The 113,141-nt window shown below is 65.9% G+C and carries 105 protein-coding genes, 1 tRNA gene, 4 pseudogenes and 1 riboswitch; of the genes and pseudogenes, 39 read left to right on the top strand and 71 right to left on the bottom strand.

Annotated elements, in window-relative coordinates:
• Window positions 1-158 precede the first annotated feature (158 nt).
• The 5 genes and pseudogenes from ACFYOW_RS31100 to ACFYOW_RS31080 all read right to left on the bottom strand — a co-directional run.
• A pseudogene (locus ACFYOW_RS31100) lies at window positions 159-392 on the bottom strand (alpha/beta fold hydrolase); the annotation flags it as partial.
• A 723-nt stretch (window positions 393-1,115) separates the two neighbouring features.
• Window positions 1,116-2,027 (bottom strand): NAD(P)H-binding protein, encoded by a 912-nt coding sequence (locus tag ACFYOW_RS31095; protein WP_387293633.1) that lies wholly within the window; start codon window positions 2,025-2,027, stop codon window positions 1,116-1,118.
• Window positions 2,028-2,036: 9 nt separating this feature from the next.
• Window positions 2,037-2,201, bottom strand: a complete 165-nt coding sequence (locus ACFYOW_RS31090; protein ID WP_387293632.1) for a hypothetical protein — start codon at window positions 2,199-2,201, stop codon at window positions 2,037-2,039.
• Between the two features lie 267 nt (window positions 2,202-2,468).
• Window positions 2,469-2,675 (bottom strand): annotated as a pseudogene (locus ACFYOW_RS31085) (thiamine pyrophosphate-binding protein); the annotation flags it as partial.
• Between the two features lie 119 nt (window positions 2,676-2,794).
• Entirely contained in the window at window positions 2,795-3,097 is a 303-nt protein-coding gene (locus ACFYOW_RS31080; protein WP_387293631.1) for a hypothetical protein, read from the bottom strand.
• A 200-nt stretch (window positions 3,098-3,297) separates the two neighbouring features.
• Between ACFYOW_RS31080 and ACFYOW_RS31075 the strand changes: the two genes are divergently transcribed.
• A complete protein-coding gene (locus ACFYOW_RS31075) occupies window positions 3,298-3,756 on the top strand; it encodes a GNAT family N-acetyltransferase (RefSeq protein ID WP_387293630.1) in 459 nt (152 codons plus the stop codon).
• An 11-nt stretch (window positions 3,757-3,767) separates the two neighbouring features.
• Here the strand turns inward: ACFYOW_RS31075 and ACFYOW_RS31070 are convergent, their stop codons facing one another.
• The 3 genes from ACFYOW_RS31070 to ACFYOW_RS31060 all read right to left on the bottom strand — a co-directional run bounded on the left by ACFYOW_RS31070 (window position 3,768) and on the right by ACFYOW_RS31060 (window position 7,384).
• Window positions 3,768-4,247, bottom strand: coding sequence for an LOG family protein (locus ACFYOW_RS31070; RefSeq protein WP_387293629.1), 480 nt, complete (start codon window positions 4,245-4,247; stop codon window positions 3,768-3,770).
• Between the two features lie 516 nt (window positions 4,248-4,763).
• Window positions 4,764-5,993, bottom strand: a complete 1,230-nt coding sequence (locus ACFYOW_RS31065; protein WP_387293628.1) for an alpha/beta fold hydrolase — start codon at window positions 5,991-5,993, stop codon at window positions 4,764-4,766.
• A gap of 20 nt (window positions 5,994-6,013) precedes the next feature.
• A complete protein-coding gene (locus tag ACFYOW_RS31060; RefSeq protein ID WP_387293627.1) occupies window positions 6,014-7,384 on the bottom strand; it encodes a purine-cytosine permease family protein in 1,371 nt (456 codons plus the stop codon).
• Window positions 7,381-7,495: riboswitch (TPP riboswitch) on the bottom strand. Its footprint overlaps the gene before it by 4 nt.
• Window positions 7,496-7,677: 182 nt before the next feature.
• On the opposite strand from ACFYOW_RS31060, the gene ACFYOW_RS31055 reads away from it, so the two are divergent.
• A complete protein-coding gene (locus ACFYOW_RS31055; RefSeq protein WP_357477329.1) occupies window positions 7,678-7,959 on the top strand; it encodes a hypothetical protein in 282 nt (93 codons plus the stop codon).
• Here ACFYOW_RS31055 and ACFYOW_RS31050 read toward each other — a convergent pair.
• Window positions 7,934-8,719: a DUF72 domain-containing protein gene (locus ACFYOW_RS31050; RefSeq protein WP_387293626.1), complete on the bottom strand. Its 786-nt coding sequence runs from the start codon at window positions 8,717-8,719 to the stop codon at window positions 7,934-7,936. The two genes, ACFYOW_RS31055 and ACFYOW_RS31050, sit on opposite strands and share 26 nt — an antisense overlap.
• Before the next feature lie 74 nt (window positions 8,720-8,793).
• Between ACFYOW_RS31050 and ACFYOW_RS31045 the strand changes: the two genes are divergently transcribed.
• Window positions 8,794-9,258 carry a DUF4383 domain-containing protein gene (locus tag ACFYOW_RS31045; protein ID WP_387293625.1) on the top strand — a complete coding sequence of 155 codons (465 nt, stop codon included), beginning with the start codon at window positions 8,794-8,796 and terminating at the stop codon, window positions 9,256-9,258.
• On the opposite strand, the gene ACFYOW_RS31040 is transcribed toward ACFYOW_RS31045, so the two are convergent.
• The gene (locus ACFYOW_RS31040) at window positions 9,252-10,355 is read right to left on the bottom strand and encodes a glutamate--cysteine ligase (protein ID WP_387293624.1); all 1,104 of its coding nucleotides are present in this window, start codon (window positions 10,353-10,355) and stop codon (window positions 9,252-9,254) included. The genes ACFYOW_RS31045 and ACFYOW_RS31040 overlap by 7 nt on opposite strands.
• A 112-nt stretch (window positions 10,356-10,467) precedes the next feature.
• On the opposite strand from ACFYOW_RS31040, the gene ACFYOW_RS31035 reads away from it, so the two are divergent.
• The 4 genes from ACFYOW_RS31035 (at window position 10,468) to ACFYOW_RS31020 (ending at window position 13,718) form a co-directional block, all read left to right on the top strand.
• A complete protein-coding gene (locus ACFYOW_RS31035) occupies window positions 10,468-11,064 on the top strand; it encodes a DJ-1/PfpI/YhbO family deglycase/protease (RefSeq protein ID WP_387293623.1) in 597 nt (198 codons plus the stop codon).
• Window positions 11,065-11,102: 38 nt separating this feature from the next.
• Complete coding sequence (locus ACFYOW_RS31030; RefSeq protein ID WP_387293622.1) at window positions 11,103-11,633, top strand: pyridoxamine 5'-phosphate oxidase family protein; 531 nt, start codon at window positions 11,103-11,105, stop codon at window positions 11,631-11,633.
• Between the two features lie 57 nt (window positions 11,634-11,690).
• Window positions 11,691-12,476, top strand: coding sequence for a helix-turn-helix domain-containing protein (locus ACFYOW_RS31025; RefSeq protein ID WP_387293812.1), 786 nt, complete (start codon window positions 11,691-11,693; stop codon window positions 12,474-12,476).
• 387 nt (window positions 12,477-12,863) lie between these two features.
• A complete protein-coding gene (locus ACFYOW_RS31020) occupies window positions 12,864-13,718 on the top strand; it encodes a fructosamine kinase family protein (RefSeq protein ID WP_387293621.1) in 855 nt (284 codons plus the stop codon).
• A gap of 47 nt (window positions 13,719-13,765) precedes the next feature.
• On the opposite strand, the gene ACFYOW_RS31015 is transcribed toward ACFYOW_RS31020, so the two are convergent.
• The 4 genes and pseudogenes from ACFYOW_RS31015 to ACFYOW_RS31000 form a co-directional block, all read right to left on the bottom strand.
• A complete protein-coding gene (locus tag ACFYOW_RS31015; RefSeq protein WP_387293620.1) occupies window positions 13,766-14,650 on the bottom strand; it encodes an RNA polymerase sigma-70 factor in 885 nt (294 codons plus the stop codon).
• Between the two features lie 134 nt (window positions 14,651-14,784).
• The gene (locus ACFYOW_RS31010; protein WP_387293619.1) at window positions 14,785-15,657 is read right to left on the bottom strand and encodes a TIGR03619 family F420-dependent LLM class oxidoreductase; all 873 of its coding nucleotides are present in this window, start codon (window positions 15,655-15,657) and stop codon (window positions 14,785-14,787) included.
• Window position 15,658: 1 nt separating this feature from the next.
• Window positions 15,659-16,207: pseudogene (locus ACFYOW_RS31005) on the bottom strand (FAD-binding protein); the annotation flags it as partial.
• A 12-nt stretch (window positions 16,208-16,219) separates the two neighbouring features.
• Window positions 16,220-17,017 carry a HugZ family protein gene (locus tag ACFYOW_RS31000; protein ID WP_387293618.1) on the bottom strand — a complete coding sequence of 266 codons (798 nt, stop codon included), beginning with the start codon at window positions 17,015-17,017 and terminating at the stop codon, window positions 16,220-16,222.
• A gap of 119 nt (window positions 17,018-17,136) precedes the next feature.
• On the opposite strand from ACFYOW_RS31000, the gene ACFYOW_RS30995 reads away from it, so the two are divergent.
• Complete coding sequence (locus ACFYOW_RS30995; protein ID WP_387293617.1) at window positions 17,137-18,231, top strand: hypothetical protein; 1,095 nt, start codon at window positions 17,137-17,139, stop codon at window positions 18,229-18,231.
• A 15-nt stretch (window positions 18,232-18,246) separates the two neighbouring features.
• Here ACFYOW_RS30995 and ACFYOW_RS30990 read toward each other — a convergent pair whose 3' ends face one another.
• From ACFYOW_RS30990 to ACFYOW_RS30980, 3 genes are all read right to left on the bottom strand, one after another.
• Window positions 18,247-19,497 carry a lipase family alpha/beta hydrolase gene (locus ACFYOW_RS30990; protein WP_387293616.1) on the bottom strand — a complete coding sequence of 417 codons (1,251 nt, stop codon included), beginning with the start codon at window positions 19,495-19,497 and terminating at the stop codon, window positions 18,247-18,249.
• Window positions 19,498-19,546: 49 nt separating this feature from the next.
• Entirely contained in the window at window positions 19,547-20,554 is a 1,008-nt protein-coding gene (locus ACFYOW_RS30985) for an SMP-30/gluconolactonase/LRE family protein (RefSeq protein ID WP_387293615.1), read from the bottom strand.
• A 297-nt stretch (window positions 20,555-20,851) separates the two neighbouring features.
• Complete coding sequence (locus ACFYOW_RS30980) at window positions 20,852-21,784, bottom strand: RNA polymerase sigma-70 factor (RefSeq protein ID WP_387293811.1); 933 nt, start codon at window positions 21,782-21,784, stop codon at window positions 20,852-20,854.
• A gap of 169 nt (window positions 21,785-21,953) precedes the next feature.
• Between ACFYOW_RS30980 and ACFYOW_RS30975 the strand changes: the two genes are divergently transcribed.
• A complete protein-coding gene (locus ACFYOW_RS30975; protein ID WP_387293614.1) occupies window positions 21,954-22,439 on the top strand; it encodes a carboxymuconolactone decarboxylase family protein in 486 nt (161 codons plus the stop codon).
• A 309-nt stretch (window positions 22,440-22,748) separates the two neighbouring features.
• On the opposite strand, the gene ACFYOW_RS30970 is transcribed toward ACFYOW_RS30975, so the two are convergent.
• From ACFYOW_RS30970 to ACFYOW_RS30960, 3 genes are all read right to left on the bottom strand, one after another.
• Window positions 22,749-23,465, bottom strand: coding sequence for a metal-dependent hydrolase (locus ACFYOW_RS30970; protein WP_387293613.1), 717 nt, complete (start codon window positions 23,463-23,465; stop codon window positions 22,749-22,751).
• A 44-nt stretch (window positions 23,466-23,509) separates the two neighbouring features.
• Window positions 23,510-23,833 carry a DUF4913 domain-containing protein gene (locus tag ACFYOW_RS30965; protein WP_245721097.1) on the bottom strand — a complete coding sequence of 108 codons (324 nt, stop codon included), beginning with the start codon at window positions 23,831-23,833 and terminating at the stop codon, window positions 23,510-23,512.
• A 121-nt stretch (window positions 23,834-23,954) separates the two neighbouring features.
• Window positions 23,955-26,213 carry a serine/threonine-protein kinase gene (locus ACFYOW_RS30960; protein ID WP_387293612.1) on the bottom strand — a complete coding sequence of 753 codons (2,259 nt, stop codon included), beginning with the start codon at window positions 26,211-26,213 and terminating at the stop codon, window positions 23,955-23,957.
• Window positions 26,214-26,368: 155 nt separating this feature from the next.
• Between ACFYOW_RS30960 and ACFYOW_RS30955 the strand changes: the two genes are divergently transcribed.
• Window positions 26,369-26,920: an isochorismatase family protein gene (locus tag ACFYOW_RS30955; RefSeq protein ID WP_387293611.1), complete on the top strand. Its 552-nt coding sequence runs from the start codon at window positions 26,369-26,371 to the stop codon at window positions 26,918-26,920.
• Window positions 26,921-27,001: 81 nt separating this feature from the next.
• Here ACFYOW_RS30955 and katG read toward each other — a convergent pair whose 3' ends face one another.
• Both katG and ACFYOW_RS30945 read right to left on the bottom strand, forming a co-directional pair.
• Window positions 27,002-29,236 carry a catalase/peroxidase HPI gene (gene katG / locus ACFYOW_RS30950; RefSeq protein ID WP_387293610.1) on the bottom strand — a complete coding sequence of 745 codons (2,235 nt, stop codon included), beginning with the start codon at window positions 29,234-29,236 and terminating at the stop codon, window positions 27,002-27,004.
• A 39-nt stretch (window positions 29,237-29,275) separates the two neighbouring features.
• A complete protein-coding gene (locus ACFYOW_RS30945) occupies window positions 29,276-29,692 on the bottom strand; it encodes a Fur family transcriptional regulator (protein WP_387293809.1) in 417 nt (138 codons plus the stop codon).
• Between the two features lie 633 nt (window positions 29,693-30,325).
• Here ACFYOW_RS30945 and ACFYOW_RS30940 point away from each other — a divergent pair.
• The 3 genes from ACFYOW_RS30940 (at window position 30,326) to ACFYOW_RS30930 (ending at window position 34,358) form a co-directional block, all read left to right on the top strand.
• Window positions 30,326-30,958 (top strand): YitT family protein, encoded by a 633-nt coding sequence (locus ACFYOW_RS30940; protein ID WP_387293609.1) that lies wholly within the window; start codon window positions 30,326-30,328, stop codon window positions 30,956-30,958.
• A 225-nt stretch (window positions 30,959-31,183) separates the two neighbouring features.
• Window positions 31,184-32,659, top strand: a complete 1,476-nt coding sequence (locus ACFYOW_RS30935) for a flavin-containing monooxygenase (protein ID WP_387293608.1) — start codon at window positions 31,184-31,186, stop codon at window positions 32,657-32,659.
• Between the two features lie 4 nt (window positions 32,660-32,663).
• Window positions 32,664-34,358, top strand: coding sequence for a GMC oxidoreductase (locus tag ACFYOW_RS30930; RefSeq protein WP_387293607.1), 1,695 nt, complete (start codon window positions 32,664-32,666; stop codon window positions 34,356-34,358).
• 297 nt (window positions 34,359-34,655) lie between these two features.
• Here the strand turns inward: ACFYOW_RS30930 and ACFYOW_RS30925 are convergent, their stop codons facing one another.
• From ACFYOW_RS30925 to ACFYOW_RS30885, 9 genes are read right to left on the bottom strand one after another with little or no spacing between them, the layout of a single operon-like run.
• The gene (locus ACFYOW_RS30925; protein ID WP_387293606.1) at window positions 34,656-35,855 is read right to left on the bottom strand and encodes a VWA domain-containing protein; all 1,200 of its coding nucleotides are present in this window, start codon (window positions 35,853-35,855) and stop codon (window positions 34,656-34,658) included.
• Window positions 35,852-36,514, bottom strand: a complete 663-nt coding sequence (locus ACFYOW_RS30920; RefSeq protein WP_387293605.1) for an SRPBCC family protein — start codon at window positions 36,512-36,514, stop codon at window positions 35,852-35,854. The genes ACFYOW_RS30925 and ACFYOW_RS30920 overlap by 4 nt, the downstream gene beginning before the upstream one ends.
• A 13-nt stretch (window positions 36,515-36,527) precedes the next feature.
• Window positions 36,528-37,415 carry an AAA family ATPase gene (locus ACFYOW_RS30915; protein ID WP_387293604.1) on the bottom strand — a complete coding sequence of 296 codons (888 nt, stop codon included), beginning with the start codon at window positions 37,413-37,415 and terminating at the stop codon, window positions 36,528-36,530.
• The gene (locus ACFYOW_RS30910; protein WP_387293603.1) at window positions 37,412-38,005 is read right to left on the bottom strand and encodes an NTP transferase domain-containing protein; all 594 of its coding nucleotides are present in this window, start codon (window positions 38,003-38,005) and stop codon (window positions 37,412-37,414) included. The genes ACFYOW_RS30915 and ACFYOW_RS30910 overlap by 4 nt, the downstream gene beginning before the upstream one ends.
• Entirely contained in the window at window positions 38,002-38,889 is an 888-nt protein-coding gene (locus ACFYOW_RS30905; RefSeq protein WP_387293602.1) for an XdhC family protein, read from the bottom strand. Before ACFYOW_RS30905 ends, ACFYOW_RS30910 begins: the two co-directional genes overlap by 4 nt.
• 25 nt (window positions 38,890-38,914) lie before the next feature.
• Window positions 38,915-41,305: an aerobic carbon-monoxide dehydrogenase large subunit gene (locus ACFYOW_RS30900; RefSeq protein WP_387293601.1), complete on the bottom strand. Its 2,391-nt coding sequence runs from the start codon at window positions 41,303-41,305 to the stop codon at window positions 38,915-38,917.
• Entirely contained in the window at window positions 41,302-41,820 is a 519-nt protein-coding gene (locus ACFYOW_RS30895) for a (2Fe-2S)-binding protein (RefSeq protein ID WP_387293600.1), read from the bottom strand. The genes ACFYOW_RS30900 and ACFYOW_RS30895 overlap by 4 nt, the downstream gene beginning before the upstream one ends.
• A gap of 2 nt (window positions 41,821-41,822) precedes the next feature.
• On the bottom strand, window positions 41,823-42,713 hold the full coding sequence (locus ACFYOW_RS30890; RefSeq protein ID WP_387293599.1) for an FAD binding domain-containing protein: 891 nt from the start codon (window positions 42,711-42,713) through the stop codon (window positions 41,823-41,825).
• A 57-nt stretch (window positions 42,714-42,770) separates the two neighbouring features.
• The gene (locus tag ACFYOW_RS30885) at window positions 42,771-43,931 is read right to left on the bottom strand and encodes an XdhC family protein (protein WP_387293598.1); all 1,161 of its coding nucleotides are present in this window, start codon (window positions 43,929-43,931) and stop codon (window positions 42,771-42,773) included.
• A 61-nt stretch (window positions 43,932-43,992) separates the two neighbouring features.
• Between ACFYOW_RS30885 and ACFYOW_RS30880 the strand changes: the two genes are divergently transcribed.
• Window positions 43,993-44,949 carry a LysR family transcriptional regulator gene (locus ACFYOW_RS30880; protein ID WP_387293597.1) on the top strand — a complete coding sequence of 319 codons (957 nt, stop codon included), beginning with the start codon at window positions 43,993-43,995 and terminating at the stop codon, window positions 44,947-44,949.
• Window positions 44,950-44,958: 9 nt separating this feature from the next.
• On the opposite strand, the gene ACFYOW_RS30875 is transcribed toward ACFYOW_RS30880, so the two are convergent.
• On the bottom strand, window positions 44,959-45,690 hold the full coding sequence (locus tag ACFYOW_RS30875) for a cache domain-containing protein (RefSeq protein ID WP_387293596.1): 732 nt from the start codon (window positions 45,688-45,690) through the stop codon (window positions 44,959-44,961).
• On the bottom strand, window positions 45,674-46,432 hold the full coding sequence (locus tag ACFYOW_RS30870) for a FadR/GntR family transcriptional regulator (RefSeq protein WP_387293595.1): 759 nt from the start codon (window positions 46,430-46,432) through the stop codon (window positions 45,674-45,676). Before ACFYOW_RS30870 ends, ACFYOW_RS30875 begins: the two co-directional genes overlap by 17 nt.
• Window positions 46,433-46,608: 176 nt before the next feature.
• On the opposite strand from ACFYOW_RS30870, the gene ACFYOW_RS30865 reads away from it, so the two are divergent.
• The 3 genes from ACFYOW_RS30865 (at window position 46,609) to ACFYOW_RS30855 (ending at window position 51,456) form a co-directional block, all read left to right on the top strand.
• Window positions 46,609-46,878 (top strand): hypothetical protein, encoded by a 270-nt coding sequence (locus ACFYOW_RS30865; RefSeq protein ID WP_387293594.1) that lies wholly within the window; start codon window positions 46,609-46,611, stop codon window positions 46,876-46,878.
• A 94-nt stretch (window positions 46,879-46,972) separates the two neighbouring features.
• Window positions 46,973-48,931, top strand: coding sequence for a glycoside hydrolase family 15 protein (locus ACFYOW_RS30860; RefSeq protein ID WP_387293593.1), 1,959 nt, complete (start codon window positions 46,973-46,975; stop codon window positions 48,929-48,931).
• Between the two features lie 320 nt (window positions 48,932-49,251).
• Window positions 49,252-51,456 (top strand): molybdopterin oxidoreductase family protein, encoded by a 2,205-nt coding sequence (locus tag ACFYOW_RS30855; RefSeq protein WP_387293592.1) that lies wholly within the window; start codon window positions 49,252-49,254, stop codon window positions 51,454-51,456.
• A gap of 154 nt (window positions 51,457-51,610) precedes the next feature.
• Here the strand turns inward: ACFYOW_RS30855 and ACFYOW_RS30850 are convergent, their stop codons facing one another.
• The 5 genes from ACFYOW_RS30850 to ACFYOW_RS30830 form a co-directional block, all read right to left on the bottom strand.
• Complete coding sequence (locus ACFYOW_RS30850) at window positions 51,611-51,991, bottom strand: hypothetical protein (protein ID WP_387293591.1); 381 nt, start codon at window positions 51,989-51,991, stop codon at window positions 51,611-51,613.
• A 252-nt stretch (window positions 51,992-52,243) separates the two neighbouring features.
• Window positions 52,244-54,532: a molybdopterin-dependent oxidoreductase gene (locus ACFYOW_RS30845; protein WP_387293590.1), complete on the bottom strand. Its 2,289-nt coding sequence runs from the start codon at window positions 54,530-54,532 to the stop codon at window positions 52,244-52,246.
• Window positions 54,533-54,600: 68 nt separating this feature from the next.
• Entirely contained in the window at window positions 54,601-55,572 is a 972-nt protein-coding gene (locus tag ACFYOW_RS30840) for an enoyl-CoA hydratase/isomerase family protein (RefSeq protein WP_387293589.1), read from the bottom strand.
• Window positions 55,573-55,777: 205 nt separating this feature from the next.
• Window positions 55,778-56,401, bottom strand: a complete 624-nt coding sequence (locus ACFYOW_RS30835; protein ID WP_387293588.1) for a TetR/AcrR family transcriptional regulator — start codon at window positions 56,399-56,401, stop codon at window positions 55,778-55,780.
• A 42-nt stretch (window positions 56,402-56,443) separates the two neighbouring features.
• Window positions 56,444-57,334, bottom strand: coding sequence for an alpha/beta fold hydrolase (locus ACFYOW_RS30830; RefSeq protein WP_387293587.1), 891 nt, complete (start codon window positions 57,332-57,334; stop codon window positions 56,444-56,446).
• Between the two features lie 137 nt (window positions 57,335-57,471).
• Here ACFYOW_RS30830 and ACFYOW_RS30825 point away from each other — a divergent pair, with 137 nt between their 5' ends.
• Window positions 57,472-59,331, top strand: a complete 1,860-nt coding sequence (locus ACFYOW_RS30825) for a Na+/H+ antiporter (protein WP_387293586.1) — start codon at window positions 57,472-57,474, stop codon at window positions 59,329-59,331.
• On the opposite strand, the gene ACFYOW_RS30820 is transcribed toward ACFYOW_RS30825, so the two are convergent.
• The gene (locus tag ACFYOW_RS30820; RefSeq protein ID WP_387293585.1) at window positions 59,320-59,877 is read right to left on the bottom strand and encodes a TetR/AcrR family transcriptional regulator; all 558 of its coding nucleotides are present in this window, start codon (window positions 59,875-59,877) and stop codon (window positions 59,320-59,322) included. The genes ACFYOW_RS30825 and ACFYOW_RS30820 overlap by 12 nt on opposite strands.
• A 218-nt stretch (window positions 59,878-60,095) precedes the next feature.
• Here ACFYOW_RS30820 and ACFYOW_RS30815 point away from each other — a divergent pair, with 218 nt between their 5' ends.
• The 3 genes from ACFYOW_RS30815 to ACFYOW_RS30805 are packed head-to-tail and all read left to right on the top strand — an operon-like array spanning window position 60,096 to window position 62,210.
• Window positions 60,096-60,710: a TetR/AcrR family transcriptional regulator gene (locus ACFYOW_RS30815; protein WP_387293584.1), complete on the top strand. Its 615-nt coding sequence runs from the start codon at window positions 60,096-60,098 to the stop codon at window positions 60,708-60,710.
• 20 nt (window positions 60,711-60,730) lie between these two features.
• Window positions 60,731-61,390, top strand: coding sequence for an enoyl-CoA hydratase-related protein (locus ACFYOW_RS30810; RefSeq protein WP_387293583.1), 660 nt, complete (start codon window positions 60,731-60,733; stop codon window positions 61,388-61,390).
• Window positions 61,391-61,427: 37 nt separating this feature from the next.
• Window positions 61,428-62,210 (top strand): crotonase/enoyl-CoA hydratase family protein, encoded by a 783-nt coding sequence (locus ACFYOW_RS30805; RefSeq protein WP_387293582.1) that lies wholly within the window; start codon window positions 61,428-61,430, stop codon window positions 62,208-62,210.
• A 91-nt stretch (window positions 62,211-62,301) separates the two neighbouring features.
• Here the strand turns inward: ACFYOW_RS30805 and ACFYOW_RS30800 are convergent, their stop codons facing one another.
• Window positions 62,302-63,018, bottom strand: a complete 717-nt coding sequence (locus ACFYOW_RS30800) for a dienelactone hydrolase family protein (protein ID WP_387293581.1) — start codon at window positions 63,016-63,018, stop codon at window positions 62,302-62,304.
• Between the two features lie 179 nt (window positions 63,019-63,197).
• Between ACFYOW_RS30800 and ACFYOW_RS30795 the strand changes: the two genes are divergently transcribed.
• The 3 genes from ACFYOW_RS30795 to fadD11 all read left to right on the top strand — a co-directional run bounded on the left by ACFYOW_RS30795 (window position 63,198) and on the right by fadD11 (window position 68,365).
• Window positions 63,198-64,367 carry a lipase family protein gene (locus ACFYOW_RS30795; protein ID WP_387293580.1) on the top strand — a complete coding sequence of 390 codons (1,170 nt, stop codon included), beginning with the start codon at window positions 63,198-63,200 and terminating at the stop codon, window positions 64,365-64,367.
• A gap of 654 nt (window positions 64,368-65,021) precedes the next feature.
• The gene (locus tag ACFYOW_RS30790; RefSeq protein WP_387293579.1) at window positions 65,022-66,176 is read left to right on the top strand and encodes a methyltransferase; all 1,155 of its coding nucleotides are present in this window, start codon (window positions 65,022-65,024) and stop codon (window positions 66,174-66,176) included.
• A 374-nt stretch (window positions 66,177-66,550) separates the two neighbouring features.
• Window positions 66,551-68,365, top strand: coding sequence for a fatty acid--CoA ligase FadD11 (gene fadD11 / locus ACFYOW_RS30785; protein ID WP_387293578.1), 1,815 nt, complete (start codon window positions 66,551-66,553; stop codon window positions 68,363-68,365).
• A 10-nt stretch (window positions 68,366-68,375) separates the two neighbouring features.
• Here fadD11 and ACFYOW_RS30780 read toward each other — a convergent pair whose 3' ends face one another.
• Together ACFYOW_RS30780 and ACFYOW_RS30775 are read right to left on the bottom strand one after the other, a co-directional pair.
• Window positions 68,376-68,567 carry a ferredoxin gene (locus tag ACFYOW_RS30780; RefSeq protein WP_387293577.1) on the bottom strand — a complete coding sequence of 64 codons (192 nt, stop codon included), beginning with the start codon at window positions 68,565-68,567 and terminating at the stop codon, window positions 68,376-68,378.
• A complete protein-coding gene (locus ACFYOW_RS30775) occupies window positions 68,564-69,985 on the bottom strand; it encodes a cytochrome P450 (protein ID WP_387293576.1) in 1,422 nt (473 codons plus the stop codon). Before ACFYOW_RS30775 ends, ACFYOW_RS30780 begins: the two co-directional genes overlap by 4 nt.
• Before the next feature lie 118 nt (window positions 69,986-70,103).
• Between ACFYOW_RS30775 and ACFYOW_RS30770 the strand changes: the two genes are divergently transcribed.
• Entirely contained in the window at window positions 70,104-70,766 is a 663-nt protein-coding gene (locus tag ACFYOW_RS30770; protein ID WP_387293575.1) for a TetR/AcrR family transcriptional regulator, read from the top strand.
• A gap of 316 nt (window positions 70,767-71,082) precedes the next feature.
• Here the strand turns inward: ACFYOW_RS30770 and ACFYOW_RS30765 are convergent, their stop codons facing one another.
• Together ACFYOW_RS30765 and mshC are read right to left on the bottom strand one after the other, a co-directional pair.
• Window positions 71,083-72,156 (bottom strand): MBL fold metallo-hydrolase, encoded by a 1,074-nt coding sequence (locus tag ACFYOW_RS30765; RefSeq protein WP_387293807.1) that lies wholly within the window; start codon window positions 72,154-72,156, stop codon window positions 71,083-71,085.
• A 639-nt stretch (window positions 72,157-72,795) separates the two neighbouring features.
• A complete protein-coding gene (gene mshC, locus ACFYOW_RS30760) occupies window positions 72,796-74,034 on the bottom strand; it encodes a cysteine--1-D-myo-inosityl 2-amino-2-deoxy-alpha-D-glucopyranoside ligase (protein WP_387293574.1) in 1,239 nt (412 codons plus the stop codon).
• Between the two features lie 240 nt (window positions 74,035-74,274).
• Here mshC and ACFYOW_RS30755 point away from each other — a divergent pair, with 240 nt between their 5' ends.
• On the top strand, window positions 74,275-75,147 hold the full coding sequence (locus tag ACFYOW_RS30755) for an LLM class flavin-dependent oxidoreductase (RefSeq protein ID WP_387293573.1): 873 nt from the start codon (window positions 74,275-74,277) through the stop codon (window positions 75,145-75,147).
• 189 nt (window positions 75,148-75,336) lie between these two features.
• Here the strand turns inward: ACFYOW_RS30755 and ACFYOW_RS30750 are convergent, their stop codons facing one another.
• The 4 genes from ACFYOW_RS30750 to ACFYOW_RS30735 all read right to left on the bottom strand — a co-directional run bounded on the left by ACFYOW_RS30750 (window position 75,337) and on the right by ACFYOW_RS30735 (window position 78,480).
• Window positions 75,337-76,119 (bottom strand): SCO1664 family protein, encoded by a 783-nt coding sequence (locus ACFYOW_RS30750; protein WP_387293572.1) that lies wholly within the window; start codon window positions 76,117-76,119, stop codon window positions 75,337-75,339.
• 3 nt (window positions 76,120-76,122) lie between these two features.
• The gene (locus tag ACFYOW_RS30745) at window positions 76,123-76,707 is read right to left on the bottom strand and encodes a DUF3090 domain-containing protein (RefSeq protein WP_040691105.1); all 585 of its coding nucleotides are present in this window, start codon (window positions 76,705-76,707) and stop codon (window positions 76,123-76,125) included.
• A 71-nt stretch (window positions 76,708-76,778) separates the two neighbouring features.
• Entirely contained in the window at window positions 76,779-77,534 is a 756-nt protein-coding gene (locus ACFYOW_RS30740) for a histidine phosphatase family protein (protein ID WP_387293571.1), read from the bottom strand.
• A 16-nt stretch (window positions 77,535-77,550) separates the two neighbouring features.
• The gene (locus ACFYOW_RS30735) at window positions 77,551-78,480 is read right to left on the bottom strand and encodes an undecaprenyl-diphosphate phosphatase (protein WP_387293806.1); all 930 of its coding nucleotides are present in this window, start codon (window positions 78,478-78,480) and stop codon (window positions 77,551-77,553) included.
• Between the two features lie 237 nt (window positions 78,481-78,717).
• On the opposite strand from ACFYOW_RS30735, the gene ACFYOW_RS30730 reads away from it, so the two are divergent.
• The 4 genes from ACFYOW_RS30730 (at window position 78,718) to ACFYOW_RS30715 (ending at window position 83,417) form a co-directional block, all read left to right on the top strand.
• Window positions 78,718-79,695 (top strand): aldo/keto reductase, encoded by a 978-nt coding sequence (locus ACFYOW_RS30730; RefSeq protein ID WP_387293570.1) that lies wholly within the window; start codon window positions 78,718-78,720, stop codon window positions 79,693-79,695.
• 28 nt (window positions 79,696-79,723) lie between these two features.
• On the top strand, window positions 79,724-80,761 hold the full coding sequence (locus ACFYOW_RS30725) for a hemin ABC transporter substrate-binding protein (protein ID WP_387293569.1): 1,038 nt from the start codon (window positions 79,724-79,726) through the stop codon (window positions 80,759-80,761).
• A gap of 297 nt (window positions 80,762-81,058) precedes the next feature.
• Window positions 81,059-82,132, top strand: coding sequence for a FecCD family ABC transporter permease (locus tag ACFYOW_RS30720; protein ID WP_387293805.1), 1,074 nt, complete (start codon window positions 81,059-81,061; stop codon window positions 82,130-82,132).
• A 427-nt stretch (window positions 82,133-82,559) separates the two neighbouring features.
• Window positions 82,560-83,417 (top strand): heme ABC transporter ATP-binding protein, encoded by an 858-nt coding sequence (locus ACFYOW_RS30715; protein ID WP_387293568.1) that lies wholly within the window; start codon window positions 82,560-82,562, stop codon window positions 83,415-83,417.
• A 371-nt stretch (window positions 83,418-83,788) separates the two neighbouring features.
• On the opposite strand, the gene ACFYOW_RS30710 is transcribed toward ACFYOW_RS30715, so the two are convergent.
• The 4 genes from ACFYOW_RS30710 to ACFYOW_RS30695 are packed head-to-tail and all read right to left on the bottom strand — an operon-like array spanning window position 83,789 to window position 87,150.
• On the bottom strand, window positions 83,789-84,139 hold the full coding sequence (locus ACFYOW_RS30710; protein WP_387293567.1) for a YrdB family protein: 351 nt from the start codon (window positions 84,137-84,139) through the stop codon (window positions 83,789-83,791).
• A gap of 26 nt (window positions 84,140-84,165) precedes the next feature.
• On the bottom strand, window positions 84,166-86,259 hold the full coding sequence (locus tag ACFYOW_RS30705) for an MMPL family transporter (RefSeq protein WP_387293566.1): 2,094 nt from the start codon (window positions 86,257-86,259) through the stop codon (window positions 84,166-84,168).
• Window positions 86,260-86,793, bottom strand: a complete 534-nt coding sequence (locus ACFYOW_RS30700; protein ID WP_387293565.1) for a hypothetical protein — start codon at window positions 86,791-86,793, stop codon at window positions 86,260-86,262.
• A complete protein-coding gene (locus ACFYOW_RS30695; RefSeq protein ID WP_062993124.1) occupies window positions 86,794-87,150 on the bottom strand; it encodes a hypothetical protein in 357 nt (118 codons plus the stop codon).
• Between the two features lie 154 nt (window positions 87,151-87,304).
• On the opposite strand from ACFYOW_RS30695, the gene ACFYOW_RS30690 reads away from it, so the two are divergent.
• From ACFYOW_RS30690 to ACFYOW_RS30675, 4 genes are all read left to right on the top strand, one after another.
• Window positions 87,305-88,363: a YncE family protein gene (locus ACFYOW_RS30690; RefSeq protein WP_387293564.1), complete on the top strand. Its 1,059-nt coding sequence runs from the start codon at window positions 87,305-87,307 to the stop codon at window positions 88,361-88,363.
• Window positions 88,363-88,608 carry a DUF5703 family protein gene (locus ACFYOW_RS30685; protein WP_040691094.1) on the top strand — a complete coding sequence of 82 codons (246 nt, stop codon included), beginning with the start codon at window positions 88,363-88,365 and terminating at the stop codon, window positions 88,606-88,608. The genes ACFYOW_RS30690 and ACFYOW_RS30685 overlap by 1 nt, the downstream gene beginning before the upstream one ends.
• Before the next feature lie 4 nt (window positions 88,609-88,612).
• Complete coding sequence (locus ACFYOW_RS30680; protein WP_387293563.1) at window positions 88,613-89,689, top strand: quinone-dependent dihydroorotate dehydrogenase; 1,077 nt, start codon at window positions 88,613-88,615, stop codon at window positions 89,687-89,689.
• A 111-nt stretch (window positions 89,690-89,800) separates the two neighbouring features.
• The gene (locus ACFYOW_RS30675; protein WP_387293562.1) at window positions 89,801-90,766 is read left to right on the top strand and encodes a PfkB family carbohydrate kinase; all 966 of its coding nucleotides are present in this window, start codon (window positions 89,801-89,803) and stop codon (window positions 90,764-90,766) included.
• Window positions 90,767-90,836: 70 nt separating this feature from the next.
• Here the strand turns inward: ACFYOW_RS30675 and ACFYOW_RS30670 are convergent, their stop codons facing one another.
• The 3 genes from ACFYOW_RS30670 to ACFYOW_RS30660 are packed head-to-tail and all read right to left on the bottom strand — an operon-like array spanning window position 90,837 to window position 91,794.
• On the bottom strand, window positions 90,837-91,229 hold the full coding sequence (locus ACFYOW_RS30670; RefSeq protein ID WP_387293561.1) for a hypothetical protein: 393 nt from the start codon (window positions 91,227-91,229) through the stop codon (window positions 90,837-90,839).
• Window positions 91,226-91,510, bottom strand: coding sequence for a hypothetical protein (locus ACFYOW_RS30665; protein WP_387293560.1), 285 nt, complete (start codon window positions 91,508-91,510; stop codon window positions 91,226-91,228). The genes ACFYOW_RS30670 and ACFYOW_RS30665 overlap by 4 nt, the downstream gene beginning before the upstream one ends.
• Window positions 91,507-91,794: a hypothetical protein gene (locus ACFYOW_RS30660; RefSeq protein ID WP_387293559.1), complete on the bottom strand. Its 288-nt coding sequence runs from the start codon at window positions 91,792-91,794 to the stop codon at window positions 91,507-91,509. The genes ACFYOW_RS30665 and ACFYOW_RS30660 overlap by 4 nt, the downstream gene beginning before the upstream one ends.
• 462 nt (window positions 91,795-92,256) lie before the next feature.
• Here ACFYOW_RS30660 and ACFYOW_RS30655 point away from each other — a divergent pair, with 462 nt between their 5' ends.
• From ACFYOW_RS30655 to ACFYOW_RS30645, 3 genes are all read left to right on the top strand, one after another.
• Window positions 92,257-93,759, top strand: coding sequence for a PfkB family carbohydrate kinase (locus ACFYOW_RS30655; RefSeq protein ID WP_387293558.1), 1,503 nt, complete (start codon window positions 92,257-92,259; stop codon window positions 93,757-93,759).
• A gap of 143 nt (window positions 93,760-93,902) precedes the next feature.
• Complete coding sequence (locus ACFYOW_RS30650) at window positions 93,903-94,619, top strand: GTP cyclohydrolase II (protein WP_387293557.1); 717 nt, start codon at window positions 93,903-93,905, stop codon at window positions 94,617-94,619.
• Window positions 94,620-94,801: 182 nt separating this feature from the next.
• Window positions 94,802-96,634, top strand: coding sequence for an AMP-dependent synthetase/ligase (locus tag ACFYOW_RS30645; protein WP_387293556.1), 1,833 nt, complete (start codon window positions 94,802-94,804; stop codon window positions 96,632-96,634).
• 54 nt (window positions 96,635-96,688) lie between these two features.
• Here ACFYOW_RS30645 and ACFYOW_RS30640 read toward each other — a convergent pair whose 3' ends face one another.
• The gene (locus ACFYOW_RS30640) at window positions 96,689-97,225 is read right to left on the bottom strand and encodes a YbhB/YbcL family Raf kinase inhibitor-like protein (RefSeq protein ID WP_387293555.1); all 537 of its coding nucleotides are present in this window, start codon (window positions 97,223-97,225) and stop codon (window positions 96,689-96,691) included.
• 18 nt (window positions 97,226-97,243) lie between these two features.
• The gene (locus tag ACFYOW_RS30635) at window positions 97,244-98,605 is read right to left on the bottom strand and encodes a M20/M25/M40 family metallo-hydrolase (RefSeq protein ID WP_083897936.1); all 1,362 of its coding nucleotides are present in this window, start codon (window positions 98,603-98,605) and stop codon (window positions 97,244-97,246) included.
• Window positions 98,606-98,776: 171 nt separating this feature from the next.
• Here ACFYOW_RS30635 and ACFYOW_RS30630 point away from each other — a divergent pair, with 171 nt between their 5' ends.
• On the top strand, window positions 98,777-99,652 hold the full coding sequence (locus tag ACFYOW_RS30630) for a lysophospholipid acyltransferase family protein (RefSeq protein WP_387293554.1): 876 nt from the start codon (window positions 98,777-98,779) through the stop codon (window positions 99,650-99,652).
• 4 nt (window positions 99,653-99,656) lie between these two features.
• On the opposite strand, the gene ACFYOW_RS30625 is transcribed toward ACFYOW_RS30630, so the two are convergent.
• Complete coding sequence (locus tag ACFYOW_RS30625) at window positions 99,657-100,013, bottom strand: winged helix-turn-helix transcriptional regulator (RefSeq protein ID WP_387293553.1); 357 nt, start codon at window positions 100,011-100,013, stop codon at window positions 99,657-99,659.
• Between the two features lie 156 nt (window positions 100,014-100,169).
• Between ACFYOW_RS30625 and ACFYOW_RS30620 the strand changes: the two genes are divergently transcribed.
• Window positions 100,170-100,257: transfer RNA gene (locus ACFYOW_RS30620), tRNA-Leu, on the top strand.
• 55 nt (window positions 100,258-100,312) lie between these two features.
• Here ACFYOW_RS30620 and ACFYOW_RS30615 read toward each other — a convergent pair.
• The 13 genes and pseudogenes from ACFYOW_RS30615 to ACFYOW_RS30555 form a co-directional block, all read right to left on the bottom strand.
• Window positions 100,313-101,419 carry a recombinase family protein gene (locus tag ACFYOW_RS30615; protein ID WP_387293552.1) on the bottom strand — a complete coding sequence of 369 codons (1,107 nt, stop codon included), beginning with the start codon at window positions 101,417-101,419 and terminating at the stop codon, window positions 100,313-100,315.
• Complete coding sequence (locus ACFYOW_RS30610) at window positions 101,420-101,923, bottom strand: ankyrin repeat domain-containing protein (RefSeq protein ID WP_387293551.1); 504 nt, start codon at window positions 101,921-101,923, stop codon at window positions 101,420-101,422.
• Window positions 101,924-101,926: 3 nt separating this feature from the next.
• On the bottom strand, window positions 101,927-102,013 hold the full coding sequence (locus tag ACFYOW_RS30605; protein WP_387293804.1) for a hypothetical protein: 87 nt from the start codon (window positions 102,011-102,013) through the stop codon (window positions 101,927-101,929).
• 11 nt (window positions 102,014-102,024) lie between these two features.
• Window positions 102,025-102,270: a hypothetical protein gene (locus ACFYOW_RS30600; RefSeq protein WP_387293550.1), complete on the bottom strand. Its 246-nt coding sequence runs from the start codon at window positions 102,268-102,270 to the stop codon at window positions 102,025-102,027.
• Window positions 102,248-103,144, bottom strand: coding sequence for an MCE family protein (locus tag ACFYOW_RS30595; RefSeq protein WP_387293549.1), 897 nt, complete (start codon window positions 103,142-103,144; stop codon window positions 102,248-102,250). The genes ACFYOW_RS30600 and ACFYOW_RS30595 overlap by 23 nt, the downstream gene beginning before the upstream one ends.
• Window positions 103,141-103,674, bottom strand: a pseudogene (locus ACFYOW_RS30590) (ABC transporter permease); the annotation flags it as partial. The pseudogene ACFYOW_RS30590 and the gene ACFYOW_RS30595, both read right to left, overlap by 4 nt.
• 51 nt (window positions 103,675-103,725) lie before the next feature.
• Window positions 103,726-104,514 carry an MlaE family ABC transporter permease gene (locus ACFYOW_RS30585; RefSeq protein ID WP_387293548.1) on the bottom strand — a complete coding sequence of 263 codons (789 nt, stop codon included), beginning with the start codon at window positions 104,512-104,514 and terminating at the stop codon, window positions 103,726-103,728.
• A 362-nt stretch (window positions 104,515-104,876) separates the two neighbouring features.
• Window positions 104,877-106,742: a GMC oxidoreductase gene (locus ACFYOW_RS30580; RefSeq protein ID WP_387293547.1), complete on the bottom strand. Its 1,866-nt coding sequence runs from the start codon at window positions 106,740-106,742 to the stop codon at window positions 104,877-104,879.
• Window positions 106,743-107,020: 278 nt separating this feature from the next.
• Window positions 107,021-108,367: an aldehyde dehydrogenase family protein gene (locus ACFYOW_RS30575; RefSeq protein ID WP_387293803.1), complete on the bottom strand. Its 1,347-nt coding sequence runs from the start codon at window positions 108,365-108,367 to the stop codon at window positions 107,021-107,023.
• An 80-nt stretch (window positions 108,368-108,447) separates the two neighbouring features.
• Window positions 108,448-108,627 (bottom strand): hypothetical protein, encoded by a 180-nt coding sequence (locus tag ACFYOW_RS30570; RefSeq protein WP_387293546.1) that lies wholly within the window; start codon window positions 108,625-108,627, stop codon window positions 108,448-108,450.
• A gap of 141 nt (window positions 108,628-108,768) precedes the next feature.
• Entirely contained in the window at window positions 108,769-110,778 is a 2,010-nt protein-coding gene (locus ACFYOW_RS30565) for a fatty acid desaturase (protein ID WP_387293545.1), read from the bottom strand.
• Window positions 110,779-110,912: 134 nt separating this feature from the next.
• Complete coding sequence (locus ACFYOW_RS30560) at window positions 110,913-111,860, bottom strand: PucR family transcriptional regulator (protein WP_387293544.1); 948 nt, start codon at window positions 111,858-111,860, stop codon at window positions 110,913-110,915.
• 412 nt (window positions 111,861-112,272) lie between these two features.
• Complete coding sequence (locus ACFYOW_RS30555; RefSeq protein ID WP_387293543.1) at window positions 112,273-112,650, bottom strand: hypothetical protein; 378 nt, start codon at window positions 112,648-112,650, stop codon at window positions 112,273-112,275.
• Between the last annotated feature and the right edge of the window lie 491 nt (window positions 112,651-113,141).

Genomic DNA, 113,141 nt, shown 5'->3' with positions numbered 1-113,141 from the left:
CGCAGCGCACCCGGTGACGATCAGAATGACGCCCATGACCAGTGCGGGTGCTCCGAGCGCGGCGATATCGTCGTTGCCACCTGGGTATTCGGCGCGGGGCGTTTTCGGTGTCATACGTTGCCGGACGCAGGCTGGTGGGGGCAGGTTCTATCCGATGGGTGGGGAAGTGATTCCGTCGCTGACCCGCCGCTACCGGGAACGTCGAACCGCACCACGGTCGTGCTCTGGTCGAGGTGGGCGATCAGCGGGTCGAGCACCTCCAGACCAGCACCGATGCCATTGCACAGCGCCAGCGGCACACCGGTGCCCCAGCGCACGTCGACGCGGATCCGTTGTCCGAGTATGGCGATGAGGCGCTGCTCGGTCGGCTCGACAGTCTGCGGCGCGGTCACGACTGTCTCTTTTCGAAATCCAGGGCCAGCACCCGCGCTTGACGTCGGCAGGCGCTTTCCGCGCACCACCCGTCGGAGTCGCCGAGGTGCTCGGCGTCACCTGCCGCACCGCCACCAGCATGGTGGCAGACGGACGCCTACCGGCATATCGGCTGGGGCCACGCTGCGCCCACTCGGCTGCGCCCGGATGAAGTAGCGGCAGCCCGTCGGCGAACCCGCATAGCTGTGTGGTCGCTACGCGAAATGCTTGACCTACAACAAAATACAGGAGGAAACACTGCAACTGGGAAACGCTCGACGAGTACCTCGACGGTGGTGGTGGCGGCCCGCCGCTGACCGGCCCAGCGCAACCAGCTCTCCGAGCTGCTGCGGCCCGCACGTGAAGGCGGCAAGGTGGCCGCCGCATGATCGCCGCGGCGAAAGCGATCACCTATCCCGATGTCATCGCTGCGCTGCGACGGCACGGCGTTCACGTGCCCGACACGCCCCGCGTCCAGTACGTCCACGTGCAGACACTACTCGGCTCACAACCGCGAGACATGTCGCTGCGCGTCCAGTCCCGCCTGCTCAACGCTGAACTGCAGTGCCACAACGAATGTCGGTCAACCCGCATGCGTATTCACCATCGGCCGCGCGCATGGGAAAGTCCTGGAACAACGCAAGCGCCGCTGAATGGTTCGAACTCACCGACACACAGAGCATCTTCACGACGCCGCACCTGCATTATGAGAACAGTACCGAGTGTTCGGCTATGTACTGCCCAACCGTGGATGGTGGCTGTCCGGTGATCTTCTCGACGTCGTCGGTGGCTCGGTCGTAGCGTCCGGCGCGGTGCAGCAGTGCCATTGTGGTCAGGTGCTGCTCGACGTGCGTGGGCAGGTCTTGGGGCTCGAGGACCTGCTGGACCCAGGTTTCATGGGGAATGTCGGTGCCGCGGATCTGGCGGTGAAGTCCCAGGGTGTACTCGGCGGCCAGGCCGTCGATGTCCAAACGCGCTGGGCCGGTCAATTCGTAGACCTCGCCGATGCGGTGGGTGGGATCTCGGAGCACTGCCGTAACCGTGCGGGCCACGTCGCTGGTAGCTATCGGTGACGTTCGGCCCGTTCCGAAGGGCAGGGCCAACACGTTTCGCTCTCGCAGCGATGGTGCCGCAAGTCCGGTGAATATCGGATTGTCCAGAAACACCGTCGGCCTGATGTGCACGACCGGCACACCCGACCAGTTCAAGACGTGCTCGGCGAGGTAGTGCAGCCGATGTTGACGAGACTCTCCCACACTGGTCAACGTCATTTGGGAAACGGTCATCTGGGACATGTTCACAACCACCTCGAGGTGGCCGTACTCCAACGCGGCGTCGCAGACGACAACCGTTGCCTGCAGGTAGTCCGGCGAGACGCCCATCGAAAAGAACATGCGATCGGTACCGGTCATCGCATCGACCACATCGCGCGGGTCGGTCAAGTCTCCGACGACGACTTCAGCGCCGAGTGCGCGTAACGGCTCGGCTCGGGCGTCGTCGCGGTGCACCAACGCGCGAACGCGATCCCCGCGTTCCCGCAATTGCTCGATCACCTGCCGACTCACGCCACCGGTGCCTCCACCGGCCCCGGTGATCAGGTACAAGGGCGCACTCATGCTCGCTCCTCACGGTGTGTTTTCCCAAAGCTCGGCAAGGGGTGTGCCGGCGAACCTCTCGAACATCAAGCGGGACAACAGCAGCACGGAGCTGCGTGGACGGTGGTTCACCACGAGGCGCTGGGCCTTTCCGGCGGCGTTGAAGGTGACCAGGACGATGACATGAATCGGCACGCCGCGTACAGCCTAGGTGTAGTCCTCGAGAAAACTGTTCTCGCCGCAGGGGCCGGCGTACTGGAAGTCTTGGAACTCATATATTTCGCGGGCGGCGACCACGACTTCATGGACGGCCTCCGCACCTTGTATGGCGCCGTCCCACGCGGCGCCTTCTCCGGTTACGTCGTCGGCCAGGTTATCCAGCCACGCTGGATAATACGCTTCCCCAGATATGTCGATGTCATGCCGCGCTTCCCATCGTCCGTAGCCGCGTCAACCTCGTGTCAGCCGCGCGTAGCCGTCCGCCGCATAGGAGGCGTTCAACTCGCCACAGTTGCCCACCCATTTCATAGCGCCGTGGTCTTCGAGTTATTGGAGCAACTCCAGGTTGTAGTCGCCTGGGACACCGACGAGGTGGCTGATCCCAGCCTCGGCCAGACGGCCGAGTAGAAAGTCGCCGATGGTCATTCGTCGGGTCTCGCCCTTGGACATCGTGTGAATCGTCGGGTCTGGCCGACCATCGAACACGAACTCCATCGGTGGTTGTGATGGAACGCGGCCTGCATTTCGCGTGCAGCAACTCGCGCCGGATTTCTCCGCGCTACCGCCCCCTATGCCTCCTGAAGGCTATCGAAGGCCTTCACGACCCATTCAGCAGCGCTACGCGCACTTGCCGGATTGGCTCCGGTAATTACCCGGCCGGCGGTCATGGAGTAGTCGTCGAATGGGTGCATGGGAGAGCTGTAGTCTGCTTCGACGTTGCTCACTGCTTCGACGACAGGGGCTACCTTGTCGTCTGTGAGTTTCTCGAGGACATTCAAGGCAACCTCACCCTCGATCGTAAATCCGGTCACGGTTTTCCCTTCGATAACCGAATCGCCGGTCTTGGAGTCGATTATCTTGGGCAGGATCACCGGTCCATGGCATATTGCGGCGACGATGCCTCCCCGAGTCCAGACGTCTTCGCCGACAGCCTGAAGCCCTCGTGCGCTCGGATAATCATTTCAATTCAGCCCCGAAATATCCGGCTCGATAAGCTGGCGACCATGGAAAGCCCAGACCCGAACTCTAAGTGATCGTCGGACCCGCTCGTCGACAGGATATCCCGGCCTTTGTGTCACTGGCGGCCCAGGTCGAGCACTGGTTCGGCCCGATGGTCGACGCACCCGGCTTCCACGAGGCCTTGGAAAACAACATCCGGCGCGGCACGGCCCTGATTGCATCCTCAGGACCGAATGTCCTCGGCGGCTTGCTGTTCGGGATCCGCGGAGCCCCGATCTACCACATCCGCTGGCTCGTCGTCTCCGAACACGCACGCGGCCGCGGTGTCGGCCGTGCTTTGATAGCGGAGGCACAGCACAGATTCGTCCGAGCCCCCGCCACCATCGAAGTAGTCACCTTCGGCCTCGGTCATCCCGCCGCCACCCCCGCCCGCGCATTCTATGAAAGCCTCGGCTTCATCCCGGCCGAAATCGCCGCCTCGGGCCCGGAAGGCGGCCCACGCCAGACCTTCCGGCGAACGGTCCCCATGTCGCCGGGGCCGCCGAGTGGCGCGGGTGCGCCGAAGCGCTGAAGGTTTCGGGCCTAGGTGAGAGCGCGGTGGACGGCGTCGGAGGGGCCGGTGGCGAGTTGGGCTGCGGGCATGGGATTTCCGGTGGCGTCCTGGACTTGCCAACCGCCGAGCGAGATGACGGGAATGGTGCCGCGGTGGCGGGCGAAAGCGAGCTCGGAGAGGGTGCCCCAGGAACCGCCGATCACGATGACGGCGTCAGCGGAGTGAATGAGGATCGCGTTTCGGGCCTCGCCCATACCGGTGTACAAGACGGCGGACAGACCGCGACAGGCAGCAGACCGGTCGGTATCGGGGCGAACGCCGATGACGAGACCGCCCGCGCCGGAGGCCCCCTCGGCGACCGCCGCCATAACGCCGCTACCGCCGCCGCACAGAACAGTGGCACCGGCCGTCGCGAGCAGTCGCCCCACCTCCGCGGCCCATTCGGCCTCGATGGTTGTGCAATCACGCGGTCCGCACACCGCGACCTGTAGGGGGATGTCGCGAGCCATGGAGTCGACGATAGTTGGCGGAATCTCGCTCAGCCGAATGCTCTCGGCGGGTCGTCCCGGCCCACCCCACCGCACGGTCCAACCCTGCACGTCCCGGCAGCCCGGCTCAACCCAGTGCGCTTTCCTTCTGCGCCCCACTGGTCGGGCGAGTCGTCTACACACCCCAGCGCCGTCCCGCCTCGGACGCCGCGGCAGGTCGGCTCAGTCCTGGACGCCCTGCAGGTCAGTCCGATTCGGCATGCCCTGTGGCTCGGCCCATCGCGTACGCTGCGCAGCGTGGTCCCGGCCCCGTGCGTCCACACGCGGACCGAGGACGGCCAGGTATCACCGTCCGCGAGCACGCCGACGAGAAGGCCCAGCGCCATCTGCGTCCCTGCAGTTCGGGCCTGCTCTCGTTCGCCCTGCAGGTCAGGTACGTGGTCCGCGAACAGCGGTCGGCCGCGCGGCCAGTATTTTCCGCCTTGCGGAAGGCCTTCAATTCGGATATCCGGCCCTCAGCGCGCCCAATCGCGCTGCCTACGTGCGCTTGGAGAGCAACGTGTCGAGCTGTGTCGCGAATTCCTCGGTGGCGCTTCGGTATCCGACGTGGTCGCCCGCGAATTCCACGATGTCGAGTCCGAGCCGCTGGCCGAGCACCGCATTGGGCAGCGCCGGGAAGGTTTCCTTCGAATCGTGTCCGACGACGAGGACGAGCTTCTCGGCGGCAGCCCGCAGGGCGTCGAAATCCGGTGTGTAGCGCACGTACTGGCGCATCTCGTGCTCCATCCAGAACAGCATGTTCTGCTGGATGCGCGCACTGATCGCGGCGGCTTCGGGTGTGGGTTCTTGGGTATCGGGCCGTTGCTGGCGCAGCCCGACACCCTCGGCGAATTGGGATATGGCGGCAACGAAGCCGTCGGACTTGCTGGTCCGGTAGACGTCGTCCAAAAAGGTGAGCCATTTGTCGGCATCGGGCAGTACGGTCGCCAGCGGCGGTTCGTGCGCGATGAGCGTGTGCACGAGTTCCGGTCGCGTCGTGAGCAATTCGAGCGCGACGATGGCGCCGGAGCTGCTGCCGAGCACGGCGGCGGGTCGGTCGCCGAGGTGGGTGAGCAGCGCGGCGGCGTCAGCGCCGTCGAGTTGGACGTTGTGATCCTGGCCTGGGCTGCGGGAGAAGCCGCGCCGATCGTAGGAAACCACCGTATAGCGATCCGCCAGTCGCTCCGCGATCTGGTCGAAGCTGCCCGCGTCGCCGTTGCCGCCAGGGATGAGCAGCAGCAGAGGACCGGTGCCGCGGATTTCGTAGTACAGCGTCGCTCCGGGCACGGCGAGGGTGTGGTTGGTGGGGACGTCCATGGGAAAGGCTCCTGGTAGATAGGACAGTTGCCGCAACGCTTCCCGGATGACGGGCAGTGCCGCGATGGGCGGGTCCGCATCGACCCAGCGGTCGATGGCGACCTGCAGTGCCGTCGCGATCGCGCCCGCCATGATCCGGGGGAACATATCGGTGTGCAGGTCGCGGCCGGTGCGTGCGGCGATGGCCGTCGCGATGGCCTCCTGGATGACGGCCTGCGCCTTGAGATATTCACCCCGCAGTGCGGGTTCGGTGGTGATCAGCCGGATGCCGCGGGTCCATGCCGGATCGGGCAGTTCGTCATCGCGGAATTCGGCGAGTACCGCGTGGATTACCGCAGTTCGGCGTGAATGCGCCGCGGCCGTCGGCCGGTCCGTCGACTCGGGAGGGTGCGAGTCGGCGACCGGTGGCACTCGCCGCGTTGGTTCGAGGTCTAACCGGACTTGCGCAGCAACGAAATCCGCCCCACGCCCCACGCGACTACCACGGCGGCCAGGAACGACAGCAGTGACGCGCTCATCCACGCCTGCTTGGTGAAGTGCAGCTTCTCCTGCACGTCCACCCAGAAGTCGGTCCACACTCCGGCGTCGCCCGGGTTGATCAGCTGGTAGACCGAAAGTCCCACCAGCCAAGCGAAAACCATGCCCCACCGTGACGGCGCATTCGCCGAGGTATCCCACTGGTCGCGCGCCCGCAGGAAGAAGTCCGCGACGAGCACGCCGAGCAGCGGCACGAAGACCGACCCGATCAGGCCGAGGAATCCGAAGTAGTTCGCCATGTTCAGCCGCAGCGCCAGCAGCGTGATGAGGATGCCGAGACCGATCGAGAGCACCCGGCGGTCGACTCGCGGCGCGAGATTCTGGATCGAGACGGCCGTGGAGTACACATTCGCGAACGACTGGTCGGCCTCCCGGAATACGAAGATGAAGAAGAACACCGCTCCGAGGGTGACCGTCAGGAACGGCGAGTACACCCCGCCGTCGCCGGATGCGAGCGCCAGCGCGAACAGTCCGAGCACATACGCGATGATCTGGGTGAACGCATACGCCCCGCTGGCCGCGCCGAATGCCGCGCCGGTGCTGCGGGAGTGCCGGGTGTAGTCGGCCGCCACCGGCACCCACGAGATCGAAACCGCAAGCGCCGCATCGGTGGCGACCCAGAACAGATTCCAATCCACGCCGAACGGTCCGCCGCCTTCGGTGCCCGGGTTGGTGGTGAGATCCGGCAGACCTGCGCGGACGAACTGGATGTAGAACCAGACCAACGCGATCACCACGCCGACGGTCACGAACCGCCGCAGCATTCGCACCGAACCGAGCGGCCAGATCGTCAGCACCGTCGTCAGCACACCCGCGGCGACCACGTAAACCCAGTGCGGGCCACCGTCGAACAACTCTTCGGCCGCATCGCCGATGACGATCAATTCGAAGGTGCCCCAGCCGATCAGCTGGGCGATATTGAGCAGCGTCGGCAGGTAGCTGAGTTTCGCGCCGAACAGTCCGCGCAGCAACATCATCGCGGGCTTACCGGTCTTGGCTCCGGGTACTGCGGCCAGGCCGAGCATGAGCCCGCCGACCACCGTGCCGATGATCATCGCGAGAATGCCCGCGGCGATGGAGATCTGGGCGCCGCCTTCGGAATTCGGCGCGAGCACCGTGTACGCGCCGGAGAATGCGAACAGGCTGACGCCGAGGTTCGCCCAGAACGCGCTCTGGTCCCAGAACGAAAGGACCTTCGGTGCAGGCTGGTCCAGGGTCAACGGTGCTTCGCGCCGCTCGGATCGATCGATGGTGGGTGCAGACATCGCGGTACCGCTCTCCCTACGCCGGCATTACCCGGACAGGTTCATGCGGTCGGCGAAACGTGGGGTCCGCCCTCTCAGCCCGGCCGTGCCCGAGCTCCCGCGCTGGGGTTATTCGGGCGAAATGCTACACCCGTGCACCGACGCGCCGGGCCTGCCTTCGGACATTCCAGACAGGTTCCGCCGAGACGGCCCGAAAATCTCAGCCACCGCCCATACTGTCGGGGTATCGATGTGGTTATCGCTCGGTTATCTGCCGCTCATCGTCCGCCTCTACCTGGAATGAGTACGCGCCCATGATGCTGATCGCCTTGCACGAGACCGTCCTTGCTCAACTCGGGAATCCGACGCCCGAGGCTCCGCCCAATTCGGAGAAGATCCTGCAGATGGTTCGCTACCTGACCTGGTTTGTTCTGCTGTCGGGTGTCTCCGGAATCACCTACGCGGGCGGCAGGTTCGCCTGGGAGAAGTGGAGCGGTGGGACCCTGGAATCCCCGAAGATGCTCGCCGGCGCAATGGTCGGCGGTGTCATCGCGACCAGTGCGGGCACAATCATGAATGCTGTCGTGGGGAGCTGAAATCCGTTGCGGGTGTTCGACTGACGGTGGCTCCGGCCGTGGCCGCGGCGCGCGCGAAGACGACCGCATCGCGAACCGCTGCACCGCCGGGATCATTGTTGAAGTAGACGTACACCTGCTCGCGATCCGACCACGTGTCGGCAAGCCGTCGCGCCCAACTGGTGAGTGCCGTGCGTCCGTAGCGCGGTGCGGGTGTCGCACGTCCGGAGTGCAGTCGCAGATAACCCCAGTCCGTCGTGCGCCACAGCGGCGCGACGGGACGGGACTGGACGTCGGCCCAACACAGCGCCGCGCCGCATTCCGTCAGCACTGCACGAACTTCGGGAATCCACCAGGACTCGTGCCTGGGTTCGACCGCGATCCGGACGTCGGGCGGAAAGCAGCGTAGGCAGGCGTCGAGCAGGGCCGGATCGACCCGCAGCGTCGGCGGAAGCTGCAACAGCACCGGTCCCAGCTTGTCGTCGAGCGCGCGGGCGTGCGCCATCAAGCGTCCCACCGGCTCCTCGGGTTCGCGCAGCCGCTTGATGTGGGTGAGGAAGCGGCTTGCCTTGACCGCGAAACAGAAGTCCGACGGTGTCCGGTCCCGCCATGCCGCGAAGGTCTCGCCGCTGGGTAGTCGATAGAAAGCATTGTTGCTCTCGACCGTCGCGAAGCCCGCGGCGTAGGTTTCGAGCCACACACGCTGCGGAACATTCGCCGGGTACAGCACGTCGCGCCAGTCCTGGTACTGCCAACCCGATGTGCCGACGAGCAGGGGCATACCTCCATCGAAGCACTTTCCGATGACCACCATCTCAACTACGCTGTGTAGTGGATATGGTCGGGGAGGGCGCAATGAGCGAACAATCGGTGGTCGAGCGGCGAATCGACTGGACGCGGTGGAGTTTTCTGCAGTGGGCCGTCTTCGTGATCGGTGCGGTCCATATCGGGTGGGCGGTCGCGGGCTGGATCGCCGAGCCCAGTTTCGAACTCGGCGCACACGCACCCGCGACACCGGTGCTCGGCATGGACTACAACGGCTGGCACGCGGTGGCCGGGCTACTGCTGTTCGGACCCGCGCTGATCGTCGCGACCCGCAAGTCGTGGTCGGCCTGGTACTGCGTGCTCGCCGGCATCGGCGGGGGGTTCGCGGTCGGGGTGTGGGCGCTGTTCTCGCACCACGTGCTGATCTTCAGCTTTCCGAGCCATATCACCGACGCGATCGAGCACATGGTGACCGGTGCGACGCTACTGGCGATCGTCGCCGTACAGGTCGTCCGGGACGGCGGCCTGCGTCCGGTATTCGGTCTGTCTCAGTAGCACCCTTCGAGGGTGGCGGCGGCGACCACATCGATGACGTCGCTGACATCGTCGTGCGCGCGCATAGCGGTGCGTTGTCGCCGGGCGCCGTTACCACGTGCAAGAACTGCTTTGACGGTATCGGCGACGAAGTGCTGGTCACCGGACTGCTCGAGCGCGGGGGTGAGGTAGTCGACGAGCCCGGCCACCAGGGTGTGGGCCGGGAGGGCGCGGCCGCTGATCGTGTCGAGCCCGTCTCCATCGAGGCCGGATCGGGCGGCCTTCCAATATGCGGCTCGCAAGACCTCCGCGGGCACCGGTGGCGGTGGCAGCCCATCGTGTATCGCAGTCTGGGCCATCACGACCGCGGCGCGAATCAGCGTGGCCAACAACGCTGTTTCTTCCACCGTCGCCGGTACATCACTGACGCGCACCTCGACGGTCGGGTAGGTGGCCGAGGGCCGCACATCCCAATACACCATCGCCGTATCGAGAATGCTGCCGCTGGCGAACATCATCCGCACCATATCGTCGTAGTCCGCGACCGATTCGAAGAACGGTGGGGGCCCGGCACTCGGCCACCGCCGCCACATAATGCTGCGCCAGCTGGCGTATCCGGTATCGGTGGCGCGGTAGACCGCCGAATTGGCCGTCAACGACAACAACACGGGTAACCAGGGCCGCAAATAATTCCCGACCCGCACCGCGATATCACGTGAAGGCACCCCGACGTGGACATGGCAGCCGCACAAACCCTGCTCATGGGCGAGCAACCCGAAATGGTGTTCGATGAGTCGATAGCGCGGGGTATCGGTGACCGGATACGCATCCGGCACCGTGGGCGGCACCGCCACCGCGAGCAGCCTGGCACCGTTCTTCTCCGCGCAACTCGCCACGCTGCGGCGGAGTCGGCGCAGTTCATCGAGTATTTCGAGGGTCCGGGTGTGCACCCCGGTATTGATCTCGACCTGACAGCGCGTCAACTCCAACTGCAGATCGATGCCGACGTCGGCGGCCGCCGACGCGACTTCGACATTCCGCGGACTCGGCGCACCCGTGATCGGATCCGCCAGAAGGAATTCCTCTTCCACGCCGACAGTGGGCAGGGCCGCGGCCATTACTGGAGTTTACTGCGCAAATCGCTGATCCGGACGGGTGCCGGAATCGTTTGAGTGCCCTCGGCCGGGGTAGGCCGACCGTAGTGAAGGATCGGCGAGAAAGGGGTCCGGTATGTCCGAGGAATTGCGCGGTGTGCGCGCATTGGTCATCACCGCGAATACCGGCGTCGAACACGACGAGCTGCTGATGCCGCTGGGCTGGTTGCGCGGACACGGTGCCGTCGCCGTGCACGCGACCCCAGAACGCGGCGAGGTCCAGACTTTTCGACACGATGTCGACAAGGATGAGGTCGTGCAGCCGGATGCGGCGCTCAACGATCTCGAGGTCGACGATTTCGACCTGCTCGTCGTGCCGGGCGGAACCGTGAACGTGGACAAATTGCGCGTCTGCGATCGCGCCGTGGAAGTGGCACAACAGTTCGTGCGGGCAGGCAAGCCCGTCGCGGCGATCTGCCACGGCCCATGGCTGCTTGTGGAGGCCGACGTCGTCGCGGGCAAGACCCTGACGTCCTATCACTCGCTGCGTACCGATGTCGTCAATGCCGAAGGGCGCTGGATCGATCGGGCGGTGGTGCGTTCGGACGAGAACGGCTGGCCGCTGATCACCTCCCGCAGCCCCGGCGACCTCACCGAATTCACCGAAGCGATCGGCGCCGAGCTCACCGCGGCCCAGTCGGCCCAGGCCTTCGTCGGCGATGAAATCTTCTGACACCGGTGAGTTTCCCGGACACGGATCGTCCTACTGATATGGACACAATCAACCTCGCCGACCGCTACGAGCTGCCGCCGATCGATTGGGACAGCATTCGCAAACGACTCGACGCGAACATCGAACAAGCCCCAGGCGCCGGCGGCCCCGATCGGCACACCTGCTGGCTGACTACGATCAATCCCGACGGCAGCCCGCACGTCACCGCCATCGGCGCGCTGTGGGTGGACGGCGCCTTCTGGTTCACTACCGGGGCCCGAAGTCGCAAGGGCCGCAACCTGGCTCGCGATCCGCGCTGCTCGATGAGCGTGGCCACCCACGAATTCGATCTGGTCGTGGACGGTACCGCGACCAGGATCGCCGATCCGGCCGCCGTCGCCGATATCGCCCGGCGCTGGGCCGACGGCGGCTGGCCCTGTCGCGTCGACGACACCGGCGAGGCACTCACCGCGGAATACAGCGCCCCCTCCGCGGGCCCGCCGCCTTGGCACGTCTACCGCCTGACCGCGCTCACCGCCACGGCACTGTCCACCGTGGAACCCGGCGGAGCGACCCGATGGCGGTTCTGAGTCGTCGCACGTCCATTACCCGTCAGGTAATCGTGTCGGGGCTGCCGGCTTCGTAGGATCGGCAGGGTGAGTACGCAGACAGCCGGTGACCTGTTGCGCCACTGGCGGCTCGAGCGCAGGCTCAGCCAGCTGGAATTGGCCGGGCGCGCCGAAACCTCCGCGCGGCACCTGAGCTTCATCGAAACGGGTCGCGCGAATCCGAGCCGCACCATGCTCGTGCACCTGTGCGAGCAGTTGGAGATCCCGTTGCGGGAACGCAATCGGCTGCTCCTCGCGGCCGGATTCGCACCCGCCTACGCCGAACCATCCCTCGATACACCCGCGATGGATGCGGTGCGCGGTGCGATGCGCCAAATCCTCGCGGGTCACGACCCCTATCCCGCGCTGGCCATCGACCAGAGCTGGAATATGATCGACGCCAATTCCGGTGTGGCACTGCTGTTGACGGGCATCGACCCGAAACTGCTCACCGCACCGGTCAATGCCCTGCGCCTGAGCCTGCACCCCGACGGTATGGCCGGCCGCATCGTCAATCTGGCCGAGTGGCGCGGCCATATCTTCGAACGCCTGTCGCGCCAGATCGAAGTCACCGGTTCGCCCGAACTGATCGAGCTCCGCGAGGAACTAGTCGAATATCCCGGCGGCACAGTCGATCTCACCCTCCCCGAACCGGACCAGGCCGTGGTGCCGCTCCGCCTCCGCCACGAAGACCACGAACTGTCCTTCATCAGCGTCACCACCGTCTTCGGCACACCGATGAACGTGACGGTCGCCGAACTCGCCATCGAATCGTTCTTCCCGGCCGATGACGAGACGAAGAAGCGCCTCAACGCTGCATCGTGATGAGCGGGCGTCGCAGAGAGCCTGCCTTGTGCGTGATCGGTGATCTATGCCGGTGTCAGGCTGATCGCTCCGGCATTCGGCATGGCCGAGCTGGGTGCGCTCGCGCTGGATCGCGCCCACGGTGGCGCTGTGCGCTGTTGTATCCGGAGACTTCCCGGCAGGAGCGAAAGCGGAACTGGCGAATCGACCCTCGTCGCGAGCAGGCCGGAGTATTCGCGGCGAACAACACACGGGCGCAGCGCATTCGGGTCGAACGAGCCTGTGGGAGCCCGGCGCGGTGATTTCGGACGCGGGAAAACCCGGTGTGGGCAGGGAGCGGCCGACGGACTTCTTCGCCGAAGTGGGGGCCGTGCGGGGTAGGTTCGGGAGCGTGGGCAGGGGACCGAGGTGACGGGCGCGGCGAAGCTCGCGGCACTGGTCGGCGTGACGGTGGAATCGATCACCGATCTGGGATCACAGCATTCGTGGACGTTGCATCGGGCAGTACTCGGCGACGGTCGCGAGGTCTTCGTGAAGGCCGCTCACGACCAGGTGCCGGTATTCGCGGCCGAGGCGGCGGGGCTGCGATGGCTCGCCGCGGGGGTGCCGGAGTTGGTGCCCGAGGTACTGGCCGTCGATGACCGGATGCTGGTGCTGCCCTGGGTTTCGGTGGCCGCGCCGACCAGATCGGCCGCAGAGCGTTTGGGGCGCGAACTTGCTGCCCTGCACGCGGATTCGCCGGGATCCTTCGGTGCGCCGTGGTCGGGTTGGATCGCCGATCTGCCGCTGGACAACACCCGGGTCGACGGTTCATGGGCGCGCTGGTACGCCGACTATCGCCTCGCACCCTACCTACCGCGTGCAGCCGCCGATCTCGGTCGCGACGGAATTCGCTTGCTGGAACGCGTGATCGAGAACATCGAGACCCTCGCGGGCCCACCGGAACCACCCAGCCGCATCCATGGCGATCTGTGGTCCGGCAATGTGCTGTGGACCGTCGACCGCGCGCTCGTCATCGACCCCGCCGCCCACGGTGGTCATCGCGAAACCGACCTCGCCATGCTCGCCCTCTTCGGCGCCCCGCACCTGGACCGAATCCGCGCCGCCTACCACGAAACCCACCCACTCGCCGACGGTTGGCGCAACCGCCTCCCCTTGCACCAGCTGCACCCACTCCTCGTGCACGTCGTCCTCTTCGGCAGCTCCTACCGATCCCAAACCCTGGCCGCCGCCTCGGCCGCTCTCGCCGCATCGCACCCGTAATGCCGAGATCGAGCGCGATCTCGAGGCCGAGTTCTGCGCGCTCGGACTCAGCGGCGCAAGGGGCTCTCCCGTTGCATATGCGACAGTTTTTCGGGGTTTCGAACCGAGTAGATGCCGGTGATGAGGCCGTCGTCGATGCGTACCGCCATGACGGTATCGAGCTCGTCGTCGAGCCGTATGACCAGCGCCGGGTAGCCGTTGACCTGGGCCGGTTGCAGCGCCAGGGCAGCGGTGATTCTGCTCGGGAAGGCGGCAAGGAGGCGGGCCACCTTGTCGGCTCCCGTGACGGGCCGAGGCAGGGCTTGTTTGATTCCGCCACCATCGCCCAGGAGCACGACATCGGGCGCGAGCATATCGAGCAGACCCTGTATGTCGCCGTTTTCGACCGCCCGCTGGAACGCCGCGAGCACGTCTCGGGTCTGGTTCGCCGAAACGGGCCCGCGAGGTCGGCGCGCGGCCACATGTGCACGGGCCCGGTGGGCGATCTGACGGACCGCGGCCGGGGTTTTGTCGACGGCTTCGGCGATCTCGTCGTAGGGCAGATCGAACACCTCGCGCAGTACGAATACCGCGCGCTCGGTCGGGGCAAGTGTCTCGAGTACCAGCAGCATCGCCATGGAGACGTGCTCGGCGAGTTCGACATCGTCGGCGACGTCGGGGGTGGTCAGCAGCGGTTCGGGCAGCCAGGGGCCGATGTAGGACTCCTTGCGGCGTCCGAGCGTGCGTAGCCGGTCGAGCGACTGGCGTGTCGTGATCCGGACCAGGTAGGCCCGGTGGTCCTGCACGGTGTCGAGGTCGACGCCTGCCCAGCGCAGCCAGGTTTCCTGCAGGACGTCTTCGGCGTCGGCGGCCGAGCCGAGCATTTCGTAGGCGACGGTGAAGAGCAGGTTGCGGTGGGTGACAAAGACTTCGGTGGCAGGGTCCACGCTCACGACTGTGCCCCCGGCATCCGGAAGTGTGTGGCCACGGGTGGCTCCTGTCTGTTGGATCTCGACTGCGTCGTTCACCAGACGCCGGACCACCACATTCTGTGACACCGGGTGTTCGTGACGGGCCTCACCCTGGTTCAGCTCGTCTTCGCGATGACCTTCTCCGCGAACCGGGACAGGTGCGCGATCTTGGTGTCCAGCGATTCGGTATCCGGTTCGGTGGTGTACGGGTAGCGGAAGCCGACGATCACGTCGGTGACCCCCTTGTCCTCCAACCGCTTCACACCGTCCACGGTGAATCCGTCCAGGGAGATGACGTGGATCTCGAAATCCTTGCGGGTGCCGTATTCGGCGCGCAGGACATCGAGCTTCGCGATCAGCCGGTCCAATTCGGCCGGATCGCCGCCTGCATGCATCCAGCCGTCGCCGCGCTGGGCTGCGCGACGCAATGCCGGGCCACTGTGTCCGCCGATGAGGATCGGAATCGGCTCGGTGGGCACCGGGCTGATCTTGATGGGCGGCAGATCGTAGAACTCCCCGTGGTATTCGAAATAGCCGCCCGCGGTGAGTCCGCGCACAATATCGATGCACTCGTCCATGCGCGCGCCGCGGTGTTCGAACGGGACACCCATGATTTCGAAATCATCCGGCCACGGGCTGATGCCGACACCGAACCCGAACCGGTTCCCGCTCAGTGCCGCGATCGAGGCGGCCTGCTTGGCCACAAGAACCGGTGGGCGGATGGGCAGTTTCACCACGAAGGGCGTCAGCCGCAGCGTCGTCGTGGCCGCCGCGATGGCCGCCGACAACACGAAGGCCTCGATGAACGGTTTGTCCTCCAGGAACTCCCGATTGCCGTCGGGGGTGTAGGGGTAGGTAGCGTCGGATTCCTTCGGGTAGGCCACGCTGTCGGCGATCGTCATCGACGTGTACCCGGCCGCCTCCGCGGCCTGCGCCAGCGGCACATAGAAGGTCGGGTCCGTCATCGTCTCGGCATAGGTGAATCGCATCTCAATCGCCTTCCATACTTTCGGCGCTGTGCGCCCTGTTCGATGCGGCGGACCGTCCCGCCGCATGTGCACCTGCGCGTCGCCCGAAGTAGGACGCCTCGCCCAGACACGTCCCGCTGGAATAGCCGGAGCTGTCCTGCGCCAGATTCGAGGCGCACGCGCCGGCCGCATACAGCCCGGAGATCACCGATCCGTCGGCGCGAAGCACCGCACCATCGACCGAGGTCCGCAGCCCGCCGAGGGTGAACCCGACATACGTGGCTCGCCCCGGTGTGAGATCGAAGGCACCCCAGGGTCCTTCGGTCAGCGGTGTCAGCCAGTCGGGATGCTTACCGAACTCCGGATCGCGTCCCTGCGCCGCCGCGGCGTTGTAGTCCTCCAACGTCTTTCGCAGCGCATCGCTCGGTATGCCCAGCGCCGATGCCATCTCCGCCACCGAATCCCACCCGTCGACGAACTTCACCATCGGTAGCTCCGGCCACACCATATGTTTGTTGTCCACGATCAGGTACGCGGTCGAATCCGGTTGCGCGACAACAGCACCCGCGGTGAGTTCGATTCGTCAGCCCTCGCGCGACCGCCGCGTCAATTCGACTGTCGCCGCACGCAATTCGCCTGCGGAGTCGATCGGGGTCGCATAGCCGACCCGTGTCCGCGCCACTCCGCGTGGCGTCACCACTCGCAGATCCAGCCCGTACCGGTCGGCGCGTTCGCAACTCGCCTCGGTCGCATCCGGGTATCCGCCCAGTACCTGCGCCATCGACAACAGCGCGTCCGCGTGATCGTCATTGAGATGTGTGATCGCCCGCGCCGCCACCGCAACTACCGGATCCGGCGCGGCCGCCAGATACTGTTCGGCGGTTGCGGAATCCATCCGCCCGTACCCACCGACCCATCGAACTCGCTGCACCCGCAACACCCACAACGAGAAATCGCTGTAATCCACGTAGTATTTCGCCGCCGGCACCGCCGCCAGATGCGCCTCACGCGCCGCCGCGGCCTCGGCACCGACCGGCCGCTCCACCACACCGGCCAGGGTGATCCGGGTACCGGCCAGCGGATCGGCAGGCACATCGGGCGACACCACCGACAGGCTGGCCCGCGGATCCGCCGCGAGATTGCGCCCATGCTCTGCCATCCGCGATACGCACAGCACCGGCTGACCATCCAGCAGCCCGTAGGTGACGAACGACGCCCACGGGCCGCCGTCCTCGCTCAAACTCGCCAAGGTCGCGATATTCGTCGCCGCCGCAACGGTTCTGGCCTCCTCGGCCGCCGAGGGGCGAGCGGAATTCACAACGGGCGTGGTCGGCTGTGGAATCGAAGGCGCATCGCCGGGATCACCGTGATCGAGAGTCATACCGTCCATCCTCGCAGGGGCCTCGGCAGCGCCGACATCGCACACTGAAACGGCGAAGACCGCATCTCGAACGGGGCGATCGCGCGCGCAACGGCCGCGGATCGGCAAGACTGGCGTGCGTGACCCGATACGCATTCGACGCCGACCGCAACGCCCTTGTCGCCATCTGGGCGACCGGACGCGGCGATCTCTCGACCACGGTGGCCCAGCTGCCACCGATAAACCATGACCAAGCAACGAGTTTGGCGTCGAATCTGACCACCCTGTCCCGGTTCCAGTGGCGCACCTATACGCATCCGGCAAGTGCCGCAGGCGATCCCGACGTTCCCAATAGCGAGGCCTGGCGGCGCGCGGAAGAACGCCGCAACTTCAAGGAGGTCGAGGCCGGAATCCGCACCCCGAACCTGCCGACCGACCACGGCCTCGTCGTTTCCTACAGCGGCGTGGTCGAATCCGCGCACCGCGTCGGGCGCACCCTGCACGCCATCGACGATTCCGCCCTGCGTGACACCATCGCCGGCGAGGTCCGCACCGAACAGGCCGCCATCGAATCCGCCGAACTCGGCGATCTGTCCGGACGCGCACGCCAAGCGGTAGAACTCTCACGCCCGGATGTCTCACCGGCCCAGGTCCAGGCCGCCGACGACCTGCTGCGCGCCGACCCCCTCGGCACCGTGGAACTGTTCACCGAACTCGACCCCGCCTCCGCATCCGTCGCGGCCGCGCACTGGCTCTACGCCGCCGCCGAAGTCGCGGGCGAACTCGCGGGCGTGCCGACCGGCGATGTGGTCGTCGAAGCCGACGATATCGAGGCACTGCAGGTCGAAACCCCGACCCTGGTACTGGAGCGCCTGACCAGCGGTGAGACACCGACCGAGATCGTCGTCGACCTCATCGCCGAGGCCATGGCCGTCTCCGAAGGACACGTGCCCGCACCATGGGCGGTGGTGGCCCGCGTCGCCGAAATCGAAGAGCAGGCACGCAAATTCGATCTCGACAGCGCCTCCCGCGCCGCCCTCCTCGATGAGTTCCGGATCAGCCGCCTCGACCCCACCCGCCCGGCACTCGACCTCCTCGAAGATCTCCTCGACGGCATCCGCGGCTGCCTACTGCTCTACTCGGCCCACACCGCAGGCGACGACGCGGAAGTCGAAGCCAAGTTCGCCGCCGACGTCCGAGGGGAAGCCGACACCCATTCCGACCAACTGTTCTGACCAGGGCACCGCTGATCAACCACAGCGCACAGACATCTGACGCGCATCGGCGCCCAGCCAGCGGAGCAGCGCGTCGTAAACGGCGTCGTGGTTGAGCAGGGTGAAGTGGTTGGCTCCGGGGAGATGCAGACCGTTGGCATCATCGAAACCGATGCGGCGGGCCCGATTTCGGCCGGAGCCGCTGGCCGGCAGGACCAAGCCGTCGCCGATGATCCGGCCGAGCGGATGGCGCGGGCTGCGGGTTACCGAGGCGGTGACGAAGTAGTGGTCGGCGCAATCGAGTAGCGGTATCTCGCGAATGACTCTGCGGCGCAAGGCGTCCACGTCCATGTCATGCCAATCCTCATCGACGAGCGAACCCTGGCGCAGGTCGCGAATGCCCGCGCTGCGGCGGCGCAACAGCCGACCGAAAGGGCGGGTCTCGGGTATTTTCACCAATGCGGCGGAGGCGGAGTGGACGAGCTGCTCCAACGGTGCACCCAAATGCGGTGATCCGAGACAGACGATCTGCCGCACCCGGCGCACCCACGGCAGGTCGGCCTGATCGGCGTCGTAGCAGGCGCCCCGCGCGATCAGGCCGCCCATCGAATGTCCGACGAGTGCGATCTGCTCGACCTGCACCGGCCAGTTCTCGACCAGCCGCTGCAGCATCCCGTTCAGCAGACGGGCGTTCTCCGAGATGTGCAGCCCGCTGTTGTATCGAACCATCAGCGCCGTGCAGTCGAGATCGGCTTCGAGCCGCTCGGCATAGCTGGGCCGCCCGCCGAGCCGCCAAGCGTGTTCGGTCTCCACCAGACCGTGCAGAAAAACCACGATGCGCGGGCGCGGATTCGACACCACATCGCCGACCCACCCCGGCGCGACCGGTTCCCCATTGATTCGAAATGTCATCGGCCCGGCCAGAATCGGCAGCTCATCCTCGAGGCTGTCGCCGATCAAACCCTGCAATGCCGCCAGGAACCCGGACCCGTAGACCGTGCGTGAGGGCACCGGTGCTCCGGGTACGTCCACAGTGCGCTCCGCCAGCGCTCCCGCAGCTACTGCGGTGCCGCCGACCAGCCGATACACCCCATCGGTAATCGCATCGTGCACCACCTTGACCGGTTGCGCCGCCGGTCCGACACCCAATCGCACCGCCGCGAACACCCGGTCCGAGATGGCTCGATGCACCGCGGCGATCCCCTCGATCGCACCACCCAGTTCATCGCCTGCCAACCGCGCCAGCGCCTGCATCTCCGCCTGTCGTTGCCGCTCGGGCTCACTCATTCATTGAGTGTACAACTGTTCACTGAGATTTTCGTGTCGAAGCGGCGGCCTAGGACGACGGTATTTGGCTGACTCCGACCGCCGTTTCGGTGAGACTGCCGAGGTAGAGAGTGCCGTCGTCTTCGACAACTCCGGTGACCATCGCGTAGTCAGTGCCCTCGGCCTGTAGGTCGTGCACGACCTTGCCGTCGAAGTCGACGGCCATCACCCAGACGGTGCGCGGCGGTTTGGGCTGTACCCATTCCGGTAGCGCCCAGACGATCCGGCGCAGAATGCCGGGCAGGGGAAGTAGGCGGTCCAGCAATGGATTTCGTGGTGACGGCAGGGTGATCCAAACCAGGCCGTCGCTGCCGAGAGCCATATTGTCCGGGAAGCCGGGCAGGTTCTCGATCAGCCGGTCGTAGGTGCCCGCCTTCGGCCCGGTGAGCCAGTAGCGAGTCACCCGGTAGGCGCCGGTCTCCGCAACGAGCACCGTGGAGCCGTCGGGGGAGAGCACCACGCCATTGGCGAATTGCAGCCCGTCGATGAGGGTTTCGAGCTTGCCGGACGGATCGAGTCGGAACAGGCGGCCGGTGCCGGAATGCTCCAGCAGGTCGCCCATCCATTCGTTCAGCGGATAACGACGCGACGACGAGGAAAAGTAGATGGTGCCGTCCGCAGCGCGAACCACATTGCTGGCGAAGGGGAGTGGTTCGCCGTCGACCTCGTCCACGAGTACCTCGATCTCGCCCGCGCTGTCCAGCCGCAGCAGGCCGCGATGGAAATCGCAGATCAGCAGCGACCCATCGGCATCGGCATGCATACCGAGCGGACGGCCGCCGGTATTCGCCAGCAGGCTTACCGTGCCGTCCGCGGGTTCGATGCTGTAGACCGAACCGTCATCGACTCCCGCAATGATTCGCCCCTCGGCGGTGCGCACCACATCCTCGGGTGCCGCACCGGGCAGTTCGAATCGCTTGATCCGGGGAAGTGGTGTGGCACTATGCGTTTCGCGAGCCCGGGGTGGGGCGGGCGGTGGTGTCCAGCGCTGCGGCTGCATTGTCGATCCGGCGACCATGGCTCACCTTATCCCGGTGCCGACGACCAGTCGCCGAGAACCGACCCCAGCTACATATATGGTCATACGTAGATATGCGCATCTAACCATGTATGCTCAACCTTCGAGTAGAGCGGCAACAACATCGTCCGGCTTCGCCGAACGCAGCACAGAAGGACGGGGGTCGGCTCTCTCTCGAATAGGCGAGTCGGAGTAGAGGCGAAGGGCATACCGATACCGAGTGGTGGCGCATGCACGGGGGAGTGGGAGGGGTGGGCTCGACACCGTGGTGTCGGGAGTAGATGCTTCCCCGGCGCGTCAGCGGTGCAGGGCGGTCTCGTGCTGCAAACGCGACAGTTTCTGGGGATTGCGCACCGAGTAGATCCCGGTAATGAGGCCGTCGTCGATGCGTGCCGCTATCACGGCGTCGATCTCGCCGTCGAGTCGCAGGATCAGTGCCGGGTGGCCGTTGACGAGGGCAGGTTGTGCCGACCTCGCGGTGAGGTTACCGAGCGCGGCGGAAAGCAAGCCGGCTACCGCATCGGCCCCGACGATGGGCATCAGCGCGGCCTGGGCGAGTCCGCCGCCGTCGCCGAGGAAGACGACATCCGGTGCGAGAATGTCGAGCAGGCTCTGGAGTTCGCCGGTTTCGACGGCTCGCTGGAATGCCGCGAGTGCGTCTCGGGTTTCGGCGGCGGAGACCACCTCGCGTGGGCGGCGCGCGGCGACGTGTGATCGGGCCCGGTACGCGAGCTGGCGGACCGCGGCCAGGCTCTTGTCGACCGCTTCGGCGATCTCGTCGTACTCCAGATCGAATACTTCGCGCAGCACGAATACTGCCCGCTCGACGGGCGTGAGGGTCTCCAATACCAACAGCATCGCCATAGAGACGCTGTCGGCCAGCTCGATGTCCTCGGCGACGTCGGGTGCGGTCAGCAGCGGCTCGGGCAGCCAGGGGCCGATGTAGGACTCTTTGCGGCGTCCGAGCGTGCGTAGCCGGTCGAGCGACTGACGGGTGGCGATTCGGACCAGGTACGCGCGTTGATCCTGCACCGTGTCGAGATCCACGCCTGCCCAGCGCAGCCAGGTTTCCTGCAGCACGTCTTCGGCGTCGGCGGCCGAGCCGAGCATTTCGTAGGCGACGGTGAACAGCAAGTTGCGGTGCGCGACGAATGCTTTCGTCGCGGGGTCCGGACGGTCGCCGTTGCTCTCGCCTTGGTCGGCGGGCGTGGTCTGCGATATGCCGGGCACGGGCGGCTCCTCTTCACTCTCGAGTGCGTCACCCATCAGACGTCCGATCCTGCCGTTTCATAACAGCGGGGCAGTGGTGGTGTGCGTCACATCGAAGCGCTGTTATGTGAATCGGGGCGCCGCCGTCTCATGGTCGTTCGAATCAACACCACGAGTGAGGACCTAAGTCATGGAACCCCGTTTCAACCTGAACGACAACGAGCTCGGCGCCAAGATCGGTAAGCGATTCGCCAACACGAGTCTGGCGATCATGCAGTCGTCGCTGCCGAAGTCCACGGTGGAGCTGGTGGAGTTGCGCGCCAGCCAGATCAACGGCTGCGGTTACTGCGTCGACGCCCACGCCAAAGAGCTGGCGGCCGCCGGCGAACCCGCGGTTCGGATCAACCTCGTTGCGGCATGGCGCGAGGCCACCGTGTTCAGCGAGGCCGAGCAGGCCGCGCTGGCGTTCGCGGAGGAGGGCACCCGACTCGCCGACGCGAATCACGGTGTGTCCGACGAGACCTGGGCTCAGGTGCGTAAGCACTACGACGACGACCAGCTCGCCGCGCTGGTCTACCTGGTCGCCATGATCAACGCCTCCAACCGGCTCCTGGTGATTACACAAACCAAGGGCGGCTCGTACGTGCCCGGCACATTCGAGAGCGTGGCGAACTGATCCGTACGCGGATCCCGGCCCAGGATCGTTCGGGCCGGGATCCGCGGATGGGGAAGCGCTTGGACGTGCAGCAGCGCCCCCAAGGATGACGCGGCGGGGACTGAGATCGGTTCACGAGCAACGTATCCGGTGGAACTGCGATCTTCAGTGCGCTTTATTACATCTGACTATATAGATATGCGTATTGAACTATATATCTCACCAACTCGCACTCACCAAATCCACACAAACTCAAAAGACCGCACAGACCAGGGGAACCTCTAGTCGCTGCGCCCGCCGAAGCATCATCGGCGGGCGCAGCGACTGGTCCTAGGGATTGACCGAGAAGACGTGCCAGAGGACAGCAAGTGTGGCCAGCGTGAAAAGCGGTGACAGAATCCAGGTTTCGACCTTGTTCCCGGTCCGTTCGATCACCGGCACGCAGGTACGCAGCGGGAACGGCCAGAACAGTCGGCATCCCTTATCGGTGAGGCAGTCACCGGCGAGGTGGGCCAGCGCCCCGAGTCCGACGGCGAAGGGTAACCACGCCGGTTTATCGGTGATCCAGTGATCCATCGTGAACGTCCCTGCCGCGGCGAGGATTATGACCGTGCCCCATGCCTCGATGCCTTCGCCGGAGGGGCACAGATGCAGTGCCCGCACCGCAAGTGCGAGCAGGAAGAACACCAAACCGAGTGTGAAATATCTTCCGAGCCAATGCTCACCCGCCCAGGTCCCGTAGGCGACGGCGATGACGAAGGCGAACGAGTGTGTGGCGTGCCGATGTCCACCGGAGATCCAGGAAATCAAGCGGCACAGGTGATAGGAGATGGGGCCGAGCACATGCGCGATGGTGCCGTTCGGATGGTCCGCATCGGGCAGCAGCGCGGCCCCCGCCGTCAGGAAGGTACCGAGCAACACCTCGACGGCACCGAGATGCGCGTCGCCAGTTGGCAATACCGGATAGACCAACGCCGAGATGGGCAGCGTGGCCGCTGCTACCGACCAGGCGAAAGCGCCGCTGGTCGCATGTGAATGTCCTAGCACTACATGAAGGTTAGTTGACCACAACCCATTTCAAACAAACGAGACTAACCAGCCGGTGAAAACGTATCGGGGGGAGGGGATTTCACCGAAAGCGGCCAGACGCGATCGGTGTGCCCATTGTGCATGGAACAGCCGGCGAACGGTCCGTTGGGGTCGAACAGTACGTTCATATGACTGTCGGCATGGTCCAGAAACCACAGCGACAGGCCCAATTCGGCGTTGAGCCGATAGAGCTCCCAGGATTGCCAGAGCGCCTCCAGCCGCGCCACAGCCTCGGTGTGCCGCCACCATTCTGGGCACCAGGCCAGACCGTTGTCGGCCACTTTGCGCCGATAGACCTGGGCCAGGTAGTTCTCGACGAACTCCACGACCGATCCATAGACCTGTGTCCGCTGCTCTTTCATGGCGCCCCCGAGGACAGTGGCATTCCAAACAGCTTCGAGAGTAGTCACGAAATCTGCTGAGGTCCTTTGGGAAACCTTGAAACAGCTATGCGGAGCGCCGCGAGCGCGGATTCACAATGCGATCGAGGGCGTGCAGATCCGATTCCAGTGCGTAGAACACACGCAGTGCGCCGACGAATGCGAAAAGGCTGACCACGCACAGGATCACGATGGGACCGATTACTGTCTGCTGCTGTGCCGCATCCAGGTAGACCAGACCACCTGCCACTCCGATGAGCGGTACGGAGGCAGCGATGCCGAGATAGATCCGGCTGCGTCGGGCGAGTCGCCGCAATCGGATGGCGTCATCGGGGGAGGTCTGTGCGGTGCCGAGCAACCCCGGATAGTACCAGCGCAGTACGAAGAAGGTGATCGGGAAGTAGGAGTACACCACCGCGACCGCGGCCGCGACCAGATGGGAGGCGATGAGGTTGATGGTGAATCCGGTGGACAGGTCCGCGGTGTAATGCAGCTGGGTCAGGAAGATCACCAGCGATAACGCCCATCCGGCAAAGCCGACCACCGCGATGCGGTCGCCGCATGCGAGCGTATCGGCGCGCGCTCGCGCGAGGGTCTGCTCGTCGAAATGCTTACCGCGCCGCAGTCCGTCGGGAACCAGGAAGACCAGACGGCACCAATACAGCAGCGCGAGAATACCGACCGGGTAGCCGATCGCGCTGAGTAGTGTTGCGAGGCGTTGGAGTTGGGCGCTGGCGTCGGCGGTGAGTTGCGCGTCGAGCAGGCGCGTGTTGTGCGCGGAAAGATAGAGCGCGCCGAGGAATTGCCCCAACATGCTGGCCAGCGTCACCACCGGCATCGGCCGCATCCGCAGTTTGGCGCGGATACTGCGCGCCGGCGGGTCGACGAGATCGCGGGCGGTGCGGTCCAGGGTGAGATCGAGCTGGCTGGCGAGTTCGGCGCCGGTGGCGAAGCGGTCTGCGGGATCGGGGGACAGGCAGGTGAGCAGGGCATGCTGCAGCACCGGTGGGCAGTCCGGCGGGATATCGGCGGCGAAGCGGTTGGGGACCGGCCGGCGACGCAGTTCGATCATCCGTTCCAGTGAGGTATCGGATTCGCCTGCACTGCGTTCGTCGTCGAAGGGGAGTCGGCCGGTGAGCAGTTCCCACAGCACGACCGCGAGTGCGTACAGGTCGCTGCGCGTGTCGAGGTCGGCGGCGGTGGTGGACATGGTCGGATGGCAGGCCTCGAGCTGCTCGGGGGACATGTAGGCCAGTGAGCCGCCGAAGTAGGCGGCAGGGCTGGCGCCGGGGATGTGGCGGCTGAAGCTGATATTGAAGTCGGCGAGTTTGGGTTGCCCGTCGACCGTGAGCAGTACGTTGGCGGGTTTGATATCGCGGTGCAGCACCCCGGCGTGGTTTGCGTAGTCCAATGCGGAGGCGAGTCGACTGCCCAGCCACGCAACGGTTTCCGGCCAGCTCAGCCGTGCGACCTCGGTGCGGGCGGGAGATGGTTGTGGTTCCAGCACCCCGCCGCTGGCGGCCGCCTGGTCGACGGCGTCGAGCAGTAGTCGACCGGTCTTGGCTTCGACGCCGGTGCGGCGCAGCAGCCGCAGTACGCCGAGCAGGGTGCCGCCCGGCACGTACTGCATGTACATCAATTTCAAGTGCTGATCGGCGATCTGGCGTTGATCGAAGACCCGCACGATGTTCTCGTGATCGAGCCGGGCCAGCGTCTGGCCCTCACTGCCACGGTCATGGGAGATCTTGACCGCGACGAGCCGCTGCATCGAACGCTGCCGCGCCAGGAAGACCCGGCCGAACGCGCCCTGCCCGAGCAGGATCAACATATCGAAATCGTCAACGGTCGCACCGGGTTTGATGGAGTCGAGCGTCGCGAGCGCGGCCGGATCGGTCAGGACGGTGGTGCGGAAGTGATCGCCGTCGAGGCGGTCGGCGATCCGCGCCATCTGCTGCGAATACCGCTGCTCGTATTCGGTGAGATCCAGATCGCGATCGAACTGGCGGCGCGCGGTGATCTCCTCGTAGATCAGATCCGGAGGCAGTGGGGCGGTGTGGAGCTCGGGAAATTCGGTCAGGTACTCGTCCAGGCGCTTTTCGGCTTTTTTGCGGATCGACCGGTGATGCAGATCCACCTTGATCAACTCGATCAGCGCCGAGCGCCGCAGTGCGGTTTCGGTGGGCAGATGCGGGGTCAGCTCGGGTGGTTCGCCCGCGGCCTCCCACTCACCCGCGAAATCGGCGATCGCCCTGGCCAATACGGCCTGAGCAGCCATCGCGCGATCCCCACCGTGCTCCGGTGGTACCGCGCCGAGCTGGAAGTTCATCGTCGGCTCACTCGATCAAAGTTGGTGTCCCGGACAGAACCGAGAATATTCGATTATCGTCGTCGGCTGCTGATGTTCGCCACCTGTGGGGCTGGCCGGGTCGCTGGGTTCGTAGTTGAGTTGGGGTACGCGTAGCTCGACTAGCAGGAGGAGATATGACCACGCTGTCGGATCGACCCAACACCGCCTTGATGGTGATCGACGTGCAGAACGGTGTTGTGGCCGAGGCATTTCAGCGAGCCGCTGTCGTGGCGAATATCGGCACGCTCGTCGAGAAGGCCCGCGAGGACGGTGTTCTGATCATCTGGGTGCAGCACTCGAGCGAGGAACTCGTGCCGGGGACCGTGGCGTGGGAATACGTTCCGGAGTTGGTGCGTGCGGAGTCGGAATCGTTGGTGCACAAGGAGTTCGGTGATTCATTCGAGGACACCGAGCTGGCGGAGATACTGGCGGAGGCCAGGGTGGGACATCTCGTTGTGACCGGTGCGGAGACCGATGCCTGCATCCGATCCACCATCCATGGTGCTTTCGTCCGCGGCTACGACGTGACGCTGGTCAGTGACGGGCATACGACATTCGACAAGAGCCGATGGGGTGCGCCATCGCCGGAGCAGGTCATCGCCCACACGAACCTGTACTGGCGGTATCAGACGGCGCCGTCGCGCACAGCGGCCGTCGTCGCGGCGAAGGAAGTGACCTTTGGATGAAGACACCCCCGCGAACTATGGGAGTTCACGGGGGTGTCGTACGAGGACTACCGCCCTTATCGGTCGGTCAGTCCTCCTTCATCACACCAGGTCGAACCGGTCCAGGTTCGACACCTTGACCCACGCGGCGATGAAGTCGTTGACGAACTTCTCCTTCGAGTCGTCGGTCGCGTAGACCTCGGCGAGAGCGCGCAGTTGCGAGTTCGACCCGAAGACCAGGTCGGCGCGGCTGCCGGTCCACTTGACCGCACCGGTGGCGCGGTCCTTGCCCTCGTAGGTTCCGTCATCGGCGGCCGACGGCTCCCACTTCGTGCCCATATCGAGCAGGTTCACGAAGAAGTCGTTGGTCAACGATCCCGGGTTCTCGGTGAATACGCCCAGCGGCGACTGCTTGTGGTTCGCGCCGAGGACGCGCAGACCACCGATGAGGACGGTCAGCTCGGGAGCGCTGAGGGTGAGCAGGTTCGCCCGGTCGATCAGCAGGTACTCGGCGGGGAGCCGGTTACCCTTGCCGAGGTAGTTGCGGAAACCGTCCGCGCTGGGCTCGAGCGCGGAGAAGGACTCCACATCGGTCTGCTCCTGGGTGGCGTCGGTGCGACCCGGGGTGAACGGCACCTCGACGTCGTAGCCGGCGGCCTTGGCTGCCTGCTCGACCGCCGCGGCGCCGCCGAGCACGACGAGGTCGGCGAAGGACACCCGGGTGTTGCCGGTCTGGGCGGAGTTGAAGGACTCCTGGATGCCCTCGAGCACGCGCACCACCTGGGCGAGTTCGTCGGGCTCGTTGACCTCCCAGCCGGCCTGCGGCTGCAGGCGGATGCGTCCGCCGTTGGCGCCACCGCGCTTGTCACTGCCGCGGAACGACGCTGCCGCCGCCCACGTGGTCGAAACAAGCTGTGCGACAGTCAGACCCGAAGCCAGGATCTGGCTCTTGAGTGCGGCGATATCGGCAGCCCCGATGAGGTCGTGCGATACCGCGGGGACCGGATCCTGCCAGATCAGTGTCTCCTTCGGGACCAGCGGTCCGAGGTAGCGGACGACCGGACCCATATCGCGGTGGGTGAGCTTGTACCAGGCCTTGGCGAACTCGTCGGTGAGCTCCTCGGGGTGCTCGAGCCAGCGACGGGTGATCTGCTCGTAGATCGGGTCGAGCCGCATCGAGAGGTCCGTCGTCAGCATGACCGGGGTGTGGGACTTCGACGGGTCGTGGGCATCGACCACGGTGCCGGCGCCCGCGCCGTCCTTGGGGATCCACTGGTTCGCACCGGCGGGGCTCTTGGTCAGCTCCCACTCGTACCCGTACAGGGTCTCGAGGAAGCTGTTGTCCCACTTGGTCGGGGTGGGTGTCCAGGTGCCCTCCAGGCCGGAGGTGATCGCGTCCTTGCCGACACCGGTGCCGAAGGCGCTCTTCCAACCCAGGCCCTGCTCCTCGAGCGGGGCGGCCTCAGGCTCGGGACCGACGAGCTCGGCATCGCCGGCGCCGTGGGTCTTGCCGAAGGTGTGGCCACCCACGATCAGGGCCGCCGTCTCGATATCGTTCATGGCCATGCGGCGGAACGTCTCACGGATGTCGACAGCCGCGGCGAGCGGATCCGGATTGCCGTTGGGGCCTTCCGGGTTCACGTAGATCAGGCCCATCTGGACTGCGGCCAAGGGGTTTTCGAGATCACGGGCGCCGGTGTAGCGATCGTCGCCGAGCCAGGTCTGCTCGGGACCCCAGTACACGTCCTCTTCGGGCTCCCACTGGTCGACGCGGCCGCCGCCGAACCCGAAGGTCGGGAAGCCCATGTCTTCCAGTGCCACATTGCCCGCGTAGACGATCAGGTCGGCCCAGGACAGTTTGCGGCCGTACTTCTGCTTGACCGGCCACAGCAGACGACGCGCCTTGTCGAGGCTGGCGTTGTCGGGCCAGCTGTTGAGCGGGGCGAAGCGCTGCATTCCGGCGCCGGCTCCACCGCGGCCGTCGTTGATCCGGTAGGTGCCCGCGGCATGCCAGGCCATCCGGATGAAGAACGGTCCGTAGTGACCGAAGTCGGCGGGCCACCACTCCTGCGAGGTGGTCATGATCTCGACGATGTCCTGCTTCACCGCAGCCAGATCGAGGGTTTTGAATTCCGCGGCGTAGTCGAAGTCCGCGCCCATGGGGTTGGCTACGGCCGGGTTCTTCTGCAGGATCTTGAGATTGAGCTGGTTCGGCCACCATTCACGGTTGCTGCTTCCGCCCTCGGCTGGGGACTTGAGGCGACCGGACGTAACGGGGCAACCACCGGCGGCGGGTTCCGTATTGGCCTCTCCGATGGGCGGATGTTCCTCAGGCACGGCAATTCCTTTCGGGGGAGTGAGTGAATCGGGCTGTGATCACTGGTGTGATCCGGACATTTGCGCTGCCGAGCAGTCGGGGCACAGGCCCCAATAGATGACCTCGGCCTCATCGAGTACGAATCCGTTGTCGTGTGATGCGGTCAGGCAGGGCGCGTCACCGACGGCGCAGTCGACATCGGCGATGACGCCGCACGAGCGGCACACCACATGGTGATGGTTATCGCCGACTCGCGTTTCGTAGCGCGCCACGGATCCCATTGGTTGGATGCGCCGTAGCAGACCGGCGGCCGTCAATGCGCGCAACACGTCGTACACCGCCTGATGGGATACCGCACCGAGCGTCGCGCGCACATGACCGAGGATCGAGTCCGTATCGGAGTGCGGATGCTCGTGCACAGCAGTCAGCACGGCAACCCGCGGCGCCGTCACGCGCAGCGACACCCCGCGCAACATACGCTCGAATTCCGAATTCGTGGACACATTCAAGAGTATGACTCATTCAAGTCTCCACGGGAGGGTTTTCCGAAATCTCGAGACGATCCCACAACTTCCGCTCGTCTCCGGACCTGTCGCACCTGATGAACCCACAATCCGCTGCCGGTCCGAGGTCGTGGTTATTGGGAGGGGAGCGGCGGATGAACTGTGAGCGGCGATCGTCACGGCGTTTACCTGACATAATGTTGATTATCGGCGTTACAACGGAGGGGCTGGAAGTGGGCGGTTCGTGTTGTATGACGTTGGCATGTATAGGATTTCGGGACTCTGCCTGCTGAGCGGCTGGCCGGCTACCGGCGATCCTGCGCGCGGAACGCGTGCTGCGGATGCGTGGTGTCCCCTTGTTGTCCATTCTGTTGATGTAAATATTCCGGTTGATCCTGGATTTCGACGGAAGAACGTCGGAGCCGCTCGAAAGCCTTGGATCTCGACCGGCTCCCCTCGTCTCTCGCGGCAACCCTAAATCGTCACAGTGACGATTTAGGGTGTTGTGGGGGCCGGGCCTGTCGGGCTGCATTGGCTTTTCGTTGTGAGGCCAGTGGTTGATGATTGGATCTGTTTTGCGAGTCCAGTTGGCGGCAGGCTGGGGTGATGTTGGTTCGGCGGCTGGTGGCGCTTTATGTCGGGTTGTGGTTGTACGGGTTTTCGATGGCGGTGATGATTCGGGCCGGGCTCGGGTTGGACCCGTGGGATGTGTTTCATCAAGGGGTGGCCGCGCATGTGCCGATCAGCTTCGGGGCGGTGACGGCGCTGACTGGAGTCGCGGTGTTGTTGGCGTGGATTCCGTTGCGGCAGTGGCCGGGTCTCGGCACGGTGAGCAATGTCGTGGTGATCGGTGTGTCGGTCGATGTCGGGTTGTGGATGTTGCCGGACTGGGGTGTTCTGCCGGTACAGGTCGGCGCGATGGGTGCCGCAGTGGTTTTGAATGCGGTGGCAACCGTGCTGTATATCGGGGCGGGTATGGGTCCCGGGCCGCGGGATGGACTGATGACTGGACTGGTGCGCCGGACCGGTTGGTCGGTGCGATTGGTGCGTACCGGGATCGAGGTGTCGGTATTGACGACCGGCTGGCTATTGGGTGGCAGCGTCGGCATCGGCACGGTGGTCTATGCGTTCGGAATCGGTCCGCTGATTCAGGTCTTGATTCCGTTCGCGAATCGGTATTTGCCGGGATTTCATGTGGATCGGAAGGCTGAGCCCGAGGTTGTCCCGGTGGTGCCTTGATCGCAGTCGGTCGAATCAGTGCGGCCGCCTCGACGTCAGCAGCGGTGTCCGAATTGCCCTGGGTGGCAAGAAGTTACCGCTGAACCTCTCCCCTTTGTCCCTTCCCGCTACCCCACCGTAAATCGTCACTGTGACGAATGAAGCACCACTCGATGGCCGAAAATGTTGATTTCCTGGCCGCAGCCCTCTCTCGGCAACTGTGTCACCGTTCATACAGTTGTCGACATGACTAGCACTCCGTCCGTGCTCATCGTCGGCGCCGGATTCGGCGGCCTCGCGGCCGCGCTGGAGCTAAAGCGCCGCGGCCACGACGCGTTCACCATTATCGATAAGGCCGACGGGCTCGGCGGTGTCTGGCGGGACAATACGTATCCCGGCGCCGCCTGTGACGCACCATCGGATCTGTACTCGTTCTCCTTCGCCCCGAATGCGCACTGGCCGAAGCGCTTCGCCGAACAGCCCGACATCCTCGCCTACATGCACGATGTCGCGCGCCGCTACGACCTCGACAAGCACATGCGTTTCGGTGTCGAGGTCGACTCGGCGGACTTCGATGCCGACCGTGGCATCTGGCAGGTGCGCACGACCGCGGGTGAGCTGCTCGAGGCCGATGTCTTCGTGCCCGCGGTGGGTCAGTTGTCGCGTCCGGTGTGGCCGAATATTGCGGGCATGGATTCGTTCACCGGGGATGCGTTCCATTCGGCGCGCTGGGACCACGATATCGAGCTGTCCGGTAAGCGGGTCGCGATTATCGGCACCGGTGCGAGTGCGATTCAGATCATTCCGGCGATTCAGCCGAAGGTCGGGCAGTTGACGGTGTTCCAGCGGTCGGCGCCGTGGATCATTCCGAAGATCGAAAGCTATTACGTGCCACCGAAACTCAATGCGCTGGACAAGCTGTCGATCGTGACGAAGTTCCCGCTGATCCAGCGCGCGGAGCGGTTCGGCTGGTATTCGTTCTACGAGTTGGTGACCTCGGGGCTGGAGGGCAACGGCCGCATCGCCGATGTGATCTCCGGGTGGGCGGACCGGCATCGGGCCTCGCAGATCTCCGATCCGGAACTGCTGGCGAAGATGACGCCGGATTACGAGGCGGGCTGTAAGCGCGGGCTGATGGCGAGCAACTATTACCCGGCGGTGGCGCAGCCGAATGTGCACGTGGAGACCTCGCATATCGCCGAGATCACGCCGACCGGTGTGCGCACCGAGGACGGCACGCTGTACGAGGTCGATGTGATCGTGTACTGCACCGGATTCAAGGCCACGGAGTTCTTGGCGCCCATGACGATTCGCGGGATCGGTGGCAAGGAGCTGCGCGAGGTGTGGTCGGGCGGTGCGCGGGCCTACAAGGGCCTCACCGTGCCGCATTTCCCGAATATGTTCATCATGTACGGGCCGAATACCAACCTCGGTGCCGGTTCGATCATCTACATGCACGAGCGGCAGGCGCGCTATCTGCGCCAAGCGGTGGAGCATCTGCGCGAGGTCGGTGGTTATCTGTCGGTGAAGCCGGAGGTTGAGGCGCGGTTCGACGAGGAGATCCAGGGGCGGCTCGAACATACGGTGTGGACCAAGTGCACCAGCTGGTACCGGGAGGCCAGCGGTCGGGTGACGGCGAACTGGCCGGGCCGGATGAGTGAATACGACAAGCGGACGCATTTCGATGTCCGCGACTACGAGCTGGTTCGGACCGGAAGGTAATCCCATGACGCACTATGACGTACTGGTGATCGGTTCCGGTTTCGGTGGCAGTGTCAGCGCGCTGCGGTTGACCGAGAAGGGCTATCGGGTCGGTGTCCTGGAGTCGGGGCGGCGCTTCGCCGATGACGAATTCGCTGAGAACTCCTGGCATCTGCGCGAATATCTGTGGGCGCCGAAATTGGGCTGCTTCGGTATTCAGCGGATGACGCTGCTGAACGACACCTTCATCATGAGCGGTTCGGGTGTCGGTGGCGGTTCGCTGGTTTACGCGAACACGCTGTACGAGGCGCCGGATACTTTCTACGGCGATAAGCAGTGGGCGCATATCACCGATTGGAAGTCCGAGCTGGCGCCGCATTACGACCAAGCCAAGCGCATGCTGGGGGTGACGACCAATCCGGCGACTACGCCGTCGGATCGGGTGCTGCGGGAGGTCGCCGAGGATATGGGTATCGGCGATACTTACCGTCGCACACCGGTCGGAGTGTTGTTCGCGGATAAGGAGACTCGGCCCGGGGCTGCGGTCGCGGATCCGTTCTTCGGTGGTATCGGACCCGAGCGGCACTCGTGTACGCACTGTGGTGAGTGCATGACCGGGTGTCGGCACGGCGCGAAGAACACCCTTGTGAAGAACTATCTGTATCTGGCGGAGCAGGCGGGCGCGACCGTGCATCCGTTGACGACCGCGGTGTCGGTGCGGCCACTGTCCGGTGGCGGGTATGCGGTCGATACCGTGCGCACCGGGCGCTGGGTTCGCAAGACGAAGCAGACCTTCACCGCCGATCAGGTGGTGTTCTCCGCGGCCGCGCTGGGTACCCAGCAGCTGCTGCACAATCTGCGGGATCGTGGTGTGCTGCCGAATATTTCGCTGCGCCTGGGTCATCTGGCGCGCACGAATTCCGAGGCGGTGCTGGCGGCGCGAACACGCGATAAGGATTCGGATTTCACCAAGGGTGTCGCTATCACCTCCTCGATCCATCCGAACGCCTACACCCATGTGGAGCCGGTGCGTTACGGCAAGGGCAGCAATTTCATGGGTCTGTTGACGACGGTGCTGGTCGACGGGCAGGAGGGTAAGCGTCGCTGGGTGCTCGGTCTGCGGGAGATGCTGCGGTATCGGCGGGATCTGCTGCGCATGCACAATCCGGCGCACTGGTCCGAACGGATGATCGGGCTGCTGGTCATGCAGAACGTGGACAATTCGATCATCACCTATAACAAGCGCGGTCTGTTCGGTAAGCGGATGACCACCAAACCCGGTGCGGGACAAGCGCCTCCGGCGTGGATTCCGGAGGGCAACGAGGTCACCCGGCGGGTCGCCGAGAAGATCAACGGCATTCCGCAGGGCTCCTGGACCGAGATGGCCAATATCCCGATCACCGGCCACTTCATCGGTGGATGTGCGATCGGCGACTCCCCCGATACCGGCGTGGTCGACCCGTATCAGCGGCTCTACGGCTACGAGGGTCTGCACATCGTGGACGGTTCGACGATCTCGGCGAATCTCGGGGTGAACCCGTCGCTGACCATCACCGCGCAGGCCGAGCGCGCGATGTCGTTGTGGCCGAACAAGGGTGAACAGGATCAGCGTCCGCGGCTGGGTGCGCCGTATCGGCGGATCGATGCGATCGCGCCGAAGAATCCGGTGGTGCCGGAGTCGGCGCCGGGCGCGCTTCGGTTGCCGATTACTCCGGTCTGACGCCTTTGGGTCACGTTGGCGCATGAATCCGAAGAGATGGCCTGCGATGTGGCGCGACGCCGGATCGAGGGCGGGCAGCAGCGTGTCCTCGAGGAGTTCGGCGAGTGCTGCCAGCAGCTCGGCGGCCGAGAGGTGGTATTGCATCGTTACGAATTCGGTTCGTGCATAACAACTTCCGACGCCTGATCGAGGCCGTTCGCCCATCGCGTACCGGGCTGAAGCCGGGCCCGGCGGCGCGGAGGAAGACTATCGCTGTTTCTTTCGCCGTGTCACCGGTGCGTGTGCGTCGACAGGGTGTCAGGTGATATTCGCCGATGCCAGGGCTTGCAGGAACTCGTGCATGCCCGCCAGCGTGTGTGCGGGCATCATGATGTCGCAGTACGGCAGCGCCGCCGCCATCGCACCGGTGGTCGGCTGGAATCGGGAGTCGCCCGCGCGGGGATTGAGCCAGATCACGCGCCAAGCCCGGCGTCGGATCCGGGCCATCGCTCGGGCGAGGACATCGGGGGTGTCGCTGTCCCAGCCGTCCGAGGCGATGACGACGACGGCGCCGCGCACCGCGTTGCCGGACGCAGTCGCGAGCAGCGTGCCGAGGCACCGTCCGATATGCGTGCCGCCGTAGCGGTCGACCACCTTGTCGTTGGCCCTGGCCACCGCGACGTCGGGGGAACGGTGCGCCAGCACCGAGGTCAGCCTGGTCAGCGAGGTGGAGAAGGCGAATACCTCGGGTCGATCGGGTGTGCGGCGCTGCATCGCGGCTCGCATCAGGTGTAGGTAGATCGTCGAATACGGTCGCATGGAGCGGCTGACGTCACAGATCATGATGATTCGGCGCGGGCGGCCGCGGGGACGGGTGCGGACCAGGACCGCCGACTCCCAGCCGGTGCGGCGGGAGTTGTGCATCGTGGCCCGGAAGTCGATCCGCTTGCCGTGTGGATGGTTTTCATACCGCCTGCTGCGGCGCTGCGGCCAGTGCGCCGATGCCTGCTCGAGCCAGGCACCGACCGTGCGCAGGTCGTCGGGATCGAAGTGGTCGAACGGTTCCTGTGCTCGTGCCGCGAGTCTGCTCGGCAGTACGTCCGGCAGCGTCACGCCCTTGTCGGTCGATCGGTCGGCGCCGGTCGCTGATTGCAGTGTCGCCCAAGGGACCGCACCCCCTTGCCGACTCTGCTCCCGGCCGCCCGTACCCGGCGCCGGCAGGTGTTCGGTCGGCAATCGGTGCGTTCGGCTGGGCGGGTCCACACCCAGCACCGCGTCGGCGAACACCGTCGCGAAGACCGCGTCGAAGGCGGCGAGATCCTGCATGCGATCGACGAGGGTGAGTCGCGCGGCCCAGTAGAGTTCGGTGCGCGACCGCGGTGGCATGCGGTGCAAGGCTTGTACGAATAGCGCGGGCCCGCTCGGTGCGACCGCGACGCCACCACGGCGCAGCCGTGCGACCACCGCGACGGCGAATGCGGCCAGATCGACCCCGCGCAGGATTACCGCGCGTGTCATCGCTTCCCGCGCATTCGTCTGCGTACCAGGATGATTGCGAGCACGGCCGCGAGCACGGCCGCGAGCGCGATCGCGAGCGCGATCGCGGGCGCATACTTCTTGATCATCGTGGGTCCGACGAGATCGACGAGATCCAGTGGTGCCGGTTCGGGTTGTGTGACCGGCTGCGGCCGCATCTCTCGGCTGTCCGGCCCAACCACCGCGGCGGCCGAATCGCTCGCCGCGAGTTTCGCTTCGAGGGACGTCACGAATTGGCCGAGGAGTTTCTCGGACACCTGCTGCAGCACCCCGCTGCCGAGTTGGGCGAGCTTGCCGACGATCTTGAGGTCGGTGTCCACGGTGACGCGGGTCTTGCCGTCGTCTTCGCGCAGTTGCGTGGTGATGGTCGCCGCCGCGTTTCCGGATCCGCGTGAATCGCGGCCGGTGCCGTTGATGACGGCGCGATGGTCGTGTTCGTTGCGCTCGACGAAATTCGCTTTCCCGGTGAATTCGCTGGTCACCGGGCCGACTTTGACCTTCAGTTTGCCGAGGAAGTCCTGTCCCTGCCAGCCGACCATCTGTGCGCCGGGCATGAGCGGGACCACCTGTTCGAGGTCGGTCAGCACCTGCCATGCCTGTTCGACGGGTGCGTTGACGGTGAATTCGTTGGCGATCTTCATCGGAGTATCCCTCTCATCCGGTGGCCAGGCTTCGGGTGTATTCGACGAATGCGGTGTGCACGGTGGCTCGGTCGTCGGGTGTCTTGGCCAGTGCGCTGAGCGCGGCGACCGCCTCCGGTGCGGTGAGATCGGCGACGTCGAGTGTTGCCAGCGCGGCGATCCAGTCGATGGTTTCGGCGACGCCGGGCGGCTTGTCGAGGTCGAGTTCGCGGGCGCGGCCGACGAATCCGGTGGCGTGTTCGATCAGTGCGTCGGTTGCCCCGGGCACGGTGCGTCGCACGATCGCTACCGCGCGGGTCGGCTCCGGATAGTCGATCCAGTGGTAGAGGCAGCGCCGCCGCAGCGCGTCGTGCAGGTCGCGACTGCGGTTGGAGGTCAGCACCGCCAGCGGCGGGTGTTCGGCGACGAAGGTCCCGAGTTCGGGTACGGTCACCGCGGCCTCACCGAGGAATTCGAGCAGCAGTGCTTCGAATTCGTCATCGGCACGGTCGATTTCGTCGATCAACAGCACCGGGGGTGTCGGGCCGCGATATCGGGCACAGCGCAGGATCGGGCGGTCGACCAGGAATGCCTCGGTGAACAGATCGGCTTCGGTGAGGTCGGCGCCGCGCGCCTCGGCGAGCCGGATGCTGAGCAGTTGACGCTGGTAGTTCCAGTCGTACAGTGCTTCGCTCACGGTGAGTCCCTCGTAGCACTGTAGGCGGATCAGTGGTGCACCGAGCACGGTGGCCAGGGTTTTGGCCGCCGTCGTCTTGCCCACTCCCGGTTCGCCTTCCAGCAGCAGCGGCCGACCCAACGTGGTGGCCAGATAGAAAGCGGCGGCGGTCCCGGTATCGAGCAGGTAGTCGTCGGCGTCGAATCGTCGGACCACGTCCTCGATATCGTCGAACGGCGACATCATGGCGACGTCGTGGCGCGCAGGCGCTCGTAGTCGTCCCAGGTGTCCACATCCAAGGGCATCGGCGCATCGACGTGGAGTCGAGACACCGGGACGCGGCCGGACTCGATGATCTTCCACACGGCTTTGTCGCCGTGCAATCGGGCCAACTCGCCGAATACGCTGCGACTCAGCCAGAATGGATGCCCGACACCGTCGTGGTAGCGACAGATGGTGATCGCCGTGGATGTTCCCTCGGCGATCAGTCGCTGTACGGCTGCCGCCGACAGACCTGGTTGATCCCCGAGCATCAGCACAATTCCGGCAGCACCGGGGTGTACCACGCGCAGGGCCGAACGCAACGACGACGAACAGCCCGAACCGAAGTCGTCGGCCATGACCACCTCCAGCCCGGCGAGATCGACCTGCTGCCGGATCGCCGTGGCCGCGGCGCCGAGGGTGACGATGGTCTGGTCGAAAGCGCAGGAACGCACCGCTTCGAGGGTGGCGCCGAGTACCGTCGTATTCCGGTACGGCAGTAGCTGTTTCGCAGTGCCGAGGCGCCGTGAGGCTCCCGCGGCGAGTACGACTCCGGTGACGAACCCGATTGTCATGAGCCCGTCTTCGCGAAGGAGGTGCGGCAGCCGGAGCTGCAGAACCAGTGGTCGACATCGCCGATGGTGAGATGCGGTGTGTCCGGCCCGACCGTCACGGTCATGCCGCACACCGGATCGAGAACCTCGACCGCGACATCCACCGTGCGGGGCGTCACGGCCAAACCGTCTTTGCGGATCGCTTGGATCACTTGCGCGACAATCGAGACGGCGATCTCCGCGGAGGTCTTGGCGCCGATCGGCAAACCCACCGGGGTGCGCACCCGCGCCCGCTCGGCGTCGGTCAATTCGAGTTCGTCGAGAATCGACGCCCCCCGAATTTTGCTGGCCACCAACCCGATATAGCCGAGACCCGCATCGAGCGCGGCCCGGATCAGCTCGGCTTCGGGGCCACCGTGACTGGCGATCACCATCGCCGTCGTATCGGCCAGCGAATCCGGCGAGTCGGTTCCGGCCACACTGCGCTGCACTCCGAATCCGACCAGTTCGCACATGTCGGCCAAGGCGTCCGCGATGGGTGTCGCGCCGCAGATGCGCACCAACGGCGCCGGGATCTGCGGCTCGAGGAATATTTCCAACGCTCCGCCGGACAGACACGGATTCACCACGACCGCCGCGCCGGGTGCTTCGGGAAACTGCAGGTCGCCGTCGGGCAGCACGCGCAGCAGCACACTCTCGTGCGACTGCAGGGCACCCAGCGCCGCCTTGCGGACCGAGTTCTGGGCGCACTGGCCGCCGACGAACCCTTCGATCGTCCCGTCCTGCAACAGGATCGCTTCGTCCCCGGCATGCGCCGAGGTCGGTTGCTGCGCGCGCACGACGGTCGCGTGCACGAACGGAGTCCGGGTGCGAACCAACTGCTGTGCGCGCTCGCTCATCTTCATCGTTGATCCCATCGCCGGCACCCACTCAGATCGGCGGTGTGGCCCGCCCCTGCATCGCTTCCCACACCCGCGACGGCGTCAGCGGCATGTCGGCGTGGCGAACTCCGAACGGCGCCAACGCATCCACCACGGCGTTGACCACCGCTGCCGGCGATCCGACCGTGGCCGATTCGCCGATGCCTTTCGCGCCGATCGGGTGGTGTGGCGAAGGGGTGACCGTGTAGCCGGTCTCCAAATGCGGAACTTCGAGTGCGGTCGGGATGAGGTAGTCCATCAGGGATCCGCTCAGGCAGTTGCCGTCCTCGTCGAAGGCCATGATCTGCATCAGCGCCATGCCGATGCCGTCGGTGATGCCGCCGTGCACCTGGCCCTCGATGATCATCGGATTGATCCGGGTGCCGCAGTCGTCGACGGCGAGGAAGCGTCGCACCTGCACCACGGCTGTCCCGGGGTCGATGTCGACGACGCAGAAGTACGCACCATAGGGGTAGGTGAGATTCTCCGGGTTGTAGCAGATCTGCGCGTCGAGTCCGCCCTCGATGCCTTCGGGCAGATCTCCGGCGCCGTGTGCTCGCATCGCGATTTGCTGGATCGTCACGGCCGCGGACGGATCGCCCTTGACGTGGAACGAGCCCTTCTCCCACTCGAGGTCGGCGATGGAGACCTCGAGCATGCCGGATGCGATGATCCGTGCTTTGTCGCGCACCTTGCGCGCCACCAGTGCGGCGGCGGCGCCCGAGACCGGTGTCGAGCGGCTGCCGTAGGTGCCCAGGCCGAACGGAGTTTGATCGGTATCGCCGTGCACCACGTCGATATCTTCCGGCGGGATGCCGAGTTCTTCGGCGACGATCTGGGCGAATGTCGTCTCGTGCCCTTGCCCCTGGGTTTGCACCGCTATGCGCACAACGGCTTTGCCGGTGGGATGGATGCGCAGCTCGCACCCGTCGGCCATCCCGAGTCCGAGGATGTCCATATCTTTGCGCGGACCCGCACCGACGGCCTCGGTGAAGAAGGACATCCCGATGCCCATCAGCTCGCCGCGGGCGCGCTTGTCCTGCTGTTCCTTTCGCAAGGCGTCGTAGCCGATCATGTCCATCGCCAGGCGCATGGTCTTCTCGTAGTCGCCGGAGTCATAGACCCAGCCGGTTTTGGTGGTGTACGGGAATTGTTCGGGGCGAAGGAGGTTGCGTAGCCGCAGCTGGGCCGGGTCCATCTTCAGTTCGTAGGCGAGGCAATCGACCAGCCGCTCGACGAAGTAGACGGCCTCGGTGATCCGGAACGAGCACGCGTAGGCGACGCCGCCGGGGGCCTTGTTCGTGTAGACCGCGGTCATCTTGCAGTAGGCGGCCTCGATGTCGTAGCTGCCGGTGAAGACGCCGAAGAAGCCGGCCGGATACTTCAACGGTGCGGCGGTGCCGTTGAAGGCGCCGTGATCGGCGAGCACGGTCGACCGGATGGCCAGGATCTTGCCTTCGGCGGTGGCGGCGATCTCGCCGACCATGATGTAGTCGCGGGCGAATCCGGTGCTGGTGAGGTTCTCGCTGCGATCCTCCATCCACTTCACCGGTTTGCCCAGCAACAGCGATCCGACGATGGCGCAGACGTATCCCGGATAGATGGGCACCTTGTTGCCGAACCCGCCGCCGATATCGGGTGAGATCACCCGGATCTTGTGTTCGGGCAGCCCGGCCACCAGCGCGTAGAGGGTGCGGTGGGCATGCGGTGCCTGACTCGTCGACCACAGGGTGAGCTTGCCCGTCACGGGGTCGAGATCGGCGACGGCGCCGCAGGTCTCCATCGGGGCGGGATGCACTCGCGGATAGACGATCTCCTGTTTCACGACGACGTCGGCGCGCGCGAACACCGCCTCGGTCGCGGCGGCGTCGCCGGTCTCCCAGTCGAAGCAGTGGTTGTCGCGCTTGCCCTCGAGATCGTCGCGGATCACCGGCATCCCGGGCGCCAGCGCGGTCCGGGCGTCGATCACCGGATCGAGCATTTCGTACTCGACGTTGATGAGCTCCAACGCATCACGGGCGGAATAGCGGTCCTCGGCGACGACGAAGGCCACCTCCTGGCCCTGGAACCGGACCTTGTCCGTGGCCAGCACGGCTTGCACGTCGTTGGACAGCGTCGGCATCCAGGCCAGTCCCTTCGCCGCCAGATCCGCACCTGTGACAACCGCCCTGACCTTCGGATGTGCCTGTGCCGCGGAGATATCGACGCTCACGATCCGGGCGTGCGCGAACGGGGAACGCAGGATCGCCAAATGCAGCATGCCGGGCAGCGATACGTCGTCGACGTAATTGCCGTGTCCGCGAATGAACCGTGGATCCTCTTTGCGCAGCATCCTGCCGTGACCGCATGGCTTGTGGTCGTTGTCGACACGGTCTTCGGGCCGGGATTCGACGGCGGTCATGACGTGGTCCCTACCGGTGTAGGCGTGGCGGCGGGTTCGGGCTCGACCGCTTCGCCGCGTTGTTTCGCCGCGGCCCACTGGATCGACCGCACGATGGTGGTGTATCCGGTGCAGCGGCAGATCTGGCCCGAGATCGCCTCGCGGATGGTCTGCTCGTCGGGATTCGGGTTGCGGTCCAGTAGGGCGCGGGCGGTGATCATCATGGCGGGCGTGCAGAATCCGCACTGCAACCCGTGGCACTGCATGAAACCCTCTTGCACGGGATCGAGTCGGCCGTCCACCTCGAGCCCCTCGACGGTGCGCACCGCACGACCGCCGGCCATGACGGCCAGCATCGTGCACGACTTCACCGGTTCGCCGTCGACCTGCACTACACAGGCGCCGCAGTTGCTGGTGTCACAGCCCCAGTGGGTTCCGGTGAGCCGCAACTGATCTCGCAGGAAATGCACGAGCAGGGTGCGTGGCTCGACCTGCGCGGTCACCGGCTCGCCGTTGACGGTCATGGTTACCTGCATGGCTAATTCCCTTCCGGCGCAGGGTGATTCAGTACGCGCTCGACCGCGGTGCGCAGCACGCGAATCGTCAGTTCGGACGCGAGATGGCGTTTGTAATCCGCGCTGCCACGCGCATCGGAGACAGGTGAGCACGCCGCGCTCGCCCGGCGGCCCGCCTCCGCGAAGACCTCCTCGGTGGGCGGATCACCGATGAGCACGTCCACCGAGGAGGCCAGCGCCACCGGATCGGGGTCGACCGCGGTCAGACCGATCCGTGCGGCCGCTATCGCCTCGCCGCGCAGGGTGACCGTCGCGCCTGCCGCCGCGATCGCCCAGTCGCCGACGCGGCGCGCTACCTTCGCGTAGGCGCTCGAGGTCCGATGCCGCACCGGGATTCGGATCTCGAGCAGAAGTTCGTTGTGCGACATGGCGGGTTCATACGGGCCGACCAGGAAGTCGTCCATCGCGATCTCCCGGTCGCCGGACGGTCCGCGTACCAGGCAGGTGGCGCCGAGGACCGTGCAGACCGTGCACAGATCTTCGGCGGGATCGGCCTGACACAGCGAGCCACCGATCGTGCCGCGGTTGCGTACGATCGGGTCGGCGATCACGCGCTCGGCGTCACGGAAGATCGGGCACACGGTGGCGAGGTCGTCGGATTCCAGCACATGCCGATGCCGGACCATCGCGCCGATGCGCACCAGGGTCGGATCTGTGACGATGTAGCCCAGTTCGGCGGCCAGGTCGTTGATGTCGATGAGATATTCCGGATTGGCCAGCCGCAGCTTCATCATCGGCAGCAGACTGTGCCCGCCCGCGACGATGCGCGCCTCCTCCCCGAGCCGGTCCAGTAGTCCGACGGCGTGATCCACGCCCGTTGCGCGCTCGTATTCGAATGGCCCAGGAACTTGCATGTGATCGACCTCACATCAGCGGGAATGAGCCAAGCCTCGGCCCCGCTGAGCCGGGCGTCAAGACCGATTTAAGGAATCACTTAATTCGCTGTTCGCGCTGGTCGCGTGGTGAATCCGGCCGCTGGTTCTGCTCAGTGCCGCGCCGTGTCCGCCCCAGCGTCGCGCGATGATCTCGGCCGCGATGGACACCGCCGTCTCCTCCGGTGTCCGCCCGCCCAGATCCAGCCCGATCGGGCTGGCGAGGCGGGTGAGTTGTTCGTCGGTGAGGCCTGCCTGTCGCAACCGGTCCAGCCGCTGGTCGTGCGTGCGGCGCGAGCCCATGGCACCGACATAGCCGATCTGCGGCGCGCGCAGTGCCACCTCGAGCAGCGGAACGTCGAACTTGGGATCGTGGGTCAGCACGCAGACGACGGTTTGCGAATCGACCGCGTCGGCCGCGATCTGCGCGGCCAGGTAGCGGTGCGGCCAGTCGATGACGACCTCGTCGGCGGTCGGGAACCGGGCGGAGGTGGCGAAGACCGGCCGCGCGTCGCACACAGTCACCCGGTAGCCGAGGAATGATCCCTGCTGGGCGACGGCGGCGGCGAAATCGATCGCCCCGAACACCAGCATCCGCGGCTGCCGGGCATAACTGGCGACGAAAACACCCATGCCCTCGCCGCGGCGCTGCCCGTCCGGACCATAGGACAGCACTTCGGTGCGGCCCGCCGCGAGCAGCCCGCGTGCGTCATCGATGACCGCATCGTCGGCGCGCGCCGACCCCAGCGCGCCGTGCGCATCGCTCGGACGGATCAGCAGCCGACGCCCTACCCGGGCGGTGTCGGGGTGCTCGATGACGGTCGCAACCGCGACCGGCCGGTGCTCGGCGATATCCGCGGCGACCTCGCCGAGTTCCGGAAACGTCTCCCGCGAGACCGCTTCGACGAAGATGTCGATGATGCCGCCGCAGGTGAGACCAACAGCGAATGCGTCCTCGTCGGAGAAGCCGTAGCGCTGCAGCACCGGAGAACCGGTCCGGATGACATCGGTGGCGAGTTCGTAGACCGCGCCCTCGACACAGCCACCGGAAACCGAACCGCCGACCGTTCCGTCCGGGGCGACGACCATGGCCGCACCAGGCGGTCGCGGCGACGAACGGAAGGTCCGCACGACCGTCGCGACCCCAGCTGTGCCCCCGGCGTTCCATGTTGTCATCAGATCCGTGAGCACGTCCTGCATAATGCGTCCTCCAGACGCGATGCAGCCGTCGCTGCGTCCACCTCCAAAGTAGACTCGGATTGTGACGCCCGCCCAGCTTCGGGCCTACTCGACCGTGGTGCGGCTCGGCTCCGTCCATGCGGCGGCCGGCGAGCTGGGGATGTCGGATGCCGGTGTCTCGACGCACATCGCCCAGCTGCGCAAGGAACTCGACGATCCGCTGTTCACCCGCACGGCATCGGGTCTGGCCTTCACCCCCGGCGGGCTGCGCTTGGCCAGCCGGGCGATCGAGATTCTCGGACTGCAGCGCCAGACCGCCATCGAGGTGAGCGAGGCGGCCCACGGCCGACGGCTGCTACGTATCGCGGCATCGAGCGCGTTCGCCGAACATGCCGCGCCCGGCCTCATCGACCTGTTCGCGGCGCGGGCGAAGGATCTGTCGGTGGAGCTGAGTGTGCATCCCACCAGTCGGTTCCGCAGCCTGATCGAGACCCGCGCGGTGGATATCGCGCTGGGGCCCGGGCACGACGGCACCGACTCGACCATCACCGCCCGGCCGTTCCTGAAATATCAGATCATTTCGGTCGTGCGCCCCGACAGCCTACTGGCCGACATCGCACCGCATCCGGCGCTGCTGCGGGAACAGCAGTGGATGCTGGGGCCCGGTGCAGGCAGTGTCGACGGGCACATCGCGACAATGCTGCGCGAGTTGGCCATTCCCGAATCACACCAGCGGATCTTCCAGAGCGACGCCGCCGCCCTCGAAGAGGTTCGCTGTACCGGAGGCGTCACCCTGACGATCGGCTTCGCCGTGTCCTCCGACCTCGCGACCGGCCGGTTGCGCCACATCAAGGGACCCGGCCTTCAGGTATCCGATGAGTGGTGCGCGACCACCTTGCCACCCGACACCCGCCAGCCCGCGGTGTCGGAACTGCTGCGGTTCATCACCACCCCGCGATGCACCCAGGCGATGATCCGCGGGTCCGGCGTCGGCGTCACCCGGTTCCGCCCGAAAGTGCATGTGACGCTGTGGAGTTGACGCTGGGGGTCAGTGGGATGCCCTGGATCCGAGCGGACGCAACGACCAAGGCATCGCCTCGATCGGAACTGTCGCAGCGGAGCTGTCCATCCGGCTCGTCTTGGATCCGGTGGTGAATTCGGGATCGGTCCCCATGATGACGCGGCCTTCACTGTTGACCAGCACCACCCGCTGACCGAGCGCTTGGAATCGCGGAAGCAAGACCGCCTCGATCGCGGCAACCGGCACATCGGCACCGGCGATTCCGAGGAATGTTCCCGATGTGGTCGTGACCGGTATCGAGAATGTGCAGACATACTCGTCGGTGCACGCGTAATCGAGGTGCGGCCCCTGTACCCATCGCCGACCCTGCTCGCGCGGAACCGTGAACCAGTCCATTTTGGTGTAGTCGTAGAAGTATTCACTCCCGGGGTTCAATTCCAGCAGCAGGCGTTGCGCGGTGGGAAGCCACCACTCGAGGTGTCGGGGGTGATCCGCCAGAACGCGGTCGGCCATCACTACGCCTGCGCCGTTGAACAATTTTCCGCGTGACTCGAGTTCGCCGAGGATGGTCTCGCGCAGCGGTGCCAGATCCCTTGCCCGGGGAGTGGACGGCAGCTTCTCGGTGAGCTCTTCCCAGAGGGTTGTCAGCGCGGTCCCGATGGTTGCCAGCGATAGGTAGACCTCGTCAGCCAGTTTTGTGACGGAATCAGCGAGCGACTCGATGGTCGCGGGGGCCGGAAAGTTATCGGTGTCCCTCACTGAGCTCCAAGCGCAAGGCAACAAGGCGGCGGATGCGTGATTCCGTATGCGATTCTGCCAGTTCTCTGGCCCGGGCGTCGTCTTCTTGCTCGATCGCGTCCACCACGTCACGATGGGCGGTCGCCTCGACCGCAGGGTCCAGCTTCAGGCCCGGCAGCCACAGCAAGGCCGACAGCTCTGCCTGCAGACCGACCTCGGCGCGGGTCAGCCGGGTGGACTGTGCGCACACCGCCATCTCGATGTGAAAGCGGCTGTCGGCCTGGCGGGCCGAGACGAGGTCGGAGCTGGCCTCGAGTCGGTCGGCCAAGGCGCGGAGTCCGGATATATCGGCCCGCAAGCTGCGGCGCGCGGCGAAAACGGCAACCGCCCCGGTGACGGCGAAGTGCTCGTCCCCTAGATCGCGCAGCTCCTGAACGCTCATCTGTTGCAACCGCGCCAGCGAGGTGCTCTCGAAGACCTCCGTCGAAGCGCTGATGAAGCTGCCGCCCCCGCGCCCGCGCTTGGTGTGCACGATGCCCTGCTGCCGAAGGACGACCAGCGCCTCCCGCAGGGTCATCGTCGAGACACCCAACTGGTTGGCGAGGTCGGTCTCACTCGGCAACTGCTGGCCGTCGGCCATCACACCGAGGCTGATCGCAGCAGACAGCCGCTGTACCACGGCCTCGGTTTTCGGCCCACCGCCCTCGAGTGGTGACAGCACGGCGCCGAGTGCGGTCAATCCGGCCCTCTTCTGGTGGGACAACGCGACTCCTGGGGTGACGGGACCTGACATGATTCTACCCGTTTAACAATTGAAATATGAACTATAAAGTTTTATGTAAACCTCTTGAACTATGAAATCTAATGTCTTAGGTTAAGGGTACTGCCCCGCATGGACACCTCGATGCGCCGAGGTGACGATCGAAACAGGATTTTCCCATGTCCGAGAGCCCGACCTGCTATACGGAAGTCGACGGACTGTGTGTGACGTGGCGCATGGTTCAGCATCATGTGATCGCGATCGTCGCCGTGCACAACGCATCCGACGCTTCGCCGGTGGCGTCCTTCTGCCCCAGCAGCTACCCGGATCTCGCGCGTGCGCGCGAGCTCCTTCCGGAACTGGCGAGGCTGTGGGATGCGGTCCGCCGCGAATTCTGGACGACACTGATCCCGCCGCCGCTGGTGGCCAGAGGGCAGGCATTGGCATAACGTCGCCGAGCACCATCGTTGCGGTGCATACTCAGCCTGATTCGCCAGTCGATTGCGTGGAATAGCCAGGTCAGAGTTCAGCGCCCAGACGACGATGGAGCGACACATGGACGACCACAGCGAACCCATGCCGCGGCCGACGGCGTTCCCGCGCATCGATGACTACGGTTTCATCTCCGACTGCGAGGTCACCGCACTCATCGCGCCCAGCGGAACCGTCGAATGGATGTGTCTGCCCCGCATGGACTCCCCCAGTGTCTTTGCGGCCATGCTCGATCGTTCCGCCGGTTCGTTCCGGTTCGCCCCCGCCGACTACATGGTGCCCACCGATCGCCGTTACGTCCCCGGCACGATGGTCATGGAGACCAGTTGGCGCAGTGGCGAGGGGTGGGCGACGGTCCGCGATGTGCTGCTGGTCGGACCCTGGCGACATCAGGTACCCGGCCGTAGCGCCCATTGTCGAACCCCCACCGACTACGACGCCGAGCACATTCTGCTGCGGACAGTGCACTGTGAGACCGGGCAAATCCAGTTCGTGCTCGACTGCCAGCCGTCCTTCGACTACGGCAGGCATCGCGCGCATTGGGAGTACCTCGACAGTTACTACACCGCGCAGGCCGGCGCCGACGGGATCGATCTGCAGCTGACACTGAGCACCGACCTGCGCTTGGGGCTGGAAGGGACCCATGCGCTGGCCCGCACCCTGCTGAAGGCGGGCGACACGCGGTTTTGCGCGCTCTCCTGGGGTAGTCGTGACGCACCGCGCGCCGTCGACGAGGCCGATGCGCGGCTGCTGCGGACCATCCATCATTGGCGGCACTGGCTGGCCGGTGGGCGGTTTCCGGACCATCCCTGGGCTGCCCAGCTCACCCGCAGCGCGCTGACCCTCAAGGGGCTGACCTTCGCGCCCACCGGCGCCATCAGCGCCGCCGCCACCACGTCATTACCCGAAACACCAGGCGGACAACGCAATTGGGACTATCGCTACTCGTGGATACGCGACTCCGCCTTCGCGCTGTGGGGCCTGTACACGCTGGGTTTCAGCTGGGAGGCCAACGACTTCTTCTCCTACATCATCGGTTTGACCGAAGACGTCCGGGATATGCAGATCGTCTACGGCATCGGCGGCGAAAGCGACCTCACCGAGCAGACTCTCACCCACCTGCGTGGCTACGAAAATGCCCGCCCCGTGCGCATCGGCAACGGCGCGTACCGGCAACGCCAGCACGATGTGTGGGGTGCTGCGCTGGACGCGGTCTATCTCTACGCGCGCAACCAGGACCGAATCGACGCGCGAGCCTGGTTGGTGCTGAGCCGGGCGGTCAAAAGCGCTCTCACCTACTGGCGCGAGCCCGACCACGGCATCTGGGAAGTACGCGGGGAGCCCCAGCATTTCACCTCCAGCAAGGTGATGTGCTGGGTTGCCGCCGATCGTGGCGCCCGGCTGGCTCGCATCCACCAGGACTTCGAACGCGCGCATCGCTGGCAGCAGGCCGCAGACGAAATCCACGCCGACATATGCACTCACGCCCTCGATTCCCGGCAGGTGTTCACCCAGTACTACGGCAGCACGGCGCTGGATGCCTCGACCCTGCTCATCCCGCTGGTTCGCTTCCTGCCACCAGACGACGACCGGGTACGCAACACGGTGTTGGCCATCGCCGACGAACTGACCGAAGACGGCCTCGTATTGCGCTACCGCGTCGGTGAAACCGACGATGGCTGCGCGGGGGAAGAAGGTGCCTTCACGATCTGCTCGTTCTGGCTGGTCTCGGCGCTGTCGGAGATCGGTGAGAAGACACGAGCCAAACAGCTGTGCGAGAAACTGCTCGCCTACGCCAGCCCCCTGGGCCTCTACGCCGAGGAGATCGACCCCCGGACCGGTCGGCACTGGGGCAATTTCCCCCAGGCGTTCACCCACCTCGCGCTGATCAACGCCGTAATGCACGTCATTCAGGACGAACAAGCGATATTGCGGCAGGCGCTCGGCGGGGAATCGATCGCCCCACGGCTCGACGATGCATCGTTCACACTGGGATACATGCACCGCTGACCCTGATGCCGCAGCCGGGTCATCCGCGCGACGACCGCACTCGAAACGCCGGCAGTCGCAACGCCGCTGGCCCAGAGCAAGGCGGAGATCTCCCTCGGCAGACCGGACTCGGCACGAAATCTGTTCGCGCATAACAACTTCCGAAAGATCGATCGATACCGTCCGATGTCGCGGACCGGCGGGCCGTGATCGACGCTACGGCAACCGATCCCGCGCGCGGGCGAATCCGCGGGCCGGGCTCGACCGGAACGGTATACCCGCCACGGTAGGCGCCGCTACGATGAGACGGTAACTCTCTCAATGGTGTGGAGGAACACGGGATGGGTGCTACCACCGTCGCTCGGCAATGCACGTTGTGTGAGGCGCACTGCGGGATTCTGGTGACCGTCGAGGATGATCAGGTCACCCGGATCGAGGGCAATCCCGATGATGTGCTCTCGCAGGGGTACATCTGCCCGAAGGCGACGGCAATGGGTGGGCTGCACCACGATCCGGATCGATTGCGCACGCCGGTGCGTCGGGTCGGTGACCGGTTCGAACCGATCGGGTGGGACGAGGCGTTCAGCGAGATCGGGCGGCGGCTGCGGCAGGTGCGCCGCGCGCACGGAGCCAGCGCGATCGGAATGTACCTGGGAAATCCGGCCGCACACAGCTCGTCGGTGATCTACGGCGCGCTGCTGCGCACAGTGCTGATGACGCGGAACTTCTTTTCGGCGTCCTCGATCGACCAGTTTCCGCAGGAGTTCGTGGCGTGGCGGATGTTCGGATCGAATGTACTGATGCCGGTGGCCGATATCGATCGCACCGATCGACTCGTGATCATGGGCGCCAATCCGGCGGTGTCCAACGGTTCGGTGACCACCATGCCCAATGCGAAGCAACGCATTCGAGACGTGCGCAAGCGCGGCAAGGTCGTCGTCATCGATCCGCGGCGCACCGAGACCGCGCGCCTGGCCGACGAGCATGTGGCCATCGCACCCGGCGGTGATGTGTATCTACTGCTGGCGATGCTGCAAGTGCTGGTCAGCGAAAACCTGTGTGAGGAAAGCAGGATTCGCGCGCAATGCACCGGCTGGGACGAATTGCGGGCGCTGGTCGCCGAAGCGACACCGGAACTCGCCGCGCCGCTCACCGGCATCGATGCCGAGACGATTCGGCGGCTGGCACGCGAGCATGCGGCGGCGGATTCGGCACTGGTCTATGCCCGGATCGGGATATGCCACCAGGTGACCGGCACGCTGACACATTGGCTGGTCAACACCATCAACGCGGTCACCGGGAATCTGGATCGGCCCGGCGGGCAGATGTTCGCGACGCCGCCGATCGATGCGCCGCGATTCGGGAAATACCTGCCGGTGGGCTACGGGGCGTGGACGGACCGCTCCGGCACCTACAAATCGTTTCGCTCCGAGCTGCCGGTCGCGGTGCTGGCCGATGAGATCCTCACCGAGGGCGCCGGGCAGATCCGCGCGATGATCACCTACGCCGGTAATCCGGTGCTGTCGACACCGCAGCGCGGCAAACTCGACGCCGCACTGGACAAGCTGGATCTCTATGTCGCCGTGGATATGTACGTGACCGAGACGACCCGGCACGCGGACATCATCCTGCCGCCGATCTCCCCGCTGGAACGCGAGGATGTGAACATTCTGTTCCCGGTGTTCAGTGTCCGGAACAATCTGCGCTACGACGCCCGTGTTTTCGAACCTCCGGCCGACGGACTCGAAGATTGGCAGATCATGGCGCGGCTGATCACCGAGCTGGTGCCGCTGCCGGCACGCCGGTTCACCACACGGGCGGTCAACGCGCTGCTGGCGCAGTTCAGTCCGATGCGGTTGACGACCCTCGGGGTGGCCGCAGGCCCGTACGGGGTGCTGCGACGCGGCCGCAAGGGATTGTCTGTCGCGAAGGTCCGCGCCGCGGCCGGGGGGATCGATCTCGGTCCGCTGCAGCCGCGATTGCGCACGTTGATCGGGACCAAGGATCGCAAAGTGCATCTCGCGCCCGACGATTTCCTCACGGCCGCACGAGAATTGCTCGACGAGGCGCGCCGCGGCAATGCGCTGACCGCGCCCGCCGACGGCTACGACCTCAAACTCATCGGCCGCCGCCACCTGCGCAGCAACAACTCCTGGCTGCACAATGTCCCGTCCATGGTGAAGGGCCGCGACCGCTGCACCGCCCTTATGCACCCCGCCGACGCCGCCGAACGCGCCCTCACCGACGGCACACCCGTCGCGGTCACCTCCCGCACCGGCTCGATCGTGGTCACCCTCGAGGTCAGCGACGATATCCGCCGCGGCACCATCGCCATCCCGCACGGCTGGGGTCACCGCGAACCCGGCGTCGGCTGGCAAGTGGCGGCGTCCCTCCCAGGCGCGAATGTCAATCTGCTGCACGACCCGTCGCTCACCGACACTTTCTCCGGGAACGCGGCGGTCAACAACACGTGGGTGACAGTGACTCCGGCGACCCCCGCGCCGACGGCGGCGGATGTCGATCGCGAGCCTGCGCCGACTTCGTAGGACCGCGCTGCCCGCGGAATCCGCGCCGTTGCCCGGCTGTCGCGGCCGGGAAGTCTGGCGATCACGTGGCCTGGGGCCACTCCACGGAGTGAGTTGACCGTCGCGCGGACTTTCTCGGATGCGGTCGCACCTGGGTGCACGCCGCCGAGACCGATCAGGACGTTTGAACCGTGACGCGGTAGCCGAGGCGGAGCTCTCGAGCGGGGTGGGCGGCGGCGGTGAGGTGCAGCCAGCGGTGCAGGCCCGCGCGCGGGTCCGGGACATAGGCGGCCTGGGTGTGGGTGATGCCGAACGGGAAGTTTCCCGATGCCGCGGTGGCGGTCATCAGATGCATCTCCGCCCACAGGTACGGTTCGGGCGCGTCTTCGGGCAGGGGACGGGTGTTCGGGAGGAAGAAGCCGAACGGTTCGGCAGGGGCTCCGGAGGAGTGGATGAGCGTGCCGGTGACGAATAGTCGCACCGTCCCGGTATGCACCACACAGTTGGGTGTCAGGTGCAGGGGCGGGGCAGGTTGCAGCTCGAGCCGGAAAACCATGGGCCGACTGTACGGTGTCGCCATGTGCGCGAAACGCACTGGAGCGTCACGAAGTTCGGTTGCTCACAGACCCGGCCGCACGCAGGTCGCTGCCAGCGCCGGCGCGTGCGCCGTAATTGTCCGATCTGGGCGGATCTGTTCGATCGCGCGGGAATGATGCGATCACCCCGTGGCTCGTCCACGAAAAGCTGCGCCGGGCGGGATGCGGAATCTGTCAGCGACGAGATCCTGCTCGAAGTGGCGCACGAAAAGCTACACCTTGCCCAGTGGTTCGATACGGGCCGGAACATGCTTGTGCCACGGCGTTCCGGCAATCGCATCGCGCCAACCGGCATCGGTGAGCTCATTCGCGGCCACACCGGTGCGGGTGGCGTCGGGCAAGTCGAGGCCCAGCCCGTTGGGCAGCGAGGCATGCCCGGGCCGCATGCGGTCGTTGATCTCGACCGCGGCCACGGCGCTGCCACGCCGGGTGGTGATGCGGGCGCGCTCACCGGTGGTGAGACCGAGGGCGGTGGCATCGTCGGGGTTGAGGCGCAACGCACCCTCCGGGTCCCGGCGACGCCAGCTGTTGTCGCGGAAAATGGTGTTGGCAGTGAAGGATCGCCGTTCCCCGGCCGACAGGACGAAGGGGAATTCGGGGCTGGTGTGCGTGGCAGGCGTGGTCGGGAGTTCGCGCAGCGCGTGCAGCAATTCCGGGATTGCCAACGGGATGCGCGGGTGCGGTACATAGTCCCAGGCGTCCGGATAGTCATCGATGGTGAAGGTGACACCGGAGCGGCCCGCGAGGATGGCGTCGAACAGCGCATCGGCATTGGGATGACCCGCTCGACGCATCGCGGCGGGGTGCACCTTCGCGACGCGCTGCGCGAGCGCCCACAGCACAGCGGCCGAACGCGCACCATCGGGCAGGGTTGGGCCCAGGGTTTCATAGAGCAGGTAGGGGGCGAGCCCGCCGATCTTCTTGTTCATCGCCAACAGTGCGGCGAAGGCCAATGCGTAGGGGCGACGGCCGAGTTTCGCGGCGGTCCGCAGTACCGCCAGCTCGGCACGCCCGACGACACCGAGTTCACGGAGCAGGCGCGCATAGATCTCGGGTTCGGGCAGTGTGCCGGGTAGCGGTTCGAGTACCGGCGCGCGCAGATGGAAGGTGTTGTGCGGGAACTCCAGATTGAAGAAGGTGGCCTCCCACTTCTCGAACTGGCTGGCCGCGGGCAGCACATAGTCGGCGTGGCGTGCGGTTTCGGTGAACGCGACATCGATGACCACCACCAGATCCAGTGCGTCCAGTGCGGCGCGGAAGGCGGCCGAATCGGCGAGTGAGTGTGCCGGATTCGCGGATTCGATGATCATTGCCCGGAACCGGTCGGGGTGATCGGTGCGGATTTCCTCGGCGATCGAATTGCACGCCAACATGCCGCCGAGGATCGGTGCGCCGGTCACCGGGCTGCGTTTGATGTCACGGCTGTAGCTCGCCAACGGCGCCATCCACGAATGCGGTTGCATGGCACCGGGTTTGGCGAAGTTACCGGTGAGCAGCCAGAGCAGCTTGTTCAAATAGGAGATCAGGGTGCTGTTGGGGCTCTGCTGGACGCCCAGGTCCTCATAGGTGGCCACACTGCTCGCGGTGCCGATCCGGTGGGCGGCGGTGCGCAGCAATTCCACCGGCACACCGCAGACTTCGGCATAGGACGTGATATCGATATCGCGCAGCACCGCGGTGACCGCGTCGACCTGGTCGACGTGGTCGGTGAGGAATTCCTGATCGAGCAGATCGTCTTGCACCAGCACGGCGAGCATCGCGGCAAGGCACCACGCGTCGGTGCCGGGGTGGACCTGCAGATGGATATCGGCGAGATCGGCGGTTTCGGTGCGCACCGGATCGAGCACGATCATGGTGCGGGCCGGATCCTTGGCGATCTGCTGCAGTACGGTGCGGGCACGCGGCACACCATGCGACTGCCAGGGGTTCTTGCCGAGGAAGACCGAAACTTCGGCATGTTCGAAATCGCCGGTGGTGTGGCCGCCGGTCAAATGCGCGTCGACCCAGCCCTCGCCGGTCTTCTCCTGGGCGAGCGCGGTCGAGCGGTAACGACTGCCCAGCGCCCGGCGCAGCGCACCGCTGTAAGCGCCGCCGAGGTGGTTGCCCTGTCCCCCGCCGCCGTAGAAGAAGATCTTGTCACCACCGTATGTGTCCTTGACCTCGGTGAGGCGCGCGGCGATCTCGGAAATCGCGGTGTCCCAGTCGATTTCGGTGAAACTGCCGTCGGCTTCGCGGCGCAGCGGGGTGGTCAAGCGGGTGCCGCCGTTCTGGTAGTGGTCCAGGCGCAGCGCCTTGTTGCAGGTGTATCCGGCCGAGGCGACGTGGTCCTTGTCGCCGCGGATCTTGGCGAAGCCGCGGCCCTCCAGCTGGATCAGCAGGCCGCAGTTGTTCTCACACAGGATGCACGCGGTCTTATGCCATTCCTGTTGTGCCACAGCATCATTGCGTCTGGGCCGCACACTGCCCTCGACTCGGCTGCCCTGCTGTGCGGCGGTACTCATCGATGCTCCTCTGAGTTGTCGTTGATCGAGAGCGGAAGCGAAACCGCCTGTCGAGATATGGATGCGGATCAACTGGTCTGGTCGACGCGAGTGCCGTCGATCCACGCCTTCGGCTCGGCCAGAAACGGTGTGTCGCCGAGCCGATCGAGATCGTCGAAGAAGGCGTGCTGGGTGCGGGTGGCCGCCTTACTGCTGCCGGTGGACAGGAAGGCGGCGAGTTCGTGATTCAGACTGCGCGACAACGATCTCTCCGTGCCGAAGTAGATGGCGTGCTTGAGCTCCCTGATGACGACCGGATTGCGCGCGGCCAGACGCGCCGCGGTGGCCTCGGTTTCGGCGAGCAACTCGTCCTCGGCGGTCAGCCGGTGCACCAGACCCAGGCGCAGGCCCTGCTGTGCGCTGAGCGGTCCACCTTCGAGGGTCAACTCGATCGCCTTGGCCGCGCCGATCAGCCGCGGCAGACGCTGGGTTGCGCCGCCGCCCGGAATGAGATCGGCGATCGATTCGATCTGACCGAGTTTGACGTGCTCGGCGTCGGCGGCATACCGGATATCGCAGGCCAGGGCGATCTCGTGGCCGCCACCGAGGGCCGGACCATTGATGGCGGCCAGATAGACCACGCGAGATCGGTTCATTCGCAGGGTCGTTCGCTTCCAGCGGTAACCCCACACCATGCCGGTGCCCAGACCGCCGCCGAAACGCTCCAGCACCCGCGCCGCGCCCGGTACCCGCAGGCTCGTATTGAGCACCGGGATCAGCGGCGCCACCGCGCGGGCCGGGATGAACGGATGCGGCATCGCGAGCATGCCGGTGAGCGCGCTCGGATCGGCGTGGGTGAGGAACCGCCCGGGCAGACCGCCCGTGAGCACGATCGCGCCGACCGTGTCGTCGGTATCGGCCGCCGCGGTGAGCAGGTCCAGATCCCGTACGACGGCGGGGGTGACGAAGTTCAGCGGCGGCGCGACGATGGTCGCGGTGAGCACTCTCCCGTTGCGGGCCAGGTCGATCGTCTCCAGGTCGAGCTCGGCTGCTCGCGACATCGGCGTCTCCTCGGGTCCGTGGTGGGCGCGGTGGAAGCTGCACCCGACACCGATTATGGTCTCCACCATAATCGGGATGTCAAGGGCACGCCCTGGTGAAATATTGCCCCGCATACCCCGAAAAACGGCTCTGAGCGTGCATTCTTCGCACGGTCGAACTGCCGAATGTGGCAGGAAAAGACCCACCTCACGGGTCGATCTGGCGCTACTGGGAAGCGCTGATGGCGTTCGTCAGATGGGCTTGCAACTCGCCGACGGTGTCCTCGAGCGGTGTGGTGGCACGCTCGACGCGACACAGCGCGATCGCCCCCTCGACGGCGGCGACGGTAAGCGTGGCCATGCGCCGCGAACGCACCGGATCGAGGCCGTGACGGCTGAGCAGATCGGTGAGCGCGGTATTCCAGCGGGCGAAGATCGCGGCGGCAGATGCCGCGAATTCCGGTGCGTCGTCATTGGTTTCGACGGCGACCGCGAAGATCGGGCAGCCCGCGCGGTAGTCGCTGTCGACGAGGGTCCGTCGCCACAGCGCGACGAACATATCCAGTGCGGCCCTCGGATCGTTCTCGCGGGTGATCGATTCGATGAATTCCGACATCGAACCACCGGCCGCGGTCAACGCGTCGGTGATCAGCTGGGTGCGACCGCCGGGAAAGTGGTGATAGACCGACCCGCGAGGCGCACCGGTATCGGCCAGTACTCGGTCCACACTGGTGGCGCTCGCGCCATGGATGCGCAGGGATTCGATCGTGCCCTCGATCATCCGCCGGCGCGCGTCACGTTGCCGTGGGCGCGCCGGAGCCTCCTTATTCGATCGGCGTGTCGCTGCCATGTAGCCATAGTATGGGAAACCCCATAACGCTGGGGTGTGCGTCTACCGCACGCGGCTGGTGTGGAAATCCAGCACCGCGGCCAAGGTCTCCCTGGGGGCTTCGAACTGGGGGTAATGGCCGACCTTCGGCAACTCGACCACATCCGGATCCGGGATCAGCTCGCGATAGCGGCGCACCATGTGCGCACCCGATACCGGATCGAGCAGACCGTCGATCAGCCGGACCGGAACCTGCGTGTCGACCAGCGCGCCCACCCAGCGCTCCCGGTTCGCCTTGCGCTCACCCATATACCGAATCAGCTTGTGCCCGTTGCTCTTCCCGTGCTTGCTGCACCACAGGATCCAGTACTGATCGAGCTCGTGGGCACTGGGACGGGTGTCGGGACCGAAGACCCCGGCGAGGCTGCGACGGAAGACCCGCTCGGTACCCAACACCCCGAGCAGCGGTCCCAGCGGACTCGCCAGCAACTTCTGCACCGGTCGCGCACGATGGGTCTCGGGGAACAGTCCGCCGTTGAGCAGACATACCGATTCGATCACCAGGGAATCGTCGCCGTCGGCGCGGCGCTGTGCGTCGCGGGCCAGCAACTCCTGGGCGACGGTGTCGCCGTAATCGTGGGCCAGGATGTGCGTGCGGGAAATCCCCTGCTCACGCAGCAGATTCTCGTGGAGATCGGCCTGATCGGCGATCCGGTAATCGTAATGGCGGGGTTTGGCCGACCAGCCGAAGCCGATCATATCCGGGGCGATGAGCCGCGCGAACCGCTCGCGCAGACCCGGCCACACCGCGTGCCAGTCCCAGGACGCGGTGGGGAAGCCGTGAATACAGAGCAGATTTCCGGCACCGTCACCGGTGCTGTCCTGCCAGAAGATCTGATGGCCGCGGTGGGTGTGGCGCCGACCGCTCGCCCGCCAGGACGCAAACTCTTCCATGTCTACCTCCTTCGTGCCGACAACTATTGCGCGCGCACGCTACCGCCACAGCCATTCGGGGGAACTGAACCACACTGTCCGTGTCACATACCGCATGGTCTTTTCGAGCCGGGTGTTTGCTCTGCGAGAATGCCACTGTGCATGTCGCGATCGGCCTCGTTGTTCTAGTCGCGTCGGCGGCGTCGCTCGCGGCGTTCGCGCGACGGTTCGGGATATCCGAACCGCTGGTGTTGACGCTGGCCGGGGTGGTCGCGTCGTATTTGCCGCACGTTCCCGAGGTCCATCCGGATCCCGAGGTCATCCTGCTGGGTTTCCTGCCGCCGCTGCTCTACACCTCGGCGATTCGCACCTCCCTGGTCGACTTCCGGGCCAATGCGCGCACCATCGCGCTGCTGTCGGTGGGTCTGGTGTTGTTCAGCACGTTCGCGGTCGCGGCGGTGGTGTGGTGGCTGCTGCCGGTACCGTTCGCGGTGGCGGTGGCCCTGGGTGCGGTGGTCGCACCGACGGATGCGGTGGCCGCGACCGGGATCGCGCGGCGCATCGGGATGCCGCGCCGGATCGTCACCATCCTCGAAGACGAGTCGATGTTCAACGACGCGACCGCGCTGGTGACGGTGCGCACCGCGATCGCGGCGGCCGCGGGCACGGTGTCGGTGTGGAAGGCCGGTGGTGACTTCCTGCTGGCCGCGGGCGGCGGCGCGGCGGTGGGCATCGTGGTCGCCTATCTGCTGGCGATGCTGCGGCGGCGGATCACCGATCCGGTGCTGGATACCACGCTGTCGTTCCTGGCGCCGTTCGTCGCCTATCTGCCCGCCGAGGGGATCGAAGCCTCCGGTGTGATCGCGGTGGTGACCTGCGGCATGGTGCTGGGGCACGGTGCGCCGGTGTGGCAGAGCGCCGCCTCCCGGATCGCCGAACGCACCAATTGGCGCACCATCCAATTCATTCTCGAGAGCGTCGTCTTCCTGATGATCGGGCTGCAGATGCGCGCGATCATCGAGGGCGCGTGGGACAGCGACCTCGACCACACCACGCTGATCGTGGGGGCGGTGGCGGTCATGTTGGCGGCGATGCTGTCGCGGCCGCTGTGGGTGTTCCCGGTCGCGTTGCTCCCGCGCAAGCTCGGATTGTCGAATGCCGATGTGCCGGTGAGTCATCCGGTGGTGGTGTCGTGGGCGGGCATGCGCGGCGTGGTCACCCTGGCCGCGGTGCTGCTACTGCCCGCCGACACCCCGCAGCTTCCGGTGCTCAAACTGCTCGCGCTCGTCGTGGTCGCGGGAACGCTGCTGCTGCAAGGGACTTCGCTGCCGTGGGTGGTGCGGCGGCTACATGTGCGCGGCCCGAGTCGCGCGGAAAACGCGCTGCAGAAGGCGAATCTGCTGCAGCAGGCGACCTCGGCCGGACTGGCCGAGCTGGAAAAGCACATCACCCCGGATACGCCGCCCGGTGTCGTCGAGACACTGCGTGATCGGGTCACCTGGAAGACCAACGCGGCCTGGGAACGGCTGGGCCGCTCGGAATCGGAACTGGCGACACCGACCGCCGAATATCGTCGGCTGCGGCTGGAAATGCTGCGCGCGGAACGGGAAACGGTACTGCGCGTGCGGGATTCGGGCGGCGCGGACTACGAGATCCTGCAGTACGTGCTCTCGCGGCTCGATCTCGAGGAATCGATGATCGACCGCTTCGACGAAACCGAAGAGGAACGCGTCGAACCGCTCGCCGCCCCGGTGGCGGCCGACAACTGCGCGCATCTCGAGTCCGCGCCGCTGGTGCGTGAGCCCACCGAACCCGACGAGTGCAAGGAATGCATCGCCGAGGGATATACCTGGGTGCATCTGCGAATGTGCCTGTCCTGCGGGCACATCGCCTGCTGTGACTCCTCGGTGGGCAATCACGCGACCAAGCATTACGCCGCTACCGGACATCCGGTGATGCGCAGTGTGGAGCCCGGTGAGGCGTGGCGGTGGTGCTATGTGGACGAGCTACTCGGCTGAGCGGCGAGCGTGGGAGTAGATCAACCGCGCGTACTGGGCCAGCAGTTGGTCCAGTGAAATATCCTCCCCGCCCGAGGCGATCTGCTGGTAGCCGATCAGCATCGACATGCCGAGCGCGGTGACCACCGCGGTGGTCTCCTCATCGCCCACAACGCCTTTGATCGCCTTGTGCACGGTACGGCGGCGCGATTCGTCGACCCGCTTGAGTGCCAGATTCACCGATTCGTCATTGCCTGCCCAGGCCCGGATCGCGGCCTCGGCGGCATGGTGCAGGCCCGCGGCGAGGTCGGACATGGCGCGGATGTCGTCGTCGGGATTGCCCTGGTTGAAGTTCAGCGTGCGCAGGATGATGACCTGGCGGTTCTCCCAATGCTCGAGCAGCGCGTCCACGAAGCCCTGCCAGCTGCCGAAATGGTGGTAGAACGAGCCGCTGGTGACACCGAGGCGGCGGCACAGCACGCCGATGTTGAGGCCCTTGAAGCCGAGTTCGGCCAAGACCTCCAGAGCGGTGTCGAAGTACTGCTCCTTGGTGACCACTCGTGACATTCGCAGGCGCCGTTTCTGTTCGTGCGGGCAAGGCGGGAGGACCAGACAGTACCTCATCGTATGTCCGTCGCGCCGAAACGTAACGAAGTCCACGCAGTGGGGTCGCCGCACCGCGAAAGTACCCGTGACCGGGCGAAACATGCAGTGGCATAGCGGAAGAGAGTTTGCCAGGGTGCTGCCGATTAATTACAGAGCAATTGCTCTGTTATAGTCGTGGCATGCCCCGCCCACGGACCCATGACCCCGACACCGTGCTCGATGCCGCGGAGTCGCTGGCGGTGCGCTCGGGTCCGGCTGCGGTCACCATCCGGGCCGTCGCGGCGGCCACCGGCGTGTCCAACGGCGCGATCTATCACACCTTCGGCTCGCGCGCGGAACTGCTCGGACGCAGCTGGTTACGGGCGGCGGGGCGGTTTCTGCGGATGCAGACCGAGTCGGTCGAGGCGCATCTGTCCGCGAACGACCTCACCTCAGGCGCGCTGGATGCGGTAGTGGCCGCCGCCGAGACGCCGGTGGAGTTCGCGCGGCGATACCCCGATTCCTCGAAACTGCTGCTGACCGTCTCACGTGACGAACTGCTCGGCGACGAACTGCCCGAACAGGTCGTCGCCGAACTCGCCGGAACCGATGACGCGCTGGTGCGACTGCTCATCCGGCTCTCACGTGCCCTGTGGGGCCGCGGTGACGCCGCCGCGGTCGATGTGATCACCACCTGCGTCGTCGACCTGCCTACCGGCATCCTGCTGCGCCGCGACCGGATCGCGAAACCCATTGCCCGCGAACACCTTCGCGCCGCCGTGCGCGCGGTGCTCGCGGTCGGCCCACCCGAATAACACCTAGAGCAAGGAACAACATGAGCACACTGAGCTACCACGAAAAGATCGCCGTCCTCGACCTCGGCGACGACGAAAACCGTTTCACCCCGGACTTTCTCGACGCGGTCGACGCGCACCTCGACACCGCAATCGCCGAGGAGGCACACGCTCTGGTGACCACCGCGAGCGGCAAATTCTACTCCAACGGCCTCGACCTGGACTGGCTGGTCGCCAACGGTGACCGCACCCAGTGGTACATCGGCCGGGTGCAGGCCCTGTTCGCCCGCGTGCTCACCCTGCCCATACCCACCGCTGCCGCACTGCCCGGGCACGCCTTCGGCGCCGGCGCCATGCTCGCCCTCGCCCACGACTATCGGGTGATGCGCGCCGACCGCGGCTTCTTCTGTCTGCCCGAGGTCGATATCCGCATTCCGTTCACCCCGGGAATGGCCGCGCTGATCCAGTCCAAGCTGCCCCCCAAGGCCGCGGTGGCCTCGATGACGACCGGTCGCCGCTTCGGCGGAATAGATGCCGCGGCGCTGGATATCGTCGACGCCACCGCGGGCGAAGCCGCGGTCGCCACCGCCGCCATCGCGATGCTCGCCCCGCTCGGCAGCAAGGATCCCGCGACGCTGGGCGCGATCAAGAACACCATGTTCGGTCCGGTCGTCGCCAAGCTGACCGAATCCAGCTCGTAGACGGTAGGTTCGGCACACATCAACTGAGGAGCCCGACATGACCGAGGCCGCCATCCTGCAACGCCAGGGCCATATCGCGATCATCACGCTGAACCGGCCCGAGGCGATGAACGCGGTGAACTCCGCGCTCTCGATCGCCGTCGGTGCGGCACTCGAGCAGGTCGCGGCCGATCGGGACCTGCGGGCCGCGGTGATCACCGGGGCCGGGCGCGCGTTCTGCGCGGGCGCGGACCTCAAGGAATTGGCACGCGGCAACGGGATTCACGACCCGGGCCATCCGGAGTACGGATTCGCCGGGCTGGTCCAGCATTTCATCGACAAGCCGCTCATCGCCGCGGTCAACGGATTCGCCCTCGGCGGTGGCACCGAAATCGTATTGGCCTGCGATCTCGCGGTGATGAGCGCCGATGCCGAACTCGGACTGCCCGAGGTCACCCGCGGGTTGTTCGCCGCCGCCGGTGGCGTGCTGCGGCTGCCGCGCCAGATCCCACCCAAGATCGCTCACGAGATGGTGCTCACCGGAGCGCCCATCGATGCCGCGGCCGCCGCGCACTGGGGGTTGGTCAACCGGGTCGTCCCGGCCGATCAGGTGCTGCCCACCGCGATAGCGCTCGCCGAGAAGATCGCCGCCAACGCACCGCTGTCGGTGCGCGCATCCAAGCGAATCATGCACCGCAGCAATGAATTCGGCTCTGATTGGGATGCGCCGATGTGGGAGATGAGTTTCCGGGAGGCGGGACCGATCTTCGCGAGCAAGGACGCGCTGGAAGGGCCGCGCGCGTTCGCGGAGAAGCGTGCGCCGCAGTGGCGCGGGGAGTGAGGTTTTCGCCGCAAGTCATCTCGGGTGGTAGGGATGCGGACGTGCGGGGCCGTGGTCGGACCGTCGGGTTGCGGCATGCCGCGAGCCCGCGCTACTCGGATTCGTCCGCCGCAGGCGCATCGGTCAGGTGCTTGTCGAAGAACGCGAAGATGCGATGCCAGGCATCGCGGGTGGCCTCGGCGTCGTACCCGAGACCGCCGACCCGCAGAACCGGGTCGATGCCGAAGACGTTGGCGAAGCCGTGCATGGTGCCCGGGTAGGTCTTGATGTCGTGCTCGACCCCCAGATCGGTCAGCACACGATCGAGTTTGCGGCCCGCGCCCAGGAGTGAGGGATCGAGCTGTGCATAGCTGGCCACCACCGGGCACGCGCCATCGAGTTGGGTGCGGTAGTCGCCGTAGAGGCCCGGATAGAACGGTGCGGCCGCGTCGAAACCCATTGGCGCGGTGAGCAATGCGAAACCACCGCCCATGCAGAAGCCGATGACCGCGGTCTTGCCGGTGCAGTCGGAATCGGCGACCAAGCGGTCGCGAGCGGCGAGTATCTCCCGGATCGCGGGGCTGGCGCCGGTGAAGATCAGCGACCGCATCACCGCGCGGATGCAGCGCACCCGGCCATTGGCGAACAGGTTCGGGGCGATCGCGAGATAGCCGTAGTCGGCGAGCATTTCGACATTGCTACGGATATCCGGGCCGAAACCGACACCGTCGTGCAGCACCACGACACCGGGCCACGGACCTACCCCGGTCGGGCGGGCCAGGATCGCTTCGAGAGCGCCATCCGGTGCGTCGAGCTCGATGGTGTCCATGTCAGCAATGTAGGCGACTGTCCCAGACGTGTACAGCTATTGCGTGGCGGGCCGCTATCGCGCGACAGGAATTTCGGAGTAGATCGTGAAATGCGCGGTGTCGCGGCCTCGGTTGGTTTAACCTCTGCCGACGCGGTGTCCCCGGTCAGCGCGTTGTTCGAGCGAAAGGCGACCTGTTCATGTTTCGGCTGCCGTGGCGCGCCCTCTCCGTCGCGACCACCCTGGCGCTCACCATATTCGCGGCCTCGCCCCTGGTCGCGGCCGACAGCGGTGACTACGCGAAATACGATCCCGACCCGACCGGCGACGCCTACCTCGATCAGCATTTCAATACCGACGGGCTGTCCAACGGCGCGATCCTGTCGTCGCGGTCGGTGCAGATTCTGCCGCCACTGGCCGCCACCAACGACTTCGCCGCCTGGCAGGTGTGGTTCAAATCCACTGCCGCCGACGGCTCTTCGATCGCCGCGCTCACCACGATCATGAAGCCCAAGACATGGAACGGGCGCGTCGTCAGCAATGACTACGCCATCGACAGCGCCGGGCTCCAATGCAATCCGTCCTACCAACTGACCCACTCGGTCTCCATCGAGGCGCCCGATGTCACCCGCCAACTGCTCGGGCACGGTTACGCGGTCGTGATGACCGACTACCAAGGCCCCAAGATGGCCTACGCACACGGGCCCACCCAGGCGCGTGAAGTGCTCGACGGAATCCGTGCCGCACTACAGTTTCCGGCAGCCGGACTCGCCGGCAGCCCCACCACGATGATCGGCTACAGCGGCGGTGCGATCGCCACCGTATGGGCCGCGCAGCTGCAGCCCGCCTATGCCCCCGAACTGCGGATCCTCGGCGCCGCCGCCGGTGGCACACCCGCCGACCTGAGCCTGCTGCGCAAAACGATGGACGGGAAACCGCCCGCCGGGGCGCTGTATCTGATGGCGGCGCTCGGCGTCGCCCGAGCCACGCCCGAGGCTTTCGACCTGCTCAACGACCTGGGGGTGCGGACCGCGCAGGAGAACAAGAACCTCTGCTCCAATGCCGCCCTGCTCGGCGCCGCACCGGTGGCGCTGCGCACGCTGACCAAGATCGACCCATACCCGACCGAAGTCGTCCAGCGGATCTACCGCGAAACCAAAGCCGGTGGCCTGACCCCGACGATGCCGATCTACCTGTGGCACGGCCTGTTCGACGAATGGATTCCCGCCGCCGGCGCACAGGCGCTACAGCAACAGTGGAAAAGCGCTGGGGTGGACGTGTCGCTGACCCTGCTGCCGTGCGACCACGTCACCTGTGCGTTCACCCCCGGGGCGATCGATCAGATCGACAAGTGGATGGGCGTCGCCTGACCGCGGTCCGACGTTTCCGGCACCCGAGAGCAGATTCGACTTCGGTGCACCACCGCGCGTGTGCTCGGTGGCATCCGCGAGCGTGCGAAGAATCAACAGCCGCAACGGATCCCGGAGCCCGATCCCGCGCGGCCGCGGCGGCCTTCGCCGAAATCGGCTCAGCTGTCGATGTTTTGGCCGCAGCCAGCCATCGCCACCAGCGAACGCAGATGTCAGCGCGTTGAGATCGCGCTCGGTCAGTAGCCCGGCGGAGCTGAGGCCGAGACGGGTCGAGTTGTCGGGAACTCTTGCGGCGGAAGTTGATTCGGTACACATTCGGCCCCGGCACGTCGACGACATCGACCCTGCGAAGCAGGCCCGCCTCACATCGATCCCACCGATACCGATCGGGCTTGCGGTGGCGGAGCACCTCGTGAGGGTCCGTTGTACGGACCCCGGTGCGTGGTGGCGGTAGCTCATGTGCGAATCTCAAGGTGTCGACTCAGGGAAAGGGCTGCTCATGATGCTCGGTATGGTCCTCGGCGACTTCGGTGCTCGCACTTCGACGCGGGACACCTAGTCCGTCCTTACAGCCCCGGCCGACTCAGGCCGTTCTCCCGCTTCTCGTCGAAGTGCTCTCCGTGCCAACGCACGTCCGATCACGAGGAGCACCCCATGTCGACCATTCACTGGACCGAAGCAGACACCGTCCACAGCGCACAGTGGCATTCCGAAAGCGCGGCGGTCGCGCCCGCGCAAGTCACCGTCGCCGATGACCGTATGCGTGCCGATACCGCCTACCGCCTGGCCTGCCAGGGGACGGCGCTGCTGTGGCGCGGCGATTTTCACAACGCCCGTCAGCTGTTGCAGGCATTGCGCCGCCGCGTAGATCGCAAACCCGTAGCGGCGGGCGCGGGACCGGCCGAATCCTTTCACCTCTATCGGCGGGCTCGTGGGCAGCGGGCACGGGTGTTGGGCAGGCTGATCGTGCAATTGGAGCCGGACCATTCCCTGGCGTTGCGCCGCGCGCCCGATGTTCGGCAAGCGTGCACCGAGGTATACGGGTCCGCGCATGAGCCGATGGTGATCGCCTTGACCGAACTACTCGGCGCGATCGGGGCGCACGAGTGGCGTGAAAACGGTGTCCTGGTACCGGCTCTCGACGCGCGGATCCACCCGCACTACGGGGTGTTCTCCCCCGTGCGCGGCGAATACGTCGATCTGGTCGCACAGGCGCCGCTGCCTGTTGCGCACCACACCGCATTCGACCTCGGAACCGGAACCGGCGTGCTGGCGGCGGTACTGGCCCGCCGCGGCGTCGACCACATCGTCGCCACCGATATCAATCCGCGCGCACTCGACTGCGCCCGCGACAATATCGACCGGCTCGGGCTCACGAACCGCATCGAAGTCCAAGGCCCCGGCCTGTACCCCGACGGCCGCGCACATCTGATCCTCTGCAACCCGCCGTGGCTCCCGATCCGTCCGACCTCCAGCGTCGAACAGGGCGTCTACGACCCCGACAGTGCCATGCTGCGCGCCTTCCTGACCGACCTCCCCGCTCACCTCGAACCCGGCGGCGAGGGCTGGCTGGTCCTATCCGATCTGGCCGAACGCCTCGGCCTGCGTACCCGCACCGAACTCCTCGCCGCCATCGACTCGGCGGGCCTGCGCGTCATCGAGCGGATCGACACCAAGCCGCAGCACTTCCGACCCCGCGACGCCACAGACCCGTTCCACGCAGCCCGAGCCGCAGAAGTGACCTCCCTGTGGCGCTTGGCCACCCGGATACCGTGCCAGCACCCGGGGTTCATCAAGGGCACCAGCTGATCCTGGTCGGTCCCGGGGTCCATCCAAGGCCCGCATCGCGCCGGAACCATCCGCGACGGCGCATACGGAGCATGTGGATCCCGCGACCGCCTGCAGAACTGGGAGTCGCGATCTGCCCTCGAACTCGGCATCGTGGCGCCACGAAACTCGCACGATTCGAAACCCGAAGCGCACTGGCCGCGTTCATCGGTCGGCTTCCGAATGGGTGATCGCCCCAACCCGGTGGCTCGGGTGCGACGCAAACCTCCGCCGGCCGTGACCGCGAGCGCGGAAGGCAGACGGGCACGGGCGGAATCGGGTGAAAACGGCACGCGGGGGTTGGGTGGCAACTTACGGTCGGGAAGAAAATGTGGCCGTAATGATTGTGGTGTGCGATGACCGAACCGAATACCTCCTGTGCCGCCTTCCAGCGGGTGGCGGCGATCGATCCCGCCGCGATCGCGGTGCGCTCCATCGGTGGCGGGCACGCGTTGACCTGGCGGGAGTACGCCGAGCAGGTCCGGCATATCGCGGCGGGATTGCATGCGCTCGGGATCGGGCGCGGGGATACGGTCGCGCTGATGATGGCCAATCGGGTCGAGTTCTATCCGATCGAGGTGGGCGCACAGCACACCGGCGCGACCTCGTTCTCGGTGTACAACACCCTCGCACCCGAGCAGCTGAACTATGTATTCGGCAATGCGGGCAATCGGGTGGTGATCTGCGAGGAACAGTACGTCGAGCGGGTCCGCACCTGTGGAGCGCAGATCGAGACCATCGTGTGCATGGATGCCGAGCACGCGGGAACGATCAGTCTCGCGGAGCTGAAGGCCAAGGGCCGCAACGATTTCGACTTCGAGGCGACATGGCGTTCGGTGCGGCCCGATGATATCGCGACCCTGGTCTACACCTCCGGTACCACCGGAAATCCGAAGGGCGTCGAGATCACACACGCCAACCTGACCGCCGAGGCGCAGGCCTTCAATGCGGTCCTCCCCGTGGAATTCGGCGACCGGCAGACCTCCTACCTGCCGACCGCGCATATGGCCGACCGGTTCACCGCGCTGTACCTGCAGGAGTACTACGGCACTCAGATCACCGTCGTGCCGGACCGCAACCAGCTGCCCGCGGCGCTATTGGATGCGCGCCCGACGATTTGGGGTGCGGTGCCACGAGTGTGGGAGAAGTTCAAGGCCGCGGTCGAGTTCTCGGTCGCCAACGAGCCCGACGAAACCACGAGGGCCGCACTGCAATGGGCGCTCGGTGTGGCCGCACGCAAGGCCGCAGTGCTACTGGAGGGCGGAACCGTGGATGCGGAGCTGGCCGCCGAATGGGCAAAGGCCGACGAGTCGGTGCTGTCGAAGTTGCGCGCCAAACTCGGCCTGGACCAGGTGAAGTGGGCGATGTCGGGTGCCGCGCCGATCCCGCCGGAGACCCTCGGTTTCTTCTGCGGTCTCGGTGTCCCCATCTCCGAGATATGGGGGATGTCCGAACTGACCTGTGTGGCCAGCGCCAGCCCACCCGCCGAGGCGCGCCTGGGCACCGTCGGTCGCATGCTGCCCGGTACGGAGGCCAAAATCGCCGACGACGGCGAATTCCTGGTCCGCGGACCACTCGTCATGAAGCGCTACCGCAAGGAACCGGGCAAGACCGCCGATGCGATCGACGCCGAGGGCTGGCTGCACACCGGCGATATCCTCACCCGCGACGCCGACGGGTATCTACGCGTGGTCGACCGCAAAAAGGAACTCATCATCAACGCGGCCGGAAAGAATATGTCCCCGGCCAATATCGAGAACACCATCAAGGCCGCCACCCCGCTGGTCGGCTCGATCGTCACCATCGGCGACGCCCGCCCCTACAACACCGCCCTGATCGTGCTCGACGCCGAATCCGCGACACCGTATGCGACTCAGCGCGGGCTGCCCGACGCCTCCGCCCCCGCCTTGGCCGCCGACCCGGGCGTCATCGCCGAAATCGCCCAGGGCATCGCCGCGGGCAACGCGAAACTGTCCCGCGTGGAACAGATCAAACGCTTCACCATCCTGCCCACCTTCTGGGAGCCCGGCGGCGACGAAATCACCCTCACCATGAAACTGCGCCGCAAACCCATCGCGACAAAATACGCCACCGAAATCGAAACCCTCTACGCCCCAACCCTATCCGCCACCACCCACGAACCAGCCACCCAAATCCCCTCCGAAGTCTGACCAGCGCCTCTCACGCCTCGGCGCGCAGGGCTTCCACTGGGCAGGTGTCGATGGCGAGCTGGGCGTCGGGGTCGTCAGGAGTGGGGACGGGGTCGGTGAGGATGCGGACCTTGCCGGAGTCATCGACCTGGAAGATGTGCGGGAGTAGGGCTTCGCACATGCCGTGGCCTTGGCAGCGGGTTCGGTCGGCGGTAATTCTCATGCGGGACGCCGGGTTTCGACGCGTGCGGCTTGCAGCCGGATCGGGAGGCCGTCGAGTGGGATGGGGCCGGTCGCCCAGCCCATCGGCGGCACATATCCGGCCGGTACCGACCACTGGTAGTGCAACAGCATGCGATGCATGATCGCCTTGACGGTCATGCCGCCGAAGTACAGGCCGATGCACTTGTGCGCGCCGCCGCCGAAGGGCGCCCAGACGTAGCGGTGGGATTTGTCCTCTTGGCGTTCGGCGGTGAACCGCTCCGGATCGAAGACATCGGGGTCGTGCCACCAGCGATCGATACGCATCGCCGAATGCGAGCCGATGACGACAATGGTGCCCGCGGGTAGGAAGTGGCCTTGAATCGCGGTGTCGCGCACCGTCTCCCGGATCTGCTGACCGACCGGGGAGTACATCCGCAGGATCTCCTTGAACACCAGATCCAGGGCGGGCAGCCGGTCGAGATCATCGTAATCGAGCGAATCCTTGCCCAGCGCTTGCGATTCGGCGCGCAGCCGGTCCTGCCATTCCGGATGCAGACCGAGTTGATAGCCCATCATCGCCAGCGCGATGGTGCTGGTGTCGTGCGCGGCCATCAGCACGAAGATCAGATGGTCGACGATGTCCTGATCGGTGAAGGTATGGCCCTCATCGCTGGCGGTGTGGCACAGCACGCTGAACAGGTCGTCACCGGTGCCCGCGCGTCTGGCGGGCATTTCGCGCCGGCAGTAGTCCTCGAGTATCTTGCGTCCGCGCAAGCCCTTGGCCCACACACCGCCGGGCAGATTGGTGCGCACCAACGCCTGCCCGCCGCGCACCGCATCGATGAACGCCCGCTCGAGCCGCGCCGCCTCGGGACCCAGGCGTGCGCCCATGAACACCTCCGACGCCATGCGCAGCAGCACATGTTTCGTTGCCGGGAAAAGCTGAAAGTCGTCGGCGGGCAACCAGTCACTCATGCCGCGGGCGATCGCCGGTGTGGTGATGTCGAGATAGCCGACCAGTCGCGGCCGGGTGAAGGCCTGCTGCAGAATGCGCCGGTGATAGCGGTGCTCCTCGAAATCGCGCAGCAGGATGCCGCCACGGAAGAACGGTCCGATGAAGAAGTCGTAGCCGCCCTTGGCGGAATACACCTTGTCCCGGTCCGCGAGCACCTCCTCGATCGCCTCCGGGCTCACCACCATCACGACCTCCCGCCCGAGCAGTCCGGACCACTGCACGGGACCGTATTTCCCGACGCGCCGCCGCGCGAAATCGAGGTTGTCCGTCATGGCTGGGAGGGCGTGCCCGATCACCGGTAAGCCGTAATCGCCTAGTATCGGCCGCAATTCGCTACCGGCGGGTGGTTCGGCGAGGGCTCGGGTCCGCGACGGATAACGCTCGGCCAGCGCGGATGCGGCGTACTTCGCTCGTCGGCCCATCGTCGACATCATGGTCGTCCTCTCGCATCCTTGCGAAAATCATGTGATCCACACCATACAGGAATCAATGGTTTCCGTAAACGGTTGTTTCCTGATTTGCCTGCGGCATACTGAGCCTGTGACACGGGCAGCGACCGGGATCTACCGCGGCACCTCCGCCGAGCAGCGGCGCGAGGAACGCCGCCGTCGCCTGATGGATGCGGCCCTGGAGATCATCGGCACCCAGGGCTGGGCGACGACCACGGTGCGCGGAGTCTGCGAACAGGCCAAGGTCGGCCCCCGCTTCTTCTACGAGAGCTTCTCGGACCTCGACGCCTTGGCCGCCGCCGTGCACGACGAGATCATCGACACCGCCGTCCGCAGTTCCCTCGACGCCCTCGACGCCGCACCCGAGGGGATTCCGGCCAAAACGCGCGCGGCGGTAACCGCCATCGTCACCTCCGTCATCGACGACCCGCGCCGCGCCCGCATCGCGTTCGCCGAAGCCCACGGCAGCGAAACGCTGATGCGCCGCCGCGCCGCCGCCATGCGCACCATCGCCGACGTCGTCGCCGATCAGGAACGCGCCCTCCTCGCGCCACCACCGGGCAGCGACACCCTGGTGCGCGCGGTGTCGCTGATGATCACCGGCGGCGCCGCCGAACTGATCCTGGCCTGGCTCGACGGCGGCATCGAGATCACCCGCGACGAACTCATCGACCTCTGCGTCGAATTCGTCCTCACCTTCGCCGACAACCTGGCCGCCATGGCCGCCCGCCTCCCATCCGGACCAGTTCCCTGAGTGGCGCTTCGATCTGGATGCCTCGCGAGTTGGTCGGGTCCATCGCCTCGATCGGAGTGCCGTATGGCTGGCAGCATTCGAGCAGCTCGATGGCTGTGCAAGGCTGGCGTCGGCTTCTGCACACGACGCTGCGCCGATCGAGTGAACAGCCCTGAGGCGTGGTGGGAGTCAGGGTTACAGGCGGGAACAAGTATCGGCCGAGGTAGCCGGAAGGTACTCGCCATAAGCCGCTCTGGGAGTTGTGCTGTGGCGGTCAGGCGGTGGGACTGCGACACTCGGCAAGGCGCGTGGCTGTAAGACGCTGTGGGAGTTGGGGTTACAGCGGGAAGGTCAGGCGGTGGGGATTGACGTAGTCGACCGGGTCGTAGAGGGGGCGCAGATCTGGGCGGTGGTCGGTGGGGATGCGAGCCAGTTCGTCACGCAGTGGGATGTCGTACGTGGCGGCGGAGGCGGTCAATCCGGGCAGCCAGTTGTCGTGGTGGCTAGGGACGAAGAGTGCGGGGCGGACGGCCTCGATGTAGCGGCGCGGGTCGCGAAGACCGTTGCTGATCTGGTTGAAGCCCTGGACCGCACCGATCTGGACGTCGGTGGGTGCAAGGTCGGCGAAAACGTCGAAGACCTGCGGGGCCTTCTCGGTGAGCGGACCCGAGGAATCGTGCCAGACCAGCGCGAATCCGGGAACGCGGAATTGGTAGAGGAGGGTGCCGCCCTCCGGATCGCCGAGGCGTGGCGCACTCTGCAGGACACCTGCCAGCGTCGGTGGATGCCGCACCACAGCGCCCAGTTCCGGCAGCGGGAAGAACGGCGCGGACCCGCCGGGCCGCTCGGGAGCGGTGCGCGCGGAGTGCAGGTGACGAACCGCGGTGACCTCGACCGGTCCTACAGTGAACTCGTGTCGCTCCCCCGGCAGCGACGCACCGTCCCCGAGCGCGACCGTTCGGAATGTCGGGTCCGCCACCTGCGCACGGATATTCACGCCGTGCTCGGCGGTTCCATACACGACTGCCCCCGACGCCTCGGCGATCCGACCCGCATCAGCGGCATGATCGAAATGCCCGTGCCCGATGAATATCGCCTCCGGCGCCAGATCCGCCAGATCCTGCGCCGTCGCGGGCACATAACCGGTGCTCGTCAGCCGCGGCACCCACGCATCCAGCAGAAACACCGACCCGGCCAGCGCGAACGCATAGGTCGTACACCCCACCCAGGACAACACCACTCGATCCGCACGCACCGCACCCGTTTCCGGATCCACCACGTCCGCCCCGAAGAACCGCACCCGCGCTGCCACCGTCCGCGGATCCCCCTGCGCAGCCGAGGCCTGCAACCGCCCCGCCGCCAACGCCGCGCCCGCGTCGATCACACCACCGAGCGCCGACCACCGCCCCACCAAGCCCCGAGGATGAATGCCACACACCCGTGTACAACACCACGGATCACCTCCCCGAACAACCCACGCACGCTCAGGCAGCTGCCACCGAGCCGACATTCCTAGCCACACAGGCACTTTCGCACCCACCCACGCCGGATCGCAGATACGCAGGCCGAAGCGTGTGAAGGAATGCGTCGAATTGCTCTCGGCAGCCGCTGACAGCTGCGCGCGTCTGCACGCCGCGCCGCTCATCAGTGAGCTGATCGAATCCGCTCGGGCGCGGCTGGTTACCGGCAGTGCGGCGGTTTCGGCGCCAGTGATAACCACCTCGATGGCCTGAGATCCACGACCGGAGCTCGCGGCCCTACCGAGCGCATGCAGCGGACCGCTGGTAAGTGTCCCTGCAGTTCACATTCAGGGGTAGCCGTGATATCGAGACGGGGCGCGAATCTCGCGCTACCGTCCGCCGCCGTCGCATGCCGAAGTGCGGCCCGCCACCGCAACGGACAGGACGTGGATGCCGCTCCGCTCGGGGCGGGTTACCGCTGTGACGCCTACCGAATCCACGGCTGTGGAGCGCAGACCGCGCGGTGGGGTACAACCACACCTCAGCGGCGCGCCCACAGCATGCGCCGATCTGTGTTCAGGCGGGGTGGATTACAGCTGTACGCCCAGCAGACCGTCCACGGCGGTTGTGATCAAGGCTGGGGCCGCGCTGTCCTGACCTCCGTAGTTCAGGGCTTGGTTGGCCCAGTTATCCACGGCGGCAAGGGCTTTCGGGGTGTCCAGGTCGTCGGCGAGGTGTTGGCGGAGGCGGGCGACGGTGTCCTCGGCGGCCGGGCCGGAAGCGAGCACGGCGGCTCGGCGCCACAGGTCCAGGCGGCCGGTGGCGCCGGCGAGGACGGCGTCGGTCCACATTCGGTCTTGGCGGTAGTGACCGGCGAGCAGGCCGAGGCGGATCGCGGCAGGGTCGACGCCCGCGGCGCGCAGTTTCGAGACGAGCACCAAATTGCCGCGCGATTTGGACATCTTCTCGCCGTCCAGGCCGATAAGACCGGCGTGCACGTAATGGCGGGCGAAGCGGCGGCCCGCGATCAATGCCTCGGCGTGTGCGGCGGAGTATTCGTGGTGCGGGTAGATCAGGTCGCTGCCGCCGCCTTGGATATCGAATTCGGGGCCCACGCGGTTGAGCGCGATCGCCGCACACTCGATATGCCAACCGGGTCGCCCGGCACCGAAGGGCGCCGGCCACGACGGCTCGTCGGGACGCGCGGCGCGCCACAGCAGTGCGTCGATGGTGTCGCGCTTGCCGGGACGGTCGGGATCGCCGCCGCGTTCGGCGAACAGGCGATCCATGGTTGCGCGGTCGTAGCCGGATTCGTAGCCGAACTGCTCGGTGGCATCGGCGCGGAAGTAGATGTCCGGATATTCGGCATCCTCGACCGTGTATGCCGCGCCCGAGGCCAGCAGCTTCTGCACGAATTCGATGACCTCGTCGACGGACTCCACGGCGCCGATGTAGTCGCGCGGCGGCACGATGCGCAGGGCGGACATGTCCTCGCGGAACAGATTGATCTCGCGGGTGCCCAGATCACGCCAGTCCACACCGTCGCGGGCGGCGCGCTCGAACAGCGGGTCGTCGACGTCGGTGACGTTCTGTACGTAGTGCACCTCATGGCCCGCGTCGCGCCACAACCGGTTGACCAGGTCGAACGTCAGGTAGGTGGCGGCATGCCCGAGGTGGGTGGCGTCATAGGGGGTGATCCCGCAGACGTACATGGTGGCCGTAGGGCCCGGGGTCACCGGGCGAACCTGCCGGTCGGCGGTGTCGTACAACCGCAACGGTGGCCCTGCTCCGGGAATTGTCGGTAGGGCGGTATCGGACCAGGACTGCATGATTCGAGGGTAAAGGTGTGGTGGCGGCCATTGCGCCGCGCCCTGCTCCCAGCAGTAGGTTGTAAGGCAACCACCCCGGATCTGACCTGCCCCGATGCCGCAAATGTCGAATGTCAATGTTTGCCGTCCGGCGGATCGTATTGCCGCGAGTGGCGCAGGTCACTGTCGCTGAGTTTGCCGTGCGCACCGGGCTGTCCGAATTTCGGCCGCGGCCGAGTGCGATCGCGCTAGGTTGGACGGGTGACTGTTCTCGGTGCGGTGTCGATGCCCCAAGTTTCCCCAGAACATTTGGCCGCGGTCGCGGCCGCAGCCGAGGACAGCGGTCTCGAAGAACTGTGGTTGTGGGAGGACTGCTTCTGGGCCGGTGGAATCACCACCGCCGCAACGGTGTTGGCGCGGACCGAGCGGGTGCGCGTCGGGATCGGGGTGATGCCGGTGCCGCTGCGTAATGTGGCGCTCACCGCCATGGAGGTGGCGGCGCTGTTGCGGCTGCATCCGGGCCGGGTGCTTCCTGGTTTCGGACACGGTGTGCAGGACTGGATGGGACAGATCGGCGCGCGGGTCGAATCGCCGATGACGCTGCTACGCGAACATCTGGTTGCGCTGCGCGGACTGCTGAACGGTGAAAAGGTCAGCGCCGCAGGCCGATACGTGCGCCTCGACAATGTCGCCCTGGAATGGCCGCCGATCACGCCCCCGCCGATCACCGCCGCCGCGACCGGCCCGCAGACCCTGCGACTGTCCGGCGAACTCGCCGACGCCACCATCCTCACCGCACGAACCACCCCCGACGGCGTCCGCGCCGCCCGTGCGCGCATCGAGGAAGGCCGCGCGAAAGCCGCACGCACCGAACCGCATCGGGTGATCGTCAACCTGCTGACGGCCACGGGCCCGGACGCGGCCGCACGCTTGACGGCGGCCCAGCAACGCAACTCCGGCGAGCATCCGGCAGAGGCAGGCGTCGCGGGCGACGCACACGCCATCGTGGATGCCGTCCGCCGCTACGCCGACGCCGGCGCCGACACCGTAGTCCTCGAACCCACCGATGACGATCCGAACCTGATCGAATTCGTCCGCTTCGTCGGTGCCGAAGTCCGCCCGCTGCTCAACTGAGCGCCACTCCCGGTCGCGGTCGTGCATCTGCAGAACGCCGCACGAATCTTCGCCCCGCCGTGCCAGGTCGGACAGCGGAAACCGTAACGCCTCAGGCGGCATATGCGCCCCGACACTCGATGCAATACAGCACCGCCCGCACATCGCAAGCGGCCGCCGACGGTATCCCCGGGCTGGGCCGACTTCAGCTCAGAACGCGGGCCACGGGATCGGCCGCGACGTGCGCGGCACCGGCATCACCGGGTTGTCCAGCAGTTCCTGCGTACGGTCGGCGAGCGCCTCGATCTCCGCATCGGTGAGATGCGTTGCGAGATCATCGGCGACCGAACCGGGCAGCTCCTCGGCGAAGGCGGCGATATCGGCCATCAACCCGTCACAGATGGGTTTACCCGCCCAGCCCCACAGCACAGTGCGCAACTTGTGCTCAGTGTGCAGGCAGATACCGTGATCGACGCCGTAGACCTGCCCGTCGACACCTTCCAGCGCATGCCCGCCCTTACGGTCGGCATTATTGAGCAGCACGTCGAGCACCGCCATCCGCTGCAGGCGCGGATCGTCGGCATGGATCAGCGACACCTCGTTACCCTCCGGATCCTCGGCGCGCAGCACCTCGCAGAACCCGTCGGGCACCGCACCCAACGGCACCAGATCCACCAGATCGAGCCGGTTGCCCTGATCGGTGTGGTTGTCCACCGACTCCACCCACCGCTGCACCATGCCCGGCCCATAGGGGCCATCGCGCAGGATCGTCTCCGGAATGACACCCCAGCCGAGCGCAGCCGAGACCCGATACGAGGCCACCTCACGCCCGGCCAGGGTGCCGTCCGGGAAATCCCACAGCGGCCGCTCCCCGCGCACCGGCTTGTAGACCACGCGAACGCCGTCCGTATCGCAGACCAGGGTGACATTGCTCGCGGTCGTCACCCGCCCGATCACCGTCAATTCCGCGTTGTGCCACCCAGGCTCGGCCACGGCCTACTCCTCTAGCTCGGCCGCGCCGAAAATATCCCCGCGCTTGTATCCGTTGGTTCGCACACACATATGCCCGCGCGAGGAAAGCGGTTCCCCGCACAGCGGACACGGCGGCCGGCCCGCCGCGATCACCCGGGTGGAGCGCAACGCGAACTCCCGCGCCTGGATCGGGGTCAGGAACACCCGCACCGCGTCGGGGCCCTCCTCGGTGTCATCGAGCACCACCGACTCGTCGACCTCGGTTTCGGTGATCGCCAACAGTTCCACCACCACCGCGCCCGCATCGGCGTCCCAGCCCAGGCCCATGGTGCCGACCCGGAACTCGGCGTCGATCGGGGTCACCAGCGGGTCGCTGTCGGAGATGTCCTCGGCCTGCGGCGGCACCTCGGCGCCGAAGCGGCGCGCGACCTCGTCGAGCAGCAGACCCATCCGGTCGGCGAGCACCTTCACCTGTTGCTTCTCCAGCAACACGCTGACCACCCGTGGTTCCTGCACGGCCTGCAGGTAGAACGCGCGATCGCCCGGCTCACCGACGGTCCCGGCGACAAAACGATCGGGGGTGCGAAATACGTGGATTGCGCGAGACATCTGCACCTCCTGATACGTGACCCTGATCGACTACCCGCGGCGCTGGACTCCGCAACACGCCACCTACTCGTTTACAAGGAATCTCGAAGCTCCGCATTCCCATTATCCGCACTCGGGGTACCACCCAGCTCGCCACCGGGAACCGGACCGGCTTCGGGCTCTGCGGGCGACCCGGAATCCGAGGCGGGCCGTTGCGGTTTGATTGCCAAACCGGACAGATCCGCCCCCGTGTCGTTGAGCCGAACCACATACGGCGCGGTCGGGGTGTAGCGCACGATGCTGAGCGAGGCGGGTTCGACCACGATGCGCTGGAAACCGTCGAGATGCAGGCCGAGCGCGTCGGCGAGCACGGATTTGATCACGTCACCGTGCGTGCACGCCACCCACAGCACATCGTGCCCGGCCTTCTCGGCGAACCGTCGATCGTGCTCGCGCACCGCGGCCACCGCACGGCTCTGTACCTGCGCCAGACCTTCGCCGCCGGGAAAGACCGCGCCCGAGGCGTGCCGCTGCACCACCTTCCACAGCGGTTCGGTCAGCAGATCCGCGATCGCCTTGCCGGTCCAGTCGCCATAGTCGACCTCGATCAACCGGTCCTCGTACTCCGGCTCCAGACCGAGCTTTTCCGCAAGCGGTGCGACCGTGCGCTGACAGCGCAGCAGCGGCGAATGCACAATGTGCTCGATCGGCAGCGCGGCGAGCCGTTCGGCGACGGCGCGGGCCTGAGTATCGCCGTACTCGGTCAGATCGACGCCCGCACTGCGCCCGGCCAGGGTGCGGGCGGTATTCGAGGTCGAAACACCGTGCCGCAGCAGGATCACCGTCATGGCACCAGCCTAACGATCATGTCGCCGACACCACTCCGCTCGCGAGCAGGCCCATGACCGTCATCCCGAGCACAATGCGGTAGCCGACGAACCAGTCCAGGGAATGTTTGCCGACGAACTTCAACAGCCACGCCACCGAGGCATACCCGACCACGAACGCCAGAATCGTCGCGACCAGCAGTTGTGGTCCGCTGGCATTGAGGCCCTCACCCGCCGGTTCGAACGCGTCGGGCAGGCTGAACAGGCCCGACGCGGTCACCGCGGGAATGGCGAGCAGGAACGAGAACCGCACGGCCGCTTCACGCTCGAGCCCGAGGAACAGACCCGCCGTCGCGGTCGCACCGGAACGCGACACACCCGGAACCAAGGCCAGACATTGCGCGAACCCCATGATCAAACCGTCGCGGGTGGTCAGCTGCTCGATCGGGCGGATCCTGCGTCCGTAGTACTCACCGGCGGCGATGACCAGCGCGAACGCGACCAGCATGAACGAGATCAACCACAAATTGCGGGCACCGGTGCGGATCAGATCCTTGAACAGGAATCCGAGCACGCCGATCGGGATCGTCGCGATGATCACATACCAGCCGATGCGGTAGTCGAGTTCACGCTGCGCCTGTTCGTCCAGGACGCGCTTGTGATCGGCGGTGATGACCGGAAGGCGCATGGTGGGCTGGTCGTGCAGCGGCAGCTCCGGCTCGCCACGCTTGGTCAGCCGATCACGCAGCCCGGCGAACCACGCGAGGATGATCCGCCAGATGTCCTTGGCGAAGAACACCAGCACCGCCGCCTCTGTGCCCAACTGGGTGACCGCGGTGAACGAGGCGCCCGCGTCGTCGCCGAAGAACACCCCCGACACGATGCGCAGATGCGCCGAGGAGGAGATCGGCAGAAACTCCGTGAGACCCTGCACCAGACCAAGTACCAAGGCCTGAACCCAGGTCATCGACTCGCCGACCACGAACCAGCCTCCACTTCCGCCCGAAATATGTATTCCTACTGGGCAATTGGTCCGGCGATCGGTCGCACCACTGTGACCACCGCCGCAATCACGCAGCGACAGTACAGTGTCGAGATGGCGGCGGCATGCCCGGCTCGACCGTGCGACCCACGGTGCTGGTGGGCGTCGAGTTGCGTATCCACACTCTAGGCTTGGCGCCGTGACGATTGCGCGGACACGGTGATGGAACAGAGGACGGTCGGTCGCAGCGGCCTACGGGTGTCCCGGATAGGACTTGCCACCCACACCTGGGGGGCGCATACCGATACCGACGACGCGGCGGTGCAGTTGGTGGCGTTTGCCGAGGCCGGCGGCACACTGGTCGATACCTCCCCCGCCTATGCCGGCGGTGCGGCACAACGGATCCTGGCCGAACTGCTCGGCGATCTGGTCTCCCGCGACGATCTGGTGCTCAGCGGCTGCGCGGGTGTCGCGCCGCGGACCACGCCCGCACCGGCAGGGCCGACCGTGCCCGAGCCGGAGCCGGTGCGACCGGCCGTGGACACCTCCCGTCGCGCGCTGCTGCGCCAGCTCGATCGGACACTGCGCGAACTGGGCACCGACTATCTCGATATCTGGCATGTCGCCGCCTGGGATCCCGCGACCCCGCTCGACGAGGTCGCCGCCACTCTCGAATTCGCGGTGCGCTCCGGGCGCGTCCGCTACGCGGGTGCGCGCGGGTTCAATGCCTGGCAGGTCGCCAGCCTGGCCGCGGTCGCGCCCGTCACCGTCGCGCAGACCCCGTACTCGCTGCTGGTCCGTGACACCGAAACCGACTTCATTCCGGCTGCTCGACATCACGGTGTGGGACTGATCGCCACCGCGCCGCTGGCCGGGGGCATTCTCACCGGCAAATACCGCGACGGGGTTCCCGCCGATTCGCGCGGTGCGGACGAGGCGACCGCCGCCGAGATCCGGCACCGGCTCGACGACCACGCGACCCGGGTGGTCGAGGCGCTGGTGACCGCCGCCGACGGACTGGCCACCTCACCGTTGGCCGTGGCCCTCGCCTGGATCCGCGACCGTCCCGGCATCGCGAGCATGATCGTCGGCGCGCGCGATATCGGGCAGCTCACCGGGGTGCTGGCGGCCGAGACATTGGAACTGCCGCGTGCCATCGCGGCCGCGCTCGACGATGTCAGCGCACGCGCGGCGGGGTGATCCGATGAGGGAGGCTAGCCTTACCTGCATGAGGTTTCTCGACCGTGTCCGATCCGGCGGGGCGCGTTCCCTCCTGGCTGTGCTCGCATTGACCCTGCTCGTCGGTTCGGCCTGCGGAACCGGCAGCGATGCCACCAGCAGCGGCGGACGCGGGCCGGTCACCGCGAAACTGGAGAACCTCGATCCGGTGCCGATCGGGCCCGAACCCACGCCTACGCTGCCCGCGACCGTCCGATCCTTCGACGGGGCCGAAGTCACGGTCACCGATGCCGGCCGCATCATCGCCGCCGACCGCTTCGGCACACTCGCGCAGACGGTCTGGGCGTTGGGTATGGGCGCCAAAATGGTCGGGCGCAGCACCGCGGCTGGATTTCCCGCGGTCGCGAATCTGCCCATCGTGACCGGTGGCAGCGGTTCACTGAACGTGGAATCCGTTCTGGCGCTGCGTCCTTCGGTCTTTCTCACCGACAGCACCAGCGCCGCCCCGCAAGTGCGCGAGCAACTGCGCGCGGCCGGGGTGACGGTCGTCTATTTCGATCCGCAGCGCACCATGGACGGGGTGGTGCCGCAGATCGAGGCGGTCGCCGCGGCGCTCGGCGTACCCGATCGCGGCCAAGCCCTGGCCCAGCGCACCCGTGGCGAAATCGCCGCCGCCAGAGCCGCGGTACCCAAGCAGGACAAACCCCTCACCATCGCCTTCCTCTACCTGCGCAGCACCGCCATCACCATGCTCGCCGGACCCGGCTCCGGCGCCGACGCCCTCATCGCCGCACTCGGCGCGCGCGATGCGGGCACCGAGGCCGGGTTACCCGAACCGTTCGTCGCGATCACCAGTGAGGCCATGATCGCGGCCGCACCGGATGTGCTGCTGGTGATGTCGGACGGGCTGAAGTCGGTCGGCGGCGTCGACGGGCTGGAAAAGGTGCCCGGCATCGCGCAGACACCCGCCGGGCGCAACAAGCGCGTGGTCGATATGGCCGACTCGGTGGTGTTGAGTTTCGGCCCGAACACCGGCCGCGTGATCGCGGCCCTGAGCGAGGCCGTGTACGGCACCGAGCCCGCATGAGCCGCGCGTCACGGTGCGGCGATCGGGCCGTGCGCGGGTACGTCGGTGAAGTGCGGGCGGCACTTCGCGGACGTGCGGCCGAACATCGCAGCGGTGCCGAGACGCGCGAGCGGACCACGAATGCACTTTGCGAACAGCGGAGCCGAGTGTCGGGGATGCGAGCGTCAGCGAAATGACCACGGGAACAACCGACTCGGCGATGCGGCGCAATCCGCATCCGATTGCGCCGAAGTCGAGGATCGGGCAGGTGCGAGTGTGAACGAAAGGGCCACTGGGACAACGACGACCGACTCGGCGATGCCGCACAGTCCGCATCCGGTCGCGCCGAAGTCGCGGGGATGGTCGCGGACCGCGATCGTATTCGCCGTGGCGGTCGCGGCGCTGGTGGTGTTGGCGTTGGCGTCCGCGGCGATCGGGCAAGTGCCGACGACCCCCGCCGAAGTCGCGGGCAGTGTGCTGCACCGGATCGGGTTGAACTGGGGGCCGATGCCCGCGCATCCGGCCGGTGAGGTGACGCTGTGGGAAGTGCGATTTCCCCGCGTGGTGCTCGCGATCCTGGTCGGGGCCGCATTGGCGACAGCGGGTGCACTGCTGCAGGGGGTGTTCGCGAATCCGCTCGCCGAACCCGGTGTGATCGGAGTGTCGGCGGGAGCGGCGGTCGGTGCGGGCACGGTGATCGTGGTCGGTGGTGCGTTCGTGGCAGCGTGGTCGGTGGCCGCGGCGGCATTCGCTGCGGGACTGTTGACCACATTGCTGGTGTATCTGCTGTCGCGATCGAATGGGCGCACCGAGGTGGTCACGCTGGTGCTGACCGGTGTCGCGATCAATGCCTTCGCGGGTGGGCTGATCGCGTTCCTGCTGTTCATCGCGACCCCCGCCGCCCGCGATCAGATCGTGTTCTGGCAGTTGGGCAGTCTCAACGGAGCCACCTGGGATGCGGTACATGTCGTCGCTCCGCTGGCCGCGCTCGGCATCCTCGCCGCGGTGCTCATCGCGCCCCGGCTGGACCTGCTAGCCCTCGGTGAATCCGCCGCGCGGCATCTGGGCGTGGACGTGGAGCGCTTGCGTCGCAACGTCATCGTCGTGGTCGCCGTCCTGGCCACCGCGGGCGTCGCCTTCACCGGCATCGTGCTGTTCGTCGGACTGATCGTGCCGCATGTGGTTCGCATGCTCGTCGGCCCCGCCCACCGCATCCTGATCCCATTGAGCGCCATCGTCGGCGCGGTGGTGCTCCTCGCCGCCGACGTGGCCGCCCGCTCCCTGGTCCACAATGCCGACCTCCCCCTCGGCATGCTCACCTCCCTCATCGGCGGCCCCTTCTTCTTCTGGCTCCTGCGTCGCACGCGTGCTCGCGCCGGAGGTTGGGCATGAGTCGCGAAATCGGTTGGGACGTAACCGATCCGCACACGCTCGCGATGTGGCGTCGCGCTGCCTCGCCCCGAAGCGTCCGCCGGCTTTCTCGGATCCATCACCAGTCGGCATTCACAACAGGTGCGGATCCCGAGAAGGGATGCGGCCCTTTCGACGAGGCAGAACCCGACCGGGGCCGCCGCGTCGACAGGATGGCTAGTGGGCTGCCGGGCAGCTCGAACGCAAATTCCAGGTGGCGTCGCGCGCCGATGCTGGATAGCGGGCCGGCAGCCGACGAGCAGGACGCGCCGACCGGTCAACAGGTAGGGCGCACCAGCATGTCCCACCCGAGGGCGCTGCGAGGCAGCATCAGCAGCGAAGCTCGGGTGCGCGGGATCGCGAGCGATGGCCGGGCGTACATGCCGGACAGTCCTAGTGGGGTGCAGATGTGAGTGGGGTGAGACTGGGTTCGGTGTTCGCGCGGACACATGAGTTGCCGGTGCCGCCGCAACGGGGCGCGGTGACGCTTCGGGCTCGGGGAGTGAGCATCGACAGGCGTGGCGCTTCGGGGGCCCATACCCGCCGGGTACTCGAAGCCGTCGACTTCGATGTTGTTGCGGGCCAGATCGTGGCGTTGGTGGGGCCGAACGGGGCGGGCAAGTCGACATTGTTGGCGGCGCTCGCGGGTGAGTTGGAGCCGAGCGAGGGCACCATCGAACTCGATGGGCGGGCGCTGGGCCACTGGTCGCATTTGGATATGGCGCGGCGCCGGGCGGTATTGCCGCAGAGCCACACCGTCGGATTCCCGTTCACCGCACGCGAAGTGGTCGCGATGGGGCGTGCGCCGTGGGTGCGGACCGAGCGGCGCGACCTCGATGACGAGCGGATCGCCGCCGCCATGACCGCCGCCGACGTGGAACACCTTGCCGCCCGACCATTTCCGACGCTCTCCGGCGGTGAACGCGCCCGCGTCGCCCTGGCCCGCGTGCTTGCTCAGGACACCGCAACCCTGCTACTGGACGAACCCACCGCCGCGCTCGACCTCGGCCACCAAGAAGCGGTCCTGCGCCTGGCCACCGCACGAGCCGCCGCAGGCGCCGCCGTCGTCGTCGTCCTGCACGACCTCGGCATCGCCGCCGCCTACGCCGACCGCGTCGCGGTCCTGGAATCCGGCCACATCGCCGCCGACGGCCCACCCCGCAAAGTCCTCACCACCGAAGTCCTCACCCGCGTCTACCAACACCCCGTCGAAGTCCTCGACCACCCGCTGACCGGCGCCCAGCTGGTCCTGCCCGTCCGCCGCTGACCGCATGGCAGTTATGCGCGTCGGAGCTGGAGCCTTCGCACGAGCACGGTTGAATCGCCGAGCCCGGACCATCGACACCGGGTCGGGCTCCACAAGCATCACTCGCCGGCTGAGCAGCATCGGCCGATGGTTCGCCTACCGCGCATTCCGAACATAGGTCGTGATGACCGCGGACGGGCCGCAGGTGCTGACCGCCGCGTCACCAGACTCGATCCGTCCAACAAACGCCGAGCCGAAGTCCTCGATGTGTAACCGGGCTCCACGGGGCCGAGACTGTTCGCAGCTGAACGATCCACCGCTCGAAACGACCGCCGCGGCGCGGTAACCGGCCACATGAGGGTGGTTCCCGGCCGAGCTGCGAACAGTCGATCTCAAGCCTGATGCCACAGCAACCGCAGCGCACCGTTGATCGCCCATAGCGTGAAGAACACGATCCCGGCAATTCCCGTGAAGGCGAAGCCGATCAGTACCGCGGCGCCGCCGAACCAGGCGATCTCCAACACAGCGCGCCCGAGGCCGGTGAGCGGGTATCGCGCGTTCTTGCCGCCGCCCGCGGCGAACAGTGCCCACACCACGATGAATACCGCGGGGGCGCCGATTCCGGCGATGATGCGCACGATGAGGTTCGCATCGAGGGTGAAACCCCAGATCGCCGCTCCGGCAAACACACCCAATTCCAGCAGGAACATCAGGGCCAGATTCGCGCCCTTCAGTACAGTCATTGTCGATCCTCTCGCCCGCTGAGCGTTCAACGCCAGATCAGCTTCAGCACCGCGGGCGTCAACAGCATGCGGACCACGGACGCGTCCAGGACCAGCGCCGCGATCATGCCGTAGGCGATGTACTTCATCAACACCAGATCGGAAAAGCCGAACGCACCGGTCACCACGATGAGAATCGCTGCGGCAGAAGTGATTACGCCGCCGGTGTGGGCGATGCCGTAACGGATGGCTTCCGGCGGCGACGCGCCGTCCGCGCGCGCCTCGGCCATCCGCGACAGCAGGAACACCTCGTAGTCGGTGGACAGCCCGAACACCACGGTCACGATCAACGCCAGCACCGCGAACATCAGCGGCCCCGGCGTGAAGTCGAAGATCCCGGCCCCGTGCCCCTCGACGAACACCCAGGTGAGCACACCCAGTGTGGAGGCCAGACTCAATGCGCTCATCAAAACGGCCTTGAGCGCCAACACGATCGAACGAAACGCCAGATACAGCATCACCAACGCCGCGACCGCCAGGAGCCCGACCAGCAACGGCAGCCGCACCAGCAACCCATTGATGCTGTCACGCTCGAGCGCGGGCACCCCGGTCACCATGATCTTCACCCCGGACGGTTCCGGAATCGCCCGCAGCGCATCGATCACCGCATCCGCATCGCGCTTGTCGGCGAGACCGGCGTTGAGCACATTGATCCCGTCCTTGGTCGGCGCACCGGGTTCGAAACGGCCGGTCAGACCGGGAATCCGGCTCGCCTCGTAGCGAATATCGCTGAGCTGCTGCGGATTCGCGCCCACCACGACCAGTTTGATCGGTTCGGTGCGAAAACTCGGGAACAACTGGTCGAACCGCTCCTGGGCGACCCGTGCCGGGTTGTCTGCGGACAGATACCGTTCGCTGATCCCGCCGAACTCGATATTGCGAATCGGAACGATCAAAACCAGCAACCCGAGCACGATCGGCACCACCACCGCCCACGGTCGCCGCATCGCCCACGTCGCCAGCCGCGAGAAGAATCCGGCGTCGATCTGCGCCTCGGTCTGGGTGCGCGAGAACCGCTGCCACCCCCACAGGTCGATTCGCCGCCCGACAATGCTCAGCACCGCGGGCAGCGCCGTCACCGACAGCAGCGCGGCGAGCAGCACCGAACTGATGCCGCCATAGGGCACCGACCGCAACACACCGTTCGGGAAGATGAACAACGCCGCCAAGCTGATCGCGATGATCGCGGCCGAGAACAGTACGGTGCGCCCGGCCGTGGCAACAGTGCGCGCCGTCGCATCCTCCACACTGTGCCCGGCGGCCAACTCCTCGCGGAACCGGGTCACGGTGAACAGCCCGTAGTCGATCGCCAACCCCAGACTCACCAAAGTGACCACCGCACTGGCGAAAACGTTCACCTGGATGTGATCGGTGAGCATCCGGATGGTGCCCTGGGTACCCAGCACCGTCATCCCGCCGATCAGCACCGGCAGCAACGCCCCGACCACGCCGCCGAAAACGAAATACAACAGGATCGCCACGATCGGCAGTGCGATGATCTCGGCCCGGCGGATATCGTCCTGCATGCCCTGATTGATGCCCTCGACAATCGGCTGCAGCCCGGCCAACTGCACCGTGGTGGCGCCGGGTCCACCGCCCGCGCGCCCGGCACCCAGCTCACCCTTGATCGCGGTGTAGTTCTCGACTGTCGCGGTGCCTTCCCCGCGCAATCCGACGCTGGCGAAGGCGTGGGTGTGCGAGGCGTCGGTGGCTTGCGCGGCGAAGGGGCTGTCCCAATAACTGTCGATCTTAAGGACCCGGTCGGGATGACGGGCCAGCAGTTGCTTCAGCGAATTCGTCACTGCCGCACGCACACTCGGGTCGTCGACGGTCATCCCTACGGGCGCGGTGTACAGCAAGATGATGTCGCTGTCGGTATCGCGACCGAAGGTGGCATCGGCGATCTTGGCGGCTGCCACCGATTCACTGCTCTCGTCGAACCAGCCCTCCTGGGTCAGCCGGCCCGCCAGATCCCGGCCGTACCAGCCCGAGAGCAGCACCACGACAATGGCTGTACCCAACACCAGATAACGGTGGCGGTGGATGAGACGTCCCCACCGCAGCGAGCCGGATTCGATCATCTAGCCGCAGGCCGCGGTGCGGTAGTCGGCCGAGCGCAGAATGCCGCACAGATCGGTGCGCGAGATCTTCCACTTGCCGTCGAGCAGCACGAAATGCACGACGGTGGTACGGACCGCGGTGCCGCTGCCGTCCTTGTCCAGCCGCATGGTCGCGGTCAGCGTGCCGTCGCGGTTATCGAAGACCGGGTCGGTGACGCCGTAGATGGCGCGCGGATTGTCCTGCAGTGCCCGATACATATCCGGGATGGCGTCGCGGAAGGCCTCGCCGTCCTCGATGAGGTCGGTGCGCTCGGAGTCGGGCAGTGCCGGATCAAGGGCGCGTTTGATCTGCGCGTCCAATTCGGCGGCCGTCGGCAGCGGTCGGTGCGCGGCGCTCGAGGAGGCCGTGATCGAGGACGACAGCGAGGCGTTGGCCGAGGAACGCGCGGCATCGACCGAGGCCTCGTCCGGTCCGGTGCTGCACGCCGCAGCCACCGCGACGAGGGTGGCCGCGATCAGCGCGGAACGGAGGAATCGTGTGCTTGGCATCACCATCTACATACCATCAATGACCGAACTGATGCGCCCGAGCAGGGCACGCACGGTTGTCATATCCCGATCGGGGGCCCTTTCGACCGGTATCGCATCCGGGATCATGTCGCGCACCAGCGCCACGACACTGCGTTCGTCGTCGAGGTCGATATCGGTGGCGCGGGCCTGCGCGACCGCGACCACGTCCTCCGGTCCCGGCACATCGCTGTCGAGGTCGGCGCGGTAGATCTCCAGCTCCACGGTTGAGCGCACGGTGCGGAAGGCGTAGGGCCTGCCATCGGCCGTGGTGCCGAATCCGTGAGCAAACGGACCAACGGTTATGTCATCGATGGCAAATCCCGATGGATGGTCGGCTTTCAACCGGATCTCCCTGAATTGGACATTGTTTCGAGTCAACCGTAACCCCGATCACCGACATTCTCCGCCGGCGACGACCCCGGTAGGCCGGTCACGTGCGCCATCATGGTCAGATGGTGCGGTAGCGGATGATTCGTCGTAGTAAGGAGTTCGGTGGATGCGCCCACATGGTTCGCTGCCCGCAGCGCTCGCCGGTGTGGCGGTGCTGGCGCTGATCGCCGGATGTTCCTCCGATTCCGATAGCGACAAGCTCGAGACCCGACCGGCGGCCACCGCGGCGGTCGCCCCCGAGCAGCGCGCGCATCCCGCCGGGGATGTGTGGGGGCTCGACAACCCGGTCGGCGGACTGTTCGCCGAGGCGGGCACCGGACGACTGGTTGCGCTCGAAGCCGGCCACGACACCAGCACGATGTTGTTCGTCATCGACCCCGCAACGTTCACCCGTGTCGATCCCACCGGCGCGCCGGACGTGGCGATGCGCACCCTCCTGCTGCCCGCCCATGGTGTCGGCTTGGCGCAGGGCAAGCCGGGTGAATTGCTGATCCCCGGCGACCACCGGATCATGCGCGTCGACATCACCTCGGGCGTCACCACCGAGGTGCCCGTAGACGGTGATGCCAGATCGGTGCGCTATCGCGACGACGGCACGATGTTCGTCGGCACCGCAGACGGCAAGGTGCGCGAACTCTCCCCCGACGGCAAGGTCGCCGAAACCATCTCCGGCCTGGCCTCCGCCGACGCACTCGCGGTCACCGGCGACCATGTCTCGGTCCTGGACCGCCGCCAGACCTCGCTCACCCAGCTCGACCTCGGCAAAGACCGCCTCGGCCTGGCACTGCGCGCGGGTGACGGCGCAACCAATCTGATCACCGACCCGTTCGGCCGGATCATCGTCACCGACACTGCGGGTGACGAGCTGTTGGTCTACACTGCCGGACCGCTCGTACTGCGGCAGCGATTCCCGGTAGGATCGTCGCCTTACGCGCTTGCCTACGATCAGCGGTCCGACACCGTGTGGGTGACGTGTACCCAGAGCAACGAAGTCGTCGGATTCGACCTGTCGACGGGTATACCGAAAGAGGTGGGCCGTTATCCGACGGTTCGACAGCCGAACTCGGTGACCATCGACGAGCGCACCGGTGACCTGTTCGTCGGTTCCGCGACCGGAGACGGTCTGCAACGGATCCGCGCGGACCAGCGGAAGAAAGGGCAGTGATGGCGCCACAATCACGCGCAGCGCTACCGGCGAGCTGGGAAACCACCAGTGACGACTACGAATACGTGCCGCTGCGGCTCCCACCGGAGGTGACCCGGGTGACGGCGTCGATGCGGCTGGCCATCCAAGCCGAATTCGGCGGCTGGGAACTGTCGCGGGTGCGCGCCTACACCGACGGCAGCAGGCGGGTACTGCTGCGGCGCCGAAAAACCGCACTACTACCCCAGCCCGAACCGGGAATGTGAGGCCATGTATTCACTGCTGCTGCGCCTGATGTTCCTGCTGCCGCCGGAACGCATCCACCATCTGGCGTTCACGGCCATGCGGCTGGCTGCCCGGTTCGCGCCGTCGCGCTGGGCGATGACAAGAGTGCTGACCACCGACGATCCGATCCTGCGCAACCATGCCTTCGGCATCGACTTCCCGGCGCCGCTCGGGCTGGCCGCCGGATTCGACAAGAACGCCGACGGTGTGAACGCCTGGGCGCCATTGGGGTTCGGATTCGCCGAAATCGGCACTGTCACCGCGCAGGCCCAGCCCGGCAATCCCGCACCGCGGCTGTTCCGGCTGCCCGCCGACCACGGTCTGATCAACCGGATGGGTTTCAACAACCACGGTGCCGCTGCGGCGGCCGAACATCTGCGCAACCGCCGCGGCGGAGTCCCGATCGGCGCGAATATCGGTAAGACGAAAATCGTCGAGCCCGCCGACGCCGCAGCCGACTATGCGGTGAGTGCTTCGCTGCTCGGTCCGCTGGCCGACTTCGTCGTCGTCAATGTCAGCTCGCCCAACACCCCCGGCCTGCGGGATCTGCAGGCCGTCGAATCCCTGCGCCCGGTCCTGCAGGCCGTCCTCGACAGCGTCGAAGTTCCGGTGCTGGTGAAAATCGCCCCCGACCTGTCCGACGACGATGTCGACGCCGTCGCCGATCTCGCGGTCGAGCTCGGCCTGGCCGGGATCGTCGCCACCAACACCACCATCCGCCGCGACGGCCTGCGCACCGAGGCCGCCGAGGTCGCGGCCATGGGCGCGGGTGGCCTGTCCGGGCCCCCGGTCGCCGAGCGCTCCCTGGAAGTGCTGCGCCGGCTCTACCTTCGCGTCGGCGACCGTCTGGTGCTGATCTCGGTCGGCGGCATCGAAACCGCCGATCAGGCCTGGGAACGCATCCTCGCCGGTGCCACCCTGCTGCAGGGCTACACCGGTTTCATCTACGGCGGACCGTTCTGGATGCGCCACATCCACCGCGGTATCGCCCAGCGACTGCGCGAAGCCGGTTACCACTGCATCGCCGAGGCAGTCGGCGCGGACCACGTCGCACGTACCTGATCCCGACCGGTCGTTTCGTGCGGCCGATGTATTGTTGCGGGACATGCCATTTCGCGTGTGCGCGGCCTAAGCTGGTGTGCGGCAAGTCGAGAGCACCATAGGGGGCGGCGCATGGTCACCGGTGCCGAACAGTGGCATCCGCACGGCGTGGTCACCGTCATCGGTGACGCGGTCATCGATCACATCTACCGCACGGACACCATGCCCTCCGAAGGCTCCGAGGCAAGTGGGACATTCGACGCGCAAGTCGGGGGCAAGGGACTCAATCGGGCCGTCGCGGCGGCCCGCCTCGGCTTGCGAGTCCGCCTGGTCACCGTGATCGGAGACGACGACAGCGGCCGTCGCATCATCGAGTACCTGCGGCGCGAGAACGTCGACACCGGACTGGTCAAGGTTGTTCCCGGAACCACACCGGTGGCCGTCGTGATGGTCGATCGCAATGGCGCGGGGGCATTCATCGGCCGGGTCGACGGCGCCAAGCTCGGCACAGCGGATCTGCGCAGCGAGCAGGTTTGCGCGGCGATCGTGTCCTCCGATGCAGTGCTGATGACGTTCGAGTTGCCGACCGAGGTCATCAACGAGGCACTATCGATGATCCGTACGCTGCCCCAGCGCCCACGCCTTCTGGTTCACCCCGCACCCCCTGTCGAGAATCTTCAGGACCTCGAACATCACTTCGAGCCGATCGACTATCTGAATGGAAGTTCGTGGGAACTCGGCGAATTGGCCGGCGACAGCGAGAGCGTCGGCGGCGAGCAATTCGCGACGACCACCGCGCCCGCGCTACTGGCACGCGGTGCACACTGCGTCTGCGAGGTGGAGCAACTCGCCTGCCGGGTCCGCTCCGGCACCCTCCAACTCGACCTTTCGGCGCGGCCGGAGGCGCCATCGCCCGCGGCCAGCGCGGCCTTCGACGCGGCGCTGGCCTACCGACTCATGCGGACCGGGCAGCCCGCGAACCGTGCGGATTTCGAGTGGGCGACCGCCGCGATGGCGGCGACCCGAACGACCAGCCCCCTCGCCGACGGGATGCCGACCATGCACGAGATCGATCGGATCGTCGCACCGACTCCCTGAGGCAGCTTCTACGCCACTACGGCACCGGCCGCCTCCCCTCCCGGCGGCCGATGCCTCGCGGCGCCACACGCTATCGGAACACCCACGGTGTCCGGTCTGCGTGCAGCGACATCCGGGAGTGCCCCGCGGATTCGCAGTCCGCCGGATCGTCCTGAATCCCATTGGTACGCTGGCGTAGTCGAGCGAGTATCCGCTTCGACAGCAGGATCACCGCCTGCTCCCAGATGATGCCGACCCGCCCGGCCAGAATGGCCGCATCGGCGTGGGCGTGCCGATCGTGCACGATGTCCGGATCGCTGAGGATCTCGTCGAGCTCCATGCCGGCCAGCGCCTGTTCGCGGGTCAGCAGCCGATCCGGCAGCCAGCTCAGTCGCCAGACCGCGGTCCCCGACCCGGTCTGGCGGTATGCCGACTCGGGGGTGATATCGCTGATCATGGTCCAGTCGGTGGTGTCGACGGTCATGGGTGCCTCCGGTGTAGCAATTCGAGCCCGATGAGCTCGAGGGGTATTCCGATCTGGCCGGCGCAATAGAAGGCCCGTGCGTGAACCGTCGAGTCGTGCCGGAAATCCTGGGTGCCGAAGATCTCCGCGAGATCCATCCCCGCCAAAGCTTGTTCCCGCGTCAGCAGCCGTTCGGGCAGCCAGCTCAGCCGCCACGACTTGGCCCACTTGTCCGCCAGCCGGTAGGCCGACTCCGCGGTGAGATCACTGGTCATCGACCAGTGAGTTACATAGATGGTCACGAATGCCTCCTGTCGAGCATCCGTTGGTGCAGCGTGTGCAGTGCCTGCTGCACGGTGATACCGAGTTGATCGGCCAGTGCCCGCGCGTGCGCGTCATGGTCCGATGCCGGGGCCGGGAGGCTCAGAATCTCCTGCAATTGCATTCCAGCCCAGGCCTGTTCGCGGGTCAGCTGGTCGGATACCCAGCTCAATCGCCATGCCGGTTCTTCGCGCCCTGCCCGCCACGCCCATTCGTCGGGCGTGACGCTGCTGGTCATCGACCGGCTGCATTCGTAGATCGTCACGGCTGTCTCCAGGGGTGCCAGAGCTGTCGCCGACCGCATTTCGGTGCACTGAGCCCCGGTCGACCGCTGCGTCGCGGTCAGCCGGGGCTCGCTGCTGTCGGATGGAGCAGGCGACGAAGTCGGCTTGATCGGGTGAAATGTCGTCCCGGCGAACGCGATTCGTTCGCCTAGATGGTGGCGCGGTTCGCAACGAGTTCGGTTTCGGTACCGCCGGCCCTTGGCTCCCCGCGCCGCCGTGCGTGCCGTATCAGCAGAATCACTCTCATCACCAGGCCCTCCCGAGTCATCTGGTGGACGACGCTTGGTCGCCGTAACTCAGTGTGGCATTTGCCATTCACTACGGTCAATTGCCGTTGTAAGTTGGTAATTGCCGGTTCACTCGGCGGCTAAACCCCGGACGATTGGCATATCGTGAGAGTGGCACAGGAAACGATCGCAGCGTCATGGAGGACAGGCCCGCCTATGGTCCAGCAGGACTCACGCACGGTTGCCATCCGCAACATCCTCACCAGGCTCAGCAAACGCTCGGGGCTGAGTGCGGATCGGTTGCGCACCACGGAAATCGATGTCGCTCCCCTGCTGGATCTATCCGTCATCCGCCAGCGAGCACAGCAGGAGGGGCTGTCGGCGGAGGAAGCCGTCTTGCCCGTGGTTCGTGACCTCGCGCGGCAGTTGGATCCGACGAATCGATTGATCGCCGATGCCGAACTGTCGTTGGGGCTCTTGCGTGAAAAGCCCCCAGCCGGAATAGATCTCGATCGGTTGTACGCGGCCGACCTCGGCGAGCGTCGCGTGTACCTGACCGAACAGTGGCGGGGGCTGCACGAGGCGTACGGCGCAGATTTCGTACCGTCCGCACCGACTGTGCGTTCGTTGCGGGCTACACCAGAGCGACGCGCATTTACTGAATTGGCGTCCAAGCTCGCGGCCGCGGCCGCCTATTCGACATCGAACTACAGGTTCACCCCCGAACCGAAGGTGCTGATCGCACTGCCGGATGTACAGCCGCGTCGTGGCGTGGTCACGGTCATCGGATCGGCGGTGATCGACCACATCTACCGGATCGGCCAAATTCCGTCGGCGGGTAAATCCACGCCGGGCAGCTTCGAGGTGCATGCGGGCGGTAAGGGCCTCAACCGTGCGGTGGCGGCTGCGCGTCTCGGACTGCAGGCTCAGCTCATCTCCGCGGTCGGAAACGACGACGCCGGAAGGCACATCCTCAACTATTTACGCACCGAGAACGTCGATACCCAGTTGGTCAAAGTGGTCAACGGCGCCACGACGAATGTCTCCGCGGTCATGATCACGAGCACGGGTGTGTCCAGCAAAATCGGCTGCGAGGACGACCGCATCTGGCAAGGAGCACACGTGGTGAGCGAACCACGGTTTCGTGAGGCGCTCACAGCCTCGGATGCGGTCGTATTGACCTTCGAGCAGCCCTCCGATGCGATCAAGGACGTGCTGGCGGCCATCGGGGAGATGGATCGTCGGCCGTCGTTGGTGGTGAACCCTTCGCCGCCGATCGATGCGCCGCAGTATCTCTACCAGTATTTCGGTGCCGTCGACTATCTCGTCGGCTCGACGTGGGAACTGCGCGCATTGCTGCCCGGGGATCCGTCCGCGTCCGGGACCGAGGTGGCGCAACGGCTGCGTAGTCTGGGTGTGCGCGGGGTCTGCGTGATCGATGGCTTCCGTTGCATCGTCAGATCCGACGAGATCAATGCGGATATCGCGGATTTTCCTGTGGCACTGGAAGATTCGCCGGGTGCCGCCGCGGCTTTCTCCGCCGCGCTGGTGTCGAAGATCGTCGCCACCGGCCGACCGGCCGACGAACCGGTATTCCGCTGGGCGACCGCGGCCATGGTCGCGACACAGTCGTTCGGTGACATCCCCGACGCCATGCCGTCGGTTAGGGATATCGACCGCATCGTCCACCTCGCTGGGGAGGAGTCGGCCGGCGCGTAACATACGCGATAGCGCGGCTCGAATAGATTTACAGCGCTGAAATCGGTGATCGAGTTACAGTTTGTCGTTCGCTGGCAGCCCGAACCTTCTCGCGCCGCAAACGGCGGCAAACCCCAACTATCCCCATTGTCTTCGGAGGAGCATTGACCACAGCTGTGCCGACGCTTGGTGAGACCGCCCATCGGCTCACCCGCAAGGGGCAGGATCTGCAGGTTCGTGTGATGGAAGTGGCCGGCGGCGCCGAGTACGGACATGTGCTCGTCTTCGGCGAAGCCGACGATGGGTGTCTGGTCCGGGTGCATTCGCGGTGTCTATATGGCGAGGGGCTCGGTTCGGACGATTGCGATTGCGGGCCGGAACTCGACAAGTCCTTGGACCTGATCTGGGCTGAGGGCAGCGGTGTCCTGGTCTATCTGGAGCAAGAGGGCCGCGGTGTCGGGCTGATCGCCAAGGCGCTGGGTTATCGGGAGAGTCAGCGGTCGGGCGCGGACACTTTCACCAGCTACGAGCAGCTCGGATTCCCCGCGGACGGTCGCAGCTACCTGCACGCGGCGAAAAGCCTGCAGGAACTCGGACTGACCCGTGTGCGCCTACTCACCAACAATCCGGACAAGGTCGCCGAACTGCGCGCCGCCGGTCTGGCCGTGACCATGGAACCGCTGCTGACGACGGTGCTCAGTGCGCGGGCCGCGGCATATCTGGATGCGAAACGCCGACGCCGCGGCCATCTCATCCCCACCAGCGACGTGCCCTGGGCTACGGATGTACAACCGGTATTCAAACGCAAGAGCCGCATCTGGCGGTTCTGGACGATGCGGGGTCAGGCCCGCCGTCGGCGCACATTCCCCGCGTCCAAGTAACGGACACCATTACCCCGGTCTGGCTACCATGAGTGAGCCGCGCCACACGGTGCTATCCCACCGCGTGACACGATGAGATAGAGTCGCTTGCAATTTATCAGGAGCAGCGGGTCTCGAACCGCGTGGAAACCACGCGGTCGCACCGGGCGCGGTTCACGCCAGAGATATCGGGAAACGGGAAGATGACGACAACAGAAATCGGTTTCGCGCACGAGTCCGGCAAGACGGTGTACACGGTGCCGGAGGCATTCCAGGAGACCGTGAAGTTACGACCGGATCAGGTCGCGTTGCGGACGGTCGGCGGTACCACGGAGATCAGCTGGCGCGAATACGGTGAGCGGGTGCGCACGCTGGCGGCGGGGCTGTCCGGCTTGGGCGTCGGCCACGGCGACACCGTCGGCATCATGCTCACCAACCGGCCCGAGTTCAATCTGATCGACACGGCCGCAGTGCATTTGGGCGCCACCCCGTTCTCGATCTACAACACCAGCTCTCCCGAGCAGATCAAGCATCTGTTCACCAATGCGGAGAACAAGGTGGTGATCACCGAGCGCGCCTTCCTCGACGTGATCAAGAGCGCGGGCGTCGAGCTCGAGCACATCGTGGTGGTGGACGGTCCGGCCGCCGATACGGTCGGCCTGGCCGACCTCGAGGCGAATCCAGCTGCCGACTTCGATTTCGATGCCGCTTGGCAGGCGGTCACCCCCGACGATCTCGCCACGCTGATCTACACCTCGGGCACCACCGGCCCGTCCAAGGGCGTGGAGATCACCCACCGCAATGTGCTGGCCCAGATCATCGCGCTGGTCAACGGCCCACTGCGGGTCGGCTTCGACGACCGCGCCATCTCCTATCTGCCCGCCGCGCACGTCGCAGACCGCATTTCCGGCCATGCCATCAGCCTGCTCACCGGAATCTTGATCACCTGCGTACCGGATCCGCGCGAGATCGCCGCCGCGCTGCCCGACGCACACCCCACCATCTTCTTCGGTGTGCCCCGGGTGTGGCAGAAGATCAAGGCCGGTATCGACGGCAAGCTGGCCACCGAAGCGAGCCCGGTGAAGAAGGCCCTGGCGCACTGGGCCATCAATACCGGCATCGCGGCCGCGCGCGCCGATCTGGCGGGTAAGGGCCGTAGCCCGGTGCTCGCCGCGCAGTACAAGGTGGCCGACGCGCTGGTGCTGTCGAAGCTGCGGGCCGCCCTCGGCCTGGACAACCTCAAGGTCGCCGCTTCGGGCGCAGCCGCGATCCCGGCCGAAACCCTCGAGTACTTCCTCGGACTCGGGTTCACCGTCAGCGAGGTGTGGGGTATGTCGGAAACCACCGGCGTGGCCACCTACACCGAACTGGCCAAGCCCCGGCCGGGTTCGGTCGGCCGGGCCGTCGAGGGCCTCGAGCTGCGGCTCGGCGAGGACGGTGAACTGCTGGTGCGTGGCGCGATCGTCACCCCCGGCTACCGCAAGCAGCCCGATAAGACCAAGGAGGCGCTCGACGCCGACGGCTGGCTGGCCACCGGTGACGTCGCCACCATCGATGCCGACGGCTATGTGCGCATCGTGGATCGCAAGAAGGAACTGATCATCAACGAGTCGGGTAAGAACATCTCCCCGACCAATATCGAGAACGCGGTCAAGGCGGCCTCCTCGCTGGTCGGTCAGGTGGTGGCGATCGGTGAGGCCAAACCGTTCATCTCCGCGCTGATCGTGCTCGATCCGGACACCGCCGCCATCCGGGCCAAGGAATTCGACGCGCCCGCCGACGATCTGGCCGCGCTGGCCACCCGCAAGGAGATCCTGGACGAGGTGCTGGAGGCGGTCGTCGCGGGTAACCGCAAGCTGTCGCGGGTCGAGCAGATCAAGCGGTTCACCGTGGTCGGCCAGCCGTGGGAGCCGGGCGGGGAAGAGCTGACCCCGACGATGAAGCTCAAGCGCAACCCGATCGCGGCGAAGTACGCCGAGGAGATCGCCTCGCTGTACACCACGCCGCTGCCCGAATCGGTGGTGAACGTCTCGTAACAATCGGTGGCCCTGAGCAAAAGCTCAGGGCCACAGTCGTTTTCCCGGCATATGCTAGGCGGCCTCGTACTTGGCGACGATGGTGGCGCGGGCCACGGTGTGCGAGAACAGGTTGAAGCCGAGGAAGGCGGGTGTGCCGTTCTCGTCGATCTCCAGCCGCTCCACATCCACCGCGTGCACGACGATGAAGTAGCGGTGGTACCCGTGTCCGGCCGGTGGCGCCGCACCGACGAATCCCAGGAAAGCGCCGTCATTGCGCAACGTGACCGCACCCTCGGGTAGGACACCGCCCGCACTACCCGCTCCGCGTGGCAGCGAGGTGGTGCTCACCGGAATGTTGGCCACCGCCCAATGCCAGAAACCGGCAGCAGTCGGTGCATCCGGATCGTAGACGGTGACCGCGAAACTCTTTGTCTCCGCAGGGAATCCGGACCAGGACAGCTGCGGCGAGACATCCTTGCCGCCAGCGCCGAAGACGCCGCTGACCTGATCGTTGCCGAAGCTCTCGCCATCGGCGACATCCTCCGAGGTCACCGTGAAGCTTGGCACCTCGGGCAGCGCGTCGTACGGGTTGTAAGAGTAGTCGGGCACGGTGGGTCCTTTCGATCGTCAGCTGTTCAACAGGAAGTGTTCCAGCACCCGGGTGCCGAATTCGAGTGCCTGCACCGGAACCCGCTCGTCGACACCGTGGAACAGTGCCGTGAAGTCCAATTCCGGTGGCAGCTGCAGCGGTGCGAAACCGAAGCAGCGAATACCCAAGCGGGCGAAGGCCTTTGCGTCGGTACCGCCGGAGAGCATATAGGGCACGGTCCGGCCCTGCGGGTCGTGGGCGAGAATGGCGGCGTTCATCGCGTCGACGAGATGTCCGTCGAATGTCGTTTCGTAGGAATCGAGTTTGGTGATCCACTCGCGCTCGACATCCGGGCCGATCAGCTCGTCCACCTCACGCTCGAACGCGGCCTGGCGCCCCGGCACCACGCGACAGTCGACGACCGCCTCGGCGGTCTGCGGGATCACATTCGCCTTGTAACCCGCCTGCAGCATGGTCGGATTCGCGGTATCGCGCAGTGTCGCGCCGATGATGCGGGAGATGGTGCCCAACTTCGCGAGCTGACCCTCGATATCGGGACTCGACGGATCGAACTCCAAGCCGGTCTCCTCGGCGACCGCGGCCAGGAATTCGGCGACCGAATCCGAAAGCACCAGGGGGAAGGTGTGTTTGCCCAGGCGCGCCACCGCGGCGGCCAGAATCGTGACGGCATTGTCCTCGTGCAGGAACGAACCGTGACCGGCACGAGCCTTGGCCCGCAACCGCATCCAGCCGAGCCCCTTCTCGGCCGTCTCCACCAGATACAACCGACGGTCGGTGCCGTCCGGGCGCGGCACGGTCAGCGAGAAGCCGCCGACCTCCCCCACTGCCTCGGTGATCCCGTCGAACAGGTCGGGCCGATTCTGCACCAGCCACTGTGAACCCCACTTGCCGCCGTTCTCCTCATCGGCGAGGAATGCGAAGACGATATCGCGCGGCGGCACCGTCCCCTCGATCTTGAACTGGCGCGCGATGGCCAGCATCATGCCGACCATATCCTTCATATCGATCGCGCCGCGCCCCCACACATAGCCGTCGCGCACCGCACCCGAGAACGGGTGCACACTCCAGTCGGCGGCCTCGGCGGGCACGACATCCAGATGCCCGTGGATCAGCAGCGCGCCGCGGCTGGAATCGGCTCCCTTCAGCCGCGCGAACACATTCCCGCGACACGGCGCGCCCGACTCGACGTACTCGGTCGTGTACCCCGCCTGATGCAGCTGATCGGCCACCCACTGCGCACATTCGCGCTCGCCCTTGGTGGTGGCCAGATCCCCGGTGTTGGAAGTGTCGAACCGGATCAGCGTGCTGACCAATTCGACCACCTCGGACACGGCACGAGATGTGGTGTTCGGACCGGATACTTCGCCAGTTGCAGACACGTACCCTTTCCTACCACCTGACACCGCCCGCAGGTGCCATGGCGGCACCCCGCCATGATCGCGAGGTGCGCAATCGCGGGTCGATTCACGCTGATCGCAATCGCCGATGCTGTGTGGTCGCCGCATTGCCGGGTATGTCTCGGTCAAATCCTTGACCGGAAAGCCGGACCCATGAAGCTGCCGAACCTGCCATTGCCGCCGATCGATAGCGCGACCGACTGGGTCGCCCAGCAGGTACGAGCGCGGGTTCCCAAAGCGGATATGAACGACCGGGACCCCGCCTTCATCGCCCACACGGTCGAACCGTTCTGGCAGCTGGTTCGCGCGTACTTCCGGGCGGAGGTACGCGGGATGGAGCGGATACCGGAAGCGGGACCGATGCTGTTGGTAGGTAACCACTCCGGTGGCAATGTCTCCCCCGAGGCGCTCGTGACCACCCTCGCGCTCGCACACTATTTCGGACCCGACCGTCCCTTCTATCAACTCGCCCACAATCTGGTGATGGCCGTGCCACTGCTCGGCATGTTCCTGTCCCGCTTCGGCACCGTCGCAGCCGATCGCGAAAGCGCCAAGGCGGCGCTGCGCAGTGGTGCGGCGGTGCTGGTATATCCCGGCGGTGACTGGGAAGTGCACCGCCCGACGTGGGAGGAGGACCAGCTCGACTTCGCCGGACGCACCGGATTCCTGCGAGTGGCCTGGGACGAGAACGTGCCGATCGTGCCGTTCGTGAACTACGGCGCCCAGCAGAATGCGCTCATGCTCACCCGTGGCGACCGGATCGCCCGGCTGCTGCGACTGGATCGGACGCTGCGATTGAAGGTGTTCCCGATTTCGCTGGCGCTGCCGTGGGGATTGAATATCAGCGACCTGGCCGGCCATATTCCGCTGCCGACGAAAGTGACGGTCGAATTCCTACCGCCGATCGACCTGCGCGAGATATTGGGGTCGGAGCTGGATGTGGATCGCGGCTACGAGTACGTCACCGGGATCATGCAGGAGGCATTGTCGAAGCTCGCCGAGGAACGGACGCTGCCGATCCTGGGATGAGCCCTCATGCGGGCGGATGGACGCGCCCGGCGCCGATCCGGTCGATACGATCGCGCCCCCACGCACCCAGCGGTTTCAGCGCCGCATTGAGAGCGCCCCCCAGTTCGGTCAACCGGTACTCGACCTTCGGCGGCACCTCGCGATAGATCTCGCGATCCACGATGCCGTCCTCCTCCAGCTCCCGCAACTGCTGGATCAGCATCTTCTCCGACACCCCCGGCAGGCCCCGGCGCAGTTCGCCGAAGCGGCGCACGCCGTGCGTCGCCAACTCCCACAGGATCAGCGCCTTCCACTTTCCGCCCACCACATCCATCGCCGCATCGATGCCGCAGAAGTACGGTTCGGATCTCTTCCCACCCATCGCTACCCGTTCCACATGCGTATCGGTAAGTACTGGGACAAATCGTAGGTACTCATCCGCAGCCCGGGCAAGACGGCCACGCGACATGTTGAATCACCAGCTAAACCCGCGATTTGGTCAACGCTCCCACATCCGATAACCTTGCTGAGCACACCGGTCCGGGTGGCGGAATGGCAGACGCGCTAGCTTGAGGTGCTAGTGCCCTTTATCGGGCGTGGGGGTTCAAGTCCCCCTCCGGACACCAGTGCTAAACACAGGATCGGCCCCGACGACAGCCAGCTGTTGCCGGGGCCGATATGTTATGTGTAGCTGTAGGGCCGGTAGAGGTTCGCTTTGTCCGCTCGTGCGCCGGCGGCGAGGACGGCGGCGATGTCGCCGAGTGAGTCGATGAGCTTGCGGATCTCTGTTTCACTCAGTCGGGGGATGTTCGGCAGGCTCTGTAATTCCGCCTGAGTTGCAGCTTTGTCCGCTTGAGCGGCGTTCATCGCCGAGACGAGCGCCTGCGGGTCCACCCCAGCTTCGATAGCAGCGAGGTGGCGGCCGAGCCGCGCGTCGGCGTCGGCGATACGCCGTCGCAGAAGCGCTCGCTGTGTGTCGTAATCGTCGTTGTCTTGGGCGGCGAGCAGGCTGGTGATCGTGTGATCGCGATGGGTGCGGTCGAAAAGAGTGGTCAGCCACCGGTCGACCGATGAAGAGATGAGATCTTCCCGCAAGTTGACCGTCGGTGGGTGTTCGGCCAGCGCCGGGCTGCCCGGCGCGAGGGTCTTGGCGCGACAGCGATAGTAGATGACGCCTCTGACCACCGCGGCTTGCATCTTGCGACCACAAGCGTCGCAGCGGACCAGGCCCCGCAACAGGTAGTCGCGGGGTGAGTTCTGCCTTGTGCGTTCGAGGCGGCCGCGGGCTCGGTTGCCGGTGCCTGCTCGCCGCTTGCGCAGCAGCTGGGCTTCGGTGAAGGTTTGCACCGACACGATGGCCGGGTGCGCGGGTTTCTTCGACCGCACGATCCGATGATTCGGCGATCTCCGGAAGCGAATGACGTTGCCAGCGGCCGCATCATCTGGGTCGAGGAGCTCTTCTTGTTTTGTCCATCGGCCGAACACCGCGTAGCCGGTGTAACGGGGGTTCTGCAGGATCGCGGCAACCGTACTGGCTTCGCTCGACGAGTTGTGTGCCGCCAGCCTGCGCGTCCTCGAGGCGGTGCGGCGATGACGACACCGACTCAGCCGGCGGCGAACGCCGAGACGATCGCTGCCGCGCGAGTGCTGCTGACCCAGATGGGTATCTCTCCCGCAGATCTCGTCACCACCGGCGCGAATGTTCCCACCTTCGGCGAGGTCATCCCCAAGGTGAGGGCACGGTTGTCGGATGGCACGCTGCGTACTTACAACACCCACTTCGAGCACCTACTCGCGGTGTGGAGCGATCACCGCCTGGATGAGCCGACCAAGACCGATCTCGAGGAGAAGGCGCGCTGGATCCAAGCCGCCGCCCAGACCAACCGCGCCTCCGCCAATTCGGCCCGCATGGCGGGGGTCGTTGCCGATTTCCTTCACGGTGTCCAGGGGACTCTTCGGCCCGAAGTACGACTTCATCGTCGCTTTGGTCGGGTCGGCTCCACGAGCTCGCAGTAAGCGGACCGTAGCGATCGGGTCCGCGCCCGAGGACATGATCGCCCAGTAGATCGCCGGCATCCCCTTGTCGGTCACGGCGTCGATGTCGGCTCCCGCGTCCAGCAGCAGTGCCACCAGTTCCGGCACGGCAGCCTGCGCCGCGAAATGCAGCGGCGTCCAGTCGTGGTTGTCACGGGCGTTAACGTCCTCGGCGCCGAGCAAACGCCGCACAGCATCGAGATCGGCGTGGGCTGCGGCGTAATGCAGTGCCGTACGCCCGAATTCATCGCGTTGCATTATCTACTCCACTTCCCGTCTGTGGCTTCGGTTCCCGTACTGGTCCTCGATATGGAACCAGTCGGGATGGCTATTGACGCGTTGATCCAACTGCTGGTGTGTCAGCCCTCGGCTTGAGCGTCAGCTAGCAGCCTGCGGTTCTCGAACCTCGAATTGTGGCCGAACTCCCACTTCGGATTGACCGGGTACAGCGAGTTGTTCGCCGAATCGACGTAGTACTTGCCATCAGGTGTCTTCTCCAGCTGGGTCACCCAGGGCTTGTCATCGTAGGACTTGTTGATCGGCACCTTGACCGAGGTCTCGGACGCCACGATGTAGAGGTCGTCATCGCTGGGACGCTTCCACATCTTGGTCTTGGCAACAGCAGGTGAACGACGGAGACTGTTCCGCGAGCACCCCGGTGGTCGGTTCCAATGCGTCGGCGGCACCGATCAACGGCGCGGACGAAGCGCTCGTGAATGCGGCTCCGGTATTGCCGAATTGGGTGAACGACAGCAGGAAGGCGCTCAGGCTCGCCTGCTTCTCGACGAGGGTGGTGCCGGTCGTCGACAGATTCTTCAGTGTGGCCATGACATCCGGCGTGACCGCGGCCAAGGTGTCGAGATTGTCGGCCAGCAGTGGCACGTCGCGCCGCAATGTCGGTATCGCCTCGTTGAACTGCCCGAGGTAGCGATCGGTGGACACCAGCAGGTCGCCGAACCGCGTGCCGTGCCCGTCCAGTGCGGTGCCGAGCGCGGTCAGTGTCGCGTTGACCTTTTGCGGCTCAACGGTTTTCAGCAGGGTGAGCAGTGTGTCGAAGACGTCGTTCACTTCGACGCTCACCTTCGACCCATCGATCGTCGAGCCCGCACCGAGTGTCGTTGCTGCCGGTTCAGCCGGCCAGACCAGGGTGACGAATTTGCGCCCGAACAGGGTGGTCGGGGCGATCTCGGCGCCGACATTCGCCGGAATCCGCCGCGCCTGGCCGGGATTCAGGTCCAAGGTCAGCTTCGCCCGATCGTTGTCGACTTCAACGGCGCTGACCCGCCCGACGACCACGCCGCGCACCTTGACATCTGATCCGGGCCCCATCAGCAGCCCGGCCCGGTCGGCGAGCAGGTAGACCCGGGTGCTGGCGACGAATTCGCCACTGCAGGAGGCGATTGCGCCGGTCCAGGCAAGTACGAAGACGGCGATGGCGCTGAGCAGCATGGCGCGGCGCCGGGAGACTTCCAGGGTCATCCGGACACCCGAACGGTCGAGTGGACGCCGCCGTAGACGGCGACTCCGATGATCAGGTCGATGATCATGATCGCGATCAACGAGGTACGCACCGCCCGGCCCACCGCCACCCCGACACCTGCGGGACCGCCCGCGGCGTGGTAGCCGTGGTAGCAGTGCACAGACATGATGACCACCGAGAACACAATGACTTTCGCCAGCGACCACAGCACGTCGGTGGGCACCAGGAAGACGTTGAAGTAATGGTCGTAGGTGCCCGGTGACTGTCCGGACAGCATGATGCTCACGAACTGGGTCGAGGCGTAGCCCATGAAAAGCGCGATGCCATAAAGCGGGATAATCGCGAGCAGCCCGGCCAGGATCCGGGTTGTCACCAGATACGGAACCGAGGGAATCGACATCACCTCGAGTGCGTCGATCTCCTCGCTCACCCGCATCGCACCCAACTGCGCGGTGAACCCAGCGCCCACGGTTGCGGTCAACGCGACACCGGCCACTACCGGAACGGCCTCACGGGTATTGAAGCTGGCCAACTCCATCATCACCACCCTGTGGCTGCAATGAACGGACCGATATGACCATCACCAGCCAACAGCCGTCCGTGGCCGAGCAAATAACAAGACGAAGCTGAAAACGACGGTCTGATTGACGGCGTCCCCGACCCCTTTCGGACCGCCCTTCGCATGCAGACCCAGATGACACGCCACCAGTGCGGCCAGCAGCCCGAATATCCCGGCTTTGAGCTCGCTGACCAGCAGATCCGGTATCCCGGTCAACAGCGGAATCGCGGTAATGAACTGGCCTGGCGTCGCGCCCTGGAGATAGACCGCGTAGAGGTAGCCACCGGCCAGTCCGACCGCGGTGACCAGTCCGTTCAAGAACAGCGCGACGACCGTGGAGGCGAGCACCCTGGGCACGACGAGCCGATGTATCGGGTCGATGCCCAGCACCCGCATCGCGTCGATCTCCTCGCGGATGGTCCGTGCGCCCAGGTCCGCACAGATCGCCGTCGCGCCTGCACCGGCCACCACCAAAACTGTTGCTACCGGACCGATCTCACGAATCACAGCGATTCCGGCGCCAGCCCCGGACAGGTCGATGGCTCCGATCTCGTTGAGCAGAACATTGATCTGGAAGATCACCATGACGCAGAACGGGATCGCGATCAGCAAGGTCGGCACAATCGATACATTGGCGATGAACCACGCCTGATGAACGAACTCCCGAAATTGGAAGGGCCGCCGGGGCAGCGTCCGCAGGGTATCCAGCGTGGTGCCGAAAAACTCTCCCACCGCACGTGGGACGACCTCCGCGGCGGACCGTGTTCTGTCCCAGCGGGCAGGCGAGGAGATCTCGCCGGAATCCACCATCGTCGAACCTTTCAGAAATCTGAAACCGATTGACCGGACCGCGATCACACCGTGCTGAAGTCGCTGGCCATATCCGCCCGCCGCGAACCGCACCGGCCGGGTCGCCGCACCGGACAACTCACCGAACCGATGACCTAGAAAACCGCTAATTCAGCGGCCTCCTAGAAGATCTTTCGTAGGATCTGCAGCGGCCCGTTTGCTGTACGGCAGATAGATCAGCTGCAGATCCGGCGTCGAGGTCGCCCTCCTCGAATTCCTCGGTGAGCCGGGATTTCAACATCGAAGAACTATTTCTGTCGCTACGGCACAGACGGTCTCGGCGGCCCGGTCGGCGATCGCGGCGGCGGATCGAAGCGACGTCCTCACCGGTGAATCTCCTTGTCGGAGTGTGCAGTCCGGTTCGATGGCCGGGCCGGGCTGTCGTCGTCCAGTGCCGGCCCTGGTCGGCCCTGCAGCTTCCTACCGGAATTGCTCGTGGTGGCGGCACCGAATGCTGCATCCGGCCAGTCGGCCCGACGATCGGCGTCTCCGTTGGTGATGCCGACGATGGGCAGCCGGAGGGCGGCCGGCGCGGCCGGCGGCACTACCGGGTGCGCGGGCGCGACCGGCGCGACCCGCTGGTACGCCGCACCGGGTGCGGGGCGCGGATCGGCGTGACCGCGGTTGGGCCATAACGACATCGCACGTTCAGCCAGTGCGGTAATGGTGAGTGAGGGGTTCACGCCCAGATTCGCCGGGATGGTCGATCCGTCGACGACGTGCAGGCCGGGATAGCCGAACAGCCGGTGGTAGGGGTCGACGACGCCCGTCTCTGCGCTCTCGCCGATAGTGCAGCCGCCGATGAAGTGCCCGGTCATCGGAATGTTGAAGACGCTGCTGCTGGTGGCCGCGGCGGGAACACCGTCGATCTTCTCGGCCAGCCGCCGCGCGACCTCATGGCCGGCCGGGATCCAGGCCGGATTCGGTTGTCCCTCACCCTGTTTGGTGGTCATGCGTCGGCCGAACAGGCCGCGCCGGGTGTAGGCGGTGAGCGAGTTGTCCGCCGACTGCATCACCAGCAGGCCGATCGTCTGTTCCGACCAGCGACGCGGATTGTGGATCCGGACCAGATCCCGGCGGCTCCGGCCGAGTTCACGCAGCCAGCCCAGTCCGCGCGGGCCGTCGCCGCTGACCATCACGGTGGTTAGCAGTGATATGGCGTTGCTGCCCTTGCCGTATCGCAACGGTTCCACGTGCGTGTCCGGATCCGGGTGGACGGAGGAGGTGATCGCGATGCCCTTGGTGAAGTCGCGGGACTTGTCTCGGCTGCGAACCGCCAGAAGCTCCTCGGAATTGGTCCGGGTCAGATACCCGAGCCGGGTGGACAGGTCGGGGAGTGAGCCCCGGTCGCGCAGCCGGTGCAGCAGCTGCTGGGTGCCCAGCGCAGCGGCGGCGAACACGACCTGCTCGGCGGTGAATCGATGCCGCCGCTTGCGCATCCACCGGCCGGTGCGGACCGTGGTGACCTGGTAACCGCCGTCCGGCAGTGGGCGGACATCGGTCACCGTCGTCAGCGGATGCACGGTGGCGCCGGCCTGCTCGGCCAGATAGAGGTAGTTCTTCACCAGCGTGTTCTTGGCGTTGTGCCGGCAGCCGGTCATACATTCGCCGCAGTGGGTGCAGGCGCGCCGGTACGGCCCGGCGCCGCCGAAGAACGGGTCGGGTACATCCTCGCCCGGCCAGCGCCCGGGCCCGCCGAAGAACACACCCACCGGTGTGCGCTGGTAGGTGTCGGCGATTCCCATGTCCTGCGCGACCTCCACGATGACGCGGTCCGCAGGCGTGATCGCCGGATTGACAGTGACACCCAGCATGCGCTTCGCCTGGTCGTAATGCGCGGCCAGCTCGGCCTTCCAGTCGGTAATATGCGCCCACCGGCCGTCGGCGAAGAAGGTATCCGGCGGCTCGTACAGGGTGTTTGCGTATACCAGGGAGCCGCCGCCCACCCCGGCTCCGGCCAGCACAAAAGTGTCCTTGAGTAGCGTCATCCGCTGAATTCCGTAGCAGCCCAGCGCCGGTGCCCATAGGTAGCGCCGGATACGCCACGAGGTTTGCGGGAACTCGTCGTCGGCGAACCGGCGGCCGGCCTCGAAAACACCGACGCGGTAACCTTTCTCGGTCAGTCGCAGCGCGCTCACGCTGCCACCGAAGCCCGAGCCGACGACTATGACGTCGTAATCGAAAGTCATGGGCACTTTACCTTTCAGGATCGCGTTCAGGCGACCGAGGTCATCCGGAAGTCGGAGGGATTCGAACCGATGGTCTCGCGACGGTAGGCGGTCACGGTTCTTTCACTTGTAGCCTGTCCCGCACACGCCCAGCGATTTCTACCGCTGTGGGTATCAGGAGCGGGGACAGGATCAGCCCGAACAGCGGCACGAGGATTGTCGGTTTGGGTTCCGGTAATCGGCGGGAGTCTCGGAATCTCAGAGATCCCTTCGCAGGGCGAATTTTTGGGGGCAAGTAGCTATAAGATCTTTCGTAGGATTTGCAGCGCCCGTTTGCTGTACGGGGGATAGATCAGCTGCAGATCCGGGTGGAAGGTCTTGCGCAACACCGATTTCCGGTAACTGAGTGCTTCGAACCCCCAGCGGCCGTGGTAGGCGCCCATGCCACTGGCGCCGACACCTCCGAACGGAAGCTGCGGCACCAGGCAGTGCATGGCGACATGGTTGATCACCGCACCGCCGGACGGGATTTCGTCCACGAGGCGCTCGCCCACCGCCGCCGATTTCGTGAAGTAGTACCCGGCAAGTGGTTTCGGCCGGGAGTTCACGAACGAGATCGCATCGTCGAGGCTTTCGTACGACAGCACCGGCAGGATAGGTCCGAAGATCTCCTCCTGCATGACCGCATCGTCGGGATCCGGGTCGACGATCACGGTCGGCTCGATCGACAACGACGCCTCGGTGACCCGTCCGCCCAGCGCGATCGTGCCGCGCGTCTGCGCGAGATAGGTAGCCAGTCGCGCGAATTGGCGCTCGTTGACGATCCGGCGGCCGTCTGCGCCTCCCTCCCCCTCGAATTGCTCGATCGCCGCTACGATCTCGTCCACCAGCCGATCCCGGATACGGTGATCGGCCAGCACGTAGTCCGGCGCGATGCAGGTCTGTCCCGAGTTCACGCACTTGACCCAGGCGATCCGGCGGGCCGCGATAGCGAGGTCGGCGTCGGCGGTCACGATTACCGGGCTTTTACCGCCGAGCTCCAAGGTCACCGGAGTCAGCGTCGCCGCGGCCGCGGCCATGATCTTCCTTCCGATTTGGTCGCCGCCGGTGAACAGTACGTGGTCGAAACCCTGCGCCAGCAGCTCCTGGGTGACCGGGGCGTCGCCCTCGACCACGACGACCGCCTCGGAGTCCAGGTATTCCGGAACCAGCCGAGCCAGCAGGGCCGACGTGGCCGGCGCCAACTCGGACGGCTTGAGTATCGCGCAGTTGCCCGCGGCCAGCGCGGCCACCAACGGCGAAAGAGTCAGGTACACCGGGTAATTCCACGGGCCGATGACCAGAACGACGCCGAGCGGCTCGTACTGCACCCAGGCCGAACCCGGATACTGCACCAGCGGCAGCGGCTGCCGCCGCCGACGCATCCACCGCCGCACGTGTTTCAGGGCGAACACGGCCTCACCCCTGGTGGACGATATATCGCCCATCCAGGCTTCGGCCCGGCTGCGTCCAAGATCACTAGCCAGCGCGGCTACGATCTGATCCTCCTGCTCATCAAGCAGCCGGATCACGTTCCGCAACTGCTCCGCACGCCAAGTGCGGTCTCGGGTCCGGCCCGAGGCGAACTCGCGGCGAACCCGTGCCATCGCATCGGGGATGTCGGGCAAATTGGAGACCGCTGGTGCGGTAGTCGGTATAGACATCTGGTTACCTCTGAGGAGTTCCGTCACGCCTCCGGCGACGGAATCAGGCCGTGTTCGAGAAGTAGTTCCGCGCCCGCGGCGCTGGCGCGAAAGTGTTTGTCGTGCAGGGTGTTTCGTTGACCGGGAATGGATGAGGTCTCCAGTAGATGGTTTCGGCTACCGAAACGAAGGGGACCGACGATGATCCCGAGCCCGGTGATCACGCGTTGGGGCGTTCGCGGGCGGGTGGACCACCCAGACCATTGCCGAGCGAGCAAGGCCGCTAGTGCCCTGGCGATTGCCGATGCCCATCGAGGCGATGGTGACGAGTGCGGTCTTCTGGCGGAGTTCGCGCATGTGTTGGCTCAGCTGTCGTAGTCGACTGCGACCGTCGGGGTTGTGGGATGAGATTGACAGGTCAGTACGAAGCCGGCGTCGACCTCGGCTGTGGTAAGCGTAAAATTTTGCTCCATCGATACCGCTCCTGTTGTGATTCTGGCTTTGCAAGTGCCACACGCGCCGCCGAGACAGGCATACGGCGCATCGATGTTGCTTTTCAGCGCGGATTCGAGGACGGTCTCGCCCGCGGCGAGTTCCACGGTGTGATGCGCGCCGGACAGAGTGATGGTCACTTCGGACTTGCGGAAGGCATCGACGTGTGTGGATCGGTTCGTGCTGCGGAACAGTTCGAGGTGTATCCGCTCGGTCGGCACTCCTTCAGATGCGAGGTCCTCGCGCATTGTCGTGACGAGATCGCTCGGGCCGCACAGGTACCACCGGTTGATCGAAGTGACATCGCTGGCGAGCAACCGTTGAACCATCGCCAGGTCGATACGGCCACGAACAGAGGCGGGGTGGTGCGCCTCACCTGAGCGGATGTGGAATATGCGTAACCGGTCTGCATATCGAGATTCGAGCTCATCGAGTTCGGAGGCGAACATGGTCGACTCTGCGGTTCTGTTGCCGTAGAAGAGGATGAAGCGGCTCTCGGTCTCGATCTCCATCGTGGTGCGCATGATCGACAGGATGGGCGTGATGCCGCTCCCTGCCGCCACCGCGACATAGTCGCGCCGAGCGAGTGGATCAAGGGGTGCGCCGAAGCTACCCGTGGGCGTCATGAGCTCCAGGACATCACCGGCTCGCAGCGTTTCGACCGCGAAGGTCGAGAACATCCCGCCCGCGATGTGCCGTACTCCGATCGCCAGTTCTCCCGATGTGGCCGAGGTGCAGATCGAGTAGTTTCGCCGCACCTCCCGCCCACCGATGCGGTGTCGAACGGTCAGGTGTTGGCCCGCCTGGAATTGGAACTGATCGCTGAGGTGATCGGGAACGTCGAAAGCGACTTTGACGCTGTCCGGAGTCAGGGGCTCGACGCTTGTGACGGGGATCGGGTGGGCGCTGGCATGGCGTGCCGCGGAGGAACGCGGCATCCGAACCGGGAGCAGTGCGGCTAGTTTGCCGTTGAGGCGTTTCCACTCGCGGTACTGCGTGGCGTCGAGCTGCTGCCCGAAGACGGTGCCTATTGCCGAGTCGCGCTCTAGGTAGGCGGCCTCATTGCGTCGCCAGACCGCGACGTAGCGGTAGAAGGGAATGGAGGGATGCAAGTGGTGGACCAGGTGGTAGTTCTGCGACAAGAGCAGAGGAGTCAGGATCCACTCCGAGCCGACGCGGTTGCGGGTCGCGCGATAGCGGTTCTCGCGTTGGGTGTCTTCCAGGTCGTGGTGGGGTAGCCAGTCGAACCACCACGCGAGCACGAACATCGCCACCCGCCCGGGAATCAGGCAGATCACCGCGAGCGTCCACAGATATCCGGCGAAAGCGGCCGCCACGATCACCGTCACCGAAAAGGTCATCAACGCCGCCGTTTCCAGGACCTCGGCGCGTGGGCGCTGGCGCAGGTTACGCACCAAGAAACCGATATACGGCAGGTCCATTGCCGGGAAACGGATCGGCAGCTGCCACCAGGGTGCGGCGCTGACGAAGTGATCGGGATCGAACTCACCGTCATTGGTGTTGCGGTGGTGCTCGATATGGATGAACGCGAACGACTTGAATGAGATCAGAGGCGAGACGAAGAACATTGCCACGCGACCGAAAGCGACGTTGACCCAGCGACGGGAGCTGATCGAGTAATGGGAGGCGTCGTGCAACACGGTGAACAGGACGAAGATTGCCGCGGAGCTCGCGGCGATGGTGGCGATCGCAGGCAAAGCGTCGGTGAGCGCGGCCCAGGTCGAGGCGCCGAAGAGCGCAAGCGCAAATGTGAAGATGCCGACTATCGGCCAGGACAGCGTAGGAACTTGCTCGCCCGGATCAGGCAAGGCGTGCTGCGAGGCGGCTGCTGGGGGTTGGGGGTGTCGAGTCGTCGTCGACATCGGACTCCTCCTTCGCGCTTCGGGATGAGATGCCTCACAACCTATTAACGACCGGTATCGGTCGACAAGGCCATCTCAGCCCTCTCCGGTGTGCTGCGAGCACATCCCGGCACGCTCGGCGTCCGTCGGTGCGGCTATGACTCGCGCAAAACCGAGGCCCCCAGCACGTCGCAGACGAGGAGGGCGGCATGCAGTTCGGCGATCTTGACAGTTGCGGGGCGGCCCCTGCGCTCTTCGGCACGACGCACCCTTTGCAGGATCGTGTTCCGGTGGATCCCCAAGGTGCGTGCTGCGATCGCCAGACTCCCTTGCGCGTCGAGCACAGCCAGGAGTGCGGCGCGCTCGCCGCGCTCTTTCGCGTCGTCCCGTGCGAGAGCGCCGAGCTGAGCGGCGACGAAGGCTCGCGCCGCATCCAGGTCTCGCGAGATGGCATCCACCAACGCGACATCGCTGAACTGAGTAATCGATGGCGCCGCGCGACCGGACAGTTCGATGACCCGGCGAGTGCGTAGAGCCTCCAGGTGGGAGGTACGGAAGCCGGCAGCCCCCGGATAGGGCGACCCCACCGCGATATGAACGTTTTTAGTTTCGCCGGGAAACTCCGTCGCCATGCCCGTGAGCGAAGTCCTCACCTCCCCCGTGATCGATGCCCATCCCCACACCGCGAGTGGACCGTCCGCCACGACGAGCGAGTGACCCGCCCCAAGGAACCTTCCAACCTGCCGAGCGAATCCCTCGAGGTCGACGCCACGGTCGTCGACCCAGCACACGAAGGCGATCTGCCGACCGGTGAGCCGGTGGCCGAGCACACGTTCGGCCCGAGCGATGTCGACACGTTCCCCAGCGAGCAAGGCCCGCACCACATCGGCGCGCTCGGCCCTTGCCTGGTTCTGGCGTCGGTCGAGCTCAGCGACGTACTCGGCAGCCACAAGACTGGAGATGCGGTCGATGTATCGAAACCCGAACCGCTCGAGATCGACAAACGTCCGCAACGCGACAGCGGGGTCGTCGATCGAGTCAGTCAGCGCTTCGGAAAGCTTCTCGGTGAAGAACTCATGTCCCAACCGATAGAACCGCAGCATCACATCCACGCTGTGCCCCCGTGATGCCATTGCTCGCGCGTGTTCGAGCGCCGTTACCGGCGCCTCCACAGCCGCTATATCGATCCCATGACGAACCATCGAAAGTACCGCTTCGAGATTCGACGAGCACGATCCCAAGGTCAGGCCGCGAAGCTCAGCATCCCCAGCGACCTCCGGTATCCGCTCGACTATGTACCTCTGCATGTCGTCGGCCAGGCTGGACACATTAGCCAGAAAATACGCAGCAATACCCCTTCCAGCCTCCGCACCGTCAGCCGGCTCCAGCGCCTCCATATCTGCACACTAACCTCGACCGAACTGCTACATCCGACCGTTCACGATCGACGCCGCAACGGAGTTGTTCCGTGGCTGGGGCGAGCGAGGGCCTGTCGGCCGCACCGGTTTGCCAACGTCAAACTGCTCCGAGCGCTGCGGCTACGGCCGCTCGTACCGCCTCTTCTGAAGGGGTGGGCATTCCCATGGCAGCGGCCATCTCCGCGATTGAGGTCATCGCCACCTCGGGCAGCCCGCAGGCCGTGAATGCCGAAAACGCGGCCAGGTCTGGCGCGATATTCAGAGCAAACCCATGGCTCGTCACGCCGCCGCGAATCCGCATACCGATCGAGGCAACCTTCTCGTGCTCCAACGTCCAGACTCCGACCAGGCTCTGGGCCTTGGCCGGCGTGTCACGTCGAACAGCCCGCAGGCCAAGCGACTCCAAGGCACTGATCAAGCCTTGCTCCAGCCAGCGCACGATATCCCCGGGGCCGCGCTGACGGAGATCGACCACTAGATAACCCATCAGCTGCCCCGGTCCGTGGTAGGTCGCTTGACCCCTCTGTTCACCTCAACCAGAGGAATCTCGGTCTGCAGCGGCAATTCATGACGGGGGGCCGGACACCATAGGTGATCACTGCGGGATGAGTGAGCAATACCAGCCGATCCGCAATGCGCCCCTCCCGCCGCTCTCGAACCCAGGTTTCCATCTGCGCGACGGCCTCGAGATATGGGACCTCGCCCAAATCCACCCATTCCAGCTCGCCCTCGCTCACACTCGGCCCTCTCTGTGCTACATGCATACCCGACCGACAGACCGGGATTGAGGCTCATAAGCATGTCAGGAGGCAGCAGACTCGGGACCGGTGTGCTCGCTCGCTTCTGCGGCTGTCGCTTCCGCCTGAAGACTGGATCTGGCACGCTTTCCGTGATTGACCCATGCGAATTGCGTTCTGGGGCATGATGATTGATCATGTGCCCGGTGTTCTGAGCTTGGGCCGTTGG

The organism is Nocardia sp. NPDC006982 (assembly GCF_042869435.1).
Classification (GTDB): domain Bacteria; phylum Actinomycetota; class Actinomycetes; order Mycobacteriales; family Mycobacteriaceae; genus Nocardia.
The sequence above is the reverse complement of the archived record's forward strand: the minus strand, read 5'-3'. Positions and strand labels throughout refer to the sequence as shown.

What these genes read in the sequence shown, in the direction of transcription:
- ACFYOW_RS31095 (WP_387293633.1), bottom strand. Translation starts at nt 2,027, where the DNA reads ATGAGTGCGCCCTTGTACCTGATCACCGGGGCCGGTGGAGGCACCGGT.
- ACFYOW_RS31070 (WP_387293629.1), bottom strand. Translation starts at nt 4,247, where the DNA reads ATGGCTCGCGACATCCCCCTACAGGTCGCGGTGTGCGGACCGCGTGAT.
- ACFYOW_RS31060 (WP_387293627.1), bottom strand. Translation starts at nt 7,384, where the DNA reads ATGTCTGCACCCACCATCGATCGATCCGAGCGGCGCGAAGCACCGTTG.
- ACFYOW_RS31055 (WP_357477329.1), top strand. Translation starts at nt 7,678, where the DNA reads ATGATGCTGATCGCCTTGCACGAGACCGTCCTTGCTCAACTCGGGAAT.
- ACFYOW_RS31050 (WP_387293626.1), bottom strand. Translation starts at nt 8,719, where the DNA reads ATGCCCCTGCTCGTCGGCACATCGGGTTGGCAGTACCAGGACTGGCGC.
- ACFYOW_RS31045 (WP_387293625.1), top strand. Translation starts at nt 8,794, where the DNA reads ATGAGCGAACAATCGGTGGTCGAGCGGCGAATCGACTGGACGCGGTGG.
- ACFYOW_RS31040 (WP_387293624.1), bottom strand. Translation starts at nt 10,355, where the DNA reads ATGGCCGCGGCCCTGCCCACTGTCGGCGTGGAAGAGGAATTCCTTCTG.
- ACFYOW_RS31035 (WP_387293623.1), top strand. Translation starts at nt 10,468, where the DNA reads ATGTCCGAGGAATTGCGCGGTGTGCGCGCATTGGTCATCACCGCGAAT.
- ACFYOW_RS31030 (WP_387293622.1), top strand. Translation starts at nt 11,103, where the DNA reads ATGGACACAATCAACCTCGCCGACCGCTACGAGCTGCCGCCGATCGAT.
- ACFYOW_RS31010 (WP_387293619.1), bottom strand. Translation starts at nt 15,657, where the DNA reads ATGCGATTCACCTATGCCGAGACGATGACGGACCCGACCTTCTATGTG.
- ACFYOW_RS31000 (WP_387293618.1), bottom strand. Translation starts at nt 17,017, where the DNA reads ATGACTCTCGATCACGGTGATCCCGGCGATGCGCCTTCGATTCCACAG.
- ACFYOW_RS30990 (WP_387293616.1), bottom strand. Translation starts at nt 19,497, where the DNA reads ATGAGTGAGCCCGAGCGGCAACGACAGGCGGAGATGCAGGCGCTGGCG.
- ACFYOW_RS30985 (WP_387293615.1), bottom strand. Translation starts at nt 20,554, where the DNA reads ATGGTCGCCGGATCGACAATGCAGCCGCAGCGCTGGACACCACCGCCC.
- ACFYOW_RS30975 (WP_387293614.1), top strand. Translation starts at nt 21,954, where the DNA reads ATGGAACCCCGTTTCAACCTGAACGACAACGAGCTCGGCGCCAAGATC.
- ACFYOW_RS30960 (WP_387293612.1), bottom strand. Translation starts at nt 26,213, where the DNA reads ATGAACTTCCAGCTCGGCGCGGTACCACCGGAGCACGGTGGGGATCGC.
- ACFYOW_RS30955 (WP_387293611.1), top strand. Translation starts at nt 26,369, where the DNA reads ATGACCACGCTGTCGGATCGACCCAACACCGCCTTGATGGTGATCGAC.
- ACFYOW_RS30945 (WP_387293809.1), bottom strand. Translation starts at nt 29,692, where the DNA reads ATGTTGCGCGGGGTGTCGCTGCGCGTGACGGCGCCGCGGGTTGCCGTG.
- ACFYOW_RS30940 (WP_387293609.1), top strand. Translation starts at nt 30,326, where the DNA reads ATGTTGGTTCGGCGGCTGGTGGCGCTTTATGTCGGGTTGTGGTTGTAC.
- ACFYOW_RS30935 (WP_387293608.1), top strand. Translation starts at nt 31,184, where the DNA reads ATGACTAGCACTCCGTCCGTGCTCATCGTCGGCGCCGGATTCGGCGGC.
- ACFYOW_RS30930 (WP_387293607.1), top strand. Translation starts at nt 32,664, where the DNA reads ATGACGCACTATGACGTACTGGTGATCGGTTCCGGTTTCGGTGGCAGT.
- ACFYOW_RS30925 (WP_387293606.1), bottom strand. Translation starts at nt 35,855, where the DNA reads ATGACACGCGCGGTAATCCTGCGCGGGGTCGATCTGGCCGCATTCGCC.
- ACFYOW_RS30920 (WP_387293605.1), bottom strand. Translation starts at nt 36,514, where the DNA reads ATGAAGATCGCCAACGAATTCACCGTCAACGCACCCGTCGAACAGGCA.
- ACFYOW_RS30915 (WP_387293604.1), bottom strand. Translation starts at nt 37,415, where the DNA reads ATGATGTCGCCGTTCGACGATATCGAGGACGTGGTCCGACGATTCGAC.
- ACFYOW_RS30910 (WP_387293603.1), bottom strand. Translation starts at nt 38,005, where the DNA reads ATGACAATCGGGTTCGTCACCGGAGTCGTACTCGCCGCGGGAGCCTCA.
- ACFYOW_RS30905 (WP_387293602.1), bottom strand. Translation starts at nt 38,889, where the DNA reads ATGAAGATGAGCGAGCGCGCACAGCAGTTGGTTCGCACCCGGACTCCG.
- ACFYOW_RS30900 (WP_387293601.1), bottom strand. Translation starts at nt 41,305, where the DNA reads ATGACCGCCGTCGAATCCCGGCCCGAAGACCGTGTCGACAACGACCAC.
- ACFYOW_RS30895 (WP_387293600.1), bottom strand. Translation starts at nt 41,820, where the DNA reads ATGCAGGTAACCATGACCGTCAACGGCGAGCCGGTGACCGCGCAGGTC.
- ACFYOW_RS30890 (WP_387293599.1), bottom strand. Translation starts at nt 42,713, where the DNA reads ATGCAAGTTCCTGGGCCATTCGAATACGAGCGCGCAACGGGCGTGGAT.
- ACFYOW_RS30885 (WP_387293598.1), bottom strand. Translation starts at nt 43,931, where the DNA reads ATGCAGGACGTGCTCACGGATCTGATGACAACATGGAACGCCGGGGGC.
- ACFYOW_RS30865 (WP_387293594.1), top strand. Translation starts at nt 46,609, where the DNA reads ATGTCCGAGAGCCCGACCTGCTATACGGAAGTCGACGGACTGTGTGTG.
- ACFYOW_RS30860 (WP_387293593.1), top strand. Translation starts at nt 46,973, where the DNA reads ATGGAGCGACACATGGACGACCACAGCGAACCCATGCCGCGGCCGACG.
- ACFYOW_RS30855 (WP_387293592.1), top strand. Translation starts at nt 49,252, where the DNA reads ATGGGTGCTACCACCGTCGCTCGGCAATGCACGTTGTGTGAGGCGCAC.
- ACFYOW_RS30850 (WP_387293591.1), bottom strand. Translation starts at nt 51,991, where the DNA reads ATGGTTTTCCGGCTCGAGCTGCAACCTGCCCCGCCCCTGCACCTGACA.
- ACFYOW_RS30845 (WP_387293590.1), bottom strand. Translation starts at nt 54,532, where the DNA reads ATGAGTACCGCCGCACAGCAGGGCAGCCGAGTCGAGGGCAGTGTGCGG.
- ACFYOW_RS30840 (WP_387293589.1), bottom strand. Translation starts at nt 55,572, where the DNA reads ATGTCGCGAGCAGCCGAGCTCGACCTGGAGACGATCGACCTGGCCCGC.
- ACFYOW_RS30835 (WP_387293588.1), bottom strand. Translation starts at nt 56,401, where the DNA reads ATGGCAGCGACACGCCGATCGAATAAGGAGGCTCCGGCGCGCCCACGG.
- ACFYOW_RS30830 (WP_387293587.1), bottom strand. Translation starts at nt 57,334, where the DNA reads ATGGAAGAGTTTGCGTCCTGGCGGGCGAGCGGTCGGCGCCACACCCAC.
- ACFYOW_RS30820 (WP_387293585.1), bottom strand. Translation starts at nt 59,877, where the DNA reads ATGTCACGAGTGGTCACCAAGGAGCAGTACTTCGACACCGCTCTGGAG.
- ACFYOW_RS30815 (WP_387293584.1), top strand. Translation starts at nt 60,096, where the DNA reads ATGCCCCGCCCACGGACCCATGACCCCGACACCGTGCTCGATGCCGCG.
- ACFYOW_RS30810 (WP_387293583.1), top strand. Translation starts at nt 60,731, where the DNA reads ATGAGCACACTGAGCTACCACGAAAAGATCGCCGTCCTCGACCTCGGC.
- ACFYOW_RS30805 (WP_387293582.1), top strand. Translation starts at nt 61,428, where the DNA reads ATGACCGAGGCCGCCATCCTGCAACGCCAGGGCCATATCGCGATCATC.
- ACFYOW_RS30800 (WP_387293581.1), bottom strand. Translation starts at nt 63,018, where the DNA reads ATGGACACCATCGAGCTCGACGCACCGGATGGCGCTCTCGAAGCGATC.
- ACFYOW_RS30795 (WP_387293580.1), top strand. Translation starts at nt 63,198, where the DNA reads ATGTTTCGGCTGCCGTGGCGCGCCCTCTCCGTCGCGACCACCCTGGCG.
- ACFYOW_RS30790 (WP_387293579.1), top strand. Translation starts at nt 65,022, where the DNA reads ATGTCGACCATTCACTGGACCGAAGCAGACACCGTCCACAGCGCACAG.
- fadD11 (WP_387293578.1), top strand. Translation starts at nt 66,551, where the DNA reads ATGACCGAACCGAATACCTCCTGTGCCGCCTTCCAGCGGGTGGCGGCG.
- ACFYOW_RS30780 (WP_387293577.1), bottom strand. Translation starts at nt 68,567, where the DNA reads ATGAGAATTACCGCCGACCGAACCCGCTGCCAAGGCCACGGCATGTGC.
- ACFYOW_RS30775 (WP_387293576.1), bottom strand. Translation starts at nt 69,985, where the DNA reads ATGGGCCGACGAGCGAAGTACGCCGCATCCGCGCTGGCCGAGCGTTAT.
- mshC (WP_387293574.1), bottom strand. Translation starts at nt 74,034, where the DNA reads ATGCAGTCCTGGTCCGATACCGCCCTACCGACAATTCCCGGAGCAGGG.
- ACFYOW_RS30745 (WP_040691105.1), bottom strand. Translation starts at nt 76,707, where the DNA reads ATGTCTCGCGCAATCCACGTATTTCGCACCCCCGATCGTTTTGTCGCC.
- ACFYOW_RS30740 (WP_387293571.1), bottom strand. Translation starts at nt 77,534, where the DNA reads ATGACGGTGATCCTGCTGCGGCACGGTGTTTCGACCTCGAATACCGCC.
- ACFYOW_RS30735 (WP_387293806.1), bottom strand. Translation starts at nt 78,480, where the DNA reads ATGACCTGGGTTCAGGCCTTGGTACTTGGTCTGGTGCAGGGTCTCACG.
- ACFYOW_RS30730 (WP_387293570.1), top strand. Translation starts at nt 78,718, where the DNA reads ATGGAACAGAGGACGGTCGGTCGCAGCGGCCTACGGGTGTCCCGGATA.
- ACFYOW_RS30725 (WP_387293569.1), top strand. Translation starts at nt 79,724, where the DNA reads ATGAGGTTTCTCGACCGTGTCCGATCCGGCGGGGCGCGTTCCCTCCTG.
- ACFYOW_RS30720 (WP_387293805.1), top strand. Translation starts at nt 81,059, where the DNA reads ATGCCGCACAGTCCGCATCCGGTCGCGCCGAAGTCGCGGGGATGGTCG.
- ACFYOW_RS30710 (WP_387293567.1), bottom strand. Translation starts at nt 84,139, where the DNA reads ATGACTGTACTGAAGGGCGCGAATCTGGCCCTGATGTTCCTGCTGGAA.
- ACFYOW_RS30705 (WP_387293566.1), bottom strand. Translation starts at nt 86,259, where the DNA reads ATGATCGAATCCGGCTCGCTGCGGTGGGGACGTCTCATCCACCGCCAC.
- ACFYOW_RS30700 (WP_387293565.1), bottom strand. Translation starts at nt 86,793, where the DNA reads ATGGTGATGCCAAGCACACGATTCCTCCGTTCCGCGCTGATCGCGGCC.
- ACFYOW_RS30690 (WP_387293564.1), top strand. Translation starts at nt 87,305, where the DNA reads ATGCGCCCACATGGTTCGCTGCCCGCAGCGCTCGCCGGTGTGGCGGTG.
- ACFYOW_RS30685 (WP_040691094.1), top strand. Translation starts at nt 88,363, where the DNA reads ATGGCGCCACAATCACGCGCAGCGCTACCGGCGAGCTGGGAAACCACC.
- ACFYOW_RS30680 (WP_387293563.1), top strand. Translation starts at nt 88,613, where the DNA reads ATGTATTCACTGCTGCTGCGCCTGATGTTCCTGCTGCCGCCGGAACGC.
- ACFYOW_RS30675 (WP_387293562.1), top strand. Translation starts at nt 89,801, where the DNA reads ATGGTCACCGGTGCCGAACAGTGGCATCCGCACGGCGTGGTCACCGTC.
- ACFYOW_RS30670 (WP_387293561.1), bottom strand. Translation starts at nt 91,229, where the DNA reads ATGACCGTCGACACCACCGACTGGACCATGATCAGCGATATCACCCCC.
- ACFYOW_RS30655 (WP_387293558.1), top strand. Translation starts at nt 92,257, where the DNA reads ATGGTCCAGCAGGACTCACGCACGGTTGCCATCCGCAACATCCTCACC.
- ACFYOW_RS30645 (WP_387293556.1), top strand. Translation starts at nt 94,802, where the DNA reads ATGACGACAACAGAAATCGGTTTCGCGCACGAGTCCGGCAAGACGGTG.
- ACFYOW_RS30630 (WP_387293554.1), top strand. Translation starts at nt 98,777, where the DNA reads ATGAAGCTGCCGAACCTGCCATTGCCGCCGATCGATAGCGCGACCGAC.
- ACFYOW_RS30625 (WP_387293553.1), bottom strand. Translation starts at nt 100,013, where the DNA reads ATGGGTGGGAAGAGATCCGAACCGTACTTCTGCGGCATCGATGCGGCG.
- ACFYOW_RS30610 (WP_387293551.1), bottom strand. Translation starts at nt 101,923, where the DNA reads ATGCAACGCGATGAATTCGGGCGTACGGCACTGCATTACGCCGCAGCC.
- ACFYOW_RS30600 (WP_387293550.1), bottom strand. Translation starts at nt 102,270, where the DNA reads ATGTGGAAGCGTCCCAGCGATGACGACCTCTACATCGTGGCGTCCGAG.
- ACFYOW_RS30595 (WP_387293549.1), bottom strand. Translation starts at nt 103,144, where the DNA reads ATGACCCTGGAAGTCTCCCGGCGCCGCGCCATGCTGCTCAGCGCCATC.
- ACFYOW_RS30585 (WP_387293548.1), bottom strand. Translation starts at nt 104,514, where the DNA reads ATGGTGGATTCCGGCGAGATCTCCTCGCCTGCCCGCTGGGACAGAACA.
- ACFYOW_RS30580 (WP_387293547.1), bottom strand. Translation starts at nt 106,742, where the DNA reads ATGACTTTCGATTACGACGTCATAGTCGTCGGCTCGGGCTTCGGTGGC.
- ACFYOW_RS30575 (WP_387293803.1), bottom strand. Translation starts at nt 108,367, where the DNA reads ATGGCACGGGTTCGCCGCGAGTTCGCCTCGGGCCGGACCCGAGACCGC.
- ACFYOW_RS30565 (WP_387293545.1), bottom strand. Translation starts at nt 110,778, where the DNA reads ATGTCGACGACGACTCGACACCCCCAACCCCCAGCAGCCGCCTCGCAG.
- ACFYOW_RS30560 (WP_387293544.1), bottom strand. Translation starts at nt 111,860, where the DNA reads ATGCTGCGGTTCTATCGGTTGGGACATGAGTTCTTCACCGAGAAGCTT.